The sequence below is a fragment of the Lewinella cohaerens DSM 23179 genome, from assembly GCF_000379805.1.
Taxonomy (GTDB): domain Bacteria; phylum Bacteroidota; class Bacteroidia; order Chitinophagales; family Saprospiraceae; genus Lewinella; species Lewinella cohaerens.
This window is the reverse complement of the sequence record NZ_KB903609.1, coordinates 1-115343: the sequence shown is the minus strand read 5'-3', so window position 1 is coordinate 115343 and position 115343 is coordinate 1. Positions and strand designations below refer to the sequence as shown.

The following is a 115343-nucleotide window of genomic DNA, read 5'->3' as shown; positions in this document are numbered from 1 at the left end:
CACTTTTTGGAGAGTGATTGAAGAATACCAAGTTAAAGTGTTTTTCACAGCACCAACAGCATTTAGAGCGATCAAAAAAGAGGATGCTAAAGGAAAGCTTAAAGAGCAATACGACACCTCTTGTCTTAAATACCTTTTCCTTGCCGGAGAACGCACAGATATTAATACGTTGAACTGGTGTGAAGAAATGCTGAAGGTTCCTGTCATTGACCATTGGTGGCAGACGGAATCCGGCTATCCTATGCTGGCAAATATGGCAGGGTTGGAGCTTCAACCCATAAAGCCAGGATCGGCCGGCCCTCCGGTTTGTGGTTTTGAGGTTGCAATACTCGATCACGAGAACCAAGAAGTTTCCACTGGCGAAGAAGGAGCTGTGGCTATTCGGTATCCATTACCTCCGGGGTGTTTGCCCAACCTATGGGAAGATACACCAAGGTTCAAAAAGTCTTACTTGTCTGCCTACCCTGGCTACTACTTTTCAGGAGACGGAGGGTACAAAGATGAAGAGGGCTACGTCTTTATTACGGGCCGCATTGATGATATTATAAATGTTGCTGGGCACCGATTGTCTACGGCCGAGATGGAAGAAGTGGTGGCGGCCCACCCAGCAGTCGCAGAATGCGCAGTTATTGGAGTTGCCAATGAACTAAAAGGACAAATTCCAGTAGGTTTCTTTGTTTTGAAAACCGGGATTTCTGCAACAGAAACAATCATTGAAAAAGAGCTGATCAAAATGGTCAGAGATACAATAGGGCCAGTTGCGGCTTTTAAGCGCGCAGTTCAAGTAGATCGTCTTCCAAAAACCCGATCCGGGAAAATTCTTCGCAAAACCATGCGAGCCATCGCCGACAAGCAGACCTTCAAGCCGCCATCAACGATAGATGACATAAGTGTCCTGGGAGAACTAGAAACGCTCATGACCGAAAAAACAATAGGCAATTGCGGAAGGTGAATATTTCAGAAGCTAGACGCATCGTTTTTTGAACCACCAAAGGCACTTAAGTTTTTTTGAAACGCCCTATGTGGGAGCTAGATGAAATCGTTTGGTTGGAAAGGTGTAGGCTGGACTTCAGTCCGGCCACAATCGCAATATCTTCCCGCTCGGACTGAAGTCCAAGCCACGTCTTAAGCATTCAATCCCAAACGATTTCATTTAGCACCCCTATGTGTCTATGTGATAAAAAAGCATCATGCTATAAGGTGGAAAGGTTACACAAACCGACCTGTATAAGTATGTGGACTCAATAGCAATAACTCCTGCCTGATCTCGTCGCTTACAGGTAACTCTTTAATGAAGGCCTTGATTTCCGCTTCTCCTACAGCAGCCTTGCCTCTTGTTAGTGCCTTGAGCGCTTCGTAAGGCTTAGGGTAATTTTCTCTTCGCAGGATGTTCTGGATGGCCTCTGCAATAACAATCCAGTTGCTTTCGAGGTCAGCGTGTAGCTTAGCTTCGTTGAGGAGCAATTTACTTAGCCCTTTTTGTATCGCTTGGAAAGCAATCATAGTATGTGCAAAAGGCATGCCTACATTGCGTAAGACAGTACTATCGGTAAGGTCTCTTTGTAGTCTGGAAACCGGCAGTTTATGTGCCAAGTGCTCAAGTAGCGCATTAGCAATTCCGAGGTTGCCTTCCGCATTTTCAAAATCAATCGGGTTTACCTTGTGTGGCATGGCGCTTGATCCTACCTCGCCGGCAATGGTCCGCTGGCGGAAATATTCCATAGAGATGTATGTCCATATATCACGACAGAAGTCAATAAGGATGGTGTTGATACGAACCATGGCGTGGAAGAACGCAGCCAAATTATCGTAATGTTCAATCTGTGTTGTGGGATAAGCCCGCTTGAGCCCAAGGGAATTTTCTGCAAAATTTTCTGCAAAAGTATGCCAGTCGTACTCAGGGTAGGCAGCATAATGGGCATTAAGGTTCCCGGTAGCACCACCAAACTTCACCCTTAGCTCTATGTTGGCCAGTTGTTCTAGTTGATGTTCCATCCGAGCTGTGAAGACGGCGATTTCCTTACCCAGTAGGGTAGGAGAAGCAGGCTGACCGTGGGTACGTGCCAACATGGGAATAGCTTTCCATTCTTCTGCCAACGCATTCAAATCCGAAAGGACAGCATTAGCCCCAGGAAGGAAAACATTGCGGTAAGCATCTTGCAAAGAAAGCGGAACAGCTGTATTGTTGATATCCTGGCTAGTAAGCCCAAAGTGGACAAATTCCTGATAATCGCTTAGCCCAGCCTTCTCGAAAGCGGCCTTGATATGATACTCCACGGCTTTGACATCGTGGTTGGTTGTCTTCTCTATTTCTTTGATAGAGGCGGCATCGGCCGATGAAAATTTTTCATGTAATTGGCTTAAGCTTGCAACCTTATCGGCTGCTATACCTTTTAATTGAGGTAAGCCAAGTTCGTGTAGTGCCTGAAAATATTTCACTTCAACCAGCACCCTGTACCGGATTAATGCTGCTTCAGAGAAATACTCACTGAGGTTTTGCGTTTTGTTGCGGTATCTGCCATCAATAGGACTTACGGCTTCTAAGGAGGTCATGCGTCGGAAGATTTATCGTTGCTTATTTCTGCGAATACTCGCAAAAATGGAATATTAAGGGGCAAATGTAAGGACTATTTCAAAGGAGCACGGTGAACAAATCTTAAAATAATTACATTTGCAGTTTTGAAGAAGGTATTATTTGCTCTCTTCCTAGTTTCAAGCGTTGAATAACAAAGCTAAAGTATGCCAAAGAACCTCGTCATTGTGGAGTCACCTGCTAAAGCCAAGACAATCGAGAAAATCCTGGGAAAGGATTTTGTCGTAAAGTCGAGCTTTGGCCATATACGTGACCTGGATAAAGGAAAACAGGCGGTGGATGTGGATAATGAGTTCGCTACTAAATATATCGTCTCTCCTGAAAAGCGTAAAGTTGTTAAAGAACTGAAAGGTTGGGTTAAAAAAGTAGATGAAGTGTGGCTCGCGACGGATGAAGACCGCGAGGGAGAAGCCATTTCCTGGCACTTGTGTGAAGTGTTGGGATTGGACGAAAACACCACCAAGCGGATTGTTTTCCGAGAAATTACCAAGCCTGCTATTCAAAAAGCGATCACTCAGCCAAGAACTGTTGACCTGAACCTGGTAGATGCCCAGCAGGCGCGCCGGGTATTGGATCGATTGGTAGGCTTCGAGCTATCAGAGTTATTGTGGAAGAAAATCAGAGGCAAATTGTCTGCTGGTCGGGTACAGTCGGTAGCCGTAAAGCTAATTGTAGAGAAAGAACGCCAGATTCGAGAGTTTACCCCACAGGCCTTCTTCCGACTCGACGCTATATTCAACGTTAAGAACGAGCAAGGCCGGATGGTTCAGCTCAAAGCTACTTCTCCTGATCGACTTTCGACGGTAGAAGATGCTCAGGAGTTATTAGATAAATGTGTTGGTGCTAATTTCTCGATTGAAAATATTGAGGTTAAACCGCTTAAGCGGAAACCAGCCGCTCCTTTTACGACTTCTACCCTCCAGCAGGATGCAAGTCGTAAACTAGGCTTTTCGGTAAAGCGTACCATGCAGGTAGCTCAGCGCCTTTATGAAGCAGGGCATATCACCTATATGCGTACCGACTCGATCAATCTTTCAGAGCTTGCTCTGGGGACTATCGCTGATCAAATTGAGCAGGACTTTGGTAAAGAGTACGTTAAAGTACGACGTTATAAGAGTAAGAACAACTCGGCACAAGAGGCACACGAAGCCATTCGTCCCACCTATATTGCTAAGCAAAACGTAAGCGGAGATCGTGATGAGCAGCGCCTGTATGAGTTGATTTGGAAGCGGACGATTGCCTCCCAAATGGAAGAGGCGAAACTGGAAAAAACCATTGTAAATATTGGTATTGATAAAGTACCAGGTCGTATTCTTCGCGCAGAAGGCGAGGTACTGGTCTTTGACGGTTTCCTAAAGGTCTATCTGGAATCAAAGGATGACGATGATGACGATGATGAAGTAAAAGGGATGCTACCTCCTTTAAACGAAGGTCAGCAATTACCACTAAATACACTTACAGCGACGGAGAGCTTTACTCGCCCACCAGCACGATATACGGAAGCAGGTTTAGTGAAAGCCCTGGAGGAAAAAGGCATTGGTCGCCCGTCTACTTATGCACCTACGATCAGCAAAATCATGGAAGAAAACCGTGGTTATGTTGTGCGTGAGTCGCGAGATGGAGATGATCGTGATTTTAGGGTGATGACCCTTCAGGATAATAAAGTTAGTTCAGAGACCAAGACAGAGAAAGCAGGAGCTGTAAAGAATCGCCTGTTTCCAACAGAGATTGGCATTACGGTATCAGACTTTCTAGAAGAGCATTTTGATAGCATTATGCAGTACGGTTTCACCAGTGATATCGAGGCACGCTTTGATATGGTTGCTGATGGAAAAGAAGACTGGACCAAGATGCTACGGGAGTTTTATGATCCTTTTCATAGCAATGTTCAGGTGATTACGGAAACAGCAGAACGCGTAACCAAAGAACGGATTATTGGTAATGACCCGGAAACAGGTAGAACGATCCTGGTACGCTTGTCTCGCCGGGGACCTGTTATTCAAATGGGAGCCCCTGATGAGCTGTTGCCTGATGAAAAACCCCGCTATGCCAACCTGCCTGCCGGGATGGAAATGGACGATATTGATTTGGAAATATCCTTGAAGCTATTTGAATTACCCAAAACATTAGGGGAGTTTGAAGGCAAGGAGGTCATCGTAGGAGTAGGACGCTATGGCCNCTATGTTCGCTGGGGGGATGCCTATATCTCTTTAGGGCGAGGAGCAGACCCACATGAAGTTGACTATGAGATGGCCCTCGAAAAGATTGCCATTAAGAAGAAAGAAGACGAGCCGGTCGCTCATTACAAAGAGGAGCCTATTACGAAAGGGAAAGGACGTTTTGGCCCATTCATCAAGTGGCAGAAATTGTTTGTCAACGTACCCAAAAGATACGATTGGGAAACCCTAACCGAAGCGGAAGCCATTGAGTTGCTGGAAGCGAAAATCGAAAAAGAGGCCAATCGTTACATCCAACGCTGGGATTCTGATGAAATCAGCATTCAAAATGGCCGTTGGGGACCATTTATCAAATATAAGAAGGTCAATGTTAAGCTTCCCAAGGTAGGCAAGGACAAAATGACGCCTGAGCAAGCCAAAGAGTTAAGTCTCGAGGACGTAAAGGCGATTATCGAAGAAGACCTTCCTGGATCATTTACAAAAGGGAAAACTAAAGCCAAAGCTAAACCTAAGGCAAAGGCCAAACCCCGTAAGAAGAAATAAAATGTATAACGACTGTTGAGACACGGATTTTTTTCGTGTACTTATCCTTTACTTGATAAAGTGAGGGGCAATGGCAGTTGCAATAATATCAAAACCATTATGGCTGAGCAAAAGAAAGGAAAAAACCAACTCAATATAGAATTGCCAGAAGATGTAGCAGAAGGCACTTACGCTAACTTGGCAGTTATCGCACATTCCAACAGTGAATTCATCATCGATTTTTTACGCCTGGTACCTAACGTGCCTAAGGCTAAGGTGAAATCACGAATTATCCTTACGCCACAACATGCTAAACGTTTGTTGAGAGCTTTGGCAGAGAATGTGCAGAAGTTTGAGAAACAACACGGCACAATTCAGGAAACTGAACCAAACTCTGGTGGAATTCCTCCGATTGGATTTACACCAACAGCACAAGCTTAATTATTTTATCTTTTTAACCGTTCACTTATGCAACTCAGCGAACAGGAGATTGTCCGTAGAGAAAATTTAGCAGCCATCCGGGAAATGGGTATTGATCCTTTCCCCGCTGCACTATTCCCCGTTACTCATTTGGCAGCTGATATTAAAGCCAGTGCCAAATTTGACGAAGAAGATAAAAAGTCAACAAACTTTACAGAGGTTTGTCTGGCTGGTCGCTTGATGGCCAAACGGGGTAAAGGAAAAGCTTCTTTCGCAGAGCTTCAGGATGCCTCTGGACGGATTCAGATTTATGTTTCTCGTGATGATATAGCACCAGGAGAAGACAAGTCACTGTACAATACCTTGTTCAAAAAGCTACTTGATCTTGGCGATTTTATAGGGATTAAAGGATTTGTCTTTAAAACCATGGTTGGAGAAATTTCGGTACACGTCACTGATTTTACCTTTTTGGGTAAATCACTGCGGCCATTGCCGGTGGTTAAGCGCGATGCAGACGGCAATGTACACGATGCTTTTACCAACCCTGAGTTGCGGTACCGCCAACGCTACGTAGACCTTACGGTGAATGCAGAAGTGCGTGACTTGTTTCGCAAGCGCAGCCGGCTGATCACGTCTATGCGACATTTTCTCGATGAGAAAGGACTGATGGAGGTAGAAACGCCTATTCTTCAGCCTATTCACGGTGGTGCTTCTGCCCGCCCATTCGGCACGCACCACAATACATTGGACATGCCGCTTTACATGCGGATTGCGAACGAATTGTACCTCAAGCGGTTAATCGTAGGAGGTTTTGATGGTGTCTATGAGTTTGGGAAGATGTTTCGTAATGAAGGAATGGATGCTACGCATAATCCTGAATTTACGATGGTCGAATTTTATGTCGCCTACAAGGATTACTACTGGATGATGGAAACCACAGAGCAGCTACTGGAGCACTCGATCCAGTCCGTTCTTGGGGAAACCACAGTAAAGGTAGGAGATCATGTCATCGATTTTAAAGGGCCTTTCCGTCGCCTTACGATGTATGATGCGATCAAAGAATACACAGGTGTTGATATTTCTGATCTTGACGAAGATGGCCTCCGCAAGGTGGCTAAAGAGATGCACATTGAGGTAGAAGACAGCATGGGTAAAGGAAAATTAATTGATGAGATCTTCGGCGAAAAAGTTGAAGGTCTATTGATTCAACCCACCTTTATCACGGACTATCCGGTAGAGATGTCTCCACTGACAAAAAAGCATAGAGATAAAGAAGGTTTAGTCGAGCGTTTTGAGTTGATCGTAAACGGCAAAGAGTTGGCTAATGCCTACACAGAGCTTAATGATCCAATTGACCAGCGTGAGCGCTTTGAAGATCAACTACGCTTAGCCGACCGCGGAGATGACGAGGCTATGGTATTGGACGAAGATTTCTTGCGTGCCTTGGAATACGGAATGCCACCAACATCTGGTATCGGCATCGGAGTAGATCGATTAGTGATGTTGCTTACTGGTCAAACGAGTATTCAGGAAGTATTGTTCTTTCCTCAGATGCGCCCAGAAAAGCGCAAAGAAGAAAAGGAAGAAGGAGAAGCTTAGTACACTAGCTTTTTCTAAGAGATAGCGCGTTGTAGTTGGAAGACTGCAACGCGCTTTTGTGTGTATTATGCTTAATCGCTTCTATGTTTTTGTGTGGTTTGGCTGACCTTATATGCCCTTATAATCCCTCATATGGTTTAAAATCCTTTGGTGCCTTTAGTGGTTCAAAAAACACTGTGCCACATAAATTCGTGAAACCATATTCGTCCTTGGCCCCGCTCCATTCATCGAAAATTACTTTCAGCTTAAAGGCATTACCACTATATTTGGAGAGAACTAAAACTTACACACATCATGCATCGTAAATTATCCCTATTATTTTTCCTTTCCGGTATGGCCATTTTGGCTGTTTCTTGTGGCGGCGATAAAGCTGCGGAAGACGGTTCCGACGAAGATGGAATCAATATCACCGTAGAAAATGATGAAGGAGAGACAGAATCCATCAATATAGACCTTGGTGAAGGTGATATGAAGGATCTTCAAAATGGTTTGGCGGATGCCTTTGCCGAAGCCTCTGAGTCCTTGCGCAAAAATGCTGAGAATGGTGAATCTGTAGAAGTCATGAACTTCCGGGATATCAAGGCCATTCTTCCAGATAAGCTACTGGGTATGGATCGGACAAAGCACACAGGCGAAAAAACCGGTGCGATGGGATTCACCATTTCACAAGCAGAAGCCGAGTATGAAGAGGATGACAAATCTATCGAAGTTCAGGTGGTAGATGCTGGCCAGATGGGAATTGCCAAGTTGGGCATGGTGGCCTGGGCCAGTGTTGAGGTCGATCGTGAGGGCGATTTTGGTTATGAAAGAACGACAGAAATCGACGGCCATAAAGCATTCGAAAAATGGAATGCAGATAGTGGAGTAGGGGAGTTGATCTTCTTTTATGACGACCGTTTCATCATCACTTTGAAGGGCCGTAAACTCGGAGAGGATGACCTTCGTAAAGCGTTGAACCGCATTGATTACGAAGATTTAGAATAAAATAGTTAATAAAACAGCTAAAAACATTATTTAAAAACAAAAAGTTTTTAAATTTGATCCATGTACAGCCGGTGAACATCTCTAATTGATAAACAAAAGGGGGCGTTCACCGGATATAATATAACTCACATGGGTCTTTCCGAGCAAAAAGTTAGCCTTAGCGGCCGCCGCATAATGATTGCCTCTTATGTGGAAGAAGTAGCGGCTACAACCAAAACCTCCCTACGCAAATCCTTTCCTCTTGCTGACACCGACTATATGGGGGGCAAAAGCGACGGAGCAGTCTACGAATCAAATTTTGCAGGAAAAGACCTGTCAGCCACCTATGCCATGATTCTGGCCTTTCTGAAAGAGGAGGGGTACCATGATATTCCATTGCCTGCTGATGTGGAGGAGTTACTTCAGTTTCAACTAGCTACACGCAACCGCCAGGTGCTTCTATTTGAAGACAATGGCTATGTTCACAATCCTGTGAAAATACTTTTCCCGCTTGATCGTCGCAAAAAATCTACGCTCATTCTTAAGATATATAATGAGCAGGCCGAGCAGCATTTGTTGCGGTTTCATAATAAGCTTTGAGGTCCAGCACTTCCCGTTTTTAGATGATAGCTTGATTATTTTTATCTTTATAGTAATTATTTCCGCTTGGTCTTTCGATTATGATAGGCGAAGACTCAATAAGCGGATGCGCTAATACTATAAAAACTGAACTTATGAAAGTTATGCTCTCTCTCGGGTTTCTATGTTTATTCATAACCCTCCACGGCCAAATAACCTTTGAAGAAATTACTTCTCCGGATGATTTTAGCCTTACTTCGATCCGGAAATCTCCTACTGGCGAGTATTTTACCCAAGCCATTAATGATCTATCTACAGTATACTCCTCTTTAGATGGAGTTGTCTGGACCCAAGAGGTGCTCCCCGAGATTGATGTCTTAGATGAAGTCCAATTTTATGCGGATGGCACACCAGTCTTGAAATCCGAGAGTAATGATCATTGTATCCGAAGAGATGGAAGCTGGCATTCGCTAGACCTTGATGGAGGCTGGAGCGGTGTTGAAGCTTCTTTTATCAAAGGAGATACGCTGTTTGTTTACGAGAATAATTCCTTCGCCTATAGCGTGAATAAAGGGCTTACTTTCGTCCCCATTTTTACTTACGAAGAAGGCCTTGTTGATCATCGGACCCATTTATGGGTGTTTGATCATTATTTAGCATTACACCATACAGCAGGGGCTACTGATTATTTATCGGTCTTTTCCCGTGACGGTACACGCGTCAGGTACGAAACATTGAGTTTTGGATTGAAAAAATTCACCTTTAATAATGATTGCGGTAAGTTGTTGATTTATGATAATAGTGAATTCAGCAGCTTGTCAGGAGAAGGGAATGTTTTTGAAACAGGGAGTATGCTTAGCATCGCTTCGGACTTCTCTTATGGTAAAGAAATATTGTCTGTCGGAGGCGATTGGTATTACCATAATGGAGCTAGAATATTCAAATCTATGGGCTGTAATTTTGATTGGGAAATAGTAGTGAATGACCCGATATTATCAACCTATAATGATTTATGGTTGAGCGATCAAGCTGATATTTTGCTAAGCAATGATTATGAAGACTCTTTTTTTGAGCAGTTGGCTGGCAGTTCAGCGTGGGAAGAACAACTCATCTTTATTGATTATGCATATCCTGCTGGTATTGATGAGTCTTATCAGGGGGGGGCAGGTCGTTAACACGGTCAACGATATTTTTGTAAAAACAGTCGGGGAGCAAAGCTGGCAAGAAATCATAGCAGATGAAAACATACGGTTAGGGGGGCAGTTTTCTCCAAACGGAGATTTGTATCTTAATCGAGGTGATGCTATTTTGTATTCCCAGGATAATGGTCAAAGTTTTTCAGTCATTGAAGGGCCAGAGGGCGAACCTGATGGGAGTATCAATAGAATGAGAGTACTCGATAATGGGGTTATTTATGTTGATGAAGGCTCATTTGGCAGTAACTATTATACCCTTAATAATGGACAGGATTGGGTAGCCATGAATCTTTTTTTATACAATAGTTACATCAATGTGAAATTAGTAGGAAGTGAAATTTTCATTATCGACATTGAATATGAGTGTAGTGTCACTAAAGTAAACACGATAACAGGTGAACAAACAAATGAAGTTTTGGGAACATTTTTTGACCTCTATTCTCCACTGTTTACCATCATGGATGATGGTACCGTTTATTTTATTATCCAAGATTTTTTTGAGAATCAAAATAACTTATATCGCTTTCGGTTTGGTGAGCCACTAGTTAATTTAGGCAATTTCGCTGAAGCAGCATCAGGTATATTATTGAGCAGTTCAGGATTGGACTTATTTCTGTTTAGTAATGCTGGATATTATATTTTTGATGGTGCAAACTTCGTGGAATACAATTACAGTGGATTGCCCCAATCATTTACAGGCAATTTCTTTGTTGCAGAGAACCAGTATGTTTATGTAATTGTCAACAAGCATCGTATTTTTAGATCGACAGCACCTTTGACTGCACCACAATTCATTACAGGTACACTTTTTCACAATGATAGTGACGATTGCGAGCCAGACCTATTAGACAATACCCTTGCCCATTGGCAGGTGAAATTAGAAGGTGAAGCCTATTCACGCATAAAAAGTACGGATAGTGAGGGGGATTTTAATTTTTCCGTACCACTTGGTACTTATACCTTGAGTGCTCAACCTATAAATACCAATTGGGAGCTTTGTGAATCTTCTTTTGCCATCGAAATGGATGAAGATAACGCTACGCTTGTTCAGGATTTTCAAGCTAAAGCCTTGGAAGAATGTGCTTCACTTGAGATCGACTTTTCTACACCCTTGCTTCGTCGTTGTTTTGATAATTACTATACGGTGCAGGTACGTAACACTGGTCCGCTTACCAGTACCGCAACAACGCTGACGCTGACATTGGATCCCTTTTTTGATTTCATTTCGGCTACAATCCCTTACAATCAAATTAGCGACACAGAGATTACTTTTGAGCTTGGAGCCTTGGCGGTAAATGAAGTGATTATGTTCAATCTGGAATTTAATCTTTCGTGTGAGGCTGAACTGGGGCAAGAACACTGCTTATTCGGGGTGCTTGCCGATGATAACAGCTGTGAGAATTCTAGAACGGAACATTTCGAGTGTCAGAATAACATTGGGGCTTTTGATCCCAACGATAAGCGTATTTTTAATGAAAGTGGTGTCGAAACAGAAAGTGTGGACTTAGAGGAATACATCTACTACCACATACGATTTCAGAACACAGGAACGGACACCGCGTTCAACGTTCGAATAGTGGACCCTCTATCTCCAATATTGGATGTGAGTACACTAACTATGCTGAGTGCTAGCCACCAATATGAATACGAGATCAATGATGGAGCTTCATTGGTTGTACATTTTACAGATATACTCTTGCCAGATAGTACCACCAACGAGCCAGCTTCACACGGATTTTTCAGGTTTAAAATCAAGCCGTTACCGGAGTATGGTTATGGTACAGAAATTCCTAATCAAGCGGGCATCTATTTTGATTTCAATGAACCTGTTATTACCAATGAAGCGGTATTGGTCATTCAAGAGCCTGTTCGGGTTAAGGCTCCGGTAGATTTGACTCGTTTCGATGTCTTTCCTAACCCTACCGAGGGTGTGCTGTCAGTTGTTATTGAAGAGGAATATCACGATCGGATTTCTAATTTTGAAATACTGAACGCTCTTGGCGAGGTAGTAATGACAGGAGATTGGTCAACTGATAATAAGCTACAAGTAGCGCAGTTACCTGATGGTATCTATCAGATATTACTCAGGGAAGGAAGTGCCACTATTGGCGTAGAAAAATTTGTAAAGCATTAGAATTTTATCGCGAATAGAACCTAAACAAGTGCAAGCTTTTACCTTTTCTAGGTAGTTAAGAGCTTGCATTTGTTTTTTGAACTACTCATCCACCGGTGTTGCGATCCCCAATTCCTTGGCTTTTTTTTGCATAAATGCAAAAGCAGCATCGTATTCATTGGGAATGTCGCCGTCCAGAATAGCTTCCCGAATAGCATTTTTGATAATGCCTACTTCCCGACTTGGAGGGATGGCAAATGTTTCCATAATAAGTTCGCCACTAATAGGAGGTTGCCAATTGCGTAAATGGTCTTTTTCTTCGACCTCTTGCAGCCTTTTTCGTAGATATTCGTAGTTCTGAAGGTAACGGCGTACGCGCTTTTCATTTTTGGAGGTAATATCTGCTTCGCAGAGCATCATCAACTGATCGATGTCTTCTCCGGTTTCATAGAGAATACGCCGTACGGCAGAATCTGTAATGTCTTCTTTGGTGAGGGAGATGGGGCGCTGGTGAAGCTGAACCATCTTTTGGACAAACTTCATTTTCTGATCCATTGGCAAACGTAGCCGACGGAAAATACGAGGAACCATAGCTGCGCCTACGGCTTCATGCCCGTGAAAAGTCCAGCCATTTTCTTTGTCAAAACGCTTGGTGACAGGCTTGGCAATATCATGAAGCAGGGCAGCCCAGCGGAGCCAAAGGTTATTGCTTTTGTGTGCCAATTGGTCGACAACCTGCAGGGTATGGTAAAAGTTATCTTTATGTCCTATACCATTGCGTATTTCAACGCCTTGCATGGCTGCTAATTCAGGTAAGATAAGTTCCAGTAACCCGGTGTCAAACAGCAACTTAAAGCCGATGCTAGGTTCTGGTGCTTGAAGTATTTTGTTGAGTTCCGTAGCGATTCTTTCTTGGGAAATAATCTTGATCCGATTGCGGAATTTACTGATTGCTTCCAGCGTTTTTTCTTCGATATCGAAGCCTAGTTGCGTAGAGAAGCGGATGGCACGCATCATGCGCAGCGGGTCATCAGAAAAAGTCTTTCCCGGTTCAAGTGGGGTGATGATTCGTTTTTGCTCCAGGTGTTCCAGGCCATCAAAGGGATCAATGATGTTACCATAGTTGTTGTCATTAAGGCTTACCGCTAAAGCATTGATGGTAAAGTCTCGCCGGTTTTGATCATCCTCCAGGCTTCCTTCTTCGACGGTAGGTTTGCGTGAATCAGAGCGATAGCTTTCTTTGCGTGCACCCACAAACTCTACTTCCAGCCCTTCGTGTTTGAGCATCGCTGTACCGAACCGTTTATAGGTGGTAACCCGAGGCCTTGGATGCAACTTTTTCGAAACAGCTAAGGCCAATTCAATGCCGCTCCCAACGCAGACGATGTCCATGTCCTTAGACGGACGGGCTAAGAGGCGATCACGAACATAACCTCCCACAACATAGGCGGGAAAGTTCAGCTCTCTGGCGGCAGCGCTGATGACCTCAAAAATTTTCCGTTCTCTACTTTGGATATCAAAAACCACGTTGACCTTTGTTTCTGTGAATTAATTCATCTCGACAGTCTGTCGAGTTTTCCTAGCCTGAGGATGAAGCTAGCTAAAACTGCTTGTCATGTCTAGTTAGTCACCATTGCTCCACGCTCGGCATAAATACTTTCAATTTCATCAAGTGTGCTGAACAGTACTGCTGGGTCATGCTCGGTGACTAGAATTTGCCGGAAGGCTTTTATTCCGGGATATCCACGGAAATAATTGGAGTAATGGCGGCGCATTTCCAGTACACCCAATTTGACCCCTTTCCAGTCGAGGCTATGCTGTAGATGTTGTTTGCAGGCAGCTACACGCTCGCGAATGGTAGGAGGATCAAGGATTTCTCCGGTAGCGAAATAGTGTTTGATTTCCCGGAAGATCCAAGGGTAACCAATACTAGCTCTACCAATCATTATTCCATCGACACCGTAGCGTTCCCGATATGTTTTAGCCTTTTGAGGGCTATCGATATCACCATTGCCAAAAATTGGAATGTGGATACGGGGATTGTTTTTGATATTGCCAATTTTGGTCCAATCGGCTTCTCCTTTATACATCTGCTTACGGGTTCTGCCGTGTATCGCCAAGCCTTTGATACCAATATCCTGGAGGCGTTCGGCAACTTCTTCGATGTATTGGGTTTTATCGTCCCAACCTAAACGGGTTTTTACGGTAACGGGAAGTTTGGTACGCTTAACAATGGCTTCCGTCAAGCGAACCATTTTAGGGATGTCTTGCAAAATACCTGCTCCGGCTCCTTTGCAGGTAACTTTTTTAACAGGGCATCCAAAGTTGATGTCCAGTACTTCTGGTTGAGCTTCTTCTACAATTTCAGCAGCGCGTTCCATGCTGTCAAGATTGGCACCAAAAATTTGAATACCAATGGGGCGCTCCTCCTCGTAGATGTCTAACTTTTGGACACTTTTTGTTGCGTCACGGATTAAGCCTTCTACGGAGATGAATTCGGTATACATCATGTCGCACCCTTGCGCTTTGCATAAAGCACGAAAGGGGGGGTCACTGACATCCTCCATGGGAGCAAGTAACAAAGGAAACTCACCAATCTCAACATCTCCAATCTTCACCATGATTCGGATCGAATAATTTTAAAACGCTGACAAAATGCGCAAGCCGCAAAAATACCTAAATACGGGCTGAATTGCAACGCAAACAAAAACTTTTGATGGAATTTGCCATTCTACGAAATAAAACGCCCTACACATTTGGCTGGCCCGAGGAAAGCTTTAATTTTACAGCAAGGAACAGCAGTGCGACTTGCTGCTATCCTGACAACAAAGTACTTTGGACTTTTGCCCAAAAACTTCAGTCGGGATATACCGATCAAAGTCGTTTGGGCAAAAGCCCAAAGTGCTTTAAGATCGGTATGACTTGTTTTTAAGAATTTTGGTTCCCTACACTATCAGTTAAATAATCCTCCATGCTTACAGCAATTGTTCTGGTATTTATCCTTGGTTATCTTACCATTGTTTTTGAGCACCCCTTGCATCTTGATAAAACAGTTCCAGCGCTTCTTATGGGAGCATTATGTTGGGCTTTAGCCGCTATCGGCTTCAATGCTGGTGATCTCTCTATTGTTGATGGCCATGAGCACCTTTTTAATATGGTTGGCGGTCATGGAGAAGAAGCCGCTGATGGGTTTAAGAATGCACTTCTTCACCATCTAGGCAAAACTGCAGAGATTCTTATCTTCTTAATTGGGGCAATGACGATTGTCGAAATTATCGACTTGCACAGAGGGTTTGAAATCTTGAAAAACTGGGTAAAGACGAAGAATAAAAAACGTTTGCTGTGGATTATCGGTATCCTGGCCTTTATCCTATCGGCAATTATCGACAACCTTACGGCAACCATCGTATTGGTGACCTTGCTGCGTAAACTCATCCATGATCCGAAAGAAAGGTTGTGGTTTGCTGGCCTCGTTGTCATTGCTGCTAATGCTGGCGGTGCTTGGTCACCAATTGGAGATGTTACAACGACGATGCTCTGGATTGGCGGTCAGGTGACAACTGGTGGCCTGATCATGAACTTGGTACTTCCTTCTATTGTGTGTTTTGTAGTCCCTTTCTTGATTGCAAGTATGTTATCTGTTTTTCAGGGAGATATTGCTGTTGTAGAATCAAAGGAAACGGAGCACAATCGCTTATTGAGTAGTAAAACCATGCTATTCCTTGGTTTGGGTATGATTGTATTTGTACCAATTTTCAAAACCATCACTCATCTTCCTCCTTATTTAGGGATGATGCTAAGTTTGGGGGTTGTTTGGTTGGTATCGGAATATATTCACCCGGAAGAAGATTTCACGGAGGAGCGCAAAGATGCCTTCTCTGCCCATAAGGCCCTGAGCCGGATTGAGATGTCCTCAATTCTCTTTTTCCTCGGTATCCTTATGGCTGTAGCTGCTTTGGAGACTATTGCTGTTGGTAATGTGGGAGCATTACGCTCTGTAGCGGAAAGCCTTCAGGAAGCGATTCCTAACCAGGATGCCGTTGTCATAATCCTTGGTTTCTTATCAGCAATTATTGATAATGTACCGCTGGTAGCTGCCTCTATGGGAATGTACGACCTCAATGTGTTTGTACAAGACTCGAAGCTTTGGCACTTTATAGCTTATTCAGCAGGAACAGGTGGCTCTATGTTGATCATTGGTTCTGCAGCTGGTGTAGCAGCAATGGGAATGGAGCGTATCGATTTCATTTGGTACTTCAAGAAGATTGCTTGGCTGGCACTTATTGGCTTTTTGGCCGGAGCAGGTGTTTTCATGTTTTTGGCACAATTCCTGCACTAAGCGCAGAGCCATAACTAGGGAATTTCTTATTAAATAATAATACTTAGAGCCTGTAGCTATGAGAATTGCGTTTGCTATTCTAGGACTATCTCTTTTCTTTTTTGCTTGCGACCCATACGCCGAGAGTGATCTTGCTGGAAACTGGGAGGCAATTAGAATAACTGAGGAAGGAGATAGCCTTGCTGTCGATCTTAGTGGAATCCGCTTTGAGTTTACAAACAATGGGCGCTACTATTTTCATAGTACCCTTAACTACGAAGAAGCTGGAACCTATAGGTTGGATGGGCCTTATTTGTTTAGCACAGATACAACACAGGAAGTTTCTCGCGAGAAGGCGGTAGAAATTGTATTGCTGAATACAGATAGCCTGCAATTGCGGATGCAAGAGTTGGGCAAGGAACGGGTCATGTTACTCAAGAAAGAGTAGGAGCTTGTTCGCAAAATTCCCGAACAAGCTCTAAGGAACAGCACGAAAATAAAACACGCTTCGCTTCGCGGCTACTTCGTGGTTTGACTTTCATAATAGTTAATCAAGCTGTTCATTTTAAGCGGGTTAACTATTTGAAAGTCTTATAAAAAATCGTGTTTTATTTTCTGCGCAATACTAAATAGATCAAGTTCCAAAAATCTCATCAATAGATTGTTGAATATCGGCAATATCCTGATCCGTCACTGGTTGGGCAGGAGCTGTTTTTTCAGGGTTCAGTAATGCTTCTATCATAGAATCAGAAACGGCGGAGGAGTTAGCGTTAGAAAACTCCTCAAGCATTTTCCAAATCGTCCGGAGTAGTTGCTCGTCTTCGCAGGACGTTAATTTCTGAATGACGGCCAGTTTGAGGGCTTTCTTGTCCATAGGCTAATCTTATGTGTTTGCTGTAATTGGATATTGAGGTTGTAGTATCCAAAATAGGCTACTTCCGCAAATATAAGCTAAGCCATCTTTCCAGTCGGCCGTATAGGCCATAGAAAAACGAGGAAGTACCCCTTCAAAAAGTATAAAGATAAAACAGGTAAAGAATATTATTTCTGTTTTTCTCAATCGATCTGTTTCCCAAAGCAGCTGTTTTTCCCAGCGCCAAATGGCTAAGAATAGTGGCATACAGAGTATATCATCCAGGTAGGCATGCAGCCAAGGTAATTGTATATTTAGCTGTTTCTGAAGGTATTGATGGCAAAGTGCCAGGGATCCAATGATTATGATACTTGTAAAATAGCCTTTGTCCCTTTTCATAAAACTGCAGCAATTGCAATCGTTAGTCCCAAAATTAGAAAAGGAGAGAGTAAGAGCATGAGTAGGAATCCCAAAAATTGCAATCCTATCTTGTAGGTAAGCATCCATAAGGGATCATCTTCCCGGAATTTTACATAATCTTGAAAACTGCGGTAGGAGGTTTGGGTTATGCCCACGAATTTATCTACGGCATTAGGGGCCTCATCCTGGGCCTTTGTGGATTTGATTTTCATGTTAGTCAGTAGGGTGATTAAGAATTAGTACAAATGTACTAACTTTGTGTCATTAGGTCAAGTGTACTAATTGATAAAATGAAAAAAAAGGATACTAAAACAAGAATTAGAACAGAGGCATTGAAGCAGCTCAACGAAAGTGGGGTAGAGCAGGTGACGATAAGGAGTATTGCAGATGCCCTGGCGATGAGCCCCGGTAACCTTACTTATCATTACAAAAACACTGACTTTATCATCTACGAGCTTTACCTGGATTTGGTACACGCCATTGATGAAACCATTTTTGAGCTGAATAATCGACCGCTGGATTTACATTTACTCTACGATCAGTTGGTTCGTAATCAAGGTAAAATGTTTGCCTACCGATTTGTTCTGTTGGAGTTTGCTACGATTGCTCGACGGGTGGAGTCGGTGAAGCATCACTACAGGCATTTAATTAGGTCAAGGCAGGAACAGTTTAAAATGTTCCTGCATGTATTAATAATGGAAGGTTATTTAAAGAAAGAAGTGAGTGATTCAACTCAGTTGGAGATGATTTTTCAAAGCCTTATTTTCTCCAATGCATGGTTACCTGATGCTTATATTCATTTTGATCAACCAGATGAAAGGGTGATCCCATTTTATGCTCGCCTACAGATGAGCATGATGCTTCCATACCTTACGGATAAAGGAAGGTCGCAGTATGGCGAAATTATGGAAAAGCATTACGACGGTAATTTTTCTGGTTATCCGGAGTAAATGCGAGGCTAAAATTAATCAACACCGAATCAAGTGCACTTGATTAAGCCCATAAAGACAGCAATCCAAGCCAGGCCCTTAATTAAGAAAAAGAGAAAACCAGCGACACCAATTTTTTTGAGCCAATCTCTGACGGCAGTCTTGTCCATTTACGGAGGTCTTTTATTTTGGAGGGACTACGTCTGGATAACTCCCGGATTAAATTGTTCAATTGGAGCCATATCTGCGGCTTTTATGCCTTCGCTGATCCAGGTGCGTGTTTCGCGCGGATCAATGATAGCATCTACCCATAGGCGTGAAGCAGCGTAATAGGGGGTTGTCTGCTCATCGTAACGATTCTGGATTTTCTCTAATAATTCCTTCTCCTCGGTGGCACTGACTTTTTCACCTTTAGCTTTTCGGCTGGCCACCTGAATTTGTAGGAGTGTTTTTGCTGCTTGGGCACCTCCCATAACGGCTATTTTAGCAGTGGGCCATGCTACAATCAGGCGCGGATCATAAGCTTTGCCACACATGGCATAGTTGCCTGCGCCATAGCTGTTGCCCATGACGATGGAGAATTTNGGAACCGTACTATTGCTTACCGCATTGACCATTTTAGCACCGTCTTTGATAATGCCGCCGTGTTCGGAGCGAGAGCCCACCATGAAACCAGAGACATCGTGTAAAAAGACCAAGGGGATCTTTTTCTGGTTACAATTCATGATAAAGCGAGCTGCTTTGTCAGCAGAATCGCTGTAAATGACTCCCCCAAACTGGGTTTCCCCATTAGCTGAGCGTACAATTTCACGGTTGTTAGCGACAATACCTACAGACCATCCGTCAATTCTGGCGTAAGCACAAATAATGGTTTTTCCGTAATCGTCTTTATAGTAGGTAAGTTTTCCTTCGTCAACCAAATGGTGAAGGAGTTCTTTGGTTGCGTAGGGCGTCGTTCTGTTTTCAGGAAACGTGCGAAGCAGGTCATCAGGTTCTCCTAAAGGTGGAGCAGATTCAATTCTGTCAAAACCGGTTTTAGGGAAGTGGCCCATTTGCTTGACGAGGTCTTTGATCGTGTCTAAACAGCTGGGATCGTCAGGACATTTATAGTCTGTTACGCCACTGATTTCGCAATGGGTTGAAGCTCCTCCAAGTGTTTCCTTGTCTACTTCTTCTCCGATAGCTGCTTTTACCAAGTAGGGACCTGCTAGAAAGATAGAGCCTGTTCCCTCAACGATAAGTGCTTCGTCACTCATAATGGGCAGGTAAGCCCCACCAGCAACGCAACTGCCCATTATGGCAGAAATCTGGGGGATACCCATGCTACTGATCTTGGCATTGTTGCGGAAAATGCGTCCGAAGTGCTCTTTGTCGGGAAAGATTTCGTCTTGCATAGGAAGAAAAACCCCTGCGCTATCAACAAGGTAAATAATCGGAAGGCGATTTTCCATCGCAATCTCCTGAGCCCTAAGATTTTTCTTGCCAGTGATGGGAAACCAAGCTCCTGCCTTAACCGTTGCATCGTTTGCAATGATCATGCATTGTCGGCCACTTACATAACCAATACCAACGAGAACACCGGCTCCGGGGCAGCCACCGTACTCTTTGTACATTTCATATCCGGCAAATGCTCCTACTTCGAGAAAAGCGCTTCCTTCATCAACGAGGTAATCGACGCGCTCCCGGGCGGTCATCTTTCCTTTCTTGTGTAGTTTAGCAATCTTTGCCTCTCCTCCTCCCAAATGAATTTTGTCAAGCCGGTGCTGCCGGCGAGAGAGGAGTAATTTCATTTCATCTTCGTTCTTATTGCGTTCAATATCTTTTTTACTCATGGTTTGGTTTGGTTAAGACAGACACTTAGTATTGCGCAGAAAATAAAATCACTTTTTATTTTCGTGCTGTTCCTTAGAATCAGGGCTTCTCAAAGGTGTAAAAATATTCTCCTTCATAACTTTCGTAAACACCACTTAACACGATTTTTCCGCTGCTGCGTTTAAGGAGGCGGATGGCATCATTGAGATCACTGACACTACGCTTATTGATGGAGGTGATGATAAAGCCGGGTTCCATATTGGTACTCTCCACTTCACTATCTCGAAAGATGCTCATCACTTTTACGCCGTTGGCACCAACACGTTTTCGTTCTTCCCTGCTTAGGTTGCGCAACTCAAAACCCAATTGGTGTAAGAGTTGCTCTTCCCGAGATGAAAGGGGAGAAGTACTATTAAGTTTATTTTTAAGGACAATTTTTACCTCTTTTTCCTGACCGTCGCGTAGGTATTTTAGCTGAATTTGGTCTCCTGGTCGAAGTTGCCCCAGTATTTCCTGTAAAGAAGGCACGGTAAGGGTTTCAGCACCATTGATACCAATGATGACATCTCCTACTTCGAGACCTGCATTTTCGGCACCGCTATCATCTGTAATTCTGGAAATAAGAACACCGGCTACCGCTGGGAGGTTTTTTTCTTCCGCAACAGCAGCCGTTACTTCAGTAATAAAGGCTCCTAGTAACCCTCGTTGTACGGTGCCATAATCCCTGAGGTCTTTAACTATTTTTGCTACTAGATTGACGGGAACGGCAAAAGAATAACCTTCATAGCCACCTGAACGGGTGATAATGGCGGTATTGATACCTATTAATTCCCCGTTGGTGTTCACCAGCGCTCCACCGCTATTTCCTGGGTTAACTACTGCGTCGGTTTGGATGAAGGATTCGATTCGATCCTGACCATCAAGGATATCGATATTACGTCCTTTGGCACTTACGATGCCAGCAGTAACGGTGCTTTCAAGATTAAAGGGGTTACCAACAGCCAATACCCATTCCCCTACGAGTAGGCTGTCGGAATTTCCAAGCTCGATACTTGGTAGATTCTCATCCTCAATGCGCAAGAGGGCCAAATCTGTTGAAGGGTCAGTACCAATTATTTCTGCTGAATATTCTCGTTTGTCACTCAGGGTGACTTCAAAACGCTGGCCACCCTCTACAACATGGTTGTTGGTGACTATATAGCCATCCGCTGAAATGATCACACCAGATCCGGTAGAACTACTCGTTTCGGGTCGAGAACGGCGTAAGAAATTATTGCCGGAGGATTGATAGGAGCGAATAAAAACCACTGCTGGTGTTATCGCGTTTGCTGCTTCCGTAAAACTAGTGGGCGAACTTGAAACAAAAGTTCGGGGTCGGATACCATTAATTAAGTCTTGTTGACTAGCGTAGCGAGCTTCAGCACTTTCTCTGATAATTACCTGCTGCTGAGGCACTAACCACCGGTACAAACCTACTGCCACTAATGAACTCAGTAGAGAACAAAGGATAGTAAAAGCAATTTGTCGGGTCGTCATAAAAATATTTTGCGAAATTTAGGCAAAATTTGTGTGAAAACAGAAGTTCTACAACACAGTTACTATGTCTGAAAAACGAGATCCCTTTGACGGGGACTACATCGGAAATATCTTTGGTCCTAAGTTAACACTTTACGGCGCCATTTTGATTTTATTCTTTACGAGTATTGCTGTTTATCGGCACTGGAAGCTGGGCGTCCCCTTTGGAATGGAGGAGTCGGCTCCACTGCCTACGGACCCTATCCAGCCGGATTCGATTAATCTTGGAGAGTAGAACTTATGACAAAATCTGTGTTTCAAGCCCCTGACTCAGGGGATACCCTTTACTGGAGCCCGTCAGGGGAAATACTCTCATCGGAAGATGGATCGATTACTTATGTCTTGGATAAAGGAGTTGTTCGGCTTTTACCTAAAAAGGATGGCGAGGAGTCGCCGTCTTTTGATTACCAGGATCACTATCAAAAAGATGCGGAAGTTTTTGATTATTTCGCTACTTGGGAAGATCCCGCAGCGGTGCATGAGAATGAGCGCTTACATCAAATGATTCTGGCACAAGCTCCAATAAAGGTAGGCCGGATACTGGATGTAGGTTGTGGTTCGGCTTGGGTCGCAGCTCATTTTGCTAATAAGGGGGCAGAGGTTTACTCAATGGACATTTCCACCGTGAACCCAGAAAAAGCGGTGGTCAACTATCCTTTTAGTGGTCATTATGGTGTGGTCGCAGATGTCTTTCATTTGCCTTTTCAGGAAAACACTTTTGACCTGATTGTCGCAAGTGAAATCATTGAGCATGTGGCAGACCCTGCGATGTTTCTAGCGAGTTTGCTTCCTGCGCTTGCACCCGGAGGTGTCCTTGTGGTCACCACGCCTCATGCGGAGAAGTTGGCTTACAGCCTTTGTATTCATTGTAATCAACCAACACCGCATCACGCGCATTTACATTCCTTTACGGAAGCATCGATTAGGGAATTGTTGCCCGTTCCATTGAGGGCAGGTGCAACGACCCGTACTTTTATGAATAAAGTATTGTTGCATGCCCGTACGCATATCTTGTTGAAGTATTTGCCCTTTTCACTTTGGCGATTGATTGATCGGATGGCGAATGTGTTGATTTCCAAAACGGCTCGGCTGATGCTGGTCGTAAAGAGGGGATGAGCCGGGAGAGTGTCAAAATTGTGTGTGTCGCGCAGAGTCGCAGAGCCCGCAGAGATTTTTTATTACTGAATATCAAGTAGATACATTTTGGCTATGCTTCTGGTGGAGATATTGACGAACGCTGCTTTACTGCGCTAGCGTTGGCTTTTACGGTTTCATCTTGTCTGGGTCTTGCCGGGTATCAAAAATATCGGTGATAAAAATGAACGGTGCCGCTATCAGGTAAATCATTTTGTAAAGTTTGGCGACAAGTACATAGCGATGCCCTTGGTTCAAGTGTTTGAGATGATCTTCTTCTTGGCCCATTTCAGGGTTCTCACTTAAGAGTTTTGACTTGTGTCTAATATCCTTTTTTAGCTTCTTGTAGTGTGGGCTGTTTTTGCCGTAATATCCGCCTGTTTTACCAAGGCTTCGTTGAGCTGGCTTGGTGATATTGACTTTCATAGCTCGCTATCGAGTTCTGCCAAAGCTTTTTCTATAGACTGATACTCTCCCGCTTCAATGGCTCTATTTGATGCTTCGGCACGTGCTACCAGCTCATCAACCGTCATCGGCTTTAATGATGCTTCGTAAGCTTCTGCTTCTGCTTCCCGTCTGAATTCTTTAAGTCTTTCCAGCAGATTTACATCTTGGAGTTGGGCTAACCAAGTAATCAGTTCCAGTTTTTCTGCTTGTACATTCATTTTACTAATGTTAATTCCATAAAGTTAACGTTTTATCAGGCTAAATAATTCATTTTAGAGGATGATATTTTGCTGAGTTAAATATGGCTCTTATATCATTCGTAGGCAACTATACATTCATCTCCTAGCTCAGGGAGCTTTATTGATCTATAGAATGGGAGAGAGTAATTTCTGTATATTTTATTACGATGCATATACTCTATCTCCAGTTTTGACAAATACTTTCCTTCTGGTTTTTAATTAGATACAACCCTTGGAACGGTGACTACATAATTCTCTTTTAGAGAACTCACTATTCGCTTTTCTTTTAACAAAGAAAAAGCTAGTATAGAGAAGAGTAAAAGTAAAGCAGCTTCAGTACTACTCCCAAAAAACACTGACCTGTTCAATAATTCCAGCTCTTAACTTCTTAAGGTACTTACGTTCGTGATCGGTTTGGCGCTTAGCCCTCCATGCCAATAACCAGCGTTGGGTACGTTCGGTGAATTTGATAATCCAGGAAGCGGATAAAAAGCCAAGACCTGCAATCGCTACAGGCCACCAACTGCCGGCAATTAAGGCAGCAATTACCCATAAAAGGATATAGATAAGATAAACAACCATGAGCCCTGCCCAGCGTACCGGGCCGGAGAATTCCACGGTTTTTATTTTAGTACCGGCGAGCCATTGTACCAATAGCACAGGCGGAAGGTGCCAGATAAACAGGAGTAATGTAGGAAGAAGCCCCAACATAATCCGGCCTGTTTGTTTTTGTTCTTTACGGTAATGGCCACGGAGGGCTGCATCGTCAATTTGCATCCGTTCCAGGCGACTAAAGTAATCGTGCGTATCACTAGCCAATGACTGCTTTTCATTATCTGAAAGTGCATTGATTGCTGTTGAAATACGCTTTTCTCCCCGTAGCTGCTCCTCAGTGGGGCGCAGAAACTTGTCGACGATTTGAGGGTGCTCTGTGCGATAAAGTCTCAATACATTTTCTACGAGTGGCTCATCTTCAATTTTATCGATGATCACCACTTCGTCGCTAAGTCGCTGCCGTAATTCTTCGGTCAGCTCATTGATAGCGGGAGTAGCGTTTTCTTGATAATCCTTGAGGTAAACACTAGCCTTGATGGGTTCGCCGCAGTTGATCATCACATCAGATCGAAGGCGATCAGCGTAGGTGAAATTCACGCCTACGGGTACGATGTAGACTTCATCAAGTTCAGTTGTATCAAGTGCTCCAAGGGCAATTCTGGCGGTGCCTTTTCTGATGGGGCGTAGTCGCTTTTCGTGAATACATCGCCCTTCGGCCAGGATCATCAGTGTTTTCTTCTGTGCCAATACTTGAAAAGCCTTCCCAAAAGATTCGTAATTGTTTTTTAGGCCACTAAAGCCACCATCACGCAATCGAAAGACAGGGATGATGTGTACACCTCTCAATAACTTTGCAGCGATACTATTCTTGAAAAAATCCCCACGTGCCATAAAATGTAGTGGCGTTTCGAGGAAACAGGCCAGAATACAAGGCTCAATAAAGGTAGTGGGGTGGTTAGCAGCAATGATGACTGCTGCGTTCTCAGGAATACGATCAGCATTGGCAAGATCAATGCGCCGGAAGTAGTATTTGAGACCTATTGTCGCCAGTGGGCGTACTGCTGCATATAGCATAGAGAAGGATTAAGCTAGACGTTAGGCAAAATGCCGAAAGTTGTAAAGGGATGCGCGGCGATTACATCGCCACTCGAAGTAGAAGGTAGAGGGATTTTTAATAACGCTGGTAGATACGGTTTGTAAATTTTCCAACATCGAATCTTTTAACTGAAGTTGTGAATTGATTCCTAATTGTTTACTATCTCTCTACTTTCTACGCTGAGGATGCGAAGCAGCCTTAGTACCCTCTACGTACATTTGCTGAAAAGTCCAGCTAATTTCAGATAACTGGACAAAAGTACCAAAAATCTCCCCCTTCTGTTCTTTTTTGCCGAAGCTTTCCAAGGAGATTATTTACCCATTCTCGGAGGATATCGGTAAATTGTGCCCATGAAAGACACCTTAGAGCAACGCTTGCAGCACATCGTGCAGGTTGAAAAAAAGATCATTGCTGGCGACTTGAAAAAAGCATTGGATTTTGCGCAGACATCAAACTTGTTACCTGACCCTGATCAGCATCTGATGCAGATGTTGTCTCGGCTAAATACCGCAGTGCGGCAGCAGATGGAAGCGCTCATGAGTGAGGAAGATCTTCGTATTGAGCGCTCTACGATCACCAAGCAATTGCTCACATTTCTGAAGGACCTCAAAGCCCGAATCGGGGAGGAATTGGCGGATACAGCTGCATCGCCAGGTGAGGGCAAGGGGAGCCTATTACCTGATTACGATGGTAAACCTCAGATACTCGTTCTTTACGCTGTGGAAGACCAAGCTAGCTGGGATCAATTGAGAAAACATCTGTTCCTTTCTCTGCGGGATAAAGCGCTCCAATTTATTGATATTCATCAGGATATACCGCTCGCGGCGACTGATACCGCAAAATATCAGGAGCAGCTTGTAGATGCCGCCAAGGTAGTGTTGTCGCTGGTAAGCCCCAATATGCTCACTTTTCCTCTTTTTCTATTGGCTGAACAGGCGCTAGCAGCGGGTAAACTCATCCCTATTCGAGTAGAAGAAATCGAGGTAGATGGCACTCCGTTTAGTAATGATATAAAAGGTCTACCAGCTAATGGCAAGTTTGTTAATCAGTGGGATAATGCCAATAGTGCCTGGGTGGATATAGCAAAAAACTTACGTGCATTTTTTGAAAAACTGAAAGCAGAAGAGGCTTCTTGATATGTCTGTACAAAAAAAATACCTTTTGGTGGTGGGAGGCCCTACGGCTTCGGGGAAAACAAGCCTGGCGATTGCTTTAGCTAAGCATTTTTCTACCGAAATTATTTCAGCCGATAGCCGCCAGTTTTATGAAGAGATGAAGATCGGCAATGCTCGCCCGGAGGAGAGGGAATTAGCCGAAATAAAGCACCACCTCATCGCAGATCGGCCCCTGACGGATAGCTTGAGTGCGGGCGCTTGTGCGCGAGAAGCGCAGGGTATTCTAGCGAAGTGTTATGAAACCAGTGACTATGCTGTGTTGGTAGGTGGTTCTGGCCTTTTTATTCGTGCTTTGACAGAGGGTTTGGATGAATTTCCTGAAGTGTCAGCAGCGTCCAAAGCGAAGGTGGCGAAACTGTTTAAATCAGAAGGTTTAGCTGGCTTGCAGACGGCATTGGCCGAGGCCGATCCTGATTATTACGAGGAAGTGGATTTGCAAAATCCCGTTCGCCTGCAACGTGCGCTGGAAGTGTGTTGGTCCTCAGGAAAGAAGTACTCCGGGTTTAGAGCTGGCAAAGACCGTAAACAGCCTTTTGTTCCCATTTATTTACAACCTTCCTGGCCGCGTGAGACCTTGTATCAGCGCATCAACTTGAGGGTTGAACACATGGTGGAGCAAGGTTTAGAGGCAGAGGTTCGCCAACTAATGGACTGGCGCGAGCTTCCGGCATTGCAAACGGTCGGTTATCAGGAATGGTGGCCTTATTTTGAAGGAAGTGTTAGCAAGAAGGAGGTTATAACGCTTATCCAGCAAAACAGCCGACGTTATGCCAAGCGCCAGTTGACCTGGAATCGAAGAGATGGCTATTGGAAGCATGTCCCTCAGGGTGATTTGCGTACGGCTCTGACCTATATCCAATTGGTAATACAGGAAGGCCTTGCGCTCACAGCGTTGCCAAAGGAGGAGGCATGTTTTCTCAATAAAAGAGAAGACCAAAAGCGCCTTGGGTTGAAATCAATTGACAAGGAAGAGGTTGTTGGAGTTGCTGACTTATATGCCTTAAAAGACTTCGCCTTTATCAAGTGCTGGTTTGGAGCGGCTGCCTCTCATTTGGCTAAGACCTTACTCTTGCACGAGGCTTGCTATCGGAGTGAAAAAGCGGTTGTTTATTTGCAAGCAGGGTATTTGTCAGTGGATTTTTTGTTGGCTAATGGTTGGGTCAATACAGAAACTGAAACACTACCCCGGGCCTTGAAAGAAAAACTTTCGGGAGAGGAGTGTTGGCGGTGGGAGCGGAGTGAGCAGGTGTTTTGAGTTTTAAATACACTGCTCAATGCTATGAGTTGATTATGTTGGGGGCGTATTAGCTTACAAGCAACTACTTTTCTAGTAGCGCTGGTTGTTTGGGCGATGGGCTTTCCTCCTCCGAATGAGAACAGGTATGAGCAAGGGCGTAAGGCAGGGTCTGAAGCTCGGCGGACCCCGATCTTCCATCGGGAGAGCAGGCCAAAGGATGGGCGGAAGCGATAGCGACCAGACAGCCTGGTGCCGATCCCGTCCCGACTTTTCTAGTGGGGACGGGAGATGGCATGGCCCCAAAATCTAAGCCTTTAGCCTTTGGGTAAGCACCTGTTAATCACCTTCTCAATCGTCAGCCCTTGTACCAAAATAGAGAACACCACTACGATGTAAGTCATTACCAAAAACATTTCCCTGTTCATTTCGGGAGACAGGCTCAGGGCGAGGGCGATGGAAATACCGCCCCGTAAACCTCCCCAAGTCATGATTTTAGTGGTGTGTGGGACAAAGTCCAGCTTCTTCTCGAAAACCTTGACGGGGAGCCAGAGTGATGCGTAGCGACATGCGAGGATAATAGGGATGGCGATCAAGCCTGCGAGTAGATAGCTGACTTCATAGGTCAATATCAACATTTCCATACCAATAAGTACGAATAAGACGGCATTCAGTAGGATGTCGATGAGTTCCCAAAATTTGTCAACATAAAGTTCGGTTGTTTCCGACATAGCGGAACCACGTACCCGGTCGTGACCAATGAGTAAGCCTGCGGCAACCATCGCCAAGGGGGCTGATACGTGTAGCTCGTGAGCGATTACTGTTCCTACCATTACTGCTGCCAAAGTAATGATGACTTCGATGCTAAAATCGTCGATGGACTTTAATAACTTGAAGGTACCCCACCCGAGAAAGAGGCCCAAGAGTAGTCCGCCGAATACTTCGAGGCCGAACAGCTTGGCAATTTCCATAGGATTGATGGCTTCACCTCTGGTAGATGCAATGGCAAATAGGGTCAAAAACAAGACCACCCCAACGCCGTCATTGAAGAGCGATTCTCCTACAATCTTGATCTCCAATTTCTTTGGCGCATTTGCTTTTTTTAGAATCCCCAACACGGCTATTGGATCGGTAGGGGAGATAATAGCACCAAAGAGCAAGCAGTAGATATAGTCTATTTGTAGCCCTAGCAGCTGCATCAAATAAAAGGTGGAGGTACCAATAAGAAAGGTGGAAACCACGACTCCGATGGTTGCAAAGGCGATAATGGGCCAGCGCTGTGCTTTGAGCTCCTGGAAATTGGTGTGTAAAGCTCCGGCGAACAACAAGAAGCTGAGCATATAGTCCATCAGAACTGTTTCGAAGTCAATTTGCCGAATCAATTCTGCTTCTGCCAATAGGAGCGTGTCGTCAAAAAAGCTGAGCCCCAAAACTCCGAAAGTGTATAGAATGGTAATCAGCATTAAGCCGATGGTGGTAGGTAACTTAAAGAACCGGACGTTGATGTAGCCGAAAACTGCTGCTAAAAAAATTAAACCAGAGATGATGATGTAATAGTTCATAGAATGGAGTTGTTCCTGCGCTAAAATTACACCTTCTGTTAAAGAAATCCTAAAATAAAAAAGAAGAGGTAAGGACTCGTAGGAGGCCGCAATAGGTAATAAACAACCGAAACTATGAAAACTTCTTTCTCCTTTTTTTATGCTTGCGGATTATTCTTGAGTATTTGTTGCTGGATGAGTTGTACGCAGGATGATGATGGTCTTTCCTTATTCGACGACGATTGCTGTTATGCAGAATTCGGTATCATTACTTGCAATAGCATCGAAGTCTTAGTCAATTGCGATGACGACGGCGTTTGTACGCCACCTCAGGAATTGTACCTGGAGTGGTTCGATGGCATCCAACGCCAGGGACGCATCATCAACCCACCTGCGGCATCAGGAACATTTTATACCATTGACAACCTGGCTTCGGGTCGCGAATACGAAGTAGAAGTACGCAGTTGCCCAACCGGCTGTACTGGCTCCTTCGGACGTCAAGTCTTTAAGCAGATTACCCGCACGGCATCTATTCAGGATGCATGGCGCATAGCGGATGGTGGCTTGCAAAGCTGGCAGACGATCAATAGCTCGTCTTATAAGCTGACCGATTTTTATTTTGGCGACTTCGTTGGCGATCAGCGAACTGATGTCTTTCTGGCTGATGCGGGTGAATGGTTCGTATCTGATGCTGGCCAGGGGCCTTGGCAAAAGATCAATACCTCCAATTATGCCCGTACCGACTTGCGCTTTGGTGACTTTGTGGGCGATGCGAAGACTGATGTCTTTATTTCAATAGCAGGTCAGTGGCAGGTGTCTGATGCGGGAGTTGGTTCTTGGCAGACGATTAATGCTTCCGGTTACCCTTTAACCGACTTGCGTTTCGGTGATTTCGTGGGCGATACGAAGACAGATGTCTTCATCTCAATTAGCGGTCTGTGGCAAGTGTCTAACGCTGGGCAGGGCTCTTGGCAGACGATCAACTCATCCGGTTATCCACTCAGCCGTCTTCGCTTTGGTGACTTTACCGGCAGTGTGAAAACAGATGTCTTTATCACGGATGGTGGGCAATGGTACGTATCCGATGCGGGTGCCGGTAGCTGGCAACCGAAAGCTACGTCTGGGCACCCGGTGACTGATCTGCGCTTCGGTGATTTTGTAGGCGATAGTAAGACCGATGTATTCATAGCTTCTTCTGGCCGGTGGTATACTTCCGACAAAGCGCAGGGTTCTTGGCAATCATTAGCCAACTCGGGCTATACTGTTGATCAGTTACGTTTTGGTGACTTCGTTGGCGATGCAAAAATGGATGTGTTTGTTGTAGAAGAGCAGGTGTGTCAGTAAAAAGAAACCATAACAATGATCGCTTATTTTGGCTTTTGCCAGTGTAAGTGATCATTGTTATCCAATGTTTAGCTACGTTAAATCTATCTGTCTATGTATATGTTTAAACCCAAATATAGTGTGACCTTTCTGGTGGCAATCGGCTATATTTCACATGCTATCAACTACTATTTTCTCCATAATATGACGCTTATAAGCCGGTACTGGACATGGCTGCTTCTAGGTGTTCCAACCCTAATCGGCCTTTTTTATCTCGTTCGGGCATTTGAACTTCATAAAGACAATAGTTACCAAGGTGTAAAGGGGATGAAATTACAGCTGACAAAAATGCTAATCATACTTTTAATGGGGGGCTTTAGCTTCATGGCTTTTGGTGGTTATCTATATTCTATAGCTTTAGGAGCTAATCATCTTTTTCGTCACCAAGAAACCCAAGTAGCGTCCTACGAAGTATTAGACGTGACCAGGTACCAAAGCCATCGGAAAAGTCGGAAAGAAAGACTACAAATTTCATTGACCGATGGAAGGATAACGAATGTATTTCAGGTGCACGCTCATCTACTACCTGATTTCAATTACGAGACGGATGATTTTAAGCTGGAGACAAGGGTTGGTTTGCTGGGGTGGAAGGTGATTGAAAGTGTTGATGTCAGGTAATAAGGGTTTTGGGGTACACTATTACTTGGGGTAAAAAAGGTTTGGGGGTACCAGCAGAATTCACCAGCCTCACATTCCCAAACGCTCCATTTTTGAATAAAAAGCCTTTGGGGAGTTGATGTTTTGCATCAAAGAGAAAGTTACGTGCTTACAGCACCAACATAATATCCCCGGAAAGCTGTATTACCTCACCATCTAGGTATTCAATCTCAGCGGTCCATACATAGACGCCGGGGTTCGCTATTTCTCCCTTGAAGAGGCCGTTCCAGCCGCCACTGCTGTCATTTGGGAGTAGATCAGCTCTTTCAAAAACAACAGCGCCCCAACGATTAAATACCCTCATGTTTCTGATCAGTGAAACAGACTTGTTGGCATTGATAAAGAAGTTGTCATTCACTCCATCGTTGTTCGGCGAAAAGATGTTTGGAATAAATACATCACGAACTTTATTGACAAAGACATTGATAGAATCACTTGTCGTACAATCGTCTATTGAGGTGACCGATAATAAATAAGGGGCATCATTTACTGGGTTGGCATAAGGCCGAAGACAAGTGTCGCAACTCAAGGTGTTGTCAAAGCTGGTCCACTGGATATCTACAAGATTGGTGTTGTTGGTTTGTACGGGGATTAAAACGTCACAGCCTAAATCAACGACCAGGTCTTCGCCCATAAAGAGGATTGGAATATCTGGTGTAAATAAGCTACCAGAGGTATCCCTCTCGCAGTCATTGTCGTCTCTTATAATAAAGTTATAAGTTCCTTCGCCTAAATTTTGGTAGGAGGTCGTAGCGCTAAATGAACTATTGTCCAGCGCAAAAATGTAAGGTGCTGTTCCGCCCCAAACGGAATCCAGCTGAATGATGCCCGTTTCAAAACCATCACAGTTTGGGTCGATATAGTCAACGATGAATTGAATAGGCGTAGGTTCGGTCAAGGTGATACTGTTGCTCTGTACACATCCATTGGCATCAGTAATGCTGATACTGTAAAGGCCAGCAGAAAGATTATTGGCTTGGTTGCCTGTTTGCAGGTCACTCCAAGTAAAAGAGTAGGGGAGTACGCCGCCGGTGCCTGTGGCTAAGGCAGTACCGTCCATGCCACCATTACAGCTCAGGTCAAAGCCATCAATGTCAATGGCGTCGGCTGTCACTCTCAGCACCGAAGGCTCGGTGACCTCCTGAAAAAGGACCACGTTGTTTCCAAAATCATCCATAATGTTGATTTCATAGATGCCAGCAGGAACGTTTGGAATTTGGTTGTTGGCAAACAAGAGCGTACTGCCGGTACCACCAATGGTGGTGTTGGTAATATGCTCCCAGACATAAGTAAAAGGTGGTGTTCCGTTTTCAACAGAGAAAATTAGAAACCCATTGGCGTCACCATTACAAATTGGAGAAACAAAGTCAGTAGAACCAATAATTTCACACTCAACCATAAATAAATCGAGGGTAACAATGCTGTCACACGATGCCGCGGTTTGAATGGTGTCCACAAAAATACCCGTAGTAGAATAGGGGGTTGGCCCAATAAAGAATTCTTCTCCTACGCAAAGGTTTATATCTACTACTTCTTGTGCCTGTGGTAAAACAGTTAGGTCAAGAAAAATCAAGCTATCACAACCATTAGGGAGCGTGACTACAAAATCATAATTTCCAGATTCACAAATCGTTTGTCCAGCCACGTCGTAGCAATCATTGTCACAGATGGTTTCTACTAAAAACAATGTTTCTGGCGTAGTTACTTCGATGGTGGTACAGGTGGGAGGCGCTTCGTCACAAACGTTGGCGGCTGTCACACACAATTCGTAGGTACCATCCGCTGGGAAGGTCAAATCTAAGGTTGAAGTGGTTGCAGCCTGGGGTGTGCCATCTACGGTCCAATAAAAAAGTGCGGCGCCGACATCGCCTGTAGTGGAATAGCTCGTAGGCAGGTCAGGGCAGGTTGATCTGTTTCCACTGATTACGCCTGATGTGGTCAGGTTGCCTACGGCAGTGCTTCCGCTAACGACACTGAAAGTCCAATCACACTCATCGTTATTGGAACCATCCATTACGAGGTAATAATGTTGCCCAACCACCAATGGTACGGTGTTACTCAGGGTGATGGTCGTATTAGGCTCCACGTCCGTATCGCAAACTGTTACAGGACTAAAAGTCTCACAATCAAAGCTTTCAAAGATTCCTACTTCTAATCCCCAGTTGATGGTACAGTTGGATACCGAAAATTCAATTTCCAGGTCTTCTGTACCAGCAATAAAGGCGATGTATGCCATTCTGTTGTATTGGGTAGTACAAAAACCAGAAAAACCTTGTCCCGAAATTGTTGAAGTATTTCTTCCGGTAAACCCATCAATATCACAAATCACACAAGCCTCCAAGCAGGTAGGTGTCATTGCTGGGTCTGCTCCACAAGGGTCAGGCTGAGCGTAACTCATTTGGTACAAAAGAAAGAGGACGGTAGTAAATAGAAATCGCTGCATTATTCTTGAAGTTGCTCAGTAATTTATTCTCGGAATAGGTGGTTAGGAGGTGGCGACAAATGTAAGAAGGTTTATGAATAAACAGTTCTTACAAACCAGCTCTTACTTGACTTTATCAGGTATGCGACATAGTCTATCTCCAGGGCCTTGAATAGAACAAGACCCTGGAGATCGCCCAAGCTGATTGATGCCCTTTGAGGGCGTAAAATCCAGTTTACTTTTTGATGATTTTTTTCGTAATCATTACACCTTCCACTTCAAGCCGAATGAAGTACAAACCAGGAGTGAAGTTGTCGATAAGAATGGTGGTGCTTAAGGATAAATCTTCGGTTTTAGAATAGACCACCTCTCCTAGTAAATTCACAACTTGTAAATTGGAAATGTCCAGGTTAGGATCTCCGACAGTAAGTGTAACATAGTCAGAAGTAGGGTTGGGATAAACGTAGATTTCTAAAGCTTGCGTTGCTTCTGAAATATCGCTGATCATTTCATTGTTTCCACCAATGGTCTGCTGATGGTCTACAAAAGAGCCAGTACCATTAGGTATTCGGGCATAACTGAGGTCTTCCGTGGCAAGTGCCCATTCGACTACATCTACCAATTCTTGAGCAGCGTTATGTAGGTAGAGGCTTTCTCCACTTGCGGATAATTTGAAATTCGCGTGAAGTGGTCCCTGCTCTTCATCTTCGTCGGCCCAAATGACCAAATACGAATCTGGTTCCAGTACCGTTCCTGAAGGAATCTCGAATTTCCCCAATTCATTAACGTCATCAGTCATCGTCCAACCACTGAGGTCCACTGAAGTGCTTGTGACATTGTATAGTTCTATCCAGTCATCAAATTTCCCAAAAGCGTCTGTTACGGCGGCCTCATTGTCGGCCATGAGCTCATTGATAACTACAGACTCACCTGCGGCTGTTTGTACCTGGACTTGATAGAGGAATACATCATGCTCTGCACCTTTGGGTTCGTAAGTTGCAGTAGCTGCGGAGTTGTCAGCTATTGCTTCAATATAGTAGCGCACATAGGACCCTGAAGTCGAAGGTGGTATAGCAGCGCCAAACTGTCCATCAAGCGCAGCACCATCGTTGTGCAAGCCATCATCGTACATCTCTGTTTTAGAAAATGGCCCTGTGAACCCTTCGCCGTAATAAAGCCAAACAGCAGCAACACCAACTGTGCCATCAACTTGCGTAATCACATTCACTTCATCTGATGAGGTCGGAGATAGCCACTGCTCACCGTTTACGGTATAGGAAACGTCGCTCACATTCAGCGACGCTACATTGTTCATCTCAGCGTTATTCATGATCACATTTCTGCGAGTAACGATAGCCTGCTTCAAGGTAATAGTAGCATTTTGAAATTGATTATAGGAGTAGAATTTCTTTGGATCTGCTTGTACAGAAGCATCGATCATATCTACCCAGGAATCGATCTTTGGATTGGCATAACTCGCATTGAAATAGTCTTCAAGAATGACTCTGACGTGAGCTAAATAACGTTGTCGGATCGTCAACATGCGATTCAAAAGCGGGAAATTATTATTGTTTTGATGATAAAAGAGGTCCCAGTTTAAGTGGTTGTTCCCCAGCAGCACACTGTTGCCATCGTATTCCATGGGCACAATTCTACCGGTCTCTGCTTCGTAGTACACATAATAGTCGCTGCCACCTTTATTGATATAGCTATCATCATCTGCAAATACGTTTTCGTGAGCTAAGAACCAGCAAGCTTTGTCTATATCAAGTACCTCATTAAGTTCTTCTTCTAAAGTCGCCAAAGGTTCATTGTTGAGCACGTCACAGGCGGCAATTAAACCAGCCCAAGGGTCAACTTGTTCCGTCCGTTTGAGGGTATAGTCGGTATTATAGTCCGTACTGTCTGGGCCATTGTAATTGAGGGTAGACCTTCCTACACCAAACATTCCACCACCACCAGGTCCACCGGGCCCACCACCAGATGTTCTTTCTGCTCTCCAGATGGTGCCGTCATTACTTAGGTACCACTCTTTGATATAGTCTGAATCGAATTGCTGGACACTTTGATACGGTCCCCAGTTTTCTCCATTGAGCGTTAGGTTGACGTAATTCGATTTCAAACCCATGTAATAATTTTGGCCGATGTTGTTGTACAGTACTTCTCTCATGGAAGAATTGTCCTGCCAGCCGCAATTAAGGTTGAAGGTATTGTAGCCTTCAATATCTTGCCCGTCGATAAGATAATCGAGGGTGATATTGAAAGACTTTTTCTCTGTGTTATTCTGGAAATAGGAGGTAGCTCCTTTAAAGCGTACTCCTACGCTATCGTATTGAACGCCATTGATCCAGCAGGTGGCTAAAATATCGGTTCCTGAATCGTAATTGTCCTCAAGGAGTGCCCACCAATTCGTCTGAGGGAATTCAAGCTGAACGTCGTGAATTTCATATTGATTATAAAACCCTTCATCATTCTGGCCGCCTACGGTCAGCATTCGTCCATCAGGGGAGATGGCCCATTCGTCTGGCAAATCTTGGGCGTTTGATTTTAGAATAGTACAAAAAGCCAGGATGGACAGAAAAAATGCCTTGGCTGATATTCGTAAAGGCATTGTTAGCAGCTTGGAATCAGTAATCATTCTTTTCATGTCGCGTTGTTTTTTATTAAAATGAGATAGTTTATAGCAGACCAGTTCATTTGTTGAAATCACTTATACCCGTCATTTAGTAAGGGGATAATATGCTTGACAAAGCATGCTTTGTCATAAAGACATTCTAAAGAATAGAAGACCTACCAAAGGCAAGTATTTTTTTATTAAAATATTAAGTATGTTAGGAAAAACAGAAACGCGTTTTGAAGATCTAATCCTCAAAACGCGTTTATACCTTAAAGTAAGATTTCTTGAATGACTGACGCTAAGGTGTATCAGATTCTATTGAGGCAGCCTCTTTACTTGTTTCTTCGACTCTTTCCAGTTTAACTGGTTTAATCTCCTCCAATTGTGGAACATATTGATCTCTTACGGCAACGAACAGCGGCATCAAAGTGTCATTGAGCGGCTTAGCAGGAGGGAATTTCAGCTTCAGGTGATTGACCTGTTTGCCGTTTTGCCAAAAGCGGAAACATACGTGTGGGCCAGTTGCTAAACCCGTAGAACCAACGTAGCCAATAACTTGACCTTGGTGTACCTGGGTGCCAACTTTAATACCTGCTGCAAATTTTTGCATATGCAAGTACTGGGTTTCGTGTACGTCGTTGTGTCTGATTTTTACAAAATTACCATTGCCTTTGGTGTAACCTGCGCGGGTCACTACGCCATTACCTACAGCAATGATTGGCGTACCATAAGGTGCAGCGTAATCTGTACCAAAGTGAGGACGACGATATTTCAGTACTGGGTGCAGGCGATTCAGGTTATAGTAGGAAGAAATACGTGCATACTGTACTGGTGCTTTCAAGAACCCGGCATTCATAGGCTTACCGGTCAGGTCATAATAACCCGTTTCTTCGGTAGGGCCATTGTCGAAAAAGATACTGTGAAAAACGGTGTCAGCAGTACGGTATTCCGCAGCGATAACATTACCTACAGCGCCTGGAGTTCCTTCGATAAAATCTTGCTCAAATATTAGCCGAAACTCTTCGTCCTTTTGTAGATGGTGAAAGTCAATTGACCATTGCAGTGCATCTTCCATTTTAGCCGTCAACTCGTAGCTGTAACCACGATCTACCATGGCATTCCATAAAGAACCTTCGATGATACCTCCGGCTACACCAATCTGAGTAGTTACCTCACGGTCTGTTTTCCAAACCTGCTGGTCATTCTTTAAGTCAAAAACAATGAAATTATAAATGGAAGGTTCGTAAATCAGGTAATCCGCAGATTGAGTTGAATCTTTGGAGAGTACAATCAGTGGTTTGCCAGCCCGCATAGAACGTAGGTCAAAAACCTCGCCAGCGTTATTGATAAGCTGTAAAGCCTGGTCCGAAGGAATATCGTATTGTGCTAAAAGGTCTGATAGCGATTGCCCTTCCTCAATTACATTGTTTGCAACTTGCAAGGTATCGAGCGCAAAGCCCCAGCCCATCGTTGGAATCGTAATTGGAAAAGAAGACAAAGAAATTCCGGGTTGAATTTCTTCCTCTTGCTGAGAGTAGAAGCCTCCCAGCATGCCTGTAGCAATGACAGCAATGCCGAGCCAGGTAATTAGTCTTTTGTTACGCCACCAGAGTACAGATAAAATCCGTTTGTTACGGTTAAGGGTGGCACTTACGCGTGCGGGTAACTCATTAAAGTCCACAAGTCGAAGGTTCAGTCTTTAAATATATGTTTTCTCAAAGCTCTCGGGTAACAGTAAGGTGAATTCAAAAGGAATCAATTTTTCCGTTACACCAGAAGACAAATATAACAGCCGAAGGTATAGGTAGGTTGTTTTTCCTGATTAAAATCAAGGATTCCGCTCATTTGCTTCCTTTTTTAACTAAAAAGGCCCCATTCTGAGCGAACAGGGCCGGTCCGGATTAAAACAACACTAGGGAGCTGCAATACTAAGGCTGTTTATGGATTATATCCAGCGGTAATGTGTGAAGAGTAGACTTTGGTGTTTAAAGTAATCTTTTGGTTACTTAGGCTAAGTTGGACTTTAGGCATTTTGCCTAAAGTCCAGGGAATTGTTTTTCAGCAAATAAAATTTTCAAAACATACGCTTACCTTTGCGGCAAATAAAGCGAAGAATGGCTGAATCTTCTAAGTACGAATTGCGCGGTGTATCCGCAACCAAATCTGAAGTCCACGCGGCAATCGAAGGGCTTGATCAGGGCTTGTACCCTAAAGCATTTTGTAAAATCTTACCCGATTTTGCGGCGGGCGATCCCGAATATTGTAACCTGATGCACGCGGATACCGCTGGTACCAAGCCCAGTTTGGCTTACATGTACTGGAAAGAAACCGGCGACCTTTCTGTTTGGGAAGGTATCGCCCAGGATGCACTGGTCATGAATCTCGATGATATGGCCTGTGTTGGTTGTGTTGATGATATCATCATTTCTTCGACGATCGGTCGGAATAAAGGCCTGGTATCCGGTGATGTGATCAAAACCATCATTCAATACACCCAGCGGTTTGCCGATGAAATGGAGCGCCTCGGTGTAAAACTTCACCTTGCGGGCGGCGAAACTGCCGATGTTGGTGATATCGTACGTACCATTGATGTTGGCTACACCGCTTTTGGCCGCATCGCTCGTAAAGATCTCTTGGTCAATAATATGCAACCCGGTGATGTTATCGTTGGTTTGGCTTCTTACGGTCAGGCTACTTACGAAACCAGCTACAACGGCGGCATGGGCAGTAATGGCCTCACCTCGGCCCGCCACGATGTTTTCGACCATGGTTATGCAGATGCTTACCCCGAGACTTTTGACCCTAGTCTTCCCGATCAAGTCGTTTATGTTGGTGGCAAAAAGCTCACAGAAACGATAACCATCGATGGCCAGGAAATTCCTATTGGTAAGCTGGTACTTTCACCTACCCGCACTTATTTGCCGGTGATCAAGCAGTTGTTCAATCAGCTAGAAGGCAAGATGAATGGCATGATTCACTGTACTGGTGGTGGGCAAACCAAAGTGATCAAATTTGTAGAGAAGGTGAAAATTATTAAAGATAATTTCTTGCCTATTCCTCCGCTATTCGAACTTATCCAAAGCGCTTCTGGCACCGGCTGGAAAGAGATGTATCAGGTTTTTAATATGGGGCATCGCCTAGAAGTATACCTGCCAAAGGAACACGCTCAAACCGTAATTGACATTGCTCAATCTTTTAACATCGATGCGCAAATTGTAGGTAGGGTAGAGGCTGCCGAGGAAGCCAGCGTAGAAGTTCATTCTCCTTACGGCAAATTCAGCTATACCGAATAATGATCAGGGCAAGCACACTATATGAAAAATTAAACATAAATTGCCGCAGAGGTACAGAGAAAAGGAGTTTTGGTTTGTTTTACTTGATTTTGAAAGGCAAAATCAGATAAAGCCCTTTGTACCTCCAGTCCTTCGCGGCAAAATAATTTTGGTGGGTTTACCCTAAATAATGATGAGACGACAAGAAAAAGCCGACGCTATCGCCATAATGTTGGAAGAATTGTATCCGGAAACGCCAATTCCTCTGGATCATTCCGATCCTTATACCTTGCTGGTGGCGGTGCTTCTTTCGGCCCAATGTACCGATGCTCGAGTCAATAAGGTCACGCCCGATTTGTTTGCCTTAGCGGATAATCCGGTCGATATGGCCCAGCAATCGGTAGAGGATATCAAGGCAATTATTCGCCCTTGTGGCCTATCTCCTCGCAAATCGAAGGCCATTTACGACCTGTCCAATATCCTGGTAGACAAATACGAGGCTCAGGTCCCTGCCGACATGGCTATCTTGGAAACCCTGCCAGGTGTGGGACATAAAACCGCCTCGGTTGTGATGTCGCAAGCCTTTGGTGAACCGGCTTTTCCGGTAGATACCCACATTCATCGACTGGCGTACCGTTGGACTTTGAGTACAGGTAAAAACGTAGAAAAAACGGAGAAGGATTTAAAGCGCCTTTTCCCAAGAGAAAGCTGGAATAAGCTGCACCTGCAAATCATTTTTTTCGGCAGAGAATACTGTCCGGCTCGTGGGCATGATCCTCACCAATGCCCAATTTGTAGCAAGTACGGACGCAAGACCTTGTTTAAGTAGTTTTTGGGGCCATGCCGGTATTGGCGTTGCTGCGTAAGCTCCATTACGACACCAGGCTGTCTGCTTCTCCGTAGGGTCGGGTTTAAAACCCGACCCTACGGAGAAGCAGACCATCCTATTGTCTTTGGTTGCTCCGCACCCCGCGCTCCAGGCGCTGCCTTTCGCGCCTAAATAGGACTAAAACGGAAAACCCAACCCGAAGTTAAACCCAAAATCATTGGTGTCAATATCACGGAAGTCGTTCCACCAGGCCGATTCAGGCGCTTTGGTATCTCGGAAGGAAGGTGCGTTATTGCGCAACTTCGCACCCACATCAAAACGGAAGATGAAATAGGAAAGGTCTACACGTAGACCCATGCCGCCAGCAACAGCCAACTGCTTATAGAAAGGATAATACCAAAGGCCACTGTCACTATTAGGCGCTGCAGCACCAAACTTGAGCTGAGAACCGGGCCGTTCAAGGTCTTCCTGAAAAGTCCATACATTGCCCACATCTGCAAAGATAGCTCCTTTGATGCGTAGAAAAATAGGGAAACGGTATTCCATATTCATCTCCAGCTTGAAGTCGCCAGTTTGGAAGAGCCGGAAATTATTTACTGCACTATTGGCCAAGGGGTCTTGAAAGCCACCTGGCCCCAAACCACGGGGTGCCCACGCCCGCATACTATTGGCCCCACCTACGAAGTATTGTTTTACGTAAGGAACATCTGAGGTGTAAGCCCCAAAAGGTACAGCTGCACCGATATTAAACCGGGCAACAAAGGCCTGATCGGTTGTTACTTGTTTCTGATACCTTAATTCTAGCTCACTCCGGGCAAACTGGCTGATTGCAATATCACTACCGAGCTTGAACTCAGAATTTTCACCGGAAATTTCATTGTAAAGTTGGTTAATACCATAAACCTCTGCACCAGCAATTTCAATATTTGCATTCAGGTAAGTAGTTCTACCGCGTAAGGTTGTTTTACTGCGCCGGGTAAAATCAAAATTCCGGAAGAGTAAGCTGATGAACACTTGTTGCCCGAAACTGCGTTCCAGAAAGCCATTTTCTTTCAGCTGAAACTCAAAGAGCGTATCCGTACTCGGATTCAAAAAATTGATCGCAAAATGATCAATAGAATACCGCTCAAACCGGGAAGGTTGCACTTCATAACCGTAAGATAGATTCAGTAAATCGTAACTGTACCAGTTGAAGATGAGGAGGTATTCATAACCAGCCCCAATATGAGTAGTTGCTTTGTTGCGCAGTGTTCGATAAAAATCACGGCCAATGAGTCGCTTATCTTTGAAAGAAGGTATGCGATAAATACTGCGCCATAGCCCCAGGTAGTCAACAAACTGAGGAAGGTTAAGGTCAAAATCAGCACGTAAATCTACCGTGTTCCAAAAGTCGTCGCCTCCAATACGTTGTGGCGCGACTTCGACCCCGGCAGATAGATTGGCACTAAACAGTTCTGCTCCCCCAAGAAAATTGCGGTGTACAACACCTGGGTTGAGTGACATACCAATCAGGTTGTTATTTAGCGCATTAGAACGATTGGTATAGTTGAGTTCAAGGGAGGTATTGATCTCGAAAAGATAATTTGGCGTCAATTGTATGCTAAGGTGAATAACATCTTTATCTATAGGATCGGGCTCTTGCTTGATTCGGACAAACCTGAATATTCCGAGTTCACTCAGTTGGTCATTGGTCTGGTTGTAATTTTCTTGACTGAAGAGTTCTCCCGGTCGTAAGGAGATCGCTTTTCTCAGCGTTGAAGGATTGACGATAAAACCTCGTTCGGTAAGGAAAAAGTGCAAGCCTGCAATGGTCGTATCGCTGAGGATGTTTTTTTTGTCTATAGTGTAATCCAGATAGACTTCAATCTCACCGATGTAAAATTGCTGGTGGGTGGTGTCACCAAAAGGCGGGTAAACGGTTACGTATACATTGGCCTTTTCCTGCATCTGGAAGGTGTCTAATTCCAGTTCACCTATTTGGGTTTGATAAAATTCGGCAAACCCATTGTTGCGCATATTAGAAGTAATCCTGGTCTTTTCTTGACTAAATCGGCTCAAATCCAGCGGTTCACCACTTCTAAAATAACTTTCTTCCTTATCTATCTGAAGCAATCGATCTACTTCCGGATCGGGGCTATGAAAGTTTACGGAGTCAATATAATAGCGGGGCCCGGGAAGTGCATAATAACTCACCTGCATCTTTTTTTTGCGCAGAGATCGTTGAGGAATCACTTGCGCTTGTAGGTAGCCTTTGTAGTGCAGGTAGGTTTGCATATCCTGCGCAGTGAGGCTAGTAAGGCTATCGCTATAAATGGTAGGAGGTTCGCCTATGGTTTCTCGCTTGAATCGCTTCCATCCGGTGGTGTCATTTGGCGCAGAATTATTGAGGTAGGCATATTCCCTGGGGAAGAGAAAGAAAAAGTTGGAGTTGACGCCTTGTCTATAAAAGGTAGAAAGCTCATAAGCGAGGTCGCTTCGTCCTTCCATTTTTTCTTTGATGAGTACTTGGTTTTTATCCAGGAGATACTCACTCTGTTCCAAAAACTTGGTACTATTACAGCTAGAGCAGCAAACCAGTAGGAGGATAACTGGAATTGCGTATTTTACCGTCCAAACTGCGATTTTCGGCATGGCCTTATCTAAGAATAACATCAAGACATTAAAAGCTTTACACCGGAAGAAATTTCGACAAAAGTATAACAATTTTATTGCGGAAGGTGATAAGATCGTTGGGGAATTGATCCGGCAGCAATACTATCCTGTTCAGGAGGTTTACGCAATGCCGGAATGGCTGGCTCAAAATGAAAGCCTACTACGAGGGAATCACATTCCGTTCACGCTTATTAACGAAGGAGAACTCCGACTTATTTCTCAGCTGACAAGTCCTAACCAAGTCTTGGCGGTTATTGGTCAGCCCGTAGCAAAAGAACGTATTGATTGGGCCGATAATTGGAGTCTTTATCTCGACGGGTTACAAGATCCTGGTAATGTAGGCACCATTCTCCGTATTGCCGATTGGTTTGCCATCCCAAGGGTTATTGCCGGGCCTGGCACAGTAGAATTATTCAATGCTAAAGTTTTACAGTCAACAATGGGTGCGTTTTTGAGAGTGCAGTGGGTAGAGCAAAGCCTGGAGGATATTCATGAGTTAGCGCCTTCGCTACCGATTTGGGCTGCGGATATGAGGGGGCAGGATATTTTCAAAGTAGAAATTCCTAAAGCAGGAATCTTAGTAATTGGTAATGAAGGCCAGGGCGTAAGCGAGCAGGTCAAGGAAATGGTCAACCAGCAGGTCGCTATTGCTGCACCTAAAGGAAGCGGCGCAGAATCATTAAACGCAGGGGTCGCAACGGGAATATTGTGCGCAGCTTTACGACGGTAGTGAGGTGGAGAGACAGAAAATGCCCACTTGGGTGGGCCCCACCCTTAATCTAAGGAGATCTTAGATCCTGTTGCACCGCACATCCAACCTCAAAACAAGAGTAATGGACACGCTTCCGAGCCTCTCTTCCTATACAGAAAGAGACCATGCAATGCGTAAAACTATCCGCTGATATTCCCTAGTGACTATAGGGGGTAAGACCGCTGAGTAGCAAAAGATTGTCAGGCTTCTGGTACAACGTAAAGATAAAAAATAACTTTAAACAAACTAAATTTTATTAAAATAAAACTAAAGTAACATTTTGTTTTTTTATGGAAAGCCAGATTTGTAAGTAAATAGCCGTAAATGAAAAAAGCCACAAATTGCTATTATTCAGCAATTTGTGGCTTTTGTTTTGATCGCTTATGGATTTAAACCAGTGATCTGAAGCCCTGTCAGGCTAACGCTTCAAGAGCGAATTAAGTGGGACATAGCAGACTCGAACTGCTGACTTCCACGTTGTCGACGTGGCACTCTAAACCAACTGAGTTAATGTCCCTGTTTTTGTAAGTGGGCCAAATGTAGATTTTTTTCTTTTATCTAGCAAGTATAAGTAAAAAAAGAGGTCAATAATTCCTGGTAGATTCTCTATTTTTGGCAAAATCAATACGTATAGCTTACCTCTTATGTGGTTACATGTTGATATCGCAGGGAGGAAGGAAAACTTAATCTAATTCATGGAGTCAAGTTTACACGCGCTTCCTGTTACTCGCACCGCTCATTATGCTATGCTTGGAAAGCCAGGGCCACAAGTCAAAAAACTTTGGTTAGTAACACATGGCTATGGCCAATTGGCCAAGACTTTTGTCAATCGCTTCACTGGAATCATGGATGAGGAGACCCTCATAATAGCCCCTGAAGGCCTATCCCGATTTTATTGGGGTGGTTTTGACGGGCCAGTCGTCGCTTCCTGGATGACGCGCGAAGGTAGACTTGATGAGATCGCTGATTTTTGTAATATGCTCGACCAGCTGTATGCTTTGTATGTTCCACAATGCCATCCTGAAGTCGAGATCATTTTGCTTGGTTTTAGCCAAGGTACTGCTACACAGGTGCGCTGGATCATGCGGTCTTTCCCTAAGTTTGACTATCTGATGCTCTGGGCTGGGCAATTGCCAGAAGACCTCAGTTATGAGCCTCATTTAGAATATTTCGCGAACAAGAAACTGTTTTTTGCCTATGGCGATGAAGATCCCTTTATTACTCCGAAACGGAAGGTCTTGATGGATCAAATTCTCCGTGATAGTAAATTATCATTTCAACCTGTTCCCTACGCTGGCGTGCATAAAGTAGATCGTAAAGCCCTCAAGGCTTGGTGGACAAATATTAAACAATCCTAATGAAAATAGCAGTTTTTAGTTTCCACGAGTTTGAACGCCCTTTTCTTGATGCCGCCAATGATGAGCAGCATGAGTTGAAATACATTGAGAGTTCATTATCAGCTGATACGGCTATTCTGGCACATGATTGTGAGGTTGTAAGTATTTTTACGAATGATGATGCCTCAGCCCCTGTCTTGGCATTGTTGCACCAGCAAGGCGTGCGTTTTTTAGCGCTTCGATCAGCTGGTTTTAACCATGTTGATCTTGACGAGGTCAAAGCCTTGGGGTTGAAAGTAGCTCGGGTGCCAGCTTATTCTCCTTACGCTATTGCGGAACATACGGTAGCCCTTATGCTAGCACTCAATCGCAAGTTGATTCGCGCCAATCAGCGGGTTCGAGATATGAATTTTTCCCTCAATGGGCTTACTGGTTTTGATATGAACGGCAAGACAGTTGGTGTGATTGGCACCGGGAAAATCGGACAAATCCTCATCAAAATCCTCCACGGTTTTGGATGTCACATTCTCGCAATGGATATCAATGAACACCAAGATTTGAAATCAGCTTATGGTGTTGAATATACTGCGGTAGAAGAAATCTGTCGCCAATCTGATATCATTAGTTTACAGGTACCTCTCAACGAGCATACCCGGTACTTGATCAATGAAAAGACGATTGCTCTAATGAAGAAAGGAGTTATGTTGATCAATACCAGCCGAGGAGCATTGGTAAACACAAAAGCAGTGATTCAAGGGTTGAAAGCCCGACATATTGGGGCTTTCGGTATGGATGTCTACGAAGAGGAGGAGGGCTTGTTTTTCGAAGATCATTCTGGTGATATTCTTCAAGATGATACCATCGCCCGCTTGATGACCTTCCCAAATGTATTGATCACTGCTCATCAAGCTTTTCTAACCGATACAGCCTTGGGTAATATCGCTGATACTACGCTGGAAAACATCAATGCTTTTGCGAATAACCAAACCAGTGGGAATGAGTTATAAACGAACTTCTTCCTCGTAATCCACTTCTAGCGTGTAAGGAAAACCTGCAATTTTCATTTTGACGGTTCCTCTGTAGTGAACGTCCACCTTCTTCTTAAGAACTGCATTGACAATACCACCCAAGGCACCACCACGATCATTTTCGTAAATGTCCTTTGGGGAAACGTTAACAGTAAGTGGAATGCTGAATGCTGCTCCAGCAGGAACAGGGATCGCCAAGTCTTGGTTGATTTGTCCAGCAGGGATATCATTGACGATCACTTCAATATCCGTAGAAGTCACTTCACCGCCCATGGTGTTTGGGTTGTGGAATAAGGCATCGGCAGTAATGGTGATTTTTTTGGTAGAAATATTGCTCGTCTTGATATTGGCAAAATTCTTGAAAATAGGCTCCTGTGGAGCACTACAACCCACAAACAAGCTGACAAACAACAAAAAAGTTAGATTTCTTAAGGACATGAGGTAAGAATATTAGCAAATTGATAATAATAATGTAGAAATGTAAGCTAATGACGTGGACAAAATCGCAGAAGTAACTGCAAATATTTTAATTTTGTCCAATACTTCCTAACATCCTATGATGCTACCCAAAAGCAACTTCTTCAAATCTTCTCTCTTTTTCCGCCGAGCGTGTTTACTCTTTTGGGTGAACTTCGCGCTTCTTTCGCTGACTGCTCAGCCTACTGCGGTACTTAGTAATCCCAGTAATTGCGGACTCAATATTCCATTGACGGATTTTAATTGTCCGGAAAATGTGAATTTCTACAACCCCGATGTTTTTGAAATTGAGGTGACCAATGCGCCCGGTACGACACTGGGGGTAGATGTTTTTTTACAAGAAATAAGGCTTCTTGTCGAGCATAGCTGGGTCAGCGATATGAACTTTGCTTTGCTTTCTCCTGGAGGGCAAGTCGTTGAATTGTTTGGTAACATCGGTGGTAATGGCGATAATTTTGGAGATACGAGTATGGTCGCTTGCACCGGTGCAATGGTCCTACGATTAGGAGCTTGTACATCTATCCAGGAAGGGGAGGCTCCTTTTGTAAATGGTCCTTACCGCGCAACAGAAGATTTATACGTTTTCAACGATGAACTCACCGACCCTAACGGTACCTGGGAGCTACTCATCTGTGATGATCTCGATGATGATACCGGTGTTTTGCAATACGTTGAACTTGTTTTTGCTCCTTTATCTTGCTTGCCAGTTCAGGATGTTATCCTGCTAAGTCAAGATTCTACTTCGGCTACGTTTACCTACGAGCCAACAGCTTTGTGCGGTACCGCAGTTGTGGAGATTGGCCCTCCAGGATTTACACCTGGTGTTGATGAAAACGCTGGTCAAGGCCAAGTCTTTTTGGTCGATTGCCCTCCTTTTACCCTTACAGGCTTAACAGAGGCGGCTGATTTTGATATTTACTTACGGCGCTCCTGTAATGGAGGTGCTACTTTTTCTGATAATTCTTGCGTCAGCTCCTTCCAAACAGGTTGTAACCCTGCACCCGTTACCGAGGTAGAAACCTTTGATGGCACGACAATTTGTGCGTCGTTTTGTGGGAGCGTTTGTGAACTTAATAGCACTTGGCGCAATGTTGAGGGTGACGACCTGGATTGGCTTTCTTTTAGTGGCCCCACTCCGACCTTAATAGGCACCGGCCCCAATGACGATATTACAGGTGGTGGTAATTACGTCTATCTCGAAGCCAATGGCTCGCAGTGTGCAGAAGGAGCAGTTGCGTACCTGCAAAGCCCTTGCTTAATTTTAGATAAGATGGGGACGGATAGCTGCCATGTCTCTTTTAATTATCACATGTCGGGAATCAATACGGGGACTTTGCGAATGTCTGCGTCTGCTGACGGTGGTTTTTCCTGGACGGAGCTATGGAGCCTATCGGGTAGACAAGATACCACTTGGCAGCGTGCTTACATTAGTTTGGGCGATTATTCTGATGGTACGGGGCTGCAATTACGCTTGGAAGCCACTAAAGGCAACGGCATTTTTGGTGATATCGCCGTCGATCAAATCCAAATTCACGGCAGCCAATCGTTGGGCTTTCCCAACAACTTGTTATATGTCGATGCGGATTTTGATGGGTTCGGAAAACAAGGTGTACTCCCTATTTACACTTGCCTGGAGGAGGCACCCGATGGTTTTGCGTTTAACAATCAAGATTGTAACGATGATAACCCCGATGCTTATCCCGGTGCCCCGGAAATTCCCTGTAATGGTGTCGATGAGAATTGCAATACAGGTACTATTGATGACGATACTATTCTACCTGTTCCAATGGTGGTTAGTGATACGGTATGTTCAGGTGTTTTACCCACTATTTCGGCAGTAGCCGACCCTGATTATCAGGTGCTTTGGTACGAAACTGCTGATCGTAGCGAAGGTTTTGTATGGGTAGGCAACAGCTATCAACCAAGCTTGCCAGTAAATACAACAGCTTTCCCGCAAGTATATACCTATTATGCCGAGGTGACAAATTTCGTCTGTACAACACCTGTTTTGGGGGAAGCAACCGTCACTGTTTTACCAGAACCACAGGGAGAGGTCGTCACGGTACCCACTACCTGTCCGGGTGTAGCCTTCGACCTCGCGAGTGCGGATATTGTAGACAATCGATTCACAGGAGCTACACTGAGTTTTCATTCGATGAGCCCTGCAAATATGGGAAATGAACTCCCATCTACGCTGGTTACGGTGGAAGCAACAACTGATTACACCTATCTTCTTACTAGTCCGGACAACTGTACTTATGAAGGGCAACTGAGCCTGTCGTTACTGGATGCGCCAATGGTAGCCTTTTCACCAGCAGACTCTTTTTCTCTCTGTTTACAGCAAAGAGACACTGTTTATACTAGCGTTACGGGAGGAGAACCTCCTTACGCTTACTTGTGGGACAATGGCCGTACTTCCTCAAGCTTGCCAGTAACGGCTTCCGTGGTTGCGGGTACCTTAGAAGCGTATGCGCTGACGGTAACTGACGCTGCTGGTTGTTTCGTGCTTGATACATTTTTATTGCAAACAACAAATAGCATTGATTCACTGCGTTCCTTTACAACTCCCGTGTCTACTTGTGAAGGATCAGACGGCAGTATCACGATTGTTCCATTGAATGGTTTACCCCCGTTTTCTTACCAATGGGAGGACGAAACAGGCGGCAGCGGCAGCGGAACCAATGTATTGGACACGATAAGAATACTCAACTTGCCCCAAAATGCTTATCGCGTTACGATTACGGACAACTCAGCTGATGGCTGTGAGGTATTGCTTCGTAATTTAAGAATTCAAGGTCCTGGTTTTCAATTGGCAGAAACCAGCTTGACAGCACCAAGTTGCGCCGGTTTTGATGATGGTGAAATCTGTCTGGATGTGACGGGTAATGGGGCGATAACCTACAATTGGTCAAGTGGCCAGGAGACAGCCTGCGCAAGTAACCTGACTGCCGGAGAGTACAGCGTAACTATTTCAAATGGAGAGTGTACCGCAGTAGAATCGTATATATTGGAAGCCCCCGATAGCCTTAAATTGTCGGTTTGGGCAACAAGCCCCACTTGTGCCGATGCTACGGATGGAGAATTGCAAGTAAGTGCTTATGGAGGTACGCCAAATTACACTTACCTATGGGATAATAACTTCATTATTCCACAACGAATAAACCTCGGTATTGCCACCTATTTACTCACCGTTACAGATGGTAACGGCTGCGTTTTACAAGATACTATTGAGCTTTCAGGGCCAGAACCTGTGGGCATAACTATCGACAGCCTGGAGCATGTTTCTTGCCCTGGCCTTGATGATGGACTGGTCAAGTTGACAGGCGTAGGAGGAACTCCACCTTATCGTTTCCTCTGGGATAATGGCAGTACTTCTCCATTGCAAAGTGGGTTGACAGCGGCTTCTTATTCGGTAACCATGACCGATTTCAATGATTGTACGACCTCTCTTATTGTTTCCATTACGGCACCAGCTCCTTTAAATCTCAGCTTGGCCGATATGGAACAGCCAGTTTGCCGTGGTGATGAAACGGGTACTTTAACCCTGGAAGCTACTGGCGGGCAAGCCCCTTATCAATACCTTTGGGGCGATGGTTTTGTAACCAACAATCCTCTGCGTGAGAATCTGCCCGTAGGTGAACATCAGGTGCTGGTTCAAGATACCAATGCTTGTACGAGCGACACTTTGAATATCGTGCTTGATCCTGCTTCAGACCTTACCTTAAGCGCCACCCTTACGGAGCCTACTTGTGTAGGACTAAGCGACGGAGTAATACAAATAAACGCCGGAGGACAAATGCCTCATACTTACGCATGGTCCAACGGAGTAATGATGTCCGACTTAAATGATATTCCGGTCGGTGAATATTCCCTGACTGTTACGGATGCTCGTGGATGTATTGCGGATTCGATCTTTATTTTGGATGCGGAACAAGTCTTTACCATCAATTCTACGGTTGTTCAGCCCTCTTGCTTTGGGGTGAACGATGGAATTATTGATCAGACGCTGATTCAACAAGGTCAGCCACCTTTTNAGTTTTTCTGGTCTTTTGATAATACAAATCACGTAGATCAAATGTTTTTGGGGCCAGGAGACTACCAATATATTGTGACCGATGCCTTGGGCTGTAGTTTCGTTTCTGATACCTTTCAGCTTGCTTACCCTGAACCTTTAGCACTAACAGTAGTGGATAGCGTAGGGATTGCTTGTGCGGGAGATGAGAACGGTTTTCTGGAGACAGCAGCCAGCGGAGGTACTGCACCTTACAGCTACAATTGGCTGGGAACAGGTAATACGACCAACACTATTGCCAATTTAGCTGCAGGGGATTATTTGCTTTCTGTGACGGACACTCGCGGCTGTGGCTTGGACACGACGCTGAGCCTTACCGATCCACCTACGTTGGTTGTAAATGCTGACCTGGAACTGGGTAATGTCTGTGATCCTGATGCGATTGATGTTTTATCCAGCCAGATTTTTGGAGGGAGTATGCCTTATCATTATAACTGGTCGGATCGCTCCGATAGTCCGAGTATTGTGAACCCGGAGCCAGGAGATTATTTCCTTACGATTACAGATGACAATGGATGTGTGAGCACTTTTGGTACCATCAAAGTCCGAGACCGGGTAGCGCCTTTATTGTTGGATAGTTTTGTAGTACAACAGGTGAGTTGTTTTCAAGGGAGTGATGCCCAGTTAACGGCTTATACCAGTGGTGGTTCTGAGCTATTGCGCTACCATTTTTCGCCCACGTATATTGAGCAAAGTGATAGCAATACGGTTGCTGTAACTGGGATTGGTTTTGATAACTCCTACAGTGTAACAGTGACTGATCTGGAAACTGGGTGTGAAGTACAGTCAGCAGCCGTTCCCGGCCAGCAACCAACACCGATTACTATCGAGAGGGACAGCTTTACGGTCGTCAATTGCTTTGGAGGTGCTGATGGCAGTATTTATGTCTCTGTAAATGGAGGTACTGGCCCTTACGATTACAATTGGATGAATGAGGAAGGTACTACCGTAAGCACACAAGAAGATCATCGATTTGCACTTGCGGGTATTTATGAATTGTTGGTTACGGACCTGAAAGGTTGTACCGCAATTTATAGGGATTCCAATGTTGTTTCTATCAATGATTTGATTATTCTTTCGGATACTATAATCAATTCAATAAGTTGTCGAGGAGGTCTTGATGGTGCCATTGACGTTGAAGTTAGCGGGGGCGTAGCTCCTTTTAGTTATGAGTGGTCAAATGATGCAGAAACGGAAGATATCATGGATTTATCAGCGGGCATCTATACCCTTACAGTAACGGATAGTGACACTTGTCGGGCGATTTTCCCAGGCTTGCGCGTACGCCAGCCCTTGACCGAATTGGTCGTTGACGGAACAGCAGAAGACGTATCCTGTTTTGGCTTTAACGATGGCGCAATTACCTCGCTGGTGATGGGAGGAGATGGCCCCTATACCTATCGTTGGCGACGCAACGGTGTTTTGGTCCCCTCTCTGCAAGGCCCCGATTTAATGAACTTATTACCTGCCGAATACCAGCTTAGTCTCACGGATTCCAATGGATGTGTGCGGGAATTGCTCTTTGATGTCAACGAGCCTCCTGTTTTGAATTTGACCATCCTTAATGACCCACTGGGCGTTGATAGCCTCACGGCCTTGGCTGGGGGAGGCACCCCGCCATATAGCTACCTATGGTCTACCAACGATACGACGATGACCATCAATGAGTTGACATCGGCCTTTTATGAGGTTATGCTTACCGATAGTGTGGGCTGCACCAGTACGGCGACCTTCCAGTTGACGGGCGTAACGGATGAACGACTGTTGGAAGACGCTCCTTTTCAGGTTTACCCCAACCCCACGAGCGGGGCGCTACGTATCGTTTATACCGGTGATCATCTAATTGCGGATCAAGCCTTGCAGGTATTCAACCAATTGGGGCAGTTGATTCAAACGATCCCACTGAATTGGGCATCTACTAGCAGTTTTGAGCTTGATTTGGGCGCGCTGCCCTCCGGCCGTTATGGCCTTCGCCTTTGGGAGGAACAGGCCGGGCGGTATTGGGTGACTTGGGTGGTGAAGATGTAGGTCCAATCTAGGGATCCAGCAAAGAATAACTTCCTCGTCTCAGGCTAGTTATTATTGGTGCAGCGCACCATGCTATCTATAGCAAGTGATATTGTCTCATGTAAAAGGTGCAGCGCACCGTGCTATATTTCCCAACCTTTGATAAAATCATTGAAGGTAGGCCATCCTGCTGAATATAGTACGGTGCGCTGCACCTCACATAGAAACCTAAAAGATTGCTATAGAGATAAGCGGTACGCTGTACCTTTCGTGCTTAGGGGCCGACGAAAAGGGTTCCTCATTTAAGGAGATGAAGTTGTTATGATTGAGATTAGTTGGCGTTCAATACTAAAACGCGAATCGACAAGGATAATAGATCAAACGGGTAAAGCTTTTTTCGAATCTTAGTGCTCGGTTCGTCTTCTTATCGTTGTTTTTTTAGCAATGATGAGTTTTAAAAAACTAGCGGATGATGCTGGTCAGGGGACCAGCGCGATATACCAGGTTAGTTTGGAAACTAACCTGAGCGGGAATCTACCTCTCTGGAAATCTAATGAAAAACACCCAATAATACAGGCCCAATGAATAATAGTTGTCTTTATAAAACTGGGCCCATAAAAATTACCTCTTTGCTTGGTTGTTCATTGTTACTCCTCTGTTTCTTAATTCAAACAACTTCATGCGGCAGTAATCGGGTGGTCAAAAATACGAACTGGAAAACCATAGAACTTATCAAAGCCCGTAGCGGTGCATTATCAGAAGCGGTATCAAGTTACAGGGAAGTGTTAGAATATCGGGTTCTCCGTTCTAATCATAAATCTTTGCTGAATAAGCTGTATCGTGAGGGAGAAGATAGAGGTTGTGAATTCATTAATTGGAAGGCATTTGATATTATAGAAAATTATGAAGGAGAGGGGAATAGATATAGTGGGGTAATCTGGCAGGATGAAATATATTTTCTATTTGATTTTGATATAAATAAAAAAATCATCACTTCTTTGGTTAAGTTATCTGGCTTGGAAGATTATCCAAATAATCCTGATATTCATATTAGTGTGATTGAATTTTATCAAAGGTATATACCTGGAGAGAGCTTGTTTGGCTTACCGGCGAATGGCAGGACAAATAATGGTTATTACCTGTATACAAAGATTTACGATAGAGTTGACCAATTTGAGGTTTACAGTCACGCTAACCGTCAATGGTAATTGACGGTTTTGAAGAGAAAGTATTCTTTACTCCACCCCAAGGCGCATTGTAGTCCCCAGACTACAATATTGTATCCTTCTGGTCCCCCGACCAGCGAAAAGAAAACTAGCGCGGCGCGCGTTGAGGTAGGGGCTAACCAAGGCTGAACAGCATTTGTCAAGAACTCAAACCAGTGCGCAGGCCAGCAGGCCGGAGCTCGGCGGATCCCGATTCATCGGGAGAGCAGGATAAAGGATGGACAGGAGGGGTAGCGACCAACAGCCTGGTGCCGATCCCGACTGCATCAGTCGGGAGAAGGCATAGCCCCCCCAAAAAAAACTACAATTAGCAGCAGTATGATGAATGGTAGCAGGTAAGGAGGGTGGACAAAAAGAAGCCTGCCCCCTTATCAACAAGGCAACAGGCTCTTTATAAAGCAATTTAATTCTTATCTGCTAATTCACGGTAAAACCATTGAGTTGAACACTAGCCATGATGCGATCATTGAGGGGCATACCATCAATTTTCTCGATACGGCCAGCTAGCTGTAGGGGGAAGTAAGGGTCGTCTTGCCCCATGCCCTGCTCTTCTTCACCAGATGGGCAGTATAGTAAATCTTGCGGCAATAAAATAGTGGCAAAACCTCTTGTACCTGCTTCCAGTTGTATTTCAGGCGGCAAATCTTCTTCACGGAAAAAGAGTGCAGCATTGCCTATGTAAGTTAGTCCACTCGGGTCGGTAGATCGAAAATTTACCAGGATACCGGTGTTACCAGACCCATTTGAATTAACGCCGATAACTATGAACCTCACCAGCTCGGGTACAAAATAGTAGCCTGAATCTCTCCAGGATCGGTTAGAGTTTTCTTGAAAAAGGGGGTCGAAATGTTGCGCCTGGAGGGCAAAACTAAAAACAAGGAGAAGGGTGGAGAATATTATTCTTTGCATGATGCTGTATTGTTTTTAATAGGATTAATGAGTGATGACGATTTTTTCCAAGTTGTAAACTTGGAGGCCGTCATGTACACTGACGATGTACATTCCTGGGGTTAAAGGGGAATCGATTTGTAGCATAGGACCGGCTACTTTTTTGCTTACCATTACCTGCCCGTAAAGATTGTAGACTTCTAGGAAGAGCTGACCGTGATCGGTAGGGATGTCGCAATTGAAGGGAGTGCCAGGAAGGTACGGATTGGGTATGCGACAGCGATTTTGGACTTTAATTTCATTGGTAGAGGTGTTTTCTATCTCCGTCCAGAAGTAGTTAATTCTCCTTGTAAAAATCCTGTTTTCCCAAGCTTCGGCGTCCGTATTCCATCGCTGCATGCCCATTTTTGTGATAGGGAGTCTACTGTCATTGAATTCTGAGCGGTAGCGCAAGAAGTTTTCATATTGCAGCGCTTGTTCGTCCCATTGTTGAAGCAAGGAGTTGTTGACATTGTTGGCAAAACTGTAGAAGTTTTGAAAACTGGGATTCCAACCATCGTCCCATGTTTCTAAATTCAAAGTGCTGATGTCGTTGGTAGGATTAATCGTAATTCCCTGCCTGATTTCGTTGACCCAACTGTTGGTGTTTGTATCCCATAATTGTGTTGTAATGCCCGACCAGAGACCTCCAGGGGTATTGTCGTAGGTTCTTCTCGACAGATTGACCCAGTCTTGGTCAGTGGCTGACCATCGCTGAGCAAGGGTCATAGTAGGTTGTAAATCTCCTTCTACCCAACTCCAGATTCTTCTTTGGGTATTGTTCCAGGTTCCGTCTTGAAATCTTTGAACCAGTTGAACCTCAATGTTTCCATCGTCGTTATAGGTAGTTCTTTTTCGACTTAAATTATCCCAGCTGGAGATGCTTGCATTCCAGGATTGGAGGAGTCTCTCTGTTTCGTTACGGGCCTCATCGTAGGAATAAAACCATCGTCTCTCATCTACCAAGGTACCTCCGGGTGCTTTTTTTCTCAAAAAGGAAACGAGTAGGTCATTGTCATAGGCGCTAATTTCTTGTTTTACAGGAATCCAAATTTCCGCTCCACTGTCCCAGCTTTCCATTAAGAAATTAGCGGTGTTTTCTCCCTCGTACTGAAATGTTTGCCTTTGCAAAGGCACAAGCTGGGTAGGAGTGAGGTATTCATAGACCACAATGGTCAGCGGGCGATTTTCATCATCAAATTCTTCGTTGATGACTTTGAAGTATGGTTCAAAATCAGTTGTACCAGCGATTCCTCTTTCTATTTCAATGGAATCTCGTGTAAATTGAGGATCAATTTGTGCTGACAACATCCCCATTATAGATATATTCATGAAAATGAATAGGTTCAAAATCTTATTTTTCATATTTTCTCAGTTTTTAATAAAAGCTCTAAGCATTTGTTGAAGGGGAGTCGTTAAGACTTGGTTAGGTTTTAACTTACTGCAAAGCTAGCAAGTGCAGAAAACCTCTACATCACCCATTCGGGTGAAAGANTATCACCTGAATGGGTGAGCCACCAGTATTTGAAGACAATTATCTTTACTCGATGAAAACGGCTAATCAACCAAGCGTAATTATTGTTGAAGATGAAGCGGTGATTGCTATGGAAATAGAAATGGTCTTACGCGACCTGGGATACCGTATTGCTGGTAAAGCAAAGAATGGCTTAGTGGCTTTAGACTTATTGTCTTCTACTTCGCCTGACATTGTATTATTGGATATCGATTTAAGAGGAAGTATTTCGGGGATCGAAGTGGCGCAGGTGATAAGAGAAAAATACAATTTCCCTTTCGTGTTTTTAACTGCACTTGCAGATGTGACGACTTTAGATCGTGTAAAAAAAACGATGCCTTATGGCTATATTGTGAAGCCTTTTAATGAAAACGACTTGAGGACTACTATTGAGCTTGCTTTGTATCGATTCGCAAGCCAACAGATTGCTAAGCAACCTCCGTCCTTGGAGCACGTCAATAAGGGGTTAATGTCTCCCTTGTCGCGGCGTGAGTACGAGGTACTACTGTTACTTAACCAGGGCCTCTCTTATAAAGAAGTTGGTGAGCAACTTTTTATAGGATACAATACCGTCAAAACTTATCAGAAATCCCTTTTTGCTAAGTTTGATGTCAGTTCGCGTCATCAGCTCAATCAAAAAACAAAAGACCTTTAATTGCACAAAAAATGAAATGGGATAAAAATATTGGAATTGCTTTAGGGTTCTTGTGCAGTTTGTGGGCATTAGCGGTCTTACCCGCAGTAGCGCAATCCAGTATTGTCGATAGTCTCAGAGTCAGCTACTTGGTTTCGAGTAATGACTCGATAAGTTTTGAACGCTACTATGAATTAACAAACGCCCAACTTGACATTGATAGCAGCGCTTTCATGGCTAGTCTTGATACGCTCAAAAAAATGGCTGTTGCCCAAAAAGGTACTTATTATATAGGCCGTTGTGCTTTTTTAGAGGCCAGGATGTATTCGAGAAATAGCGATATTAAGCAACAGCGGAATACCTTAGAAAAAGCTTTGGTTTCTTTTGAAGAAGCAAACAGTAAAGAAAATATTGCTTCGACTTATTATGCGATGGCACGGACCTGGCTTCCCGAAGGGGATTACGAAAAAGCTTCCATTTATTACCAAAAAGCTTTAGTAGGTTTTAAAGCGTTGGATAACAGGGAATATATGGCGAATGCACTCAATGCTCTCGGAGTCGTTCAGCGCCGTGCCGGCAACCTGGATGAGGCCGTAGAGTACTTGAAACAAGCTGCAATAATGAGCAGAGAGCAAGGGCAAGTAGAAGGAGAAGCGACTGCATTGATGAACCAGGCGGTGATTCATAAACAACGAAAAGAATACGATCAGGCGATCCCATTGTACAAAAGGGCACTGGAACTGGCTGCGGGGCCTCCGTCCAATGAAGGGATGGCTGCTTATATTTATAATAATCTAAGTTCACTTTATTCTGATCAGAAACGATACGAATTGGCCTTGGATGCACTAGAAATGCCGTACCAGTTTTTTGCTGCCAATGGAAATAAAAGAGAACAAGCTGCGGTAACTTTAGGTATGGCGACTAATTTGCAGGGGTTAAAACGCTACGAGGAATCGATAAGGAAGTACCGGGAAACGATTGCATTAAGTAAGGAGGAATTGTTTTTTTTACGAGATGCTCATACCGGGATTTCCCAAGCTTTCACCCTTCAGGGAAAGTTAGATAGTGCGCTATATCATTTAGGAAAAGGGGGAGAGCTAGATCGTCAATTAGCTGATGAAACGCGTTTGCAGGCTTTAGCTGAAGTAGAAGCTCGCTATAAAAACAAAGAACAACAACTTCAAATAGAAGCACTGGCCAAGGAAGATCAAAGAAAGCAGCGAGCAATAATAAAGCGTAATTGGACCCTTGTCACAGGCGGAGTTGTCTTGCTTTTACTGTCTCTGTTACTGTACTCCATGATACGGCAAAGAACGAAAATAAGCGCCCAGAACCAAATCATTCAAAAGAGTCTTAAGGAGAAAGAATTGTTAGTAAAGGAGATTCATCACCGGGTGAAAAACAACCTTCAGATGGTGTCTAGTTTGCTCAATTTACAATCACGCCACCTTACAGATGCTGCAGCAGTGGATGCTTTGCAACTGAGTAAAAGCAGAGTGCGTAGCATGGCTATGATTCATCAAAGTCTATATACCGGAAGTGAAGTCAGTACTTCTGTTGACGCCAAGGCATATCTAGAGCAACTCTGCGAAGAAATTATTGGAACTTACGAATCAGAGCAAGTCAATATTACCTTGGAAACTGCCATTGTCCCACTGGAAATGGATATTGAAACGCTAATTCCACTTGGGTTACTGGTAAATGAAGCCATAACGAATGCAGTGAAGTATGCCTTTGTTGGTCGTTCGGCTGGACAGTTGACACTGGCTTTGCAAAAAAGCCATGACCAGCTTTATTTAAGGATTGAAGATGATGGACTTGGCTTAGACGCAGGAGGTTCTAAAGGGAAAAACAACAATGGGTTTGGGACCTTGCTCATGGAAACACTAGCCGAGCAGCTAGGGGGCGAACTAAAGTGGGATAGCTCGCCCAAAGGAACAAGGTTGCATTTGTATTTTGATGGCCTTGCGATCGCTTAGCCTTACAGGGGTATTTCCCTACCGCCGCTGCTCCCACCAATCGGTAGCGCCTGCGTCGGGCATTTCCAGCTGTCTGTGTTGTTCGAGCCAGAGGGCTTTGCCCAGTGCTGCTGCTACGCGAGCTTCTTCCTTCATGGCTGTCTCCAGCATTTCGGGTTGGTAGTACTTTTTGACGAAATTGGTATCGAAATTACCTGAACGGAAGGCCTCGTGTTGGCAGACGAATTTCCCGAAGGGTAGGGTAGTGGCTACCCCTGCAATCTCGTAATCTTCGATGGCGGCGATCATCATACGTATAGCTGCTTCGCGGGTCTCACCATAGGTGATAAGCTTGGACAGCATGGGATCGTAATAAATAGGAATACTCATGCCTTCTGTAAAACCATCGTCTACGCGAATGCCTTCGCCAGATGGTGGCCGATAGCGGTGGAGGGTACCTACGCTAGGCAGGAAGTTGTTGAGTGGATCTTCTGCATAAACGCGCAATTCCAGGGCGTGGCCAGTAATCTTGAGGTCGTCTTGAGTAAAAGGAAGGGCTTCTCCCCGGGCTATACGAATCTGCATTTCCACCAAATCTACCCCAGAGATCAACTCTGATACCGGGTGCTCTACTTGCAGACGGGTATTCATCTCCAAGAAGTAGAAATCATGCTTGTCGTTAATGAGAAACTCTACGGTGCCAGCGCCCAGGTAATCGCAAGATTTGGCAACCTGTACGGCAGCAGCTCCCATGCGCGCGCGCAACTCAGGGCTCAGTACACTGGAAGGGGCTTCTTCCACCACTTTCTGGTGGCGACGCTGGATGCTACATTCCCGTTCAAAAAGGTGAACGACATTTCCATGACTGTCGGCCAGTACCTGTATCTCGATATGGCGGGGTGAGGTCACAAATTTTTCAATAAAAACAGCACCGTTGCCAAAGGCAGAAACGGCTTCGCTAACGGCGCGATCCATCTGCTCTTCAAATTCTTCGACATTTTCTACCATTCGCATCCCTTTGCCACCACCACCAGCGGAGGCTTTGATCAGGATGGGAAAACCTATCTCTATAGCCACTTGTTTGGCTTCCGTAACGTCGGTAATCGCATGGTCAACACCGGGAACCATAGGTACGTCAAAATCCTTGACCGTGTCCTTGGCTGCCAGCTTGTCGCCCATTACTTCGATGGCGTGCGACTTGGGCCCAATAAAGGTAATACCTGCTTTTTCTACCGCCTGCGCAAACTTGGAGTTTTCACTCAGGAAACCATAGCCTGGGTGAATACCATCGACACCGATCTTCAACGCCTCTTCAATGATCTTATCGCCCAAAAGGTAAGATTGATTGGAAGGAGGAGGCCCTAAACAAATCGCTTCATCGGCAAACTGTACGTGAGGAGAGTTACGATCTGCTTCTGAATATACGGCTACGGTAGCGATCCCCATTTTACGGGCAGAACGCATAACACGTAAAGCAATTTCTCCTCGGTTGGCAACTAAAATCTTTTGCATGAAAGGGGTGGTTTACTGGTTGGTTAGTTGGAGCGTTAGATGGTTAAAATGGTTAGAAGGTTTGCTGGTTGGATCGTCAGTTGGTTAGTTAAGAGTAAAGGTAAGTAAGCGAAGGTCAAAATCTAAATTTTTGTAGACCTCTTGAAAAACTTTGTGTAATGCGGTCTTTTTTGCCCCTGTTGGAAGAAAAACAAACTACTTGGTGTTCCGTTCTTTACATTTTAGATTAAATATCAACCCCAGGTGGTAAAAACGGACGGGCATCGCCTCCTCCCTTAATGATTTCTCTGACAATGGTGGAACTGATATGCGAGTAGGCGGGCTGACTGATCCAGAACACGGTTTCAATTCCTTGTCCAACAATATTGTTAAGCTGTGAGATGGTCTTTTCATAATCAAAATCAGACGCATTACGCAAGCCTCGCAGCAGGTAGTCGGCGCCAATTTTGTTGCAGTAATGAGCCGTTAATCCATCAAAAGTGGCCACTTCGACATTGGGGTAATCAGCGAAAACAGCTTCGAGCCAAGCGGTTCTTTGCTCAAGCGAGAATAAATACTTCTTCTGAGAGTTGACGCCAATTGCGACTACTATTTTATCGAAAAGAGGCATTGCGCGTTGCACGATATCAAAGTGCCCAGTGGTGATTGGGTCGAAAGAGCCAGGAAAAACGGCAATTTTTGTCATCGACTAATTAATTTGATAAAATTGGGGTGATAATGATCTTTGCCACAAAATCAATAAAACCTGGAAATTTGTCGTGGTCTTATTGGTTTTTTCTCAGAATGTTTTTCTTAAGCTGGCCTTTCTGTTCGGTCATTAGATCAGAAAAATATATATTTGTAACATTATTTTGTGCTTTCCGTATCTATAGTAGTAAGCAACTACACCACCAACTCCACTTCAAAAGCCGGTTTTTCGCAAAAGTTTTATAGCACTTGATTAGTGACACTACACTATATCACTAAGTTTCTATGAGAAAACAAACGGCAGGGCCATTGTTGGCCATCATCGGAATACTGTTTTGTCTTATCAATTTACCTGCACAGCAGGCTAAGTTGCGTAAAGCAGAACTCTTCATGGAAACATTCCGCTATGAAGAGGCTATCGCTGTTTACGAAAAAATTGTTCGTAAAAACGAAAATGACCTCACTGCCTTGGTGGGGTTGGCAGAGGCTTGCCAGAAGATGGATAATCTTTCTAAGGCTTCGGAATGGTACGCCAAAGCACTGGCTCAACCAGAGGCAGATCCTGTGACCTATTTTGCTTATGGGCAAGTGCTGTTTCAGATGGGTGAGTGTATCGCCGCACAGTCTGCGTTTCAGGAGTTTTTGCGGAGAAACCCCAATGATCACCGCGCCAACCGCCTGCAAGATGTTTGCAGTTATTATGAACGACTCACAACCAGTAATCTGGAACAAATAGATGTTTCTTTACCGGATTTCAATGGTGCATACAGTGATTTAGCTCCGGCGTTTTTTCAAGACGGGATTGTCTTTGGCGCTGTACGCAGTACCGAAAAGCGCAAAGAAGCTTTTTATGACCTTTACTTTACCCGCCCGGTGGCAGAAGACCGTCCGCAAGGGTTGAGTCTTTCTTACGAACCTCTGGTGGGCTTTTCAGAAATATTAAATAGTGGCGTGAATGAGGCCATTGTAAGTTTTAGCCCCGATTTTAAAGAAGTCTTTTTCACGAGGAACCAAGAACAAATCGTTTCAGAAAAGATACCTATTCGAAGACTGGAAATCATGGTTTCCAGACAAGGTGCTGATAATAGCTGGTCAAGCCCTGTACCGCTAGCCATAAATAGTGTCAATTATAGCACTGCCCATCCGGGATTAACTCCTGATGGCCAGCGGCTTTATTTTGTTTCCGACCGGCCAGGAGGGTTTGGTGGCAAGGATATTTTCTATTGTGATCGCGTGGGACTTGGTTGGAGCTCTCCAATAAACCTGGGCCCTCAGGTAAATACAGAAGGGGATGAATTGTATCCTTATTATCACAATGATGGCGTCTTGTATTTTGCCAGCAATGGGCAGTTGGGATTAGGAGGACTTGATATCTTTCGAACAGAAGATTTAGGCGGAGGAGAATGGGGAGAACCTGATAATCCGGGGTTTCCAATTAATTCCAGTGCCGATGATTTTGCGCTGATCATGAAAGCAGACGGCAGCTATGGCTTCTTTACTTCTAATCGTAAAAACGGTGCGGGGAGCGATGATATTTATGCTTTTCAGTCGCGGAGGATTTTGTTAGAATTACAATTTTTGTCTGAAAGGGACAGCTTACTCAAACAGAGTATTCCTTTCGCACTACAGGGAGAAGATTTTATGCAGTTTTCTGATGGCGATGGCAGATGGACCACCTACCTGGAGCCGGAGGATTGTCTTTATGTCCAACTTAAAGACGAGCATTATCAATCCGACCGCATGGAAATTTGTGCATCACTAGCCGAGGGGCAGGAGAAACTGTCCTTCACCTGGAAGCTGACGCCCCGCTCTACGTCTAGTTTACCCACTTTTGGCAAAGATGAGAAAGTATTAACCGGAAAAGTCATTGATCAATTAGACGGAGAACCCGTTCCTTTTGCGGAAGTGTACTTGGTGAGCTCAGGCTGTTCTGCCAATATCAATTTGACGACAGATGCCAATGGTAATTTTTTCTTTAATACCAAAGAAGATTGTTGTTATCAATTGACGGCTGTTGGGGATGGATATTTTACAAATACCTTTGCTCGTCCCTTTTGTAGTGAAAATTGGCCAGAAGCTATTGAAGTAAACTTGTCGCCTTATCGGCTACGCACTAGTCAAGCGTTGGGAACTGCCCTTTCTGAAAATTCTCAAAATGAATTCCAAATAGGCAGTAAAGTTTATGATGACGCCAGTACCGCTATTCCTTACCTTTTAAATATCTATTACGATCTAGGGCGAGCCAGTGTCCGTCCTGAAGCGATTAGTGAACTCAATCGCTTGTATTGGTTGTTGGTCAATAATCCGGATATTGTGGTAGAAGTGGCTTCTCATACCGATGCCCAGGGTACAGCTTCTTTCAATCAACGACTTTCTCAGCGCAGAGCTGATGCCATTGTAACGTTCTTACGTAAAAAAGGAATTTCCCGCGAGCGACTCCGTGCCAGAGGCTATGGCGAGACCCGCCTGGTGAACGAATGTGCCGATGGAATAAAGTGTAGCGAAGAAGCTCACCAACTGAATCGACGTACCGAATTCAGGGTCTTAGAGCACGAAATTGGACAATCCAATTAAGGTAAGTTGATTTTCCTATAGGTTATCTGTTTGTAAATAACGAAATTGAACACTACATTTACCGTTAGGAGCTACCTTAGGTAAAAGTATTGAATGCTTTTTACTGCTCCCAGGTCTAGTTCAAGATGAATAGCCTATTACCTAAACTATCGATTTTTCTATGAGACTTTATCCAATTGCGCTTTTAGCTGCCCTCTTCTTTCTTTGTAGTACGCCAGTGGCTGCTCAGTTTCGTACTGCTATGAAAACTGCCAACAAGCAGTACGATATCAATGCTTACAATTTAGCAGTTCAGTCTTACCTGGCTGCATTAGAGCGGAGACCGGATGATCCGGAAGCTTTGGGCAAAATAGCCGATAGTTACCGCCATTTGAATATGATGGAAGATGCTGCTCGCTACTATTCGCAGGCCGTACGCCAACGCGACATTAACAAGCAACATTTTCTGGAGTTTGGGCACGTGCTTCGTGCTTTAGGTCGCTACGATGAAGCAAAGCAATGGTATGATACCTATGCGCGAGATGTGAACCAAATGGTTGGACAACAATACAGCCAAAGCTGTGATTTTGCGAAACAGCAAATAACAGCCACTTCCGGGTTCACAGTAGTGCCGGAATTGCTTAATACACCTTCCTCCGATTTTGGTCCCGGTATCGTTGGTAATGATCAGGTTGTATTCAACTCTGCTCGTACAGACCTCACTGCACCAGGTACTTTTTCCGGTGCAGCCGGTAATAGCTTATTGGTAGCTACGATCGGGCAAGATCGTTTCTTGGCTATTCCTTACCTATTGCGCAATGGTTATACGGTAGATGGAGGCAACCCTGGCCCGGTATCTTATTCTCCGGATGGTACCATGGTTATATTCACGCGTAACAATTTTGTGGATGGCACTCGCCAAATTCCTTCTAGTGGTATGCAGGTGGCGCTTTTTCAGGCCAATGTTACTTCTAGTGGCGAATGGAACAATGTACGCCCTTACCCATTTAATGGATCTGAGTATTCTACGGGTTTCGCAACCTTTACCCCTGATGGACGTGGTATCTATTTTGCTTCTGATCGCCCTGATGGATTTGGTGGCTTTGATATTTATGTTTCTTATCTGGTTGGTAACTCTTGGAGTACACCCGAAAATCTAGGGCCAGTAGTCAACTCTCCTGGTAATGAAATTACACCGTTTTTCGATGGTGCTAACCTCTTCTTTGCCTCAGATTGGCATCACGGCCTTGGTGGTTTTGATGTTTTCCGTTCGCAGCCTGAAAATGGTCGTTGGACACAAATTTTCCACATGGGCGCAGCTGTGAACTCTCCAAGAGATGATTACAGCTATAATTTTGATGACACCCGCAATCTCGGCTACGTAGTAAGTAACCGTACCGGTGGCAGTGGCAATGAAGATATTTACAGAGTGACGCGCTCTGCCGATAATATTACCCTTGTTATTAAGAATGCAGCCGATGGTTCACCTGTAGCCAATGCTATTGTTGATTTTGTAGAATGTGGTGAGGGAGCTTACCAGGCAGGTGCAGAAGGGCTTTACACCTTCCAGGCAATGCAGGGCCTTAACTGTAACTTGGTGATTCGTAAAGATGGTTACGTAAGTGCGATGGTGCCTTTGGCAACTACCGGTAATGGTGAGCAGAAGGAAGTGATCGTGAATCTTACGAAAATCAATGAAACTTACGTAGGTAAGGTGGTTGATTATGCGACCCGTATTCCTTTGCAAGGGGTAAAAGTAAAAGTAACCAACCGTACGACGGGTAGTCAATCTGAGACAACGACGGATGTGAACGGAGATTACTATGTGGCGATGGTGCCTTATACGACTTATGACTACCTTATCGCTAATCCTGGTTATCAGGATATCATTTTTGGTCTTCCGGTAGAGGATGGCCGTAATCGTAGCGTGTTGGGTGTTATTGGCATGCAGCCTGGTACTTCTAGTGCAAATAATGGTGGTACTACGCCAGTTACGCCTAATCCAGTAACTCCGGTTACTCCTGGAGGTGGCGGTACAGGTACGACTGTTCAACCTGGTTATGCGGTACAGCTAGCAGCACTTAGTAAGGCTGATTTGAGTCGCTTTGGTGACCTGAGCAATCTTGGTCAGGTATACGCGGTTCAGGACGGTAGTCGTTATAAAGTTCGTTTGGGCGTATTCACTACTCGTGAGCAGGCTGATCAAGCTTTACGTAATGTAAAAGGTCGTGGTTACAATGACGCATTCATCGTTACAGAAGCAGGTAGCACCACGGCAGGAGGAAATACACCTGGGCCGGTTACCAACCCAACTAACCCGGTCAGCAATACAGGCGCTTACATGGTTCAGTTGGCAGCTTACTCCAAGCCAGAATATTTTGATCGTACCAAAGCAGAGACGATGGGAACCATCACCTCTCGTCAAAAGAATAACTTAACGGTAATGCTAGTGAGTAATATCGCTACTCTGGCAGATGCTCGTGCTATTCGCCAGCGGGCGCGTACGGCAGGTTGGAATGGTGCCTTTGTCGTTCAAGACCAGAACGGACAATTGGTTAAAGTCGAGTAGTTTTATTTGAACCACCAAAGGAACTTAAGGGAGTTTTAGAACTTTCTGTGGTTTCTTTGGTGGTTCAAATAAAAAATTATACCACCTCGCTAAACTGCCCTTTGCCTACAGCTTCTTTCCAGTAGTGTTGATCAAAGGCAAGGCAGATGTTGCGCAAGTAGGGGCGTCCGGCAGGCAAAACCCGTAGCTGTTGATTTTCAACAAGCAACAGTCCGTCTTCTTGCATTTCTTTTAGCCTCTCTATACCATTATATAAATCCTGACATTGTAAAACCGGGTTCGACCAAGAAGTCGTTTCGGTACACATGATATTTAAAATGTGCCGGCGGATAATCTCTTCTTCAGTGTTTAGTAAGTATCCTTTAATGATGGGCAATTCACCTGCGGCTATTCTAGCCTGATAGGTTTCTATTTTCTTCTCATTCTGTGCATAGGCCGACCAGCTGTCGCTAATACCCGAGACCCCCAATGCAATGTTGAGTTGGGTGTCGTGAGCGGTGTAGCCCATGAAGTTTCGATGCAATCGCTGTTCCTGAAAGGCGGTGAGCAGCTCGTCGCCGGGTAGCGCAAAGTGGTCGAAGCCAATCTCTTCGTAACCCATTTCCAAGAGGAATTTTTTCCCTGTTTCGTAGAGCTCCCGTTTGGCAGCACCACGTGGGAGGTCTTTTTCATCATAAGCACGCTGGCTTGGGCTTTTCCAAGGCACATGTGCATAGCTATAAAAGGCTATTCGCTCCGGCCTCAATTCCTGGAGGTGTTCAATGTTGGTGAGGATGTGCTGGATATCTTGTCGTGGCAGCCCAAAAATAAGGTCAAAATTAATGGAAGTATATCCAATGTCGCGGCTATCGGCCACGACGCGATAAATCTCTTCGGTCGACTGTTTCCGATTGATCAGCGTCATAATATCTTGCCCGAAGTCCTGAACACCAATACTGATACGATCAAAGCCATGTTGATATAAAGTTTCCAGATGGGCCCGGGTTGTACTGTTAGGATGAGCTTCAAAACTAAAGCGGTGATCAGGAGCAATGCTTGCTTCTGCAAAAATACCACGCAGGAGGTAATCCAGGTTTTCAGGAGCAAAAAAAGTAGGTGTTCCACCCCCAAAGTGGAGTTCTTGAACCATGGGCTTTTCTCCCAGGGCTGCCACGTACATTTTCCATTCGTCTAAAACACTATCTAGATAAGGAAGCTCGACAGCATGATTTTTTGTAATCCGTTTATTACAACCACAATAGGTGCAAAGTTGCTCGCAGTAGGGGAGGTGGATGTAAAGATTGACTACACCTTGCTCCTGATACGCGACCTGTACACTATTTAACCAGTCTTTTGGTGCAGGCCCTGGCGCGGTCCAGTTGGGGACGGTCGGATAACTGGTGTATCGAGGAGCGGGAATATTATATTTTTCTAGAAGCTGGACGGCCATGTTTAATGTTTTTTTTACTTTAGCAAAAGTACTTGGGGCTGAGAAAGATGAGGGGTGACAAAAGTCACCAACCATTGTGATTTACCGCACACGGTAGTAATACGCTCACAGGTAATTTTGAGACTAACTAACAACCTACGCTGGATCGCTTATGGCAATTCTTCTTGATCACACTGCGGGAAATACCACGCAAGATACCCACGATAGCCAGGGGTGCTACCATTGTGGTGAGCCCTGCGAGGAAGAACTTATCCAACTCGGAGATAAGAACTTTTGTTGTGTGGGCTGCAAAACGGTCTATGAGCTGCTTTCCGAAAATCAATTAGATACTTTTTACCGCCTGGAATCTACGCCGGGTAATACCTTACGGACGCGTGCCAGAGAGGATTACGCATGGCTGGATGAGCCTGCCGCAATTGCTAAAATCTGTGATTATCAAGACGATAAACACCTGAAGGTAACCTTTCATCTACCTCAGATTCATTGTACCTCTTGTATTTGGTTATTGGAACACCTGTATCGCTTAGACGAAGGGGTGTTGAAAAGCCAGGTAAATTTCCTTTCTCAGGAAGCTTACATCCAAATTGATCCTCAAAAAATAAGTTTACGGGCATTGGTGGAATTGCTTTCTCGAATAGGTTATGAGCCACGCCTACAAATGGACAAGCTGAATAGTGAAAAAGAGCCGGTAGTTGACCGTACTTTCGCTTATCAGCTAGGTATTGCGGGTTTTGCGTTTGGCAATATTATGCTGCTGAGTTTTCCAGAGTATTTTGGCCTCACGGACCTGGCTTTTCAGCGTTGGTTTGGTTACCTTAATATTCTTCTCGTACTTCCTGTTCTTTTATTTAGCGCTAAATCCTACTGGCAATCAGCATGGCAGAGTTTGCGACAACGACAGCTTAATATTGATGTTCCTATCACCTTGGGGATAGCTGTTTTGTTTTTTCGCTCTGTCTTTGAAATCATCAGTGAATTAGGGCCTGGTTACCTGGATAGCTTGGCAGGGTTGGTGTTTTTTCTTTTGATTGGCCGTTGGTTTCAACAACGGACTTACCATCATCTTTCTTTTGAACGAAATTACCAGAGCTATTTTCCTATAGCAGTAATGCGTAGGCTAGCAGGCAAGTGGTCAAGTATAACTCTTGATCAACTGACAATAGGTGATGAAATAAAAATAACCAATAATGGCCTTTTACCCGCCGATGGGGAGTTGCTTTCCGGTGAAGCCCGGATGGATTATAGCTTCGTAACAGGCGAGGCTGACCCTGTTCGTAGCCAGGTTGGAGCTCAACTTTTTGCTGGAGGCCGGCAAACTGGAGGCGAAATTACAGTACGCTTGGTAAAAGCAGTATCACAAAGCTACCTTACGCAGTTATGGAATGACGAAGCTTTCCAAAAAACGTACATCCCTGGCAGTAGCCAATTGCTAGAAAAAATAGGCAAGTATTTTACACCAACCGTTTTGTTGATTGCATTAGCGACCATCGGCTATTGGTGGCCTGTAGATCACCGTATTGCCTTACATGCCTTTACTGCGGTGTTGATCATCGCCTGCCCATGTGCCTTGGCATTATCGGTGCCTTTTACCTTGGGTAACGCCCTCCGTCTGCTGGGCAAAAATCAAGTCTACATAAAAAATACCAGCGTACTGGAATCGCTCTATGATGTAGATACGATTGTCTTTGATAAAACAGGGACGCTTACTTCAGGAGCAGGTAAAGAACAGCTTTCCGCTCCTGGTGCTATTTCCGAAAGGAATAAAACTATTATCAAATCACTTGCAAGTCAATCTTCTCACCCTGTAAGTAGACTATTGGCTGCTTTTTGGCCTTCAGCTCAACGGATAGGTGTAACAGACTTTCAGGAGGTCGCAGGTAGTGGTGTGAAGGCAAGGGTTGAGGGAGTATTCGTTGCTTTAGGTTCCGCGTCGTTTTTGGGTGTAACTGCCAAAGAGACAGGCACCTGGGCTAAAATTGGCGAAGAGATTATAGGGCCGTTTGTAATCAAACATCAGTACAGACCAGGCGTAGAAGAAATCTTAAATGATTGGTCAGAAAAATATGATCTCTATCTTTTGTCAGGGGACAATGATGCTTCACGCAAACAGTTGGAGGCCTTCTTTCCTGAGGACCATCTTCACTTCGAACAAAGCCCTCACAACAAGCTGGCTTTCATAAAAAGCCTTCAGGCACAAGGAAAGAAAGTACTCATGATAGGTGACGGCTTAAATGATTCTGGTGCTTTACAACAAAGTGAAGTTGGCCTGGTGGTGACCGAAGATGTAAATAATTTCACCCCGGCTTGTGATGTTATTTTGGGCAGCAACCAGTTTGTCAACTTAAGAGGCATTATGCATTATGGCCAGCGTACCATACACTTGGTTTACGGGGCTTTTGTGTTGGCTTTTATTTACAATGTTATTGGGCTAAGCTTTGCGGTTCAGGGATTGTTATCCCCTTTGATTGCGGCTATTTTGATGCCCTTGAGTTCCATTACAATAGCGGTAGTAGGCGTACTGGGGAGTAACTTTTTATTTGCAAAAATAAAGCATAAACTAAGAGGGTGATAAATGTCACTACGGTGTCAGACAAATGTCACCCTGATCAGAATGCCCACCTAGCTACCTTGCAGTCGTATTTTGAAAAAAACCTTAAAGAAAGACTAATGAATATTATTTTTTTTCTCATTGTGCTTAGCCTTTTGGTGGCACTCGGCTTCTTGGCCGCTTTCTTTTGGGCAGTGCGCTCCGGCCAATATGATGACGACTATACGCCCTCTGTCCGGATGCTTTTTGACGATGAATCGAAAACGGAATAATCAACTTTAATCCCAGTAATTACTGGAATAACTTTAGCATGTATGTCAAATTTGGAAACCTTCAGTTATGACAATCGCATCGTAAGGAAATTTGCTTACGTTACTGCGATCTGGGGGATTGTAGGTATGACCGTAGGGTTGCTTGCAGCACTACAGATGGTCTGGCCGATATTCAATCTAGGTTTAGCCGAAACTACCTTCGGCCGAATTCGCCCCCTTCACACCAATGCCGTTATCTTCGCTTTCGTAGGTAATGGTATTTTTACAGGTGTATACTACTCTTTACAGCGTTTGCTTAAATCCAGAATGTACAGTGATGTACTTAGTAATATTCACTTCTGGGGTTGGCAAGCTATTATTCTCGCTGCGGCAATTACCTTGCCGCTGGGGATTACCAGTTCGCATGAGTATGCAGAATTGGAATGGCCTATTGATATAGCCATTGCTGGTATCTGGGTGGTGTTTGGTATCAATATGTTTGGTACTATTCTAAAGCGCCGGGAGCAACACCTTTACGTTGCCATCTGGTTCTTTATTGCAACTTGGGTTACGGTCACTGTTTTGCATATTGGTAATAACCTAGAGCTTCCTGTTTCATTATGGAAGAGTTACCCTGTTTTTGCCGGTGTACAGGATGCCTTAGTGCAATGGTGGTATGGCCACAATGCAGTAGCATTCTTCCTGACCACGCCTTACCTGGGCTTGATGTACTACTTTATTCCTAAAGCTGCTAATCGCCCGGTATATTCTTACCGCCTGTCGATTATCCACTTCTGGGCATTGATTTTTATCTACATATGGGCTGGACCTCACCACTTGCTTTATACCTCTTTACCTGATTGGGCGCAGTCTTTAGGGATGGCTTTCTCTTTGATGCTGATCGCTCCAAGTTGGGGTGGTATGTTAAACGGCCTGTTGACACTACGTGGTGCCTGGGACCGGGTACGTACCGACCCTGTACTGAAGTTCATGGTTGTGGCGGTTACTGCTTATGGTATGTCTACGCTGGAAGGGCCGTTAATGTCAATCAAGAGTGTTAACGCTATTAGTCACTATACTGACTGGACTGTCGGCCACGTACACATTGGTACCCTTGGCTGGAATGGTATGTTGACCTTCGGTATGTTGTACTGGTTGTTCCCTCGCCTTTATGGCAATAAACTGTACTCTACCAAGCTGGCAAACGCTCACTTCTGGATCGGTACTTTTGGTATCCTGTTTTACGCCATTCCTCTTTACTGGGCCGGTTGGACCCAGAGTTTGATGTGGAAAGAGTTTTTACCTGAGGGTATCCTTAAGTATGGTAACTTCCTGGAAACGGTAACACAGATTTTACCGATGTATAAACTTCGGGTAGTAGGTGGTACAATCTACTTGGTAGGGGTGTTTGTAATGATGTACAATCTCGTTAAAACTGCTAAGACTGGTAAGTTTGTAGGTGATGAAGAAGTACAAGCTCCTAGCCGTGAGGTCGCCTTTACGGGTGGTCACAAAGGAGAGTACTGGCACCGTTGGATTGAGCGTCGTCCTGTTCAATTGTTGATTGGAGCTACGATTGCTATTCTGATTGGTGGTTTAGTAGAGGTTTTCCCAATGATTACCATTGAAGATAATGTTCCGAAAATCGAGAGCGTGAAGCCTTACACTGCACTTGAGCTGGAAGGCCGCGATATGTATATCCGTGAAGGATGTTTGGGCTGTCACTCGCAAATGATTCGTCCTTTCCGTAGTGAAACCGAGCGTTATGGGGAATACTCTAAATCAGGAGAATTCATCTATGATCGTCCATTCTTGTGGGGTAGTAAGCGAACAGGGCCGGATTTACACCGTTTAGGAGGTAAATACCCTGATAGCTGGCACTTCAACCACATGTATGACCCAACGAGTACATCTCCGGGGTCCATCATGCCGCCGTATCCATGGTTCATTGAAGATGATCTGGATTTAGGAATGACTATTGCCAAATTGAAGACACTCAAAACATTGGGTACGCCTTATACCGACGAGTACATCGAAAATGCGGTAGAAGAGGCCAAAGCTCAGGCTGCCGTTATTGCTGCCAGCTTGAACAAAGACGGCATTGAAATGGAAGGGTTAGCTGATAAGGAAATCATTGCCTTGATTGCTTACCTCCAACGATTAGGTACAGATATTAAGCCACCAGCGCAAGCAGAGGCGGCAGAGTAAATTATCTCTTTATTGGCTGGCAGGCTGCCTTTGGGTAAACTGCCAGCCTATAAGATGCAAAATCAAAATACCATGTATAAATATATTCTGGCCAGCGGCGAACAAAGTATTAACTGGATGGCCATTTTTTCACTGATTACTTTCTTTCTAATGTTTACGATCAGTGCCATTGCCATCTGGGGTAAAAGCAAAGCTTATGTAGAACACATGGCAGAGCTGCCTTTGGATGAAGAAAACATTAAATAAGACCACCCTTAAGTTTTTGTTATGAAAACGAATATTATAAAATTTAGCCTGACCTTCCTTTTGCTCTGCATTCTGGGGTCGGCATATGCAAATGACGCAGGTACTGCCCAAGCAGGCACAAGTTCTGATTGGCTATCCTGGATTTTTGAAAACCTGATACTCATCGTTGGTGCCATAGCTGTTATTGGTGCTGTTGGAGCCATCTTTAACCTGAATAATCAGCTCATGGAGCTTAACCGAATTCGGGTACTCAAGGAGCATGGAATTGAAGTTGCTGAAAAAGTTGCGATACAGCACAAGCAGAGCTTATGGCAGCGTTGGTACAAAGACATGACTAAAGCAGTACCTGTTGAAAAGGAAGCTGATGTTATGCTTGACCATAACTACGATGGTATTCGCGAATTAGATAATATCCTCCCTCCTTGGTGGGTGGGTATGTTCTATGCAACGATCATTGCAGGTGTTGTGTACTTTTCTTACTACCACATTGCTGACAAAGGATTATCTTCTTCTGAGCAATACCTTGTAGAGGTAGAAGAAGCTGAGGAGGAAGTTAAAGCCTACTTGGCAATGCAGTCTGACCAAGTGGATGAAAATACGGTCGTCATGCTGGAAGATGAGAACGAACTGGCATTAGGCGCGAGTATTTTTATCAACAAATGTGCGGTTTGCCACGGTGCTGAAGGGGAAGGTGGAGTAGGACCTAATATGACGGATAATTATTTCTTGCATGGCGGAAGTATCAATGATGTTTTTAGAACCATCAAATATGGGGTGCCTGAAAAAGGGATGATATCTTGGAAGAGTCAGTTGCGGTCTAGTGACATGCAGCGTGTAGCCAGCTACATACTTACACTGGTAGGCAACACTCCTGCGAATCCTAAAGCTCCTGAAGGTGAGCTTTATCAGCCTACAGAAGAAGACGAAGCTACTGAGGCTGCTGATGACCAATTGGGAATGAACGAATAATTAAAGCCGAAAAATAGAGGCGAATAGTCATGAATGCGAACGAAATTAACGACACGGAAGAATACCGTAATTCTATCAAAACGGTAGATAGCGATGGTAAGCGTATCTGGATATACCCCAAAAAGCCAAAAGGCCCCTGGACCAATGCGCGTACCTATGTCAGCTGGGTATTACTAGCCGTATTGTTTGCACTGCCGTTTGTGAAAATCAATGGTAACCCGCTTATTCGCCTGGATATTCTGGGACGTGATTTCTACCTGTTTGGTATGCACTTCACGCCTCAGGATTTCCACCTTTTTGTGGTCGCAATGCTCACCCTAGTGGTGTTTATTGCCCTGTTTACGGTGGTGTTTGGACGGCTCTTTTGTGGCTGGGTTTGCCCCCAGACGATCTTCATGGAGATGGTCTTCCGTAAGATTGAATATTGGGTAGAGGGTGATTCGAGTGCTCAAAAGCGTTTGAATAAAGCACCTTGGACGCCCGAAAAAATCAGAAAAAAGGTACTGAAACAAACCTTGTTTATCTTGGTTGCAGTATTGATTGCGCATACGTTCTTGTCTTATTTGATTGGACCAGAAAGGGTATTTAATATTATTACTTCCCCGCCTTCTGAAAATTTTGGAGGTTTCCTTGCCATGATTGGTTTCACCGGCGCTTTCTATTTTGTTTTTGCAAGCCTAAGAGAACAGGTTTGTACGACGATTTGTCCTTACGGTCGTTTACAGGGTGTTTTAACTGATGATGACACAATCCTTGTTGCTTACGACTTTGTGCGAGGAGAGCCACGTGGAAAGAAGAAGCGTACTCGTGCGAAAAAATCTAATCCTATAGCCAATATGCAGGCTGCTGTAGCAGCTACCGACTCGGCTGTAGGTCTTTCAGACGCAGCTCCCTTGAAAGTGTTAGGGGATTGTATTGATTGTACACTTTGTGTGCAGGTGTGTCCTACTGGTATCGATATTCGTGATGGCGTTCAGCTAGAATGTGTGAACTGTACAGCCTGTATGGACGCATGTGACGAGGTGATGGTCAAGATTGATCGCCCCAAAGGGCTTATTCGTTATGACAGCCATAATGGTATCGTGAACCAAAGTCGCAATATATTTACGCCTCGTGCTATCGCGTATTCTATTGCATTAGGGATTTTAATTATAGTAAATATCATCTTGTTTGCCGGGCGTACCAATGTGGAAGCCATCATCCTGCGTACTCCAGGTAAGCTTTATTATGAAACAGAGCAAGGAGAAATCAGTAACTTGTACAACTATCAGCTGTTTAATAAAACAACTGAATTATATGTGCCAGAGTTTCGATTCCCTGATCATCCGGATGCCAAAATTCAATTCGTTGGTGATGCTCCTGAGTTGACACCAGATATGATGAGTGAAGGAGCCTTTTTTATATTGCTTCCAGAAGCTCAGGTACAAGAGCGAAAGCAATCCATCAAAATAGAACTATGGGAAGGCGATCAGCTATTGGAATCTACAGAGACCAATTTCTTAGGCCCGATCAAGTAGTTGAAAAATAGCGTCTTATGAAGATAGAATTCAATTGGGGTACGGGGATATTTGTATTCTACGTCCTCTTTGCCTCCGTCCTGTTTTTTTCAGTGTATGAGTCTACTAAAGTTGATCACAGCTTGGTGGTGGAAAATTACTACGAAGAGGATTTGGCTTACCAGAATCAGTACAATAGATTGGAAAATTCCGCTAAGTTGAAGGAACCGTTGCGGATGAAATGGCAAAGCGATGGAAGGAAACTTGTGCTTGCTTTCCCTACGGATTTAGCCACTTCTGCGACAGGGCAAATAGCTTTTTACCGTCCTGATGATAAGTCGATGGATTGGCAATTACCTATTGCAGTAGACCAAGCTGGGCAGATGGAAGTGCAAATGGCTAAGCTGCCCGTTGGCCGCTGGAAAGTAAAGGTGTACTGGGAAGCTGCTGATACGCCTTATTTTGCAGAAAAAATTATTGACCTGAGGTAAAAAGTACTACGTACTTGGTATAGGGATTTTGATTTGCTTAACTGACCATCAACCATCTTCAAAATCGGAAGTGGGAGGTGGGTAGTCGGAATTAAACGGTGGGAAAAGTTTAAGGATTAGGTGACAGATGCAAGAAATCACCCTCTCCCAAACTTTTACACCTTTACACTTTTACACCAACTAACCAACCATGCTTTTCACCGCTTTCACATTTGGTCTTCTTGGTAGCCTGCACTGCGTTGGTATGTGTGGGCCGCTGATGTTGGCCTTGCCTTTTGGGCAGAAAGGGGGTAGGGTAGGCCGCTTGTTGCTGTACAATGCTGGTCGAATCATCACTTACGCTACGCTGGGTGCTTTGATGGGGTTCCTGGGCAAAGGTGTGTTTTTGGTCGGGCTACAATCCTGGCTTACACTGGTACTCGGGGCCTTACTGGTAGTGATCGGCTTGTTTTCAGTACAGGTAGAATTGAAGATCTGGTCTTCACCGCTCTTGTCGAGCTTTTATATTCGATTGAAAAGTGCTTTTGCACGTTTGGTCAACAAGACGGGCTTATCGGCTATCTTCTCTTTGGGGATGCTCAATGGCTTGCTGCCCTGTGGTTTGGTGTATCTCGCTTTGGCAGGTGCGCTCACAACAGCGAGCTGGCAGTCAGGCGTGTTTTACATGATGGCCTTTGGGCTGGGGACTTTGCCGCTGTTGCTGGCTGTGACCTTGCTAGGGCAGATGTCGGGCCTGAAGATTCAAAAATATTTGCGCAAAGCATACCCCATTGTCCTGACCTTAATGGGCGGCTTCCTGATCTGGCGAGCTCTGCAATTCCAGTTACCCGCTTCCTTTGATTTGTGGGAAGCATTGAATAATGCGCCCATGTGTCATTAGTATTGCGCAGAAAATAAACTGCGATTTCGCTTCGCGGCTTCTTCGAGGTTTCTCAAGTTTTCCAAATAGTTAAAACGCTTGAAATGAAGTGCTTATTCAACTATTATGAAAAACAAAATCGCTTTTTATTTTCGTGCTGTTCCTTAGCAAAAAGAAATCCGTGGAAATCCGTTTGATCCGTTCAATTTGTAGTCTATTACTAAGGAGACGGAATTATTTTTTACAGATTTTTGTTAATTGCTTTTGAATATTAGAGTTTTTTGTACTTTTGCGTCGCTCCAGAATGCTGGGGCATTAAAAGTTTGCTGCCCGGATGGTGGAATTGGTAGACACGCAGGACTTAAAATCCTGTTTCCATAACGGAAGTGCGGGTTCAACCCCCGCTCCGGGTACTTAAAGCAAAGCCTGACTCAGTAATGAGTCAGGCTTTTTTTGTGTCTTTTGGGTAGGTTTTTGTGTAGCTGGTTGTTTTTCAGGGTTTTATGAATTGGATGGTTTGAAGCGGGTTAGTTACTGGGTAAATCAATTTGTTTCGACGGGTCTTTTTATTTGAATATATTTGTTTACTTTTGTTTGTTCTTGTGCTTTTCCGCTTAAATTTCTTCTAAACAAAATATCCATCCATGAATTTTAGAACCGTGCTCTGGACTTACTTCATTAAAAAGAACGGAACCTGCGATATTAAGATTTACCTGAACTACCAGAATAAGAAGAAGTATTTCTCAACAGGGCTCCAGGTCGCGCCAAAGGACTGGGATGAACGTAAGGAGATTGTTCGCAATTCGCATCCACTAGCGTCCAGATACAACGCTAAAATAGCAAAAATGCGCTTGGAAATGGAAGGCCACTTCTTAGAAGGAGGTACCTGGGATAACCTGTTTAGCAAGAGTGCTGGCGGAGGACTGGTTGATCTACTGGAAACGATCGTAAAAGAGGGGAGAGGTGGCTTGTTGCCCATTAAGAAGCACACGATCAGTAACTATCAATCCTTACTCACCAGGTTAAAGCAATACGAAGCCAAAACGAGCCAACGGATAACACTGGATGGGGTAGACATGAACTTCTACCAAAAGTTTACTTCTTTTCTCTCTACGGACGGGAATTGCCGTCTACCGGGCATTGATAGCCACATCAAGGTTTTCAAAAGAGTCATGAATATTGGCCTGGAACGCAACCTTCATCAAAACACCATCCACAAAGGCGATGGGTTCCGGAGGAAGAGAAACAAGACGAATAAGATATTCCTCAACGAAAAAGAAATAGCGATACTTGAAGACACAGACCTGTCTAATCAACCTCACCTCAAAAAAGAGCTTGACCGCTGGTTGGTCGCGTACTATTTCTTACTACGCTTTTCTGACCTCCAGCAAATTTCCAGCGAAAACATTATAAACGTTGATGGCCGAAACTTTTTGCGGTACCGATCGCAAAAAACACAAAAAGAGGCGACCATTCCGATCCGAAAGCGAGCGATGGAACTCATGGAGACGTATAACTTCGACTTCTCCTGGGGAACCAACCAGCAAGCCAACCGCCAACTAAAAATGGCAATCGTGTCGGCAGGGATCAACGACATGGTGGAGCAGGGAGACATCACATCACCTAAAAGCTCCTTCGTGACTATGCACACGGCCCGGCGTAGTGCGGCAACGAACCTCTACCTCAGCGGTGAGTTCAGTATCAAAACCATTGCTGACCTCGGTGGCTGGGAAAATATCAGGACTTTGCAGATTTATCTAAGGTGCAGTAATATGGATAGTGCTAAGTTGGCGGCGAAGAGTGATTATTTTTTGTAGGTATCACATTTCTACAATACTACCGTCAAATAGTACATCAAGAAACCTAACGAGTTTTCTGACTAGAATTTTACGGCTACGTTTACTGAATACCGATTTATAAATTCAAACCCAGTGTCGGCAAGATAGCCTCGTTTATATTCAACTAATAGTCCAACATTTTCTTGTTTTCCTGGGTAGAAATTTGTGCTTAAAGCTATAAATTGCACATGTTTCCTAAGCTCTTCTGCATCTGAGTAATTCCTTCTGTATTGCCAATCAAAGGTTAGTTGAACATCTCGCGGGACAACCCAATATTCAAAAAACATTCGTAAAAGAATTGATGTATAATCCGCACCATACATTTTATCTGTGAACTGTGGTACGGAATTGTACTCGAATCCAATATATGGATAGTATCTGAATATAAACTCGCCATTCTCATCTCTAACAGACCGCCCTGGTAAATATTTATAATTACTACTAATTGACAATATGAGCGCTGCCGCTTCTTCATATTCAGACGTAAGGAAGTTCCGCTTAGTTGAGTACTGAATATTGACCCACGGAGAAAAAATTACGCCTAAATTTGGAAGATTATGAGGTATAACTCCAGGCTCTGCCTTTCTTTGAAAAGGGACATACTCTGCATTTATTCCTAGTTCAAATTTATCAATCTCCTTAGTAATATTTGAAGATCGATGGTATTCTATTTTTGGAAAAAAAATTAAGTTTGATTTTCCTTTTTGGATTAATCCAATTTCTGTAATTTTCAATGCTACATCAACATTAAAGTAGTCGTTAGATGATTGTAAATCATTAAGCAAACCGAAGGTAGCTGGTTTTTGTTCATCTTTCGATCCATCAAAAGATTTACGTAGTGAAATTCCATTACCTTCAATCCACTCCGAAAAATTCTTCTCCCCCTCCTGTGCTAACAAACCTAATGACAACACAAAAGACATACAGAATAACAATAATCTATGCATGACTCAATATTTTTGTTGCAACTAGAATGTAGGTGTCCTTAACAGTGAAGTCTTTTTTTCTTAATTCACTAACCGATAGCTTAGCGTCTTTATTTAAACTATTTATATAACCTCGCAATGATTGAGCTAAATGAATTAAACTGCGGTCGTCATACCTTAAAGGGTGCCCCTTTAGTTTAAAATCATCTTGCAAAATCTGAATTGGAAAATTAGCCTGAGCTGCAACGTAATACCTCACGTTCTGATAGATTACGGGGCTTTCTGGAGGGTTTGAATAGTGCATGTATAAATGTTATTTTATACTACAATTTAAATTTAAACTACTGAAATGTCAAAAAAAAATGAATTCATTTTATACATTTTTTTTAGCGCATTGCTCTTAATGCCCCTATATCCGTCACTCCTGTTGCGCTTAATGTACTCTCTGAGTGGACAAAATACGCATATTTCTGTCACAGTATAATACAGATAAGTAATCTCCAAAAAAATAAATCCTAATCAAACAACCACTCCAAAAACCCCTTCTTCTCCGGATCGGTCACTTTAGCTTTGGCAGTAGCTTTCCGCCCCGCCGCAGCATCCACCCCCGCCAGATCATACCCCCCAGGCGACTTTGCCCACCGCACCAAATTATCCAGCGTCGGATCGAGTACCTTGCGGTTGGTGTTTTGGGCATCTTGCAGGGTACCCCGTACGGATTGCACCAATGGCCGCAGCGCAATCCCAATGCGGATGATCTCCTCCTTGGTGATACGTACCCCGTCCTTGTCTAGGCGCTTGATTTTGCGCTCTACGTAAGCAGTGTAGTTCTTCTGGTCGGACTTGGCGGCCAGGGCTTTGAGGTCTTCTTTTACCTGCTCCTGATTCGCCTCGGGCTTTTTGTAGGTGGTGCGGATATTGTCTACTTCCTTGTCAAAGCTTTGGATGGCTTTGGTGTAGTTGTTCTTAGTTTTTGGTGCAGCCTTTTTCTTAGCAGGAGCCTTGGGCTTGCGGACTGCTTTCTTCTTAGTCGTAGGCTTGGCCGCCGTTGCTTTTTTGGCAACTGGTTGCTTTGCCGCAGTGGTGGTACACTTCTTCGCAAAGCTGCCCGCTTCCATGATGTAAACGGCATAACCCTCGTGATCAAAGATGATGTGATCTCCAGGCCGGGCGGTGACGACCATGGCGCTCTTGCCTGTTCGTTTCAGGCTGACTTTGGTGGCCTTTTCTATTTTGAGGTGATAATGCTGGCAGTTGATGTTGACGGCTTGCAGCTTGGATAAGTCTGTCTTCTTCTGCCAGGAGTAAAGCGGAATGTTCTTTGTTGGACTGCTGGATGTCTGTGCTTTCTTAGGCACTGCTGCCTTTTTCTGTTCAGTTTTCCCATGCGATGGCTTTACCATCAATATTTTCGGCTCCGACATACCGGCCAGCTGCTCTTTAGCGGTTTTGAGTGATTTCGTCAAAGCCTCTCGTGCGGCTCCCTGAATATTGGGATTATCCAATCCCTTTTCCATTTTGGCGATCTTCGCCTGTAATTGTGTTTTAGTCATGGCGCGTTTTAGTTTTATGCAAATTCCAAAGCCACTTGGAGGGCTTCAATGGCAGATGAGAGTTCTTTTTTAGCGGTTTCTTCTGAAAATTCAGCGGCAGTTTTTAGGGCTTTGATGGCTTCGCTGATGGTGTCTTTTGTGGCTGGCACTTTTCCTACTGGAGCTTCGCCCATAATCTCCGCAAACGGGACCGGTTGCCAATAAAAGTCAAGTTCTATGATCTTGACTTGGCTGAGCTCGTCTAGGGAGACGTAGCCCCATTCGGCATTAAGCTTGTCTCCGCCAAGTATGGTGTAACCAAAGGCCAAATTGTCCTTGGAGTCATATTCAGCGATGTACCAATCGGAGCTGCCCTGAAAGAAGTGGGCGTAGATGATTTTCTCACCGGTGGGCACACTTTCGGTCGCGTACAATTTGGGGATGGATTTCACCTGCTTATGCAGCGGATCAAGTACCGCCGTGGCGTAACCTTGGGCGCTTTCTGTTATTTTTAGATTATCGCGCACGGCGGCTTGCTGGGCCTTGGGCATGAACTTCTTCAGCAAGGTTGGCCAGCGGTACTTGAAAGCAGTATCCGTTTCCAACTTGCGCTCCGGCTGCTTGATGGTCGGCACTGCTTTTCCGGAGCTGATCTCTTTCACTCGTCCGTAGATGTCACAGGAATGGACTTTGTGGTGGCAGTCCAGCAGGTAGTTCAATCGCTGAAACTCGTTGACGCGCTCAGATACCGGGCGACGGTTGGCGGCTTCGGCTTCCTTCTCCTCAATCACTTTGGCCAAGAGCGTTTCCTTGTGCTCCGGAGACTTCAAATGGGTGATTTCTGCCAATAAGGTACTTGCCCGTTGCTGGTAGCGATCAATCAGTGCGGTAAAGTCATCAAAGATGGTCAGCTGCTCTTTGGCCAACAGCTTGTCCTCGATGTTTTTGATGCGCTTGACGTACTTTTTGTGTTCATCAATCACCGAACGGGTGCCCAGACGTGAGTAGTAGGTTTGTAGTTGAGCATAGCGGTAGAGTTTGCGGTAAGTCGCTCGAATGTCTCCGCTTTCCATGGCTTGCAGCCCTTCCAACTGCTCCGGCGTTGTTTTGTAGTCTACATCCGGACGGGTAGTGACTTCTGCCAACAGCTCCTCTAATCTGGCTTGGAGACGGGCAAATTTGTCCTTTAGCTCTTTGGCCTGCTCCAAAGCATCACGGTTGCTGACTGCTATTTCAAATTCTCCCTGAAGGGCAGATACCTGTTCTTCCAATTCCCAGCGGACGATCTCCTCGGGATCATTGATCAGTCCCCGTTTGAGTTCTTCGGCGTTGAGTTCTTTTTCTTCAAAGAGTTTGCTCTTACCGCTGCGGGTCCAGATAGAATTGAGGCGGCTCATCTTTTCACTGAGTTTCTGCCAGGTGAAGATGTCCGAACTGTTTTCCATCAAAGGCACGACGATGCGCACGTGGCTGAACTTGTTGCCAAAACGCCAGATCCGGCCCATCAACTGATGGTGATCCGTTGGGTTCCAATCCAAAAAGCAGTTGTACAGAACGGTGCCAAACTTTTGCAGATCTACGCCTTCGCGCATGGTCGAAGAACCGATGATGATCTTGATCTTCCCATCCAAAAAGCCTTCCTTGATGGTTTCTCGACGACCTTTACTGACCTTGCCGTAAAAGATGGCCACTTCTTTGTCGGCATAACCGACGTTCTCCACCAAATACTGCTTGATGTGCCCAAACCATTCGGTGCCGCGATCGGCGTAGATGATCTGGCCAGAAACGGGCGTGCCCTGGGCATCGTGGTACTGCTTGACCGTGCGGATACACTCACAGACGTACTTAATCTTTGGAGAACCTGCGACAAATTCCTCGGGCGTTACTTTGCTCAGATCAGACTGCGCATCCCCGCCCAAACGCAAGGCGTAAGGCGAAAACGTAACTGTGCGCGAAGCATTCAGCGCGATAAGCACCTGACCAGGCACATTGCCTTTGTCATCCTCGGGATAAAAGCCCGAAAGAACGCTATCGCTTCTGACACTACGGTCTTTACTGGCAAAGAGCTGGATTTGCTTGAGCCAGTATTCCTGCTTAGTGGACGGTGTGAGCTTGGTGTCCACCATGTACTGCGCCTCCAGGGGAACACCGTTTTCATCGTTGGTCAGCGGCAGGATCACTTTCTCCGGACGCTGAATATTGGCCTCTTCGCCGGTCTTATAGTTGATCGAGCGGAAGATCATCGACTGCAATGAGGGCAAATTGTTATACCCTCGTATCACCGCATTGATCTCAAACTTACCCGCTGCCGTCCAGGTGCTTTCCAGCGTTTCGTCGATGTACTTGCTGNAAAACTGGGCGATGTTGTACACATCAAAGTCTTTGAGCCCCTGGTAATCGTAGTGCGCCATCATGGAGTAAATCTCCGTAGCGCGGTTGGTAAAGGGCGTTGCCGTCAGGCCAAAGGTGTTGCGGCGGTTGTTGTTGTCGTGCACGTAGGCATTGAGCATAAACAGCTTGAGCGCCCGACTGGATGGTTTTCCGCTACCTCCACTGAAGAAGTGCTTGGATTCCCGTTCACCATCTTCGCCCACATCGCCTTTCACTTCCATGAAGAGGTTGCGGAAGTTGTGCGTTTCATCCACGATGATGGCGTCAATGCCCATCTCCTCGATGTCCAGAGCCGTTTCTGCTAAGGCAATATCGACCCATTCTTCGGCTTTTTGCTCGACGATGGCGGCAGCTCGTCCGGATTCACCTTGGGAGAGCATGGCTTTGAGGCGACCGGCCAGGTCTTTTTCCGTATTGGGGTTAAACCCGATTTTCATCAAGCCTTCGTAAGTCACCATGGTCACGGAATACTCCGCTACCGTTTTGGCTACGCCGTTTTCGTCCACGGCTCGGCCAATGAAGTTGACCCCCAGGTTATCGTAATCGTTGATCTCAATGTGAGGAAGTATACCTTCGGAGATTATGTCTCCGGCCTTGGCAATGACTTTGCCTTTTTGCTTGATGGTTTTAGTGGCACGAACGCCGATAATCTCCGCTATCCATTTGTTGTAGACCTTTTGCGGCACCACCACCAAAGGCCGTTTGAACAATCCTTTCTCAAAACCATCGCTGATGCCCAGAATGGCCGTCATGGTTTTGCCTACCCCCACATCGTAGGCGACAATGCCGGTGCCTCGATGATTCATAAAAGCGACTCCTTCGCGCTGCGCCGGACGAATAGACAGGCTTCCTCCTTTGAACATGGTGCCCATACGAAAGCCCACCGGGATGCGCGAGTAGTCAATGTCCTGGTAGTTGTTGGACTTTCGGTTCCACAAGTAGGCAATTTTGGCTTTGTCCTCTTCAGTCAGGCTGTTGAGTAGGAAAAGATCAAAGTGATGACTGCCGATCAAGGTCACATTGCGCCGGACGCTGGCCCACTCGCTATTGCTTTTACCTCGTGGACGTCGTTCTTTTTTAATCCAGTATTGGTAAATCTCCCAGGCGGTGGTGGATTTCTTTTCCAGGGTCAGCTCCTCCCGCGTTAGGTTCTTCAGGTATTCTGAATAGAAAATGCTGCCAATGCTGGTTTTGGCATCGACTTGGGTGCCATCGGCCAGCTCAGTGATTTCAATGTCCTGCCAGATTTTATCAAAAGGGCTAAGGAATAGCTTTTGACTTTCATCATCGGTAAGGTAGAGCGCCTTGGGTTTAGCGGCTTCCAGGCGTTGCATCTGCTCACGGTAGCCGTCTTCTCCGATGGTCGCTACAATGGCTGATTCGCTGGCTTTGGCGGAAACGATTTTATCGTAGATGTTGCCGGAATAGTAAAGCACTTGTGGAATATAGTCCTGGCCATCGTAAGCGACCAGTCCGGCCTGGTGCCAGGCTTGATAGTTGGGGTCAGCTACTAAGTATTTACCCCACTGGTTATTGTCGATGACACTGCGATCATAAAGCCCTTGACCGGCCTGATAGGTCACCCAAACCTCAATTTCTTCACGGCTAATGCCGGGATTGTATTTCTCAATCGTTTCCTCCAGGCATTGCAGATTGGTGGAGCAGGAATAGCCTCGATCTTGTTTTGCTCGCTTTTCGGCTTTGGATTTGGCAATGACTTTAGCGATGCGACCGGTCTTCTTCTCCGGAGTACGAACTGGCAGCACGGTAGCATCAAAGAAGTGATCGTAGCGTTTGGCTACGGGTGCCTCGATGCGGGCCATGGCTTCACTCATGGTGCCCCGTACTTCTGGTCTAGGTTTACCGAATTGATTGGTCAGCTCACGGCCCGTGTTGGGGTTGTGCGTGAGCAGCTCTCCTAAAACTTTATCAGGATGTTGGACAAAGTATTGTCCAGCAAATATGTTCATAGTGTACTTTTGAATCGTTGCTAATAGTGCGAACCTTCAAAAGTTGGATTTTTATCTATACGTGCCCCAGTTCGGTTTCCAGCTCTGCCAGGGCAGACTGCACCGAGATCGTTTCTTCTTCATTACCTAGTAGCCGGTCTAAAACCAGCTCTTCCAGGCGGGCATAATTGGCATCGCGCAAAGCGCACACTTCGGGATGCGTCTGACAGATCAACTGCTCGCTTTCTTCGCGAATAATGGCTTGCAGGGCGGCTAATTGTTCCATGGCTTACTTCTTTTTGAATACGACAATGTCGGTTTGAATGTCCGTTTGGGTGAAAATGCTTTTTGGGAGCCGGTAGGCATCCAATAGTTCTGCTTTCGCCAGAATATTGGCCTTGACTTCGGTTGCTTTTCCGTCCAGAAAAGCGGACGGAATGATGAAAATCAACAAACCTCCAGGCATTAACAAATCCAGTCCACGGGTGATAAAGTAGTCCACGTAGGTATTGGCCTTGGTGCTCCGCTTTTCGACTTGGGTGCCTTTTCCGGCAAAGTCGCCGTAGGGTGGATTGCCGATCACCAGTTGGTACGCTGCCCGGTAGTCCTGGCTATTACCGCGCCGATCGACAAAGAGGGCATTAAACGATTGATGGCGGATATCATAAGAGGGGAAGTTGGCCTTAGCGATCAGGGAGCTGATTTCGTCCAGCTCGATGCCCGTTACTTTCTCCTTTGGATCGAAATAATGCAAAAAGCGACCAATACCGCAGCTCGGCTCCAATACCGGCCCCGATTGATAGCCGTAGCGGAAAGCCAGACCCACCATTTTGGCGACTACTTCTGCTGGTGTGTAATACTCGTACAGTCCCCGCTCTTTGGTGAGTGCTTCATCGTACTTCCACATACCACCAAAGCCCACGTACTGATTGACGTAGGCTAGTTGTTCCTGTGTATAAGGCTCGCCACTGGTAGCTTTATCGAGGACAAAGCGGGCAATTTCCTGATTGTGTAGATATGCTTGCTTGCTCATGGTAATTGGGTAAAATCAGCTTGCTGCCCGAAGACAGCAAGCTGTAACAAACAATAATCAAATGCGAAAACTAGGCTGCGGACTTCAGCTCTTGTTTGCTCTTATTGAGCAACTTTTCTTTACGGACGATGTCACCAGGTGTGTCCGGTGTCGGTGCGATGCGTTTGACAAATAGCTCGTAGACCTTGGTGGCAATCAAATAGGCAAAGATCAAGCTGAGGCCATTGGACCAACCACCGATTAGGAAAATACCCGCACCCACCAGGGCAATAGCGGCAATCCGCCAGGCTTTATCCGGAATATTGCGAATACCGGGGATGAAGGCGGACAACCATCCTGCAATCATTACAAAGGCTCCGTAGAGCAGATCTACCCAGGGGAGGTATTTGTCTACGCCATCTTCAGGTGTAGGTAGCGGAGGTAATTCACCCGTTTGGGCAAACATCAACCCTCCGATAAGGAGCAGGCTGAAAAGCAGCGCTGCTTTTTTCAATAAAGTCTTCATGTTAAGCGCGTTTTGATAAAGTAAAAGAGATGGGCTTAGCGGGAGAAAATCCTCCGCAAAAAGCCTTTTCGTTCTGGTTTACGGATGGCCATCACTTGGCCGTATTCGGTTTGTGCAGTAAGGATGGTAAATCCTTTATCATTGGTAAAACTGGTGATATGGGCGACTTCCGCTCGATCAAAGGTGTACTGAAGGCAGTTTCGACCTTCTTCGTCAGTACCTTTCGCGGCGGTGACTTGAGCACCAATACCCTGGTTGCGACTTGTGTATTCGTAGAATTGGCCCGACCAATAGGTCGTCAGACAATGGCCCCACTCAGGGGTCTCGGGAACGACCAGACGGGTATTTCTAAAATAGTTCTTCGTCCAGCTGTCGTTTTGGTCATAGACGGCATCGGTATTGCCTTTTCCGGAAACGGTAACCACCATATCATTCAGCTCCAGGGCTTCAAACTTGCGCTCAGATTGGCTACGGTAGTACATTTTTTCGCCATTGACCTCATAGGTCAAGGTGCTGGTAAATTCTGGCTCTTCTGGCTCTTCCGGTTCCTCGGGGTTATCCGGATTATCAGGAGGCGTTGGATCATTGATCAAAAGATCAAGGACAAAGGAGCCGTGACCGGTGTATTGGTCCCAACCTTCGGGATCAATGTCGTAGACCTTATCAAAAAGAATAGCTTTGACGCCTTCGCTGTCCAGCTCCGGATGCGTGCTGGCAATGATGGCCGCACAGGCCGCCGCTGTTGGCGTGGCCATGCTGGTACCATTGTATTCTCCTTCTCGATCATTTGGAAGAAGTCCAAGGATGCCGACGCCTGCCGCAGCGGTTTCGATTTCTTTGCCATAATCCGAAAAACTGGCTTTCTTGCCGTTGCGATCATGTGCTGCAACTGCTACAGCTCCGGGGCCATTAGCTGGGGTACCTACATTGGGGCTCCCGCCATTACCCGCTGCTGCGAATACCAGAATACCGGCATCTTCGGCTTTTTGAATCACCGCATCCATGGCCGCACTTTGGCCACGTCCGCCCAGGGAGAGGTTGATGATACAGAAGTAGCCTTGCTTTTGTAGCTCAATGGCTTCTAAGATCGCCGCCTCGATACCCGCGACAATCCAACTGGTATAAGCACTACCTTGATCGTTGAGTACCTTGTAAGGTATGATCTTCAGTAGGCCCATTTTAACCAGCTCTGCGGCTAGTCCAATGGGTTTATTCGGATCAACACCGCCGATAGAGGAGCTGACATGAGTAGAGTGCGATTGAACATCAATACCGTTTGACTCACCTGTGAAAATTCGGCCTTTTTCACGCCACCAAGCGGCGTTCATACGAGCATTAGTATACCCCGAACCTGTATCGAGTACAAATGCCGCAATCTTTCTTTGTCCATTGGCATTTATCCAGGAAGCATTATTGGCCGTGCCGTGCCAATCGGTGGCCCAGTTGCCTGCATCTTGGCTATAGGCCGATGGTGCAAAGAGTATCCGCTCGTTGGCAGGAATGGTGTAATCAAATTCGGTCAGCTGAATACGTTCAAACTCTTCGTAATACGTTTTGAGAGCTTCGTAAGCTTCGGGTGTTTCGGCTACTGGCTGTGCGAAAGCCTGCACGAAGGAGGCTACTGCAAGGAGCAGGAGCGTAAATAGTTTTTTCATTGTCAAGCGCGTTATTTATAAAATTATTTCTCCAGCTCACGGCGGAGCTGTTCTTCCTTTATTTTGAGCAGGCGCATATTGGCCTTATGCTCATTCCAGCGGATCACCCCCAACAAGACGGCTCCTCCCAAGGTGACCATAAAGCCACCATAATCATTGAGTAGACCACTGAAGCCTGCCGTGATCGAAGTCCCCAGCAGGGCTACATCGGTAATATTCGTTTTCATGTTCAGAGAGCTTGTCATGGGGTATCAGTTTATTCCTTCTCCACCGGAGTGAAGTCGTAGATTTTACAGCTCTTATCAATGCGATCGACGCTTGATATAGCCACCACTTTTCCGCCTTTTTCCTGCGGAGGAACGACTTGTAAGAGCGTTGCGATCGGTGGGCCTTTCTTGCCGGGAAACTTGACCACATAGGGCTTGTCCTGGTGATAGCGATCAGTGGTAGGGAAAGCGGGAAAGTTGCCGATTTTAATGGTATCGTAGCGGACTTCTACCGCTTGAACGGAGTAGTCACAAATAAATACCTTGCCTTGTAGATCGGCTTGTCTTTGCAAGTATTCCACGTGCCTGACCGCAGCGTCAGTTTGGCTTTCCGTATTTGCAAAAGCTTGCACTTCCATGGGTTCAACAGCTTGCTCAATAGCTGAGCCGAAGTCTTCACGGAAGATGCCGACAAAGGCGGCTAGTGCCGAAATGATCGTAAAAAAGAGAGGGAAACGTTTCATTATCTAGTTTTAGTTACTTTAAAATCAATGTCAATTTTCATGTCTTTGAATGCCCGACCACCGTGGGGACCAGGAGCATTGTCGGCACCACCGGCATAAGTGCCTATTTCGCGCATTACCAAGCGGCGTTTGAAATCGTGCTCGACGCGAAGAGGCCCGTAGTAGTAAGTCACCTTGTCTTTGCCAAAGACCGCTTGCACCGTCACCGGCTGACCAGCCAGGATGATGATCTCCTGACTTACCTTCCATCTTCCTTTGAAGTTGGTGTAGGGCGCTATCTGATAGCTTTCTTCCTGCTCACCGTAGCGAAAGGCAAACATGGCCGAGTTGCGGTTGTTAAGCGAGAAAAAGCCCGTCAAACCTTTGAGCTTTTGCCAGTCGTAGTAATCGTCATCGCCGCCCCATTCTTCCTTGCTGCACCAGGCTCCTTTGTGGAATAAGAATTCCAGCTCAAAGCCTTTGGCATTGAAGCGAGGTAGTGGATTTTCGAGCGGTCGAAAATTCGTCTGGCCGGTATGTACGGAGTAAGTGACCATTAGGCTTTAAAATGTAAGGCACTGGTTCCATCGCCGTTATCTACGGCAAACATGGCTCCAAAAGGAAGCGAACTGTCCGCTAAGGCAGCAGCTGTAGAAGCGTAAACTGGAACAGAAGGATAGATATGTTTACCAGCTCCTGGTGCAATGTCGATGCCTGTTCCATTAAGGTTAAAGGAGGTATCGTCATTCTTCAGATTGATGTCCTCAAAAGCGACGAGGAACAAGCGATCCGTCGAACTCAAATGAACCTCTCCATTGTTAGTAACGCCCAGGACTCCGGTGGTTAAATCCGTATTCACTTGAAAAGCACTGATGAAATCGGTTTGGTTGACGTTCAGCAAAGGCGGGGTGATGTCGGTCCGAAACATCAAGCTAACCCTTTCGTCATCTTCATTCTCAAAGGTCAACTGTTCGTTGATGGCGATATTGATGGCAATTTCTGCACCTTCGTTGGTCAGGTCAAACAGGCCATTGTCCGAACCGCCACCACCGATGCCCGAAAGGTCTAAATTCAATTCTTGACCATTAAGCGTAAGGGCCGGGTGGCTGCCCGCTGCCAGTGTGATGGGAGTACTTCCGCTCAAGCTGACCAGGTTCCACCGATCGCCCAGCGTACCTAAAGGATTGTACCAGTATTTCTCACCAGTATTGACATCGACGGCCAACCAGCAGTTGTTCAAAGCGGCATCATCTAAAACAGGATGCAGATCTGGATCACCGGTTACCTTACACTCTCCACCACCAGCCACAATATCGGTCTGGGCGACGAGCGCAATGTTGAACAAGAGTAGAAAGAGCGCGATTAAAGTTTTCACAAGCGTGCGTTTTTATTGAACAAAAAAAATCCTGACAACGCGATAAGGGCAAGGGGCAGCACCTTAGGGTACACCGCCGACAAACGGCAGTATCTTAGGGTACATCGCCAACAAATGGCAACATCTTAGGGTGCACCGCCCTTGCGCTTATGCATCGTCTATGTTCCACGGCGGCTATACGGAACGTCATTGACGAACCATCGTAAACCTTCTCCACTCTTGGTTATCACTAACTCAGAGTTGGACATTGGCCCGTGAAGTTTGGAATAACGGGTATTGTTCTCTTCGTTGGGATTGTCAATGACGATCCCGAAACGGAATATTTCTTTCTCAGCGGCATTGAGGGGATGCGTAGTGCCATGGCCTGCTGGCCTTAATTCTCTAAACCACTTGTCCCAATCAGTAGTCAGTAGTGTTTTAGCAAAAGGAGCATTGGGGCATTCCCATTCTGATTCTCGACGTGGTGGATCGAGCAGCGGTGTTTTGGGATCATCTTCGTGCTGCTTTCTATTGGTAATATCAGGCAGTCCTGAATACAGATTGCTACCACTGTGTTTTTCTCCCCACAAATGAACAGGGTGTACAAACTTCTTTCGCTTAATGGTAGTGTTTGCTCTTTTCTTGCGGGAACGCTTGTAGCGATACAGCCATACTTCAGGGTTATACTGGAGGAAGTCAAAGCCTTGGGGGCGCCAAAAGGCAAACACTTCTAAACCATCCTGATAGCTCGATGCGTGAAAATCAACCTGAGGAATTAGAATTTCTGTAGCGGAAGAAGACAGCGGGGTTTCTTCTTGTGCAGCAAGGTCATCGAAAGCCAATTGTAAGGCCTGAGCATAGGAATAATCCTTGCCATCTATGCGAATCATTGCATCATACGAACCGAGCTGTTGTCCTTGGATTTGTCGTCCCATTACGTTTGTTTTTTAATACTGGCCTTTGTAAACAGCAGCCCAAATTCCACGGATTTTGATAAAGCGAATGCTGTCTCCTTGAACACCGGACACACTGGTTTGGAAAGCATCATTGCCTGTTCGGATACTTGTATTGGCAAAAGAAACATCTCCCGAGGAGCGCGTCAACCAGACCTCGATTACACTGCCATCCGGCTCACTTTCGTCAATGATAATTTCATTACCCGTTGTGAGCATATTGGCTTCGATGAAATAGTGATCTTCTCCCGTATGTACGTGCGTTGTACTTGGTCCTACATTTACCGTCACCGCACCAAAGGAACCGCCACCGCCGCCGCCAATACCACTGAGGTCGACATCGGTCGTCGTGCCGTCTTCCCGATCATAACTGAGCGTTGTTCCCGACAAGGCAATGTCTGTGATCGTTTCGTTAATAACTGAGGAGGTGCCATTGGAGGCAAGGTGCCTGGCTATTCGGTGTCCAGAAATCGTTTGATCTACTGTAGAAGCACCAAAAGCGTCTATTGTCGCTAAGTCCAATACACTAGTAACACCAGCTTCGTCCGTGTATCTGATTTCAGAATTCGGGCCGTCAAGCGCAATGGTCGTAACTGTTTCCTGGAGTTCTACCTCCGTGCCATCACCAGAGGTGTGTTCTGCAATAGGGTTCCCCGTTGTCACAAGGGGAATCACTTCACTATTGCCTACGTAATCAGATAAGTCTACAGAATTACCATCCTCAATACTTAGTACACTGCCCGATAAGCTTAGATTTTGATCATCCGTACCCGTCCCATCTTGCAAAGCTGATAAGTCTACCGTATGTGGTGTTTGACCGTCATCTTCTACCTCCAGGGTTAGCGTTGTTCCACTGAGGGAGAAGTTATCGACACCTTGGTTATCTGTATCCAGGGTGGCCAGATCAACACTGTTTCCATCCTCGATACTTAGAGTGGTACCTGTTAGCGTCAGGTTTTGATCATCCGTGCCCGTCCCATCTTGCAAAGCTGATAAATCTACCGTATGTGGTGCTTGACTGTCATCTTCAACCTCCAAGGTTAGCGTTGTTCCACTAAGGGAGAAGTTATCGACACCCTGGTCATCTGTATCTAGGGTGGCCAGATCAACACTGTTTCCATCCTCGATACTTAGAGTGGTACCTGTTAGTGTCAGATTTTGATCATCCGTGCCCGTTCCATCTTGTAAGGCTGATAAGTCAACCGTATGTGGTGTTTGACCATCATCTTCAACTTCTAAGGTTAATGTCGTTCCACTAAGGGAGAAGTTGTCTATGCCCTGGTCATCTGTGTCTACACCTGAAAGTGCGCTTAAATCGACACTGTTTCCATCCTCGATACTTAGAGTGGTGCCGGTTAGCGTCAGGTTTTGATCATCCGTGCCGGTGCCATCTTGTAGACCGGATAAATCTATTGTATGTGGTGCTTGACCATCATCTTCAACCTCCAGGGTTAATGTCGTTTCACTAAGGGAGAAGTTGTCTATGCCCTGGTCATCTGTGTCTACGCCCGACAGTGCGCTTAAATCGACACTATTACCATCTTCGATACTTAGTGTCGTACCGGTTAGCGTCAGGTTTTGATCATCCGTGCCCGTCCCATCTTGTAAGGCGGAAAGGTCAACAGCGTTGCCATCGTCAATACTTAGCGTTGTTCCCGTAAGACTCAAGTTCTGATCGTCGGTATCTACGCCGGACAGTGCGCCCAAATCGACGGTATTACCTTCAGATATAGTCAGCTCCGTTCCCGAAAGAGAAAGCGTCTGATCGTCGGTGTCGAGGGTGGCCAGGTCAACACTATTACCATCTTCGATGGCCAGCGTGGTACCGGTTAGCGTTAGATTTTGATCATCCGTGCCGATGCCGTCTTGGAGTGCTGACAGATCAACGGAGTTACCGTCTTCAATACTTAGTGTGGTGCCGGCAAGGCTTAGGTTCTGATCGTCCGTATCGAGCGTAGCCAAATCAACACTATTACCATTCTCTATAGCCAATGTAGTACCCGTAAGGCTCAGGTTTTGATCATCTGTACCTGGTGGAATAATATCCCAACGGTCACCCGCTGCTCCTTGTGGATTGTACCAGTATTTGTCGCCAGTAGCCACATCGACAGCCAACCAACAGTTGTTCAGTGTTGCATTGCCCAGTGTTGGGTGCAAGTCTGGGTCACCAGTGACTTTACACTCACCGCCACCAGCCACAATGTCCGTTTGGGCAAACAGTGGGGTTAGGCCCACCAGGATCAATAGTAAAAGAAGTAGCTTTTTCATTTATACCAATAGTTCTATGACTGTCCCCGCAATACCGCCCTCGGTATTACTCTGACTAAGTTTAAATTGATCACCCTTGACTAAGCCTGCGGCCATGGCATCAGCGATTGAATCGTAAGTATTTAATGGTGTTTTTAAACAAACCTCCAACCAAATACCTCCTGGGCCATTCCAAATCCAGAGGCTTCCGTTGTCGGTGTTTTGATAGACAGCTGGTTCTACAGGAGCTGGTGCTCCGGAAGGATCACCACTGCCTTCGGTAATGTCATCTATGCCACTACCACCAGGTGCAGATAGCCACTCGGCACGGCCTGTAACCACATCAACCAAAGTAAGTACATGACCTACGGCTCCATTCTGAGCCGTTTCCATTTTGAATTCCAGCCGTTCGGCTGTCACTTCAACTCTATCGGCATCAAGAAGTAGCCGGTTTTTGATCTTCCCACCCAGCGTGACAACCGCTTGCCAGACCGTTTGGGTCATCGTCATTTGTGAGGATTCGCTTTGGGGAACATTATTGACACCATTGACCTCGATAATCGCAGACTGAGGTAAAAGACCAAAGCTGGATTCTTGATTCGTACTGGTGTCTTGGGTGAAAACATCTATCGAACCGACAGAAGGACGCATTCTGAAGAGTGATTCGAGCGCACCCGTGACGGCGTTAAAAATAAAGTCAAAGCCCAGCGTATTGATGGTCGTGTTCTTTTCCAGCGTACCGCCCAATTCAATGTCATTGCCTACTTTGGTCAGACCATTGCTGGCCACCACGGCCATGATGTTCCACTGGGTGCCATCCCAGGTATAGACGTTGCCGTTGGTAGTGTCCTGGTAAACTTGCGGCTCACCAGCACCAGGTGCGCCAGAGGGCGTTCCAGCGGCTTCGGTGATGTCATTTTCGCCACCGCCTGTACCACCGCCTAAATTGTCCAGGATGTACGTCAGCAGTTCCGTCTGACCTACAGGATCAGCCAAGCCCACAACCCAGTATTTGGGATCGTAAGCTCCTACTAAATTACCCCGCAGGGCAACGGATTGTAAATCATTTAAAGTGGGCATAGCGCGTTATTTACTTCTCAAAATCACCACCATGGTGATCATTAATATTAGTGTCCCCGCTATCAAAATGACGTAGGGGGTATAGTCGGTTTGTCGTACCTGATCGGGTGTAATCCAATCGGGTAGGTTTTCGTATTGGGCGCGTTTTCCGGCTCCGAAAATCGAATCCGGCCCGAAGATGTTGCCCACTGCATTGGCGACTGCTGATATTGGGTCCATTTATCTTCGGATGACGTAAACAATGGTCAGTGCTGCGATAATGAGCAAGCCCAAGCCTAAGAAAATGGGTTGTAGTCGTTCCCATTGCCGATCGTCAGCACCGGCAACTTGTCCGGCAACCGTGTCTCCAAAATCTATATCATCTCCCAGGCAAGGATCGTAACCTAACGAGGAGATGATTATTTGCTGGTCAACGATATTGCCCGAACACAAGAACTTGTCTTTGTTCATGCTGGAGTCTCCTTTGCAGGCGCTCTTACAGGCATCAATCAATGAAGGTATACCAGGAAAGTAGCTCTCACAGCGGTTCTTACAGTTGCAGACTTTTCCACAGAATAATCCCATTTATTTGACCATTTTGTAGATGACGAATAGCAATACCAGGATCAATACCCAACTGAGAATACTTCCAATACCTGACCAAGAGCGGGTACCGAATTGGTTGCACATAAAGCCAGGTACCCATTCAGGGCAAGGCTTAGCATTGAGCAACTGACCAGTATCGACGCTTTTTCCCGACTCGGTGATGTACTTGTCCTCATTTTCAGGGTCAGGGGTTAAGCTCCATGCAGAAAGTGCGACCTGGCGCACCTGATCACGGGTGATCTCGTTTTTCTCCAACTTGAAAATCGCCCGTTGACGATCCACATCGAAGACAATTAGAGCGGGAAGTTTTTTGATTTCCAGACCTGCCAGATCTCCTTCGGAATTGTAGGCCAAAAAGCCGTCGTACTCCGAATGCTCATCGGTAAGTTGGCTCCAGGCATCAGCGATTCCTTCCTCCGCCACATTGATATACGGTAGGTTGAAGGCGTGGCTGCGGGCCTCGGCTTCCTCGTAATACGGTGTGATGAAGTAAAATCTCAGATTCATACGGATGCTATTTGAGCCTGTAAATAATCGCCAGGACACTGGGTGCAGCCCGGACATTCACCTCGGTGAGTAGTCAGCTCCAAAGAGCGACCCACCTTGCGTTCAATGGCTTTGATGGTTTTGTTCAAAGCCTTCAGTTGTGCCCTGGTCGCTGGATAGTTATCGTAATTACCGGCCATGACCACGCCGACAGAGCGGGTATTCTGCCCGGCCAAATGCCAGGCGATCGTTTCGAGTTCGTTGACCTGGTAAATCTTACCAGATCGTGTGATGTAGTAGTGGTACAAAATGCCCGGACATCCTGAATCGCAAACGTGGTTGGGGCCAACATGATAGGTGGCGACTTGTTTGGGCGTTTGGTTCTCAGGTCCGGCAGTATGATGCACTACAATCTGCTCAATCTGCGACTTGTTCCTACTCGGGAAAGTCTTGGTCGCATGACGGGGCAGTAGACGGGTAATATTGGTAATGGTCGTTCCGAAAACCCTGCGGATTAGCAGTAAGATCAAAAGCAACGTTACCACGATTACCAGTTGTTTTTTCATTAGATCAGCGCGTAAGCGTTATCAAAATCGCGGCGCGTCATCACCACCTTTCCGTTTTCCTGGCTTTCGATGGCCTGAGCGATCGCAAAGAGGCGATCTTTATCATTCGCATCAATGACCTGGTTTTGCGGGATGCCGGTGACATTTTCCACGGCTGCGATATAGTTCTCGGTACTGTTCTCGCCGGGTGGTGCCCAGCTGTAGATCAATTTGCGGATGGAGTTGTCACCATTGCGCGTCATCTTGTTGCGTATCAGCTTGAGCATAGCTCTCAGGCCGTAGCCGTAGAAGACAAACTGCTCAAAAACGCCATCGGTATTCTCCCCTCGATCGATGCTCCCCAACCAGCCTTGCTGCGGGGTGGTCATCTTCAAATTACCGGGGTTGTTGTTGCGAATGCCTCGGGGCAGATCTGCCTGTCCTAAAAAGGATTTGCGTTGGGTACCCACACCCAGGTTGGGTGCGACCACATTGGCAGCTTTGGCCAGCTCACTACTTAGTAGTAAGAGCAAGCCCACGGCAGCCACAACAATGATCCATTTCTTAGCACTAGCAGTCATAGTTTAGACGATTGGGCCCGTTCCACTATCTGCTACCTGCTTATCTTGGCATCCACAATCCGCCGTAGCCGCCTGGTAGGTGGCCCATTGGAAATACAGTGATACCAAAGCGATCGTCAGCAAAATGATGGGGCCGTACTTGGAAATTACTCGCATAGCTTGATTTGATTATAGCTTTTTGACAATGAGGGGTTGCCGATTACTAGGCAACCACCACTTCTTCTTGTTCGCCTTCCGCTAGTTCTTTCGTAACTGCGATAGACTGAAGAGCCGTTTCCTCTTCTTGTTGGTACTTGGTCAAGTCCTTGGTCGAACCTCCAGATAAGACGAGTGCCTGATAACCANCAGTAACCGTTTTTTCGATCAATTGGCCGCCTGTACTCCGCAGGTGATCTACCAGGGAAACAATCTGACCAGCATCGTTTTGGATGAGGGGCTGATTGGCTCCCAGCATTACGCCGGTGATGGGCGTAGAGCTACCTGATTGTCGGTATTTCGCCAAGGTCGTAACCGCACCACCTTCTAGCTGGATGATGGTTGCGTAAGCACCGGTAACAATTGCGTTGATTGCCGCCATTTTATTCTTGTGTTTTGCAAAGCAGTTCTCCCACCGTCATATTCCAGTAAGGAACCGCTTGCGAGCTTTTTAAATAAGTCTTCAAATAGGACTGGTAGTATCTGGCCGCTCCATCGGAGGGATAGACATTGATGCCTTTGAAAAAACCACCGATCAGCGCTCCGTTGGTTTGCGTGTCGTCGTTACCCAAAACAGGGTTGACGTACTTTTCTGCCAAGGTGCCTAAATCACCGTGCGGGATTTTGTTGTCCAACCACGGCTCCGGAAACTTCTTAGGGTTGCGTGCCGGTGGACAACTACCACCACCTGACCAGGTGTATAGGTAATACCCTGCGATCAGGGTACCCACAACGATGAGCGTGATGATGATTCCCTTTTTCATTATCCGGCTACTTTCTTAGCCACAATCAATGCCAGGGTGATACCAACGAAAATGGCTACAGTAACGTAGATAATCGTTGTCCACTCGGTGGCAACAATGACGGTGGCTTTGACGCCGTCTTCTCCAAAAATCATCGGATACTCAAGCATTTTTGTGAGGATTACACCTCCGCTATTCCATTCAAGATGAAATAGCGAAGGCGCTATTTTTTATTGGGGAAAAGATTACTCTACAGGATTACTCCACCGAGGGAGCCTTCTTTTCCATGTACTTATCAGTGGCCATATTGCCAATCAGGACAGCTACAGCAATCACTACTACGAGTGCCAGTGCGCCGACCCATTTGTTTTTTGAGAATGACATGAGGATAGAATTTTAGTAAGCGGATGCTCCGCGTGAATGTTGAGGAATGAAAGCGATAGGCTACCGCTTAGATTTTGATCAATTTGAACTTGAGCGCGACGACGGCTAACAAGACCACGCCAACACTGATGCCCAGGGCATACCAGATCAATTGACGGTCAGAAGATTTTGCATCTTCCTCGATTTCGTTATTGACAACTTCAGAGTTGTCCACCTTCGTCGTATTGGTAGCTGCGACGGTCTTGATATTTTGTTGTGGCAAAATACCTCTCGCACTACCACCACTGATCTGGCGAATAGCAGCGTTGTTAGAGCTTACTGCCAAGCGTTGATTGTTCATGGCTTCTACTTTTTTAGTGCGATGATTACGATACCGATAACCAGTAAAAGGACAACGCCAAGGCCCACATAGAGCCAGGTATTGTCTTGCGGAACACCTGCCCCTCCGGGAGCACCATTGTTATTCTGGTAGCAACCCGGAGCGGTAGGATTAGCCGCACATCTTACCCGATCATAAATATCAAAGCCATCATCTACCCGGCCCAAGACGCGGTCTAACCAACCGCTATTCGGTTGCGCTGCATTCTGACTGATAGCGTCAGAGGCATTTTGCAAGCCTGACGTGTTAAATCCGGGCATGAGAATGGTTTAATATTTACGGCCCAACTCCATCGTCTGGTAGAAGGCCAAAAGAACTTTTTCACCAGGCTGGATCGTGAAGACGAGCGCATGGCGCTGCGTAATCACCATGTCGGCCTGGAAGGTCGCTCGGTTAAGGTGATACTGATTTTCTGATGTCCCCATGTCCGGGTGGATCGTCTTAATCAGCGATGGTTTCTGTCCACGCTGCGCATACATCAAATCCAATGAAGGAAAGAAGTTGAAGTTGCAGTTCGGATCAGCTGAGTTACAGATCTGCATCTGCATCACATCTACCACCGAAGTAACTTCGTTGATGTCGTCAATCAGGGCCTGGTAGCTCACATCGGTACGAGACTTGATGATCAGCTCCAAGGGCATGAAATAATTGGTGCGTTGCTGGTACTGACGGTTGGTGTCAAAAAGTACCACCTGGATAGGATCACCAGCCGTGACCAGCGCTGGATCAGTCGCATCTACTTCAATAGCGTAGTAGGGACTAGCGTTTGGCGTCCACTGTTGAGCATTCGGCCCATCAGTACCAACAATCGTTGGCTTGTTTACCATATTTTGGGGAATGACTCGGGTACGACCCCGATTCCCATTAAGTACAGGATTCATCGAATGAGATTGCGTTTTTAAAAGAGCATTTCTTGCTAATTGTGATCACAATGATAGGGGCTCAAAATGGCCCTGGCAATAGATGTCCTGAACTCGCCCCGAGGCAATCTCAGGTCACGGGGCAGAAGTGTGACACGGGGCATTCCCCTTTGAGTAGCCATAAAAAAAGCCCACCAAACAATGGCGGGCCTCACAATGGATCACAAAATCAATACACCTAAATCCCTATTCGAGCTGGAATTGCTCGCGATATTTCTTGACCACGGTATTGTAAACGATAGTCTTTGGAGTAACCACCTCTCCGTTCATCTTAACGACCTGAAAGCTGTCGTCACTCATGCGATAGACGATATACTCCGTTTTTCCGTGTTTGATGTGCTCGACATTAACCGCTTTTACCCGATCGCCAATATTGACATCGGTACGATCTTCTTTCGGTTGAGCTTCGGCATTTGCTGATTGGGCAAGTAACTTATTGACCTTAATGAATACCTGCTGGAGGGTGTCGGTATGGGTAACCTCCACAGGGGGAAGCGTCAATTTACCATCTCCAACTTCGAGTGTCAGGCTAATTACTGCTGATTTTCGGCTGCCATCCGCATTGACGAATAAGCCATTGATAAAGTCTTTCCAGGCATCAGGATTCATTGGTCTGGTATTTACTTTTCCAGATGCGCACATTTACGTTCTGGCTTTTGATACTGTGATTGTAATAGCGCTTGCCTTCTGTTTGTAGCCATTTGCTACGTGCTTGAGCGACTTGTTCTGCCAACTCGCCTTCCTTGTCACGATACCGTTCCAAAGCTTCTTTATCGCCCAGGGCAAACATTTTGAAACTGCATTCCTTGTCGCCTTTGCCAAACAAGCCACCGCTGAAGACGGTCACATTAAAGTCTACCCGCTTGCCGGTTTCGCTCCAGGTGATATTTTCTGTTTCGACAATCATAACTTATTTGTTTACACAAATGTAATTAATTTGATTAAATTTGTATGCGATTTTCTCTAATAAATGATGCAAGACCTTCTCTACGGTACTTATCTGACTTTCCGAATCAAGGAAATACTGGACGCTGCCAAGCGACCCCTAACGGTACGGCAGATCACCAGTCAGCTGGCTGAACTCTCGGAAAGGGAGAATTACAACCTCTCGCGCCGTGTACGCAAATCACTTCATCTTTTGGTGTTTCAAGAGGAAGTGAGTAGGAGCTGGTACCGTAGAGAAAACAATCTCATCAATTTCACTTACCAAACCAACGCGCATGAATCCACTGGAAAAACTGAAGAACCTGGCCAACAGCATGACTCCCGAAAAAATGGCAATGGGGATGTTGGAGCAGTTTCTTCCTCAGATTAAATCTTTTGCCGACAATATCAATCGACCAGAAGCCGATGGCGGAGTCCTCAAAGAGGAGGAAGGGCAGGCTGTACTAATGATTGATTTTTCGGACGAGAAGCCTAATGTTTACGTAGCTACTTTTCGCTTAGAAGGGGAAGCTACTGTACTTAATCGGGCCATTGATATTCAGTATTTGATCAATAAAAAGAAAACCGATGGGAAGCCAGACTAACGTAGAAGAACAAGCACCGAAGCAGGAAACCGTCGTTGACCACGTTGACCAACCGACCGGCGAGCAGGCTGCTCCCCAGGGCGAAAACTCGGTAGGGAGCCTGATCGACCGGATGCGCGTCAAACGCGAAGAGGTGGAGCCCCCCAAGTTCTTGGACGAAAGCGATTTCGTCGGTGGTGATGAAGGGGAAGATCCGGAGGGCGAACCCGCCACGGATGAACCGCTCACCGATGACGACAAGAATAACCTGGAATACCTGGATTATTCCGATGAGCATAAGGTCACGGCCACTTTTATGATTATGACCTTTGACCGGGTAATGGGCATGGGCTGCGGAATGCTGGCCCGTGAACCCGGCGAGGCGTACCGCAAGTTCAACAACAAATCGGACATCAGTAATGACTACCTCGATGTGACGGCAGCATTGGTTAAGAAGTACCAAGCTCGGATGAGCCTGGAATTTATCCTGATAGGTACCATGATAGCCATCTATGCCCCTAATTTCTCTATGGCTTACAGCAAGGGAAAGATAAAAAAGGCTCAGGAGGAAGCAAAAAAGGACAAGTAGTATGGCTAAACGTAAGACAAGAAAGAAAACAGTTCGCAAAGCACCCGAAAAGCGGCTTTGCGAACTAATCATCATTTGGGGCCGTAACGGAACGGGAAAGTCGACGATGGCCAAGCAGCTGATGGATGGTATCGGTGGTCGGCGCTTGCTAGTCACCAAAACTGGCGCTCCCAAAATCTGGCATGACGTACCCATCATCAACGTGACCAACAAGGCCCACTATAAGTTCCAAAACCAAACCCGGCAGGTGTTGGCACGGTTACGCGACGACAACCCGTCACCAGGCAAGAACGATACCTTCATCAATATCTATGACAATTACCGCAACGGTATTCTCATGCTCGATGATTGTATGCAATACCTGGAGGCCAACACCACGAATGTGCCCGGTTTAAAAGATATCCTGATCGAATACCGCCACCGGATGCTGGATGTGTTTTTGATTGTTCACGGGCCGGAGCAGGTGCCGCCCAAAATATGGGATCACGCAAGTGGGGTAGTGGTGATGTCTACCCCCCGCCTCATCAATCCCAATCGGGTCAAGATCGACGGCGTCGAAGAGATGCTAGCGGCACAGAAACGGGTAAATGAGAAATTTAAAGCTGCTAAGGCGAGGGATGATGGGACGCAATATGGGATTTATGAGTTTATTGCGGTTTAATTCAACGGAAAAGCTATGTTTAACGAAAGCTGTTCCAGTCATCCTGTTTACCTTCAGGAAATATTTTTTCAGGGGTAGAGGACGAGTTACTGTTCGCAAGCTTTTGCTCCCAATTCCGAGTGAAGGCGTCGTGGATAAGCTGGTGGCGAAAACGCCACTGGCCACCGTCTCGCTCCATGAGGCCAGTATGGTCAGCAACATTGTTTAAAAATTTCACAGGCTTATTGGGTATAAGTTTTTTGTTAACTAGAATAAGATAGAGAACAAGAAATCGAAAAGAGGAATCACTAGTAGCCCCTAATAGAATTGGAAGAATGATTAAGCTAGCAATGATCAAAGGAAGGGAAGCCTCTCGAAAAATAGCAAATTGTTCAATTATTTCTAATTTTACGATAATGCCAACTATTGCTAATGTGATTGAGACGAAAACTAAATTCATGAGAACTCGCCTCCTGAGTCCACTGGTGATTTTTAACCAGGGATGAGTAATTTTAGGGAAAGTCTCGTAAACAGTGATTTCGTCGGCCAGCCCGAAGACCAGCCCGTAGACCAGCCCGAAGACCAGCCCTAAGACCAGCCCGAAGACCAGCCCGTAGACCAGCACTAAGACCAGCCCTAAGAACAGCCCGAAGACCAGCCCGAAGACTAGCCCTGATTTTAAAATTTTTGCAATAGCAGCTCTGTTAAGCTCATTAAAGTCAAATCTAACTATTTCGTCATATTCAATATTTTTTTTTGCTTCGACCAGCCCGCCGACCAGCCCGCCGACCAGCCCGCCGACCAGCCCGCCGACCAGCACTAAGACCAGCCCGCCGACCAGCCCGCCGACCAGCCCGAAGACCAGCACTAAGACCAGCCCGAAGGCCAGCCCGAAGACCCATCTAGCAGAACGAGTATTTTCCCACCAGCTAAGCTGTAGGTCCACTAGCTCAAAATTCACGCTTTGTTTCTTTTCAGACAAGCGGTGGGCCAGCCAGGAAAGGTAGTATGCGCTTTGTTCAGGTACATATTTCAGTATAGTATTTAGATGTTGTATTTGTTGATCTATGTAAACGATAACAAGTTGCTCTTGAATTCCAAGATAAGAGGCGTTTTTGAGATCAAATTGTTGCCACACTTCCTGATTGTTTTCAACAATGGACAAAGCGGTATGTACGTAAAAGGCAGTGTTGAGTGCCTTTCTCAATTCCCTATACTTATCATGGTAGATAAGTAATGCCTTGGCTGCCCAGTTATTTTCGTCGGCTAACACTTGTAGGGTGTCTTTAACGGCCTTCTGGGTTAATGGTTGTATCTCAATCGTGTCAAGTACAGGGGCACCTGCCTCGAGTGCCAAGAACTCGACGATACGGGAGCAAAGTACAAGCTGAGGATAAAGAGTCGCTTCCGGGTACCGGTTGGCCCGCTGGTTAAGATAGTGTTGAATAGCATCCAGGCACCCCTTTCGTAGCGGTTCTCGTATTTCGTCTAATCCATCTAACAAAGGCAGGATTTGGTAATTATCCATTAGCTCCTGGCCATATTCAGCAGAAATCCCGGCTTCTCCCGCAGCATGTTTAAGTTGTTTTAGTAGCCAGGTATAAAAGTCGTCGCTATCCCCTTGCCAGTTCGCTAAATTGAAAATTACGGGTATTGGATGTTGCTCATCTTGTTCTGCTTTATTCAAAAGATATTCTCCCAGCTGAAGCAGTAGCATCGTTTTACCTGATCCGGGATCTCCCAGGATGAGCAAACGATGGATATCTTGATAGTATAGTTCAAAGAGTTGCTTATAGTCTTCAATCTTTGATTTCGTATTGAGAATAAATTGCTGGTGTACAGGGTCACGAGCTTTGGTTTTGATAAACTTGAGCGCTAATTTGATTTCAAAGTTGAGGTCTAAGTTGAGTTTCTGCTTACGGCGATCTGAGTAACGTTTACGGGTGTCGGTGATTAGTCGAGCGTGGTTAGAATTCTTTTCTTTTTGTTTGTCGGTAATGGCATCTGTTTCATCTGGCGCTGCAAATTTTGTTTCCAAATAGATTACGGTGAGTAAGCCTAGTACGCCAACGAGCAGAAAAGTAGCGCCGAAATATTCACCAAGAGCGGACTCCAAGTACTTTCTAAAGCCGTCAGCTAGCCACTCTACGTAGAACCCGGAGATAAGAATGCTTAGAATGGCATATATTATTACCCGTATGTAGCGGAATCTTGCGCGGTTCAATATCTCGGAGTTTTATATAGCCAAATATAAGAGGAAATTTGAAACACCTACCTCCGGCCTATATCTCTTACTGCGAGATTTCTGAATTTAGTGCTAGGATCGAGCATTGTTTGAGGTTTACTGTCCGTATCCAGCAAACTTTTTTTAGCTAGAGGCGCAAGGCTCATTCCTCCTCCCACCCATCCGGAGCCACCAAATACCCCGCCTGATAATCACTAAGCTTAGGCAGCTTATTCAAAGAAATATTCCGCACAGCATTCTGCACATAGAGATCGAGACAAAAGCGCCCCCAGCCATTATAGATCGCCGCCTGGATGGCCATCCATTCCACCGAGCTGAGCTTGATGTTGAATGGACGGCCCGTATCGACTAAGGTTTTGGGGTGGATCTTCTTGATCAATACCTCTCCCAGGATCTCCATTTGGATGCGGTAGTGCAGGCTTTGGCGTACCAGCTCCTTGCTGTGGGCCATGATCTCCATCAACCAGTAGTGGAAGGCACGGAGTTCGGAGAAGCTGAGTTTGAGGGTGGTTTTCAATGTTAGTGGTTAATTTACTCCTTGATCCCAAGTTCTTTTTTAATAGCTTCGGATTTTCTGTGTGCTCCAATTTCTAGCAGCTTGGTCGTCAAATCAAAGGGCGTATCGTTTGTACTGATGTGCAGCGTGACAAAGTGTTTTCTGTTCATCCAAATTAAACTTGATCCGCTTTGCTCGAATCCTAATGCGACGAGGATAGCTTTAACCTCTTCATTCACTGGGGGCATATTCTATTTTTTATTGAATAGGTGATAGGGTTGGTTCTATTTCAACAGAAGAAACAAAGGTCCATGTTAAGCTAATAATCATATTAGGAATAGTTACTTTGATCTTAGTATGATCAAACCCGCAGGGTAATAATTGCACTATTACTTCCTCTCCGTACATCCCTTTGTAGAACCGACTAACGGCATCTATGATAGCTTCATTTGTAGCCTTTGCACGATCATCACAATTGATTACTAAGATTACTTGCTGGCTTTCTTCGTGAGATACTGCTATGCTGGAATGCTTAGTATTGTGGTTACTCATGCTAATGGTTGGTTCGATGAACTTCAACTTATACCCCATATTCCCATCCTCTGCTTTCCCATAAAGATTGATATGTTTCTCTTGTAATATCCTGTAAAACGCCATCTTGTAGTCGGTGCGAGTTGCATCTAAATCAGTACGCTCTTTTAATAAGTCGTCCCAAAGAAGGTGAGTAGCGCGATACTCCTCTGCCTCCTCAAAACACTCTAATACAGGTCTGTATATTCTTTTCATTGTTGGCTAATTGTATGTTTGTAATTCAATTTTTCCCTGAGTGGTAGCCGGGGGCTCATCCTCCCCCAAAGTATCCCCCAGGAATTTGAACTTGACGCCATACCTCGACCTGGCAATATCCACCATCGCGGCATTTTGAAAGGCACGATTCATTTGATGAACTGCTTTTACTTGGTTCTTGTATAGCTCTAATTGATGCTCTTCGGCTATACCGTCATCAAGCATTTCATTTTGGCTCTTGATGACATTTTTCATAGTTCCTTCTATGAAATCAAATACATCTTTGTTTTTGTCAGCCATTCTGGATGTTTTTAAGTTTGCGAATGTTACGGTTTGCGATCATGGCGAGGCGCTTCATCTCTATTAGTTCTGGAGGTATATCCTCAGTGGGTAGCAACCATCCTGATTTTACAATTTGTTGCTTTACATAGGCATCGGTGAGATTTTGACTAATCTCTTTGCGGTAGTCTTTCTTCTGAAGAAGAATGCTCTCTTTTTTCTCCTCGTATCTCTTCTTCTGGAAAGCTGCAATAGCGGCTTTGTTTTTTTCGCGGTACTTTTTCCTACGAACCTTTATCCAGGACTGGTTGGCAGCATTGTATTGTCTGTCATATTCTGCACGAACTTCTTTTCGGGCATCACGGGTTGCCTTTCGACAAGTTTTGCAATTGCTACTGTAGCCATCAGATTTATACTTGTCCCTGACGAAAGCCTCTAAGGGCTTCTCCTCTTTGCATTTGGTGCACTTTTTACTCATCGTAAGTATCACTTGTATATTTAAAAATCCTCCACCTCCACAACCACCCGAATCGTGCGGGTTTTCTTAGCGGGTTTTGGCTTTGGTCGTTCTCGCCACCATTCATCGTCGATGGGCGGCTCGAAGGGTTTGGTGGTTGAAGCTTTCCGGCGAGTATTCCGGGCAGGAGCTTGTAAAACTCCTGCCAAGACATAAAAAAGGAAGAGCGGAATACTTGTTAGCAGGACATAGGCTACGTATACAATATCCTTGACCACGACCAGGTAAATACCTACCATCTGTATTGCCTTCTTTACTAAGAAAGCATTGGTGAATCGCTGCCAGTTAAACACTACGACTTGAACCGTATTTGTGAGTGTTCCTTGAGCGTTTTCTAAGAAGTCAACCAGCTCTCTTTTGGTGTTCACCCACCAGGGCTTACCAACTTCCTCGTACCGGAGGGTTTCAAAATCGTGGGTATTTGACTGGTAAGTGGCCTGTTTTTCTTTAGAAACTTTGATGATAATTGGCTCCTGTTTCATGTTTATTGACTTGTGATTGATGATAGGCTTGTTGTAATGAAAGCTTAATACTGCTGGAGTCTTCTTTTGGCCCTACGAACCTCGGCTGCCAGTCGGTCGGCAATGCCTCTGGTGCCTGATGATAATTTGTTCCAGGCATTCGTGATGCTTTCTAAGGTATCCACCAGGTCTGCATCCAGTTTTTGATCCTGCTGGTGTACTTCGCTGAGGAAGAAGTCGCGACCTTTCTTGCGCTCGATCTCATTGTCACGTACAATCATGTCCGCTTGCTGCTCTTCTTTGCGTCTCACGAGGTATTCCTCCCAGGATTCCAGTGGGTTATTTTTATCCTGATATGGGATGATGACGACTTTCACACCAGACTGATTCCCGGAGCGCTCAATCCATCTTTCGTGGTCCTTTCTTCTTAGAACCAGCGTTCGATCATCGGGGTATTCGCTGAAGACGTAGAAGTTGCGTAATCGCTGTCCGTATTGCTTCACTTTCATCTTGAAAGTAAGCAGAGAGTAGACGGCATAAACAGCCAGTAAAAAGGCAACTACAAGTAGAAAAATTAGTGTTTTCATGTCTTTAAAAGGATTTACTTACGACTACTTACGGCCTACTTACGGCCTACTTACGGGTGCTAATCCGTAAGTACGAGAGGGGTTAAGTCGTTGATTATCAATTAATATTACCGTAAGCAAGTATTTACTTACGGGTACTTACGAGAGGGGTATGCAAAACCCCTCCCCCGGCTATTCGATAGGGGAGTGATTTTGGTTGAAAATCCGCCAATATCTTTCGACTGTGCTATACTTGTAGCCCCTTCTTCCTCCAAAGGCCGTCACGCATTCGCTAACTGTATAGTTGGCCGCCCAGTATGGCTTCAACTCTTCGGCCTTTTTGATGGTCAGGTACTCCCAATCTTTTTGAAAGTGCATTATGTAGTCGATATCTGCTTGGTTAAGGGCTACTTCCCGGCCATGCTCGTTCAGCTTTTGGGCATTAAGGTTCTCCCAGGTGGGGTTTTCTCCTTCTTGTCCGCTTTTCTCTAGCCAGCGTGTTTTTACGTTTGGCTTTACGCCTTCAGGTAATCTGTCCGTTTCGGAGCTTGTCCGTTTCTTATCTTCCTTCAGGGGCTTGCGTGCGTCCGTTTCTGGATCGTAACCGGACAATGCGAATAGTATCCAATTCATAAGGTGTCCGTTTTTTCGTTGCGCCTTGCGGCAAATATTTCTACGTAGCTATAGATCGTAAAGGCGATCAAAGCGGACAAGAGCACACTACGTGTCCACTCTTCAAATCCGCCGCAAACGGACACACCCTCGATGAGTTCACAATGTGCCCACGGACGGTAATGCAGTAGATTGATCGCAAACTCCGCCACCGCAAATGCTCTCAGGTAACCAAGGTTGCCTTTATAGAGCGTCATAGCAAGGCCCGTAAACTGGATACTAAGCGCATAAGCCCAGGCTTGCAGCCATTCTCCGCCGACTACCTGTGCGGTGTGGTTCATCTGTACGTACATACTCACCATGGCGATCAAAGCCAGCAGCAGGTCTTTAGAAAATTCCCCGTAATTGGTGCTTGTCCGTTTGTCCGTTTGACTAATCGTGTCCGTTGCGATAGCCGGTATGTCCGCTTGTCCGTTTGGCCCCTTGTCCGTTTCTAAGGGTAAGGTGTCCGTTTGTCCGTTTGCTACGCCTGTTGTCCGTTTGTCCGTTTTCGGCCTATTGTCCGTTTTGGTCAAACCTTGTCCGTTTGGTCGCTTGTCCGTTTCTAAAGAAGATTGTCCGTTTTCAATCTTGTCCGCTTTCGGCGCTGGTGGAGAAGTGATGTTCAACGTGTCCGTTTGTCCGTTTTGCTCCTTGTCCGTTTCTAAAGAAGTGGACAAGGTTTGCGCTCCCTCTTCATGTCCGTAAGTTTCTAAGAGTACCTGGACAGTCTGCTCGTCCATTTCGGCGTGTCGATTGAACCGGCCTTCTACCAGGCCCATTCTTTTCATCTGCTTGCGAAGTGCTTCTATGCTGATTTCTAAGAACTCAGCCAGGGTAGCGGGTTGATTAGGAATTTCCATTTGTAGCATCCTGCGTGTATTTTGAAGTTGTGATATCAAGTACCTGTTCCTTGATTGAAATAATCTGCCCAGCGATCCAGCGTACTCAGCACGCTATCTTCCCACCAGACTTTGAAGGTGTAGGCCCATTGGCCCAGTTGGGCGAAAGCCCGGTGTAGTAGTTTGTTGTGCATCGTGCATAGGATGAAGTGGGCAATAGGGTTACTCTTCTTCCATGCGCTTCATTACGCAGGCAGCATATGGGCATTTGGCTCTAGCGAACTTTTCTTGCCCCGCCAGTATGTAGTGGGCACGCTGGAAGGCATCGAAGCCAATTTGCTCGTAGTAACTTTGCACCATCTGCTCGTTTAGCGTTTCGGGCGCATCCCGGATCATCTTTTTGATAATGGGGAGTGCAATTTCCTCCAGGGTTTCTTGAGAACTTTTGCCTGTGAGAGCACTAATAAGAGGAGGGATGGAGCTGAGTATTATTTTAGGAATAAAGCTCATCGAATCTTCGTTTTTCTTAGAAGATTGTTGGCTACGAACGAAAGCTTCCAGCTCGTCCCGGTAATCTTCGTAACCCTCTACATTGGATAAGTCAAATGATTTTGAGTTTTCCAGCCAGACTTTCTTTAGGTTTTCTACTTGTTCGCGAGTTTTCATACGGTATAACTTTGTTGTGGTTGAACCTCTACGGGCTTGAATACAGGCATGTCGCTTCGGCTATGAAATTCTAGAATCAAGCGACCATCCTGGTTGTTGAAAATTTTGGCTACGGCTACCCGTCCTTTCCACCTTTCTTCTACCAAGGTTTTGAGCCGAGTGAGGCCCTTCCCTTTTTTATCGGCCTCGGGGTAGCTGTAAAGTGTGCGGTTGTTTCCGTCGTGAAATAGTACCCATAGTTTGTGTTGAGCTACTTCGCTAAGCGGCGGCCCCGTTGGTTTCTTTTTTTGCATGAGACAATTCTTCTATTGATTTATGAAATTTATTGAGTAATCTATTGCTGCGTTTGCCCAGGCGTTGCTGCCATTTTTTGTACACATCGATTGTACTTTCCTTTGCACCCGGTTCCCTACTGCGTAGGTATTCATCCGTTGCTTTGTTGAGCATCTTCTCGTCCTCAATTTCTATGCGGTGCTCCTTATCTTCTTTGTACCAGGCCTTGGTGACAATGAAGCCACGTTCTTTTCTGAAATCAAAATAGCTCCCAGGTTTTGGCGGTGAATACGTGGGCTTACCCATCCGTTCTCGACGCTTAATCCAAAGTTTTACCAGGGTGATTCGGCGCATGACCTCTTTTCGCCCGGCTGTCCATCGGGCAGGGTCCGAGTAGCAGAAATATTCGGCAATACAGGCTTTCCCATGCTCTATTTCTTCTTCATCAAAGTATCTCCTGGCGTAGAGCGCAGTACTGGCGTGCATCCAGATAACCGAAATCAAGTTGCGCAAACGCTTTTGCTCGGCCAGCGTGAGGTGTGAAATTGTTTGTTCAACGGTTGTGTACGCAGTTTCAGGAATTACGAAAGCATTCGTACTCGGCGCGGAACTTTTCGGTTCTTGCTTTCCTGGCTCGGTTTCTGCCTGGTCGTGGGTGTTACCCGCTGAAGAGTTCTCGTTGAGGTGCTGGTTGCGCTCTTGCGCCACCTCTTGCCGCGTATTTTCAACAGGCTTCTCAGACTTTTGCACACTGTTTTCACAGGTACTAACAGTCTTTTCTTTCGTAACTCTTTGATTTTCAGTAGCCTGTTGTAAATCGCTGCCGCTTAATATATAATGAAGGGTTCTAGCTACTTGTAACTGGTTACTATATGTGGACAAGTTGTCCGTTTCGGTGGGGCCGGGAGCGGGGTTTTGATCCTGGTTTCCAGGCTGCGTCGATGCTGCCTGAGCGGCCTTACGAAGCTTCTGAAAGGCGGGTATGAACCAATCTATTACATTGTCTCCACGGTTGCCCTCTTGCAAATAGAGGGCCGTGTGGGTCAGTTTTATGCGATACTGGGCATTCTGGCCACGGAAGACATAGCCAGTTATGAATCCAGCTTCCTTCAGACGGGTGCGCAACCTGCGAATTTTGCGCGTGCTGCACTTCATCTCATCGGCTAGAAACGTGTTGTTGGTATCTAGCATCGGTAAAGTGCCCTCATGAGGCTCCAATGGCGCGGCATAAGCTTGGTGGTAGGTCAGTTGCTTGCTGTAGGTACGTACTAGAATTCTTGCCAGCTCCCAATGTTCCGATCTGAGTTGGGAGCCCAATGGCTTTCCCTGGTTGTATTTATCAACAAAATCAGACACTAAGGCATCGCTCTTCCCCCAGTGGATATTGAATTGCTGCTGCCTTATACTGTATGTTTTACTACACATTTGCTATTTATTTATGATTGCAGCGGTGGCCGCTCCAGTGGCCCGAAAGCCTACCGGAGCTACTGCCATCTGCATGGTCATGTGGGTGAACCAGTTGTAGGTGTCGCTCCTAAATTACCCGTCGCTCGGGAACTGGTTGATAAAGGCAGATCAGCTAGGCGGTCTGCTCTTCTGTTTCGTTAAGCGCGTTCGTTTCTAGGGTGTAGGTTTCGGCTACGATATCAGCCTCTACAATGACTTTGTTGAAAAACTGGCAAGCGTTTACCCCGAGTGGGTTTTTATTATATTCGGCACGGTTTCTTTGATCCTGTATTTCGATGACCTTGTACCACTGGAATTTCTTCTTAGTTCCTCGCTTATAGCTCGTCCATTGGATAATGTCACCTTCCTTTACTAGTTGGTCAGTGATGAGCATAAAAGAATTGTCTGGAACATAGACAGGAGGTATACTCTGCAAAGAATCATAGTCCCGGTTCGTGAAAATCGTTGGCTTTTTCATGGTTGATGATTTAAAGCGGGAGCAACACCAAAGCGACACGTTGCTCCCGTGACTTCAATAGTTTTTAATCTTGCAGGAGGAGGGCGGGATCGAGCGCCCAATGAAATGTCAAGTATCATTCTCTGGCCACCCCGATTATCGAGGCTCCATTCTCCCCCTGTTTTGTATGCCAAGGCTCCCGGTATGGCTTGATCCTTTGCTTTGCGCCGGTAAGCTGATCCGGGAACCGTTGACTGACACCCCGCTGTTCATAGTGCTCGTCTTTCCGAGCTGTTATTCAGCCTTTTTGAATAGCCCCATGCAATCTTCTTTTTTCATATACCGTCTAGGCTTGTTTTTAACCTTGTAATAAGGAAGTGTACCGTTATCGTTGTAGCGGTAAAGTAAGCGTTCACTAACGCTCATCATCCTAGCGGCTTGCTGTATGGTAAGCATGCTTTCTGATTCTTCCTCTGTAATTTCTTGAGGTGCTATTTTATCTGCTTTCATTAGCGATGTGCTTTTAGGGGAGTGAACAGATTAGCGGTCTTTCCATTTTTGTGGAAGACAATCGTATGCTTACATTTTGACATTCCTTCAAGTGCAATTTTGAGTTGGTCAATCGAATTATCTTCTATTGCCCCTAAAACATGCTGGATGAAATTATGCATTGAGTCTACTTGATACTGTAGAATCTCCTTCCTTTGGTTTACTAAAATTTTAATTCCTCCCTTTTCGGACTGTTGTTTTTCCATGATTGGATTTAGTTTAGGTTTTGACCTAGCGGCCAATAAGTATTATTATTTCCCGAATTTGGTAGGCCAAACCACCTCTCCCGAGATTACTTTTTGGTTAAGTACCATCACTTCTGTTCTTAAGAAATGAAGGGAGTTAATACCACCATTGGTGATAACTAAGTGGCCATGCTGGTGTGCCCAACGTATTTTGCGGCGATGGTTTTTTGTCACTGTCAAATCTTCGCCCACCAGCCATGCAGCTTCGTCTTGGCAAACCCACGGTGGTCGCGAATCCTCCGGCAGCATCGCCCTACGTTCAAACTCATGCTTCATTAGTTGGAGCTTTGCCTCTTTAGGGGTGAGTTCACTGCCCTGCATCACCTGGATCATCTGACTGCTTTGCAACTGAAGCAATTGCATCTGCATTTGCATCAATCGCAAGTTGTTTTGCTTAATAGCAACCAGTAACTGTTGTTCTGTCGTAGCGGTCATTGACAAAGGGTTTAAAAGCGGCCCGGCTCTCTGAATACCGGGCCACGGTACAAATCATAATCCCATGAAAAGTGAATCATAGTGATGAACTGTTGGGAACGAACATTTTTCTTTGGCAGACTACAGGAGTCATTCTTTCCGGTCTGCCAGCGGGGACCTCGGCGTGTTTGTTCTTAGGCGACGTGGTCAACCAAGTCCCAGTCTTTGCCTTCTTCGCGGGCCAATTCTTCGGCCTGGTCAAGGGTTATTTCGTCCTTGCACACGCCAAATGGCCGCACGACGTCGTAATACCAGTGCTTGTTGAAAAGCTGGGCCATTTTGATGATTTCATCTGCATTAAAATCAGTTGATCCTCTGAGGCGTCTTGTTGCTTGCTCGTTAGTTATGTCCAATGCCTGGGCCAAGCTCTCTTTGCTCACCTCTTGAGCTTCCATTTGATCTTCCACCCATCGCTGGATAGTGGGCTTTACTTTTGCGGCGTTTAGTGTTGCAGTCATGGATTTTTATGCTTATCTTTCGGGTTCTAACCCTGTTATACAATCCAACTTCAATGCACCAATCACACTTACCATGCGTAAGCCGTCCGGCTTGTGCGCCTTCGGGATTTCTTTCTTACAAGACAATTCTCTACTATTCCGACAAAACGCAAGTTTTGCCGGGTAAATCTTTGTTTGCTGAGGCAAATGTGTATTTTTGCTTCTGAATCGTTGTTTCGATACAAATATAACTGCATTAAAAGGGCATTTCCTAATTTATCCTCAATTTTAATTGCGGATAACGCAATATTTTTTCCGTAAATATGCATATACATCAGAATATCAGGGTTTTAAGGAAAAAGAAAAATTTGACTCAAACTCAATTAGGGGATATACTTGACCTTAAAGGGAGCCAAGTTACCCGGTATGAGAAAGGAGACAGCGACCCTCCAGTGACCAAAATCATCCAGCTCGCCGACTTATTCGAGGTCAGCTTGCAAGATCTGGTCTTAACAGATCTGTCAAAAGAGGAGCCGAAATTCCCGCGTCCGGACGTGGCCTACGGCAGTATGGACGAAGAGACAAAAGAGGATGCTTTCCACGAATTGAATGAGGAGCTTCGCAAGCGAATCAAGATATTTGAGGCATTTGTGACGAGTGTAGCGCCGGAGGAGGCTAAGAGGTGGGGATTGATAGAGTAGGGGGGGAGATGCTGTTCTATTCATAGGAATTTGAAACAGAATGCAAGCTGATACGTATACAGGGCTTTATTATGCCTGTCCAGGCCAAGAAATTACATGAAGAACAGTGAGATGTTTTTTTTGCAAAAGTGCGTCATAAGGGGGTGTTTTGTTCGCATATAAGTAAGTTGCCCAAGATACTCCGCTGCGCTGCGAACCTCGTACAACACGGGACATGCGGAAATTCAAAAATTTTTTCGGCGCAGCCGAAAATTTCCGAACTTCGCATGTCCCGAAAAACGTTCTGTCCAATTAAGAAAAAACCACAAAACAGAGAAAATCCAACCCGCAAAAGCAGCCGGTTCGTTCCTCACCCGCTGCTTTTTTTGCCAGCCCGCACAAATCCCACCCACCACCCAAAGATTATCGTAACAAATTTGGAGAATTGATTACTGATTTATACATTTGACCAAAAT

The 115343-nt window shown here is 45.4% G+C and carries 111 protein-coding genes and 2 tRNA genes (1 of these 113 running past the window's edge); 43 read left to right on the top strand and 70 right to left on the bottom strand.

All coding sequences use genetic code 11. The features are described 5' to 3' along the window. Positions 1 to 952, top strand: the 3' portion of a protein-coding gene (locus A3EU_RS0127350) for a propionyl-CoA synthetase (RefSeq protein WP_020539372.1). It extends 947 nt beyond the left edge of the window; the window shows 952 of its 1899 coding nt (coding positions 948-1899); its start codon lies off the left edge, out of view; its stop codon occupies positions 950 to 952. A 257-nt stretch (positions 953 to 1209) separates the two neighbouring features. Here A3EU_RS0127350 and purB read toward each other — a convergent pair whose 3' ends face one another. Then, a complete protein-coding gene (gene purB / locus A3EU_RS0127345; RefSeq protein WP_020539371.1) occupies positions 1210 to 2553 on the bottom strand; it encodes an adenylosuccinate lyase in 1344 nt (447 codons plus the stop codon). Between the two features lie 186 nt (positions 2554 to 2739). On the opposite strand from purB, the gene topA reads away from it, so the two are divergent. The 7 genes from topA to A3EU_RS35415 all read left to right on the top strand — a co-directional run bounded on the left by topA (position 2740) and on the right by A3EU_RS35415 (position 12183). Further along, entirely contained in the window at positions 2740 to 5313 is a 2574-nt protein-coding gene (gene topA, locus A3EU_RS0127340; RefSeq protein WP_020539370.1) for a type I DNA topoisomerase, read from the top strand. A 99-nt stretch (positions 5314 to 5412) separates the two neighbouring features. Next, positions 5413 to 5733 carry a DUF3467 domain-containing protein gene (locus A3EU_RS0127335; RefSeq protein WP_020539369.1) on the top strand — a complete coding sequence of 107 codons (321 nt, stop codon included), beginning with the start codon at positions 5413 to 5415 and terminating at the stop codon, positions 5731 to 5733. A gap of 27 nt (positions 5734 to 5760) precedes the next feature. Further along, on the top strand, positions 5761 to 7311 hold the full coding sequence (lysS, locus tag A3EU_RS0127330) for a lysine--tRNA ligase (RefSeq protein WP_020539368.1): 1551 nt from the start codon (positions 5761 to 5763) through the stop codon (positions 7309 to 7311). Between the two features lie 294 nt (positions 7312 to 7605). After that, positions 7606 to 8295 carry a hypothetical protein gene (locus tag A3EU_RS32100; RefSeq protein WP_020539367.1) on the top strand — a complete coding sequence of 230 codons (690 nt, stop codon included), beginning with the start codon at positions 7606 to 7608 and terminating at the stop codon, positions 8293 to 8295. Between the two features lie 129 nt (positions 8296 to 8424). Further along, positions 8425 to 8874, top strand: a complete 450-nt coding sequence (locus A3EU_RS0127320) for a hypothetical protein (protein WP_245569407.1) — start codon at positions 8425 to 8427, stop codon at positions 8872 to 8874. Positions 8875 to 9008: 134 nt separating this feature from the next. Then, entirely contained in the window at positions 9009 to 10028 is a 1020-nt protein-coding gene (locus tag A3EU_RS35150) for a hypothetical protein (protein WP_020539365.1), read from the top strand. After that, entirely contained in the window at positions 9976 to 12183 is a 2208-nt protein-coding gene (locus A3EU_RS35415; RefSeq protein ID WP_020539364.1) for a DUF7619 domain-containing protein, read from the top strand. The genes A3EU_RS35150 and A3EU_RS35415 overlap by 53 nt, the downstream gene beginning before the upstream one ends. A gap of 81 nt (positions 12184 to 12264) precedes the next feature. On the opposite strand, the gene A3EU_RS0127305 is transcribed toward A3EU_RS35415, so the two are convergent. Both A3EU_RS0127305 and dusB read right to left on the bottom strand, forming a co-directional pair. Beyond that, positions 12265 to 13689 (bottom strand): CCA tRNA nucleotidyltransferase, encoded by a 1425-nt coding sequence (locus A3EU_RS0127305; RefSeq protein ID WP_020539363.1) that lies wholly within the window; start codon positions 13687 to 13689, stop codon positions 12265 to 12267. Positions 13690 to 13781: 92 nt separating this feature from the next. Next, the gene (dusB, locus tag A3EU_RS0127300; protein ID WP_020539362.1) at positions 13782 to 14783 is read right to left on the bottom strand and encodes a tRNA dihydrouridine synthase DusB; all 1002 of its coding nucleotides are present in this window, start codon (positions 14781 to 14783) and stop codon (positions 13782 to 13784) included. 350 nt (positions 14784 to 15133) lie between these two features. On the opposite strand from dusB, the gene nhaD reads away from it, so the two are divergent. Together nhaD and A3EU_RS0127285 are read left to right on the top strand one after the other, a co-directional pair. Then, a complete protein-coding gene (gene nhaD, locus A3EU_RS0127290; protein WP_020539360.1) occupies positions 15134 to 16501 on the top strand; it encodes a sodium:proton antiporter NhaD in 1368 nt (455 codons plus the stop codon). Positions 16502 to 16559: 58 nt separating this feature from the next. Further along, positions 16560 to 16928, top strand: coding sequence for a hypothetical protein (locus A3EU_RS0127285; protein ID WP_020539359.1), 369 nt, complete (start codon positions 16560 to 16562; stop codon positions 16926 to 16928). 186 nt (positions 16929 to 17114) lie between these two features. Here A3EU_RS0127285 and A3EU_RS0127280 read toward each other — a convergent pair whose 3' ends face one another. From A3EU_RS0127280 to A3EU_RS0127270, 3 genes are read right to left on the bottom strand one after another with little or no spacing between them, the layout of a single operon-like run. Beyond that, positions 17115 to 17354, bottom strand: coding sequence for a hypothetical protein (locus A3EU_RS0127280; protein ID WP_020539358.1), 240 nt, complete (start codon positions 17352 to 17354; stop codon positions 17115 to 17117). A 9-nt stretch (positions 17355 to 17363) separates the two neighbouring features. Continuing rightward, complete coding sequence (locus A3EU_RS0127275) at positions 17364 to 17732, bottom strand: hypothetical protein (RefSeq protein ID WP_020539357.1); 369 nt, start codon at positions 17730 to 17732, stop codon at positions 17364 to 17366. Beyond that, positions 17729 to 17965, bottom strand: a complete 237-nt coding sequence (locus A3EU_RS0127270; protein ID WP_020539356.1) for a hypothetical protein — start codon at positions 17963 to 17965, stop codon at positions 17729 to 17731. The genes A3EU_RS0127275 and A3EU_RS0127270 overlap by 4 nt, the downstream gene beginning before the upstream one ends. Positions 17966 to 18043: 78 nt before the next feature. Here A3EU_RS0127270 and A3EU_RS0127265 point away from each other — a divergent pair, with 78 nt between their 5' ends. Continuing rightward, a complete protein-coding gene (locus A3EU_RS0127265; RefSeq protein ID WP_044087239.1) occupies positions 18044 to 18703 on the top strand; it encodes a TetR/AcrR family transcriptional regulator in 660 nt (219 codons plus the stop codon). A gap of 176 nt (positions 18704 to 18879) precedes the next feature. Here A3EU_RS0127265 and A3EU_RS0127255 read toward each other — a convergent pair whose 3' ends face one another. Together A3EU_RS0127255 and A3EU_RS0127250 are read right to left on the bottom strand one after the other, a co-directional pair. Next, positions 18880 to 20514, bottom strand: coding sequence for an acyl-CoA carboxylase subunit beta (locus tag A3EU_RS0127255; RefSeq protein ID WP_020539353.1), 1635 nt, complete (start codon positions 20512 to 20514; stop codon positions 18880 to 18882). Positions 20515 to 20593: 79 nt separating this feature from the next. Beyond that, positions 20594 to 22030: a Do family serine endopeptidase gene (locus A3EU_RS0127250; RefSeq protein ID WP_020539352.1), complete on the bottom strand. Its 1437-nt coding sequence runs from the start codon at positions 22028 to 22030 to the stop codon at positions 20594 to 20596. A gap of 64 nt (positions 22031 to 22094) precedes the next feature. Here A3EU_RS0127250 and A3EU_RS0127245 point away from each other — a divergent pair, with 64 nt between their 5' ends. After that, the gene (locus A3EU_RS0127245; RefSeq protein WP_020539351.1) at positions 22095 to 22304 is read left to right on the top strand and encodes a hypothetical protein; all 210 of its coding nucleotides are present in this window, start codon (positions 22095 to 22097) and stop codon (positions 22302 to 22304) included. 5 nt (positions 22305 to 22309) lie between these two features. After that, on the top strand, positions 22310 to 23185 hold the full coding sequence (locus A3EU_RS33370) for a class I SAM-dependent methyltransferase (RefSeq protein WP_052331344.1): 876 nt from the start codon (positions 22310 to 22312) through the stop codon (positions 23183 to 23185). A gap of 147 nt (positions 23186 to 23332) precedes the next feature. Here the strand turns inward: A3EU_RS33370 and A3EU_RS32090 are convergent, their stop codons facing one another. The 3 genes from A3EU_RS32090 to A3EU_RS0127225 form a co-directional block, all read right to left on the bottom strand. Beyond that, the gene (locus A3EU_RS32090) at positions 23333 to 23629 is read right to left on the bottom strand and encodes a type II toxin-antitoxin system RelE/ParE family toxin (RefSeq protein ID WP_020539349.1); all 297 of its coding nucleotides are present in this window, start codon (positions 23627 to 23629) and stop codon (positions 23333 to 23335) included. After that, positions 23626 to 23868 carry a hypothetical protein gene (locus A3EU_RS0127230; protein ID WP_020539348.1) on the bottom strand — a complete coding sequence of 81 codons (243 nt, stop codon included), beginning with the start codon at positions 23866 to 23868 and terminating at the stop codon, positions 23626 to 23628. Before A3EU_RS0127230 ends, A3EU_RS32090 begins: the two co-directional genes overlap by 4 nt. Positions 23869 to 24228: 360 nt before the next feature. Then, the gene (locus tag A3EU_RS0127225; RefSeq protein ID WP_020539347.1) at positions 24229 to 25518 is read right to left on the bottom strand and encodes a 1-acyl-sn-glycerol-3-phosphate acyltransferase; all 1290 of its coding nucleotides are present in this window, start codon (positions 25516 to 25518) and stop codon (positions 24229 to 24231) included. A gap of 372 nt (positions 25519 to 25890) precedes the next feature. On the opposite strand from A3EU_RS0127225, the gene A3EU_RS0127215 reads away from it, so the two are divergent. Next, entirely contained in the window at positions 25891 to 26676 is a 786-nt protein-coding gene (locus A3EU_RS0127215) for a hypothetical protein (protein WP_020539345.1), read from the top strand. A gap of 1 nt (position 26677) precedes the next feature. Beyond that, positions 26678 to 27970: a tRNA (adenosine(37)-N6)-dimethylallyltransferase MiaA gene (miaA, locus tag A3EU_RS32085; RefSeq protein ID WP_020539344.1), complete on the top strand. Its 1293-nt coding sequence runs from the start codon at positions 26678 to 26680 to the stop codon at positions 27968 to 27970. Positions 27971 to 28266: 296 nt separating this feature from the next. Here miaA and A3EU_RS0127205 read toward each other — a convergent pair whose 3' ends face one another. After that, entirely contained in the window at positions 28267 to 29511 is a 1245-nt protein-coding gene (locus tag A3EU_RS0127205) for a cation:proton antiporter (RefSeq protein ID WP_020539343.1), read from the bottom strand. A gap of 114 nt (positions 29512 to 29625) precedes the next feature. Here A3EU_RS0127205 and A3EU_RS0127200 point away from each other — a divergent pair, with 114 nt between their 5' ends. Together A3EU_RS0127200 and A3EU_RS0127195 are read left to right on the top strand one after the other, a co-directional pair. Next, the gene (locus tag A3EU_RS0127200) at positions 29626 to 30834 is read left to right on the top strand and encodes a fibronectin type III domain-containing protein (RefSeq protein WP_020539342.1); all 1209 of its coding nucleotides are present in this window, start codon (positions 29626 to 29628) and stop codon (positions 30832 to 30834) included. Positions 30835 to 30933: 99 nt separating this feature from the next. After that, positions 30934 to 31491 (top strand): hypothetical protein, encoded by a 558-nt coding sequence (locus A3EU_RS0127195; protein WP_156825925.1) that lies wholly within the window; start codon positions 30934 to 30936, stop codon positions 31489 to 31491. A gap of 148 nt (positions 31492 to 31639) precedes the next feature. On the opposite strand, the gene A3EU_RS0127190 is transcribed toward A3EU_RS0127195, so the two are convergent. From A3EU_RS0127190 to A3EU_RS0127180, 3 genes are all read right to left on the bottom strand, one after another. Next, positions 31640 to 33973, bottom strand: a complete 2334-nt coding sequence (locus A3EU_RS0127190) for a T9SS type B sorting domain-containing protein (RefSeq protein WP_020539340.1) — start codon at positions 33971 to 33973, stop codon at positions 31640 to 31642. A gap of 214 nt (positions 33974 to 34187) precedes the next feature. Continuing rightward, positions 34188 to 36599, bottom strand: a complete 2412-nt coding sequence (locus A3EU_RS32080; RefSeq protein ID WP_020539339.1) for a CotH kinase family protein — start codon at positions 36597 to 36599, stop codon at positions 34188 to 34190. A gap of 268 nt (positions 36600 to 36867) precedes the next feature. Next, positions 36868 to 38250 carry a M23 family metallopeptidase gene (locus A3EU_RS0127180; protein WP_020539338.1) on the bottom strand — a complete coding sequence of 461 codons (1383 nt, stop codon included), beginning with the start codon at positions 38248 to 38250 and terminating at the stop codon, positions 36868 to 36870. A gap of 433 nt (positions 38251 to 38683) precedes the next feature. On the opposite strand from A3EU_RS0127180, the gene A3EU_RS0127175 reads away from it, so the two are divergent. Further along, positions 38684 to 39862 (top strand): AIR synthase-related protein, encoded by a 1179-nt coding sequence (locus tag A3EU_RS0127175; protein ID WP_020539337.1) that lies wholly within the window; start codon positions 38684 to 38686, stop codon positions 39860 to 39862. A 172-nt stretch (positions 39863 to 40034) separates the two neighbouring features. Next, a complete protein-coding gene (nth, locus tag A3EU_RS0127170) occupies positions 40035 to 40670 on the top strand; it encodes an endonuclease III (protein ID WP_026211611.1) in 636 nt (211 codons plus the stop codon). Between the two features lie 177 nt (positions 40671 to 40847). Here nth and tamL read toward each other — a convergent pair whose 3' ends face one another. Then, positions 40848 to 43301 (bottom strand): translocation and assembly module lipoprotein TamL, encoded by a 2454-nt coding sequence (tamL, locus tag A3EU_RS0127165; RefSeq protein WP_169433405.1) that lies wholly within the window; start codon positions 43299 to 43301, stop codon positions 40848 to 40850. Here tamL and A3EU_RS0127160 point away from each other — a divergent pair. Next, on the top strand, positions 43300 to 44052 hold the full coding sequence (locus A3EU_RS0127160; RefSeq protein ID WP_020539334.1) for a TrmH family RNA methyltransferase: 753 nt from the start codon (positions 43300 to 43302) through the stop codon (positions 44050 to 44052). The two genes, tamL and A3EU_RS0127160, sit on opposite strands and share 2 nt — an antisense overlap. 463 nt (positions 44053 to 44515) lie before the next feature. On the opposite strand, the gene A3EU_RS0127155 is transcribed toward A3EU_RS0127160, so the two are convergent. Further along, a tRNA-Val gene (locus A3EU_RS0127155) sits at positions 44516 to 44590 on the bottom strand. A 178-nt stretch (positions 44591 to 44768) separates the two neighbouring features. On the opposite strand from A3EU_RS0127155, the gene A3EU_RS0127150 reads away from it, so the two are divergent. Continuing rightward, positions 44769 to 45431 carry an alpha/beta hydrolase gene (locus A3EU_RS0127150; protein ID WP_020539333.1) on the top strand — a complete coding sequence of 221 codons (663 nt, stop codon included), beginning with the start codon at positions 44769 to 44771 and terminating at the stop codon, positions 45429 to 45431. Continuing rightward, positions 45431 to 46417 carry a 2-hydroxyacid dehydrogenase gene (locus tag A3EU_RS0127145; protein WP_020539332.1) on the top strand — a complete coding sequence of 329 codons (987 nt, stop codon included), beginning with the start codon at positions 45431 to 45433 and terminating at the stop codon, positions 46415 to 46417. The genes A3EU_RS0127150 and A3EU_RS0127145 overlap by 1 nt, the downstream gene beginning before the upstream one ends. On the opposite strand, the gene A3EU_RS0127140 is transcribed toward A3EU_RS0127145, so the two are convergent. Then, positions 46412 to 46876 (bottom strand): LEA type 2 family protein, encoded by a 465-nt coding sequence (locus A3EU_RS0127140; protein ID WP_020539331.1) that lies wholly within the window; start codon positions 46874 to 46876, stop codon positions 46412 to 46414. The two genes, A3EU_RS0127145 and A3EU_RS0127140, sit on opposite strands and share 6 nt — an antisense overlap. Positions 46877 to 46994: 118 nt before the next feature. On the opposite strand from A3EU_RS0127140, the gene A3EU_RS0127135 reads away from it, so the two are divergent. Both A3EU_RS0127135 and A3EU_RS0127130 read left to right on the top strand, forming a co-directional pair. Beyond that, positions 46995 to 53015 (top strand): MopE-related protein, encoded by a 6021-nt coding sequence (locus A3EU_RS0127135; RefSeq protein WP_020539330.1) that lies wholly within the window; start codon positions 46995 to 46997, stop codon positions 53013 to 53015. A gap of 560 nt (positions 53016 to 53575) precedes the next feature. Then, the gene (locus tag A3EU_RS0127130; RefSeq protein ID WP_044087234.1) at positions 53576 to 54202 is read left to right on the top strand and encodes a hypothetical protein; all 627 of its coding nucleotides are present in this window, start codon (positions 53576 to 53578) and stop codon (positions 54200 to 54202) included. Positions 54203 to 54637: 435 nt separating this feature from the next. On the opposite strand, the gene A3EU_RS0127125 is transcribed toward A3EU_RS0127130, so the two are convergent. Beyond that, positions 54638 to 55129, bottom strand: coding sequence for a hypothetical protein (locus A3EU_RS0127125; protein ID WP_020539328.1), 492 nt, complete (start codon positions 55127 to 55129; stop codon positions 54638 to 54640). 24 nt (positions 55130 to 55153) lie between these two features. Then, complete coding sequence (locus tag A3EU_RS0127120) at positions 55154 to 56512, bottom strand: T9SS type A sorting domain-containing protein (protein ID WP_020539327.1); 1359 nt, start codon at positions 56510 to 56512, stop codon at positions 55154 to 55156. Between the two features lie 182 nt (positions 56513 to 56694). Here A3EU_RS0127120 and A3EU_RS0127115 point away from each other — a divergent pair, with 182 nt between their 5' ends. Both A3EU_RS0127115 and A3EU_RS0127110 read left to right on the top strand, forming a co-directional pair. Continuing rightward, positions 56695 to 57315, top strand: coding sequence for a response regulator transcription factor (locus A3EU_RS0127115; RefSeq protein WP_044087271.1), 621 nt, complete (start codon positions 56695 to 56697; stop codon positions 57313 to 57315). An 11-nt stretch (positions 57316 to 57326) separates the two neighbouring features. After that, positions 57327 to 59273 (top strand): tetratricopeptide repeat-containing sensor histidine kinase, encoded by a 1947-nt coding sequence (locus A3EU_RS0127110; protein WP_020539325.1) that lies wholly within the window; start codon positions 57327 to 57329, stop codon positions 59271 to 59273. A gap of 18 nt (positions 59274 to 59291) precedes the next feature. Here the strand turns inward: A3EU_RS0127110 and A3EU_RS32075 are convergent, their stop codons facing one another. Together A3EU_RS32075 and coaD are read right to left on the bottom strand one after the other, a co-directional pair. Continuing rightward, positions 59292 to 60764 (bottom strand): acetyl-CoA carboxylase biotin carboxylase subunit, encoded by a 1473-nt coding sequence (locus A3EU_RS32075; RefSeq protein ID WP_020539324.1) that lies wholly within the window; start codon positions 60762 to 60764, stop codon positions 59292 to 59294. Between the two features lie 226 nt (positions 60765 to 60990). Then, positions 60991 to 61449: a pantetheine-phosphate adenylyltransferase gene (gene coaD, locus A3EU_RS0127100; RefSeq protein WP_020539323.1), complete on the bottom strand. Its 459-nt coding sequence runs from the start codon at positions 61447 to 61449 to the stop codon at positions 60991 to 60993. Between the two features lie 287 nt (positions 61450 to 61736). Here coaD and A3EU_RS0127095 point away from each other — a divergent pair, with 287 nt between their 5' ends. Both A3EU_RS0127095 and A3EU_RS33365 read left to right on the top strand, forming a co-directional pair. Next, positions 61737 to 64025 (top strand): OmpA family protein, encoded by a 2289-nt coding sequence (locus tag A3EU_RS0127095; RefSeq protein WP_083937597.1) that lies wholly within the window; start codon positions 61737 to 61739, stop codon positions 64023 to 64025. A 160-nt stretch (positions 64026 to 64185) separates the two neighbouring features. Continuing rightward, positions 64186 to 66573, top strand: a complete 2388-nt coding sequence (locus A3EU_RS33365; protein ID WP_020539321.1) for a carboxypeptidase regulatory-like domain-containing protein — start codon at positions 64186 to 64188, stop codon at positions 66571 to 66573. A gap of 76 nt (positions 66574 to 66649) precedes the next feature. Here A3EU_RS33365 and hemN read toward each other — a convergent pair whose 3' ends face one another. Next, the gene (hemN, locus tag A3EU_RS32065; RefSeq protein WP_020539320.1) at positions 66650 to 68002 is read right to left on the bottom strand and encodes an oxygen-independent coproporphyrinogen III oxidase; all 1353 of its coding nucleotides are present in this window, start codon (positions 68000 to 68002) and stop codon (positions 66650 to 66652) included. Between the two features lie 151 nt (positions 68003 to 68153). Here hemN and A3EU_RS0127080 point away from each other — a divergent pair, with 151 nt between their 5' ends. The 10 genes from A3EU_RS0127080 (at position 68154) to A3EU_RS0127035 (ending at position 78887) form a co-directional block, all read left to right on the top strand. Continuing rightward, complete coding sequence (locus tag A3EU_RS0127080) at positions 68154 to 70571, top strand: heavy metal translocating P-type ATPase (RefSeq protein WP_020539319.1); 2418 nt, start codon at positions 68154 to 68156, stop codon at positions 70569 to 70571. A gap of 98 nt (positions 70572 to 70669) precedes the next feature. Continuing rightward, positions 70670 to 70822, top strand: coding sequence for a cbb3-type cytochrome oxidase assembly protein CcoS (ccoS, locus tag A3EU_RS0127075; protein ID WP_026211610.1), 153 nt, complete (start codon positions 70670 to 70672; stop codon positions 70820 to 70822). A 42-nt stretch (positions 70823 to 70864) separates the two neighbouring features. Next, on the top strand, positions 70865 to 73009 hold the full coding sequence (gene ccoN / locus A3EU_RS0127070; protein ID WP_020539317.1) for a cytochrome-c oxidase, cbb3-type subunit I: 2145 nt from the start codon (positions 70865 to 70867) through the stop codon (positions 73007 to 73009). Positions 73010 to 73081: 72 nt separating this feature from the next. Beyond that, positions 73082 to 73255, top strand: coding sequence for a CcoQ/FixQ family Cbb3-type cytochrome c oxidase assembly chaperone (locus A3EU_RS0127065; protein ID WP_156825924.1), 174 nt, complete (start codon positions 73082 to 73084; stop codon positions 73253 to 73255). Positions 73256 to 73276: 21 nt separating this feature from the next. Then, positions 73277 to 74224 (top strand): cbb3-type cytochrome c oxidase N-terminal domain-containing protein, encoded by a 948-nt coding sequence (locus A3EU_RS0127060; RefSeq protein WP_020539315.1) that lies wholly within the window; start codon positions 73277 to 73279, stop codon positions 74222 to 74224. Between the two features lie 29 nt (positions 74225 to 74253). Continuing rightward, positions 74254 to 75741, top strand: a complete 1488-nt coding sequence (ccoG, locus tag A3EU_RS0127055) for a cytochrome c oxidase accessory protein CcoG (protein WP_020539314.1) — start codon at positions 74254 to 74256, stop codon at positions 75739 to 75741. 17 nt (positions 75742 to 75758) lie between these two features. Next, the gene (locus A3EU_RS32060; protein ID WP_020539313.1) at positions 75759 to 76211 is read left to right on the top strand and encodes a FixH family protein; all 453 of its coding nucleotides are present in this window, start codon (positions 75759 to 75761) and stop codon (positions 76209 to 76211) included. Positions 76212 to 76401: 190 nt separating this feature from the next. Then, positions 76402 to 77091 carry a sulfite exporter TauE/SafE family protein gene (locus tag A3EU_RS32055; protein ID WP_020539312.1) on the top strand — a complete coding sequence of 230 codons (690 nt, stop codon included), beginning with the start codon at positions 76402 to 76404 and terminating at the stop codon, positions 77089 to 77091. Positions 77092 to 77398: 307 nt separating this feature from the next. Further along, a tRNA-Leu gene (locus A3EU_RS0127040) sits at positions 77399 to 77483 on the top strand. 231 nt (positions 77484 to 77714) lie between these two features. Next, positions 77715 to 78887, top strand: a complete 1173-nt coding sequence (locus A3EU_RS0127035; RefSeq protein ID WP_020539311.1) for a site-specific integrase — start codon at positions 77715 to 77717, stop codon at positions 78885 to 78887. Positions 78888 to 78949: 62 nt separating this feature from the next. Here A3EU_RS0127035 and A3EU_RS0127030 read toward each other — a convergent pair whose 3' ends face one another. The 28 genes from A3EU_RS0127030 to A3EU_RS0126885 all read right to left on the bottom strand — a co-directional run bounded on the left by A3EU_RS0127030 (position 78950) and on the right by A3EU_RS0126885 (position 100967). After that, on the bottom strand, positions 78950 to 79855 hold the full coding sequence (locus A3EU_RS0127030) for a hypothetical protein (RefSeq protein ID WP_020539310.1): 906 nt from the start codon (positions 79853 to 79855) through the stop codon (positions 78950 to 78952). A gap of 494 nt (positions 79856 to 80349) precedes the next feature. Beyond that, positions 80350 to 81387, bottom strand: coding sequence for a hypothetical protein (locus A3EU_RS0127020; protein ID WP_020539308.1), 1038 nt, complete (start codon positions 81385 to 81387; stop codon positions 80350 to 80352). Between the two features lie 14 nt (positions 81388 to 81401). Beyond that, entirely contained in the window at positions 81402 to 84620 is a 3219-nt protein-coding gene (locus A3EU_RS0127015; RefSeq protein ID WP_425412746.1) for a helicase-related protein, read from the bottom strand. Positions 84621 to 85782: 1162 nt separating this feature from the next. Beyond that, positions 85783 to 85992, bottom strand: coding sequence for a hypothetical protein (locus tag A3EU_RS0127010; protein WP_020539306.1), 210 nt, complete (start codon positions 85990 to 85992; stop codon positions 85783 to 85785). 3 nt (positions 85993 to 85995) lie between these two features. Further along, positions 85996 to 86739, bottom strand: a complete 744-nt coding sequence (locus tag A3EU_RS0127005) for an N-6 DNA methylase (protein WP_020539305.1) — start codon at positions 86737 to 86739, stop codon at positions 85996 to 85998. A gap of 70 nt (positions 86740 to 86809) precedes the next feature. Next, on the bottom strand, positions 86810 to 87244 hold the full coding sequence (locus A3EU_RS0127000; protein ID WP_020539304.1) for a hypothetical protein: 435 nt from the start codon (positions 87242 to 87244) through the stop codon (positions 86810 to 86812). Between the two features lie 35 nt (positions 87245 to 87279). Further along, complete coding sequence (locus tag A3EU_RS33360) at positions 87280 to 88899, bottom strand: S8 family serine peptidase (protein WP_020539303.1); 1620 nt, start codon at positions 88897 to 88899, stop codon at positions 87280 to 87282. Positions 88900 to 88922: 23 nt separating this feature from the next. Beyond that, positions 88923 to 89126, bottom strand: a complete 204-nt coding sequence (locus A3EU_RS0126990; protein WP_020539302.1) for a hypothetical protein — start codon at positions 89124 to 89126, stop codon at positions 88923 to 88925. A 29-nt stretch (positions 89127 to 89155) separates the two neighbouring features. Further along, on the bottom strand, positions 89156 to 89629 hold the full coding sequence (locus A3EU_RS0126985; RefSeq protein ID WP_020539301.1) for a hypothetical protein: 474 nt from the start codon (positions 89627 to 89629) through the stop codon (positions 89156 to 89158). Then, positions 89629 to 90165, bottom strand: a complete 537-nt coding sequence (locus tag A3EU_RS0126980; RefSeq protein ID WP_020539300.1) for a hypothetical protein — start codon at positions 90163 to 90165, stop codon at positions 89629 to 89631. The genes A3EU_RS0126985 and A3EU_RS0126980 overlap by 1 nt, the downstream gene beginning before the upstream one ends. Continuing rightward, the gene (locus A3EU_RS0126975) at positions 90165 to 90983 is read right to left on the bottom strand and encodes a hypothetical protein (RefSeq protein WP_020539299.1); all 819 of its coding nucleotides are present in this window, start codon (positions 90981 to 90983) and stop codon (positions 90165 to 90167) included. The genes A3EU_RS0126980 and A3EU_RS0126975 overlap by 1 nt, the downstream gene beginning before the upstream one ends. 158 nt (positions 90984 to 91141) lie before the next feature. After that, the gene (locus tag A3EU_RS0126970) at positions 91142 to 91897 is read right to left on the bottom strand and encodes a hypothetical protein (protein ID WP_020539298.1); all 756 of its coding nucleotides are present in this window, start codon (positions 91895 to 91897) and stop codon (positions 91142 to 91144) included. A 12-nt stretch (positions 91898 to 91909) separates the two neighbouring features. After that, complete coding sequence (locus A3EU_RS0126965) at positions 91910 to 94183, bottom strand: beta strand repeat-containing protein (RefSeq protein ID WP_020539297.1); 2274 nt, start codon at positions 94181 to 94183, stop codon at positions 91910 to 91912. Beyond that, positions 94184 to 95242 carry a hypothetical protein gene (locus A3EU_RS0126960; RefSeq protein WP_020539296.1) on the bottom strand — a complete coding sequence of 353 codons (1059 nt, stop codon included), beginning with the start codon at positions 95240 to 95242 and terminating at the stop codon, positions 94184 to 94186. It abuts the gene before it with no gap. 6 nt (positions 95243 to 95248) lie between these two features. Further along, positions 95249 to 95461, bottom strand: a complete 213-nt coding sequence (locus tag A3EU_RS0126955) for a hypothetical protein (RefSeq protein WP_020539295.1) — start codon at positions 95459 to 95461, stop codon at positions 95249 to 95251. Next, a complete protein-coding gene (locus A3EU_RS0126950) occupies positions 95462 to 95692 on the bottom strand; it encodes a hypothetical protein (protein WP_156825923.1) in 231 nt (76 codons plus the stop codon). A 114-nt stretch (positions 95693 to 95806) separates the two neighbouring features. After that, on the bottom strand, positions 95807 to 96334 hold the full coding sequence (locus A3EU_RS0126945; RefSeq protein WP_020539293.1) for a hypothetical protein: 528 nt from the start codon (positions 96332 to 96334) through the stop codon (positions 95807 to 95809). Beyond that, positions 96331 to 96879, bottom strand: coding sequence for a peptidoglycan recognition protein family protein (locus A3EU_RS0126940; protein WP_020539292.1), 549 nt, complete (start codon positions 96877 to 96879; stop codon positions 96331 to 96333). The genes A3EU_RS0126945 and A3EU_RS0126940 overlap by 4 nt, the downstream gene beginning before the upstream one ends. Then, the gene (locus A3EU_RS32045) at positions 96879 to 97439 is read right to left on the bottom strand and encodes a hypothetical protein (protein ID WP_020539291.1); all 561 of its coding nucleotides are present in this window, start codon (positions 97437 to 97439) and stop codon (positions 96879 to 96881) included. The genes A3EU_RS0126940 and A3EU_RS32045 overlap by 1 nt, the downstream gene beginning before the upstream one ends. Positions 97440 to 97442: 3 nt before the next feature. Beyond that, the gene (locus tag A3EU_RS34435) at positions 97443 to 97595 is read right to left on the bottom strand and encodes a hypothetical protein (protein ID WP_020539290.1); all 153 of its coding nucleotides are present in this window, start codon (positions 97593 to 97595) and stop codon (positions 97443 to 97445) included. Between the two features lie 422 nt (positions 97596 to 98017). After that, complete coding sequence (locus tag A3EU_RS0126920) at positions 98018 to 98398, bottom strand: hypothetical protein (protein ID WP_020539288.1); 381 nt, start codon at positions 98396 to 98398, stop codon at positions 98018 to 98020. Beyond that, positions 98398 to 98547 (bottom strand): hypothetical protein, encoded by a 150-nt coding sequence (locus A3EU_RS34430; RefSeq protein ID WP_156825922.1) that lies wholly within the window; start codon positions 98545 to 98547, stop codon positions 98398 to 98400. Before A3EU_RS34430 ends, A3EU_RS0126920 begins: the two co-directional genes overlap by 1 nt. Before the next feature lie 88 nt (positions 98548 to 98635). Continuing rightward, positions 98636 to 98761 (bottom strand): hypothetical protein, encoded by a 126-nt coding sequence (locus A3EU_RS35335; protein ID WP_020539286.1) that lies wholly within the window; start codon positions 98759 to 98761, stop codon positions 98636 to 98638. Positions 98762 to 98828: 67 nt separating this feature from the next. Further along, a complete protein-coding gene (locus A3EU_RS0126905) occupies positions 98829 to 99101 on the bottom strand; it encodes a hypothetical protein (RefSeq protein WP_020539285.1) in 273 nt (90 codons plus the stop codon). Positions 99102 to 99106: 5 nt separating this feature from the next. After that, complete coding sequence (locus A3EU_RS0126900) at positions 99107 to 99400, bottom strand: hypothetical protein (protein WP_020539284.1); 294 nt, start codon at positions 99398 to 99400, stop codon at positions 99107 to 99109. 9 nt (positions 99401 to 99409) lie between these two features. Next, entirely contained in the window at positions 99410 to 100021 is a 612-nt protein-coding gene (locus A3EU_RS0126895; protein ID WP_020539283.1) for a hypothetical protein, read from the bottom strand. A 225-nt stretch (positions 100022 to 100246) separates the two neighbouring features. Continuing rightward, on the bottom strand, positions 100247 to 100669 hold the full coding sequence (locus A3EU_RS0126890; protein ID WP_020539282.1) for a hypothetical protein: 423 nt from the start codon (positions 100667 to 100669) through the stop codon (positions 100247 to 100249). Next, positions 100659 to 100967, bottom strand: a complete 309-nt coding sequence (locus tag A3EU_RS0126885; RefSeq protein WP_020539281.1) for a hypothetical protein — start codon at positions 100965 to 100967, stop codon at positions 100659 to 100661. Before A3EU_RS0126885 ends, A3EU_RS0126890 begins: the two co-directional genes overlap by 11 nt. A 63-nt stretch (positions 100968 to 101030) precedes the next feature. On the opposite strand from A3EU_RS0126885, the gene A3EU_RS0126880 reads away from it, so the two are divergent. The 4 genes from A3EU_RS0126880 to A3EU_RS0126865 are packed head-to-tail and all read left to right on the top strand — an operon-like array spanning position 101031 to position 102818. Then, positions 101031 to 101375 carry a hypothetical protein gene (locus A3EU_RS0126880; protein ID WP_020539280.1) on the top strand — a complete coding sequence of 115 codons (345 nt, stop codon included), beginning with the start codon at positions 101031 to 101033 and terminating at the stop codon, positions 101373 to 101375. After that, positions 101347 to 101589, top strand: a complete 243-nt coding sequence (locus A3EU_RS0126875) for a hypothetical protein (protein WP_020539279.1) — start codon at positions 101347 to 101349, stop codon at positions 101587 to 101589. The genes A3EU_RS0126880 and A3EU_RS0126875 overlap by 29 nt, the downstream gene beginning before the upstream one ends. After that, positions 101573 to 102157, top strand: a complete 585-nt coding sequence (locus A3EU_RS0126870) for a hypothetical protein (protein WP_020539278.1) — start codon at positions 101573 to 101575, stop codon at positions 102155 to 102157. Before A3EU_RS0126875 ends, A3EU_RS0126870 begins: the two co-directional genes overlap by 17 nt. 1 nt (position 102158) lies before the next feature. After that, positions 102159 to 102818 carry a hypothetical protein gene (locus A3EU_RS0126865; RefSeq protein ID WP_020539277.1) on the top strand — a complete coding sequence of 220 codons (660 nt, stop codon included), beginning with the start codon at positions 102159 to 102161 and terminating at the stop codon, positions 102816 to 102818. Positions 102819 to 102837: 19 nt separating this feature from the next. Here A3EU_RS0126865 and A3EU_RS0126860 read toward each other — a convergent pair whose 3' ends face one another. From A3EU_RS0126860 to A3EU_RS0126770, 19 genes are all read right to left on the bottom strand, one after another. Next, positions 102838 to 104835 (bottom strand): NACHT domain-containing protein, encoded by a 1998-nt coding sequence (locus tag A3EU_RS0126860; RefSeq protein WP_156825920.1) that lies wholly within the window; start codon positions 104833 to 104835, stop codon positions 102838 to 102840. A gap of 349 nt (positions 104836 to 105184) precedes the next feature. Further along, entirely contained in the window at positions 105185 to 105559 is a 375-nt protein-coding gene (locus A3EU_RS0126855) for a hypothetical protein (protein WP_020539275.1), read from the bottom strand. A gap of 14 nt (positions 105560 to 105573) precedes the next feature. Beyond that, positions 105574 to 105786: a hypothetical protein gene (locus A3EU_RS0126850; protein ID WP_020539274.1), complete on the bottom strand. Its 213-nt coding sequence runs from the start codon at positions 105784 to 105786 to the stop codon at positions 105574 to 105576. Positions 105787 to 105796: 10 nt separating this feature from the next. Next, positions 105797 to 106324, bottom strand: coding sequence for a hypothetical protein (locus A3EU_RS0126845; protein WP_020539273.1), 528 nt, complete (start codon positions 106322 to 106324; stop codon positions 105797 to 105799). 6 nt (positions 106325 to 106330) lie between these two features. Then, the gene (locus A3EU_RS0126840; RefSeq protein WP_020539272.1) at positions 106331 to 106624 is read right to left on the bottom strand and encodes a hypothetical protein; all 294 of its coding nucleotides are present in this window, start codon (positions 106622 to 106624) and stop codon (positions 106331 to 106333) included. Then, a complete protein-coding gene (locus tag A3EU_RS0126835) occupies positions 106617 to 107081 on the bottom strand; it encodes a hypothetical protein (RefSeq protein WP_020539271.1) in 465 nt (154 codons plus the stop codon). Before A3EU_RS0126835 ends, A3EU_RS0126840 begins: the two co-directional genes overlap by 8 nt. A 20-nt stretch (positions 107082 to 107101) precedes the next feature. Then, on the bottom strand, positions 107102 to 107602 hold the full coding sequence (locus A3EU_RS0126830) for a hypothetical protein (protein ID WP_020539270.1): 501 nt from the start codon (positions 107600 to 107602) through the stop codon (positions 107102 to 107104). Between the two features lie 44 nt (positions 107603 to 107646). Next, positions 107647 to 108168: a hypothetical protein gene (locus A3EU_RS0126825; protein ID WP_020539269.1), complete on the bottom strand. Its 522-nt coding sequence runs from the start codon at positions 108166 to 108168 to the stop codon at positions 107647 to 107649. A 171-nt stretch (positions 108169 to 108339) separates the two neighbouring features. After that, a complete protein-coding gene (locus tag A3EU_RS0126820; RefSeq protein ID WP_020539268.1) occupies positions 108340 to 108780 on the bottom strand; it encodes a hypothetical protein in 441 nt (146 codons plus the stop codon). Beyond that, positions 108777 to 109670: a hypothetical protein gene (locus A3EU_RS0126815; protein ID WP_020539267.1), complete on the bottom strand. Its 894-nt coding sequence runs from the start codon at positions 109668 to 109670 to the stop codon at positions 108777 to 108779. The genes A3EU_RS0126820 and A3EU_RS0126815 overlap by 4 nt, the downstream gene beginning before the upstream one ends. 26 nt (positions 109671 to 109696) lie before the next feature. Beyond that, positions 109697 to 109834: a hypothetical protein gene (locus A3EU_RS34695; RefSeq protein ID WP_020539266.1), complete on the bottom strand. Its 138-nt coding sequence runs from the start codon at positions 109832 to 109834 to the stop codon at positions 109697 to 109699. Between the two features lie 28 nt (positions 109835 to 109862). Beyond that, a complete protein-coding gene (locus A3EU_RS0126805) occupies positions 109863 to 110306 on the bottom strand; it encodes a hypothetical protein (RefSeq protein ID WP_020539265.1) in 444 nt (147 codons plus the stop codon). Continuing rightward, a complete protein-coding gene (locus tag A3EU_RS0126800; protein ID WP_020539264.1) occupies positions 110303 to 110599 on the bottom strand; it encodes a hypothetical protein in 297 nt (98 codons plus the stop codon). Before A3EU_RS0126800 ends, A3EU_RS0126805 begins: the two co-directional genes overlap by 4 nt. After that, on the bottom strand, positions 110565 to 112004 hold the full coding sequence (locus A3EU_RS0126795) for a hypothetical protein (RefSeq protein WP_020539263.1): 1440 nt from the start codon (positions 112002 to 112004) through the stop codon (positions 110565 to 110567). Before A3EU_RS0126795 ends, A3EU_RS0126800 begins: the two co-directional genes overlap by 35 nt. 154 nt (positions 112005 to 112158) lie before the next feature. Next, complete coding sequence (locus tag A3EU_RS0126790; protein WP_020539262.1) at positions 112159 to 112503, bottom strand: hypothetical protein; 345 nt, start codon at positions 112501 to 112503, stop codon at positions 112159 to 112161. A 273-nt stretch (positions 112504 to 112776) separates the two neighbouring features. Then, on the bottom strand, positions 112777 to 112992 hold the full coding sequence (locus tag A3EU_RS0126785; protein WP_020539261.1) for a helix-turn-helix domain-containing protein: 216 nt from the start codon (positions 112990 to 112992) through the stop codon (positions 112777 to 112779). Continuing rightward, positions 112992 to 113237, bottom strand: a complete 246-nt coding sequence (locus A3EU_RS0126780) for a hypothetical protein (RefSeq protein WP_020539260.1) — start codon at positions 113235 to 113237, stop codon at positions 112992 to 112994. Before A3EU_RS0126780 ends, A3EU_RS0126785 begins: the two co-directional genes overlap by 1 nt. A 45-nt stretch (positions 113238 to 113282) precedes the next feature. Next, a complete protein-coding gene (locus A3EU_RS0126775) occupies positions 113283 to 113711 on the bottom strand; it encodes a hypothetical protein (protein WP_020539259.1) in 429 nt (142 codons plus the stop codon). A gap of 173 nt (positions 113712 to 113884) precedes the next feature. After that, positions 113885 to 114208 carry a helix-turn-helix domain-containing protein gene (locus A3EU_RS0126770; protein WP_020539258.1) on the bottom strand — a complete coding sequence of 108 codons (324 nt, stop codon included), beginning with the start codon at positions 114206 to 114208 and terminating at the stop codon, positions 113885 to 113887. Between the two features lie 302 nt (positions 114209 to 114510). On the opposite strand from A3EU_RS0126770, the gene A3EU_RS33355 reads away from it, so the two are divergent. After that, positions 114511 to 114888 (top strand): helix-turn-helix domain-containing protein, encoded by a 378-nt coding sequence (locus A3EU_RS33355; protein ID WP_020539256.1) that lies wholly within the window; start codon positions 114511 to 114513, stop codon positions 114886 to 114888. Positions 114889 to 115343: the final 455 nt, after the last annotated feature.

Coding starts and splice junctions, on each gene's coding strand:
- A3EU_RS0127010 (WP_020539306.1), bottom strand. CDS start 85,992: ATGGAACAATTAGCCGCCCTGCAAGCCATTATTCGCGAAGAAAGCGAG.
- A3EU_RS0127000 (WP_020539304.1), bottom strand. CDS start 87,244: ATGAAGACTTTATTGAAAAAAGCAGCGCTGCTTTTCAGCCTGCTCCTT.
- A3EU_RS0126955 (WP_020539295.1), bottom strand. CDS start 95,461: ATGGACCCAATATCAGCAGTCGCCAATGCAGTGGGCAACATCTTCGGG.
- A3EU_RS0126870 (WP_020539278.1), top strand. CDS start 101,573: ATGGGAAGCCAGACTAACGTAGAAGAACAAGCACCGAAGCAGGAAACC.
- A3EU_RS0126875 (WP_020539279.1), top strand. CDS start 101,347: ATGTTGGAGCAGTTTCTTCCTCAGATTAAATCTTTTGCCGACAATATC.
- A3EU_RS35415 (WP_020539364.1), top strand. CDS start 9,976: ATGCATATCCTGCTGGTATTGATGAGTCTTATCAGGGGGGGGCAGGTC.
- A3EU_RS0126940 (WP_020539292.1), bottom strand. CDS start 96,879: ATGAAAAAACAACTGGTAATCGTGGTAACGTTGCTTTTGATCTTACTG.
- A3EU_RS0126780 (WP_020539260.1), bottom strand. CDS start 113,237: ATGGAAAAACAACAGTCCGAAAAGGGAGGAATTAAAATTTTAGTAAAC.
- A3EU_RS0127175 (WP_020539337.1), top strand. CDS start 38,684: ATGGCTGAATCTTCTAAGTACGAATTGCGCGGTGTATCCGCAACCAAA.
- A3EU_RS32060 (WP_020539313.1), top strand. CDS start 75,759: ATGAAGATAGAATTCAATTGGGGTACGGGGATATTTGTATTCTACGTC.
- A3EU_RS32100 (WP_020539367.1), top strand. CDS start 7,606: ATGCATCGTAAATTATCCCTATTATTTTTCCTTTCCGGTATGGCCATT.
- A3EU_RS0127130 (WP_044087234.1), top strand. CDS start 53,576: ATGAATAATAGTTGTCTTTATAAAACTGGGCCCATAAAAATTACCTCT.
- A3EU_RS34430 (WP_156825922.1), bottom strand. CDS start 98,547: ATGCTTGAGTATCCGATGATTTTTGGAGAAGACGGCGTCAAAGCCACC.
- A3EU_RS0127110 (WP_020539325.1), top strand. CDS start 57,327: ATGAAATGGGATAAAAATATTGGAATTGCTTTAGGGTTCTTGTGCAGT.
- ccoG (WP_020539314.1), top strand. CDS start 74,254: ATGAATGCGAACGAAATTAACGACACGGAAGAATACCGTAATTCTATC.
- lysS (WP_020539368.1), top strand. CDS start 5,761: ATGCAACTCAGCGAACAGGAGATTGTCCGTAGAGAAAATTTAGCAGCC.
- A3EU_RS0127270 (WP_020539356.1), bottom strand. CDS start 17,965: ATGAAAATCAAATCCACAAAGGCCCAGGATGAGGCCCCTAATGCCGTA.
- A3EU_RS0126795 (WP_020539263.1), bottom strand. CDS start 112,004: ATGTGTAGTAAAACATACAGTATAAGGCAGCAGCAATTCAATATCCAC.
- purB (WP_020539371.1), bottom strand. CDS start 2,553: ATGACCTCCTTAGAAGCCGTAAGTCCTATTGATGGCAGATACCGCAAC.
- A3EU_RS34435 (WP_020539290.1), bottom strand. CDS start 97,595: ATGCGAGTAATTTCCAAGTACGGCCCCATCATTTTGCTGACGATCGCT.
- A3EU_RS0127230 (WP_020539348.1), bottom strand. CDS start 23,868: ATGAATGTACAAGCAGAAAAACTGGAACTGATTACTTGGTTAGCCCAA.
- A3EU_RS0126985 (WP_020539301.1), bottom strand. CDS start 89,629: ATGAAACGTTTCCCTCTCTTTTTTACGATCATTTCGGCACTAGCCGCC.
- A3EU_RS0126920 (WP_020539288.1), bottom strand. CDS start 98,398: ATGAAAAAGGGAATCATCATCACGCTCATCGTTGTGGGTACCCTGATC.
- A3EU_RS0126835 (WP_020539271.1), bottom strand. CDS start 107,081: ATGAGTAAAAAGTGCACCAAATGCAAAGAGGAGAAGCCCTTAGAGGCT.
- A3EU_RS0127120 (WP_020539327.1), bottom strand. CDS start 56,512: ATGAAAAATAAGATTTTGAACCTATTCATTTTCATGAATATATCTATA.
- A3EU_RS0127250 (WP_020539352.1), bottom strand. CDS start 22,030: ATGACGACCCGACAAATTGCTTTTACTATCCTTTGTTCTCTACTGAGT.
- A3EU_RS0127265 (WP_044087239.1), top strand. CDS start 18,044: ATGAAAAAAAAGGATACTAAAACAAGAATTAGAACAGAGGCATTGAAG.
- A3EU_RS0126900 (WP_020539284.1), bottom strand. CDS start 99,400: ATGCCCGGATTTAACACGTCAGGCTTGCAAAATGCCTCTGACGCTATC.
- A3EU_RS0126790 (WP_020539262.1), bottom strand. CDS start 112,503: ATGAAAAAGCCAACGATTTTCACGAACCGGGACTATGATTCTTTGCAG.
- A3EU_RS0127320 (WP_245569407.1), top strand. CDS start 8,425: ATGGGTCTTTCCGAGCAAAAAGTTAGCCTTAGCGGCCGCCGCATAATG.
- A3EU_RS32080 (WP_020539339.1), bottom strand. CDS start 36,599: ATGAAAAGAATGATTACTGATTCCAAGCTGCTAACAATGCCTTTACGA.
- A3EU_RS0127200 (WP_020539342.1), top strand. CDS start 29,626: ATGAAAACTTCTTTCTCCTTTTTTTATGCTTGCGGATTATTCTTGAGT.
- A3EU_RS32075 (WP_020539324.1), bottom strand. CDS start 60,764: ATGCAAAAGATTTTAGTTGCCAACCGAGGAGAAATTGCTTTACGTGTT.
- A3EU_RS0126820 (WP_020539268.1), bottom strand. CDS start 108,780: ATGAATTGGATACTATTCGCATTGTCCGGTTACGATCCAGAAACGGAC.
- tamL (WP_169433405.1), bottom strand. CDS start 43,301: ATGCCGAAAATCGCAGTTTGGACGGTAAAATACGCAATTCCAGTTATC.
- A3EU_RS0126815 (WP_020539267.1), bottom strand. CDS start 109,670: ATGCTACAAATGGAAATTCCTAATCAACCCGCTACCCTGGCTGAGTTC.
- A3EU_RS35150 (WP_020539365.1), top strand. CDS start 9,009: ATGAAAGTTATGCTCTCTCTCGGGTTTCTATGTTTATTCATAACCCTC.
- A3EU_RS0126865 (WP_020539277.1), top strand. CDS start 102,159: ATGGCTAAACGTAAGACAAGAAAGAAAACAGTTCGCAAAGCACCCGAA.
- A3EU_RS0126970 (WP_020539298.1), bottom strand. CDS start 91,897: ATGGGACGACAAATCCAAGGACAACAGCTCGGTTCGTATGATGCAATG.
- A3EU_RS0126980 (WP_020539300.1), bottom strand. CDS start 90,165: ATGGTCACTTACTCCGTACATACCGGCCAGACGAATTTTCGACCGCTC.
- A3EU_RS0127195 (WP_156825925.1), top strand. CDS start 30,934: ATGTTTAAACCCAAATATAGTGTGACCTTTCTGGTGGCAATCGGCTAT.
- A3EU_RS0127150 (WP_020539333.1), top strand. CDS start 44,769: ATGGAGTCAAGTTTACACGCGCTTCCTGTTACTCGCACCGCTCATTAT.
- A3EU_RS32090 (WP_020539349.1), bottom strand. CDS start 23,629: ATGAAAGTCAATATCACCAAGCCAGCTCAACGAAGCCTTGGTAAAACA.
- A3EU_RS0126840 (WP_020539272.1), bottom strand. CDS start 106,624: ATGGCTGACAAAAACAAAGATGTATTTGATTTCATAGAAGGAACTATG.
- A3EU_RS33370 (WP_052331344.1), top strand. CDS start 22,310: ATGACAAAATCTGTGTTTCAAGCCCCTGACTCAGGGGATACCCTTTAC.
- A3EU_RS0126950 (WP_156825923.1), bottom strand. CDS start 95,692: ATGAACAAAGACAAGTTCTTGTGTTCGGGCAATATCGTTGACCAGCAA.
- A3EU_RS33360 (WP_020539303.1), bottom strand. CDS start 88,899: ATGAAAAAACTATTTACGCTCCTGCTCCTTGCAGTAGCCTCCTTCGTG.
- A3EU_RS0127095 (WP_083937597.1), top strand. CDS start 61,737: ATGAGAAAACAAACGGCAGGGCCATTGTTGGCCATCATCGGAATACTG.
- miaA (WP_020539344.1), top strand. CDS start 26,678: ATGTCTGTACAAAAAAAATACCTTTTGGTGGTGGGAGGCCCTACGGCT.
- A3EU_RS0126825 (WP_020539269.1), bottom strand. CDS start 108,168: ATGAAAACACTAATTTTTCTACTTGTAGTTGCCTTTTTACTGGCTGTT.
- A3EU_RS0127205 (WP_020539343.1), bottom strand. CDS start 29,511: ATGAACTATTACATCATCATCTCTGGTTTAATTTTTTTAGCAGCAGTT.
- nth (WP_026211611.1), top strand. CDS start 40,035: ATGAGACGACAAGAAAAAGCCGACGCTATCGCCATAATGTTGGAAGAA.
- A3EU_RS33365 (WP_020539321.1), top strand. CDS start 64,186: ATGAGACTTTATCCAATTGCGCTTTTAGCTGCCCTCTTCTTTCTTTGT.
- dusB (WP_020539362.1), bottom strand. CDS start 14,783: ATGGTGAAGATTGGAGATGTTGAGATTGGTGAGTTTCCTTTGTTACTT.
- A3EU_RS0126965 (WP_020539297.1), bottom strand. CDS start 94,183: ATGAAAAAGCTACTTCTTTTACTATTGATCCTGGTGGGCCTAACCCCA.
- A3EU_RS0126850 (WP_020539274.1), bottom strand. CDS start 105,786: ATGCCCCCAGTGAATGAAGAGGTTAAAGCTATCCTCGTCGCATTAGGA.
- A3EU_RS0127190 (WP_020539340.1), bottom strand. CDS start 33,973: ATGCAGCGATTTCTATTTACTACCGTCCTCTTTCTTTTGTACCAAATG.
- nhaD (WP_020539360.1), top strand. CDS start 15,134: ATGCTTACAGCAATTGTTCTGGTATTTATCCTTGGTTATCTTACCATT.
- A3EU_RS32045 (WP_020539291.1), bottom strand. CDS start 97,439: ATGACTGCTAGTGCTAAGAAATGGATCATTGTTGTGGCTGCCGTGGGC.
- A3EU_RS0126805 (WP_020539265.1), bottom strand. CDS start 110,306: ATGAAAACTCGCGAACAAGTAGAAAACCTAAAGAAAGTCTGGCTGGAA.
- A3EU_RS0127115 (WP_044087271.1), top strand. CDS start 56,695: ATGAAAACGGCTAATCAACCAAGCGTAATTATTGTTGAAGATGAAGCG.
- A3EU_RS0127160 (WP_020539334.1), top strand. CDS start 43,300: ATGGCCTTATCTAAGAATAACATCAAGACATTAAAAGCTTTACACCGG.
- A3EU_RS32055 (WP_020539312.1), top strand. CDS start 76,402: ATGCTTTTCACCGCTTTCACATTTGGTCTTCTTGGTAGCCTGCACTGC.
- A3EU_RS0127285 (WP_020539359.1), top strand. CDS start 16,560: ATGAGAATTGCGTTTGCTATTCTAGGACTATCTCTTTTCTTTTTTGCT.
- A3EU_RS34695 (WP_020539266.1), bottom strand. CDS start 109,834: ATGCACAACAAACTACTACACCGGGCTTTCGCCCAACTGGGCCAATGG.
- A3EU_RS0126800 (WP_020539264.1), bottom strand. CDS start 110,599: ATGCAAAAAAAGAAACCAACGGGGCCGCCGCTTAGCGAAGTAGCTCAA.
- A3EU_RS0127280 (WP_020539358.1), bottom strand. CDS start 17,354: ATGGACAAGAAAGCCCTCAAACTGGCCGTCATTCAGAAATTAACGTCC.
- A3EU_RS0127275 (WP_020539357.1), bottom strand. CDS start 17,732: ATGAAAAGGGACAAAGGCTATTTTACAAGTATCATAATCATTGGATCC.
- A3EU_RS0127215 (WP_020539345.1), top strand. CDS start 25,891: ATGAAAGACACCTTAGAGCAACGCTTGCAGCACATCGTGCAGGTTGAA.
- A3EU_RS0127225 (WP_020539347.1), bottom strand. CDS start 25,518: ATGCTATATGCAGCAGTACGCCCACTGGCGACAATAGGTCTCAAATAC.
- A3EU_RS0127335 (WP_020539369.1), top strand. CDS start 5,413: ATGGCTGAGCAAAAGAAAGGAAAAAACCAACTCAATATAGAATTGCCA.
- A3EU_RS0127060 (WP_020539315.1), top strand. CDS start 73,277: ATGAAAACGAATATTATAAAATTTAGCCTGACCTTCCTTTTGCTCTGC.
- A3EU_RS0127145 (WP_020539332.1), top strand. CDS start 45,431: ATGAAAATAGCAGTTTTTAGTTTCCACGAGTTTGAACGCCCTTTTCTT.
- A3EU_RS0126885 (WP_020539281.1), bottom strand. CDS start 100,967: ATGATTGTCGAAACAGAAAATATCACCTGGAGCGAAACCGGCAAGCGG.
- A3EU_RS0127030 (WP_020539310.1), bottom strand. CDS start 79,855: ATGCATAGATTATTGTTATTCTGTATGTCTTTTGTGTTGTCATTAGGT.
- coaD (WP_020539323.1), bottom strand. CDS start 61,449: ATGACAAAAATTGCCGTTTTTCCTGGCTCTTTCGACCCAATCACCACT.
- A3EU_RS0126890 (WP_020539282.1), bottom strand. CDS start 100,669: ATGAATCCTGATGCCTGGAAAGACTTTATCAATGGCTTATTCGTCAAT.
- ccoS (WP_026211610.1), top strand. CDS start 70,670: ATGAATATTATTTTTTTTCTCATTGTGCTTAGCCTTTTGGTGGCACTC.
- A3EU_RS0127245 (WP_020539351.1), top strand. CDS start 22,095: ATGTCTGAAAAACGAGATCCCTTTGACGGGGACTACATCGGAAATATC.
- A3EU_RS0127140 (WP_020539331.1), bottom strand. CDS start 46,876: ATGTCCTTAAGAAATCTAACTTTTTTGTTGTTTGTCAGCTTGTTTGTG.
- A3EU_RS0126905 (WP_020539285.1), bottom strand. CDS start 99,101: ATGAACAATCAACGCTTGGCAGTAAGCTCTAACAACGCTGCTATTCGC.
- A3EU_RS0127080 (WP_020539319.1), top strand. CDS start 68,154: ATGGCAATTCTTCTTGATCACACTGCGGGAAATACCACGCAAGATACC.
- A3EU_RS0126830 (WP_020539270.1), bottom strand. CDS start 107,602: ATGAAACAGGAGCCAATTATCATCAAAGTTTCTAAAGAAAAACAGGCC.
- A3EU_RS0126775 (WP_020539259.1), bottom strand. CDS start 113,711: ATGACCGCTACGACAGAACAACAGTTACTGGTTGCTATTAAGCAAAAC.
- A3EU_RS0127005 (WP_020539305.1), bottom strand. CDS start 86,739: ATGAGCAAGCAAGCATATCTACACAATCAGGAAATTGCCCGCTTTGTC.
- hemN (WP_020539320.1), bottom strand. CDS start 68,002: ATGGCCGTCCAGCTTCTAGAAAAATATAATATTCCCGCTCCTCGATAC.
- A3EU_RS0127125 (WP_020539328.1), bottom strand. CDS start 55,129: ATGCAAAGAATAATATTCTCCACCCTTCTCCTTGTTTTTAGTTTTGCC.
- A3EU_RS0126960 (WP_020539296.1), bottom strand. CDS start 95,242: ATGCCCACTTTAAATGATTTACAATCCGTTGCCCTGCGGGGTAATTTA.
- ccoN (WP_020539317.1), top strand. CDS start 70,865: ATGTCAAATTTGGAAACCTTCAGTTATGACAATCGCATCGTAAGGAAA.
- A3EU_RS0127035 (WP_020539311.1), top strand. CDS start 77,715: ATGAATTTTAGAACCGTGCTCTGGACTTACTTCATTAAAAAGAACGGA.
- A3EU_RS0126945 (WP_020539293.1), bottom strand. CDS start 96,334: ATGAATCTGAGATTTTACTTCATCACACCGTATTACGAGGAAGCCGAG.
- A3EU_RS33355 (WP_020539256.1), top strand. CDS start 114,511: ATGCATATACATCAGAATATCAGGGTTTTAAGGAAAAAGAAAAATTTG.
- A3EU_RS0126895 (WP_020539283.1), bottom strand. CDS start 100,021: ATGAATCCTGTACTTAATGGGAATCGGGGTCGTACCCGAGTCATTCCC.
- A3EU_RS0126770 (WP_020539258.1), bottom strand. CDS start 114,208: ATGACTGCAACACTAAACGCCGCAAAAGTAAAGCCCACTATCCAGCGA.
- A3EU_RS35335 (WP_020539286.1), bottom strand. CDS start 98,761: ATGTCATTCTCAAAAAACAAATGGGTCGGCGCACTGGCACTCGTAGTA.
- A3EU_RS0127020 (WP_020539308.1), bottom strand. CDS start 81,387: ATGACTAAAACACAATTACAGGCGAAGATCGCCAAAATGGAAAAGGGA.
- A3EU_RS0126990 (WP_020539302.1), bottom strand. CDS start 89,126: ATGAAAACGAATATTACCGATGTAGCCCTGCTGGGGACTTCGATCACG.
- A3EU_RS0127065 (WP_156825924.1), top strand. CDS start 73,082: ATGTATAAATATATTCTGGCCAGCGGCGAACAAAGTATTAACTGGATG.
- A3EU_RS0126785 (WP_020539261.1), bottom strand. CDS start 112,992: ATGAAAGCAGATAAAATAGCACCTCAAGAAATTACAGAGGAAGAATCA.
- A3EU_RS0126845 (WP_020539273.1), bottom strand. CDS start 106,324: ATGAAAAGAATATACAGACCTGTATTAGAGTGTTTTGAGGAGGCAGAG.
- A3EU_RS0126880 (WP_020539280.1), top strand. CDS start 101,031: ATGATGCAAGACCTTCTCTACGGTACTTATCTGACTTTCCGAATCAAG.